The 112384-nt window shown below is 61.5% G+C and carries 102 protein-coding genes, 1 other RNA gene, 2 pseudogenes and 1 riboswitch (2 of these 106 only partly in view); of the genes and pseudogenes, 54 read left to right on the top strand and 51 right to left on the bottom strand.

Annotated elements, in window-relative coordinates; translation table 11 throughout:
* The 9 genes from C2846_RS04570 to C2846_RS04530 form a co-directional block, all read right to left on the bottom strand.
* Nucleotides 1-595, bottom strand: the 5' end (the start) of a protein-coding gene (locus C2846_RS04570; RefSeq protein ID WP_119700794.1) for a YeaH/YhbH family protein. 677 nt of this gene lie to the left of the window's left edge; the window shows 595 of its 1272 coding nt (coding positions 1-595); its start codon is at nt 593-595; its stop codon lies beyond the left edge, outside the window.
* Nucleotides 596-695: 100 nt separating this feature from the next.
* A complete protein-coding gene (locus C2846_RS04565; RefSeq protein ID WP_080049347.1) occupies nt 696-2618 on the bottom strand; it encodes a PrkA family serine protein kinase in 1923 nt (640 codons plus the stop codon).
* A gap of 318 nt (nt 2619-2936) precedes the next feature.
* Nucleotides 2937-3257, bottom strand: a complete 321-nt coding sequence (glpE, locus tag C2846_RS04560; RefSeq protein ID WP_119700793.1) for a thiosulfate sulfurtransferase GlpE — start codon at nt 3255-3257, stop codon at nt 2937-2939.
* A 12-nt stretch (nt 3258-3269) separates the two neighbouring features.
* Nucleotides 3270-4082 (bottom strand): symmetrical bis(5'-nucleosyl)-tetraphosphatase, encoded by an 813-nt coding sequence (locus C2846_RS04555; protein ID WP_119700792.1) that lies wholly within the window; start codon nt 4080-4082, stop codon nt 3270-3272.
* A gap of 10 nt (nt 4083-4092) precedes the next feature.
* On the bottom strand, nt 4093-4476 hold the full coding sequence (gene apaG, locus C2846_RS04550; protein ID WP_080049349.1) for a Co2+/Mg2+ efflux protein ApaG: 384 nt from the start codon (nt 4474-4476) through the stop codon (nt 4093-4095).
* Nucleotides 4473-5279: a 16S rRNA (adenine(1518)-N(6)/adenine(1519)-N(6))-dimethyltransferase RsmA gene (gene rsmA, locus C2846_RS04545; protein ID WP_119700791.1), complete on the bottom strand. Its 807-nt coding sequence runs from the start codon at nt 5277-5279 to the stop codon at nt 4473-4475. Before rsmA ends, apaG begins: the two co-directional genes overlap by 4 nt.
* Entirely contained in the window at nt 5272-6267 is a 996-nt protein-coding gene (pdxA, locus tag C2846_RS04540) for a 4-hydroxythreonine-4-phosphate dehydrogenase PdxA (RefSeq protein WP_119700790.1), read from the bottom strand. Before pdxA ends, rsmA begins: the two co-directional genes overlap by 8 nt.
* Nucleotides 6267-7556, bottom strand: coding sequence for a peptidylprolyl isomerase (locus C2846_RS04535; RefSeq protein WP_080049352.1), 1290 nt, complete (start codon nt 7554-7556; stop codon nt 6267-6269). Before C2846_RS04535 ends, pdxA begins: the two co-directional genes overlap by 1 nt.
* Nucleotides 7546-10278, bottom strand: coding sequence for an LPS-assembly protein LptD (locus C2846_RS04530; protein ID WP_119700789.1), 2733 nt, complete (start codon nt 10276-10278; stop codon nt 7546-7548). Before C2846_RS04530 ends, C2846_RS04535 begins: the two co-directional genes overlap by 11 nt.
* Before the next feature lie 154 nt (nt 10279-10432).
* Between C2846_RS04530 and C2846_RS04525 the strand changes: the two genes are divergently transcribed.
* The 3 genes from C2846_RS04525 to C2846_RS04515 are packed head-to-tail and all read left to right on the top strand — an operon-like array spanning nt 10433 to nt 12911.
* The gene (locus C2846_RS04525) at nt 10433-11464 is read left to right on the top strand and encodes an aminoglycoside phosphotransferase family protein (protein ID WP_165443761.1); all 1032 of its coding nucleotides are present in this window, start codon (nt 10433-10435) and stop codon (nt 11462-11464) included.
* Nucleotides 11461-12129 carry an N-acetylmuramate alpha-1-phosphate uridylyltransferase MurU gene (gene murU, locus C2846_RS04520; RefSeq protein WP_080049355.1) on the top strand — a complete coding sequence of 223 codons (669 nt, stop codon included), beginning with the start codon at nt 11461-11463 and terminating at the stop codon, nt 12127-12129. The genes C2846_RS04525 and murU overlap by 4 nt, the downstream gene beginning before the upstream one ends.
* 2 nt (nt 12130-12131) lie before the next feature.
* Nucleotides 12132-12911 carry a DnaJ domain-containing protein gene (locus C2846_RS04515; protein ID WP_131038202.1) on the top strand — a complete coding sequence of 260 codons (780 nt, stop codon included), beginning with the start codon at nt 12132-12134 and terminating at the stop codon, nt 12909-12911.
* A 64-nt stretch (nt 12912-12975) separates the two neighbouring features.
* Here C2846_RS04515 and C2846_RS04510 read toward each other — a convergent pair whose 3' ends face one another.
* Nucleotides 12976-13848 carry a DUF3530 family protein gene (locus C2846_RS04510; RefSeq protein ID WP_119700787.1) on the bottom strand — a complete coding sequence of 291 codons (873 nt, stop codon included), beginning with the start codon at nt 13846-13848 and terminating at the stop codon, nt 12976-12978.
* A gap of 92 nt (nt 13849-13940) precedes the next feature.
* Here C2846_RS04510 and rpe point away from each other — a divergent pair, with 92 nt between their 5' ends.
* From rpe to C2846_RS04450, 12 genes and pseudogenes are all read left to right on the top strand, one after another.
* Nucleotides 13941-14615: a ribulose-phosphate 3-epimerase gene (gene rpe / locus C2846_RS04505; protein ID WP_119700786.1), complete on the top strand. Its 675-nt coding sequence runs from the start codon at nt 13941-13943 to the stop codon at nt 14613-14615.
* A 352-nt stretch (nt 14616-14967) separates the two neighbouring features.
* Nucleotides 14968-15765, top strand: a pseudogene (locus C2846_RS04500) (phosphoglycolate phosphatase).
* Nucleotides 15766-15835: 70 nt separating this feature from the next.
* Nucleotides 15836-17317 (top strand): anthranilate synthase component I, encoded by a 1482-nt coding sequence (gene trpE, locus C2846_RS04495; RefSeq protein ID WP_119700785.1) that lies wholly within the window; start codon nt 15836-15838, stop codon nt 17315-17317.
* A 10-nt stretch (nt 17318-17327) separates the two neighbouring features.
* Nucleotides 17328-17921 carry an aminodeoxychorismate/anthranilate synthase component II gene (locus tag C2846_RS04490; protein WP_080049361.1) on the top strand — a complete coding sequence of 198 codons (594 nt, stop codon included), beginning with the start codon at nt 17328-17330 and terminating at the stop codon, nt 17919-17921.
* Entirely contained in the window at nt 17921-18970 is a 1050-nt protein-coding gene (gene trpD / locus C2846_RS04485) for an anthranilate phosphoribosyltransferase (protein WP_119700784.1), read from the top strand. The genes C2846_RS04490 and trpD overlap by 1 nt, the downstream gene beginning before the upstream one ends.
* Nucleotides 18967-19761, top strand: coding sequence for an indole-3-glycerol phosphate synthase TrpC (gene trpC, locus C2846_RS04480; RefSeq protein WP_080049363.1), 795 nt, complete (start codon nt 18967-18969; stop codon nt 19759-19761). Before trpD ends, trpC begins: the two co-directional genes overlap by 4 nt.
* A 136-nt stretch (nt 19762-19897) precedes the next feature.
* Entirely contained in the window at nt 19898-20482 is a 585-nt protein-coding gene (locus tag C2846_RS04475) for a cytochrome b (RefSeq protein ID WP_119700783.1), read from the top strand.
* Between the two features lies 1 nt (nt 20483).
* The gene (locus tag C2846_RS04470; protein ID WP_095624778.1) at nt 20484-21062 is read left to right on the top strand and encodes a YceI family protein; all 579 of its coding nucleotides are present in this window, start codon (nt 20484-20486) and stop codon (nt 21060-21062) included.
* A gap of 187 nt (nt 21063-21249) precedes the next feature.
* Entirely contained in the window at nt 21250-22185 is a 936-nt protein-coding gene (locus tag C2846_RS04465) for a siderophore ABC transporter substrate-binding protein (RefSeq protein WP_080049366.1), read from the top strand.
* Between the two features lie 12 nt (nt 22186-22197).
* Nucleotides 22198-23208, top strand: a complete 1011-nt coding sequence (locus tag C2846_RS04460; RefSeq protein WP_119700782.1) for an iron chelate uptake ABC transporter family permease subunit — start codon at nt 22198-22200, stop codon at nt 23206-23208.
* Nucleotides 23199-24158: an iron chelate uptake ABC transporter family permease subunit gene (locus C2846_RS04455; protein WP_119700781.1), complete on the top strand. Its 960-nt coding sequence runs from the start codon at nt 23199-23201 to the stop codon at nt 24156-24158. The genes C2846_RS04460 and C2846_RS04455 overlap by 10 nt, the downstream gene beginning before the upstream one ends.
* Nucleotides 24155-24913 carry an iron ABC transporter ATP-binding protein gene (locus C2846_RS04450; protein WP_119700780.1) on the top strand — a complete coding sequence of 253 codons (759 nt, stop codon included), beginning with the start codon at nt 24155-24157 and terminating at the stop codon, nt 24911-24913. Before C2846_RS04455 ends, C2846_RS04450 begins: the two co-directional genes overlap by 4 nt.
* A 64-nt stretch (nt 24914-24977) precedes the next feature.
* Here the strand turns inward: C2846_RS04450 and C2846_RS04445 are convergent, their stop codons facing one another.
* The gene (locus C2846_RS04445; RefSeq protein ID WP_080049370.1) at nt 24978-25883 is read right to left on the bottom strand and encodes a LysR family transcriptional regulator; all 906 of its coding nucleotides are present in this window, start codon (nt 25881-25883) and stop codon (nt 24978-24980) included.
* Between the two features lie 170 nt (nt 25884-26053).
* Here C2846_RS04445 and C2846_RS04440 point away from each other — a divergent pair, with 170 nt between their 5' ends.
* On the top strand, nt 26054-27235 hold the full coding sequence (locus C2846_RS04440) for an acyl-CoA dehydrogenase (RefSeq protein WP_080049371.1): 1182 nt from the start codon (nt 26054-26056) through the stop codon (nt 27233-27235).
* A gap of 232 nt (nt 27236-27467) precedes the next feature.
* A complete protein-coding gene (locus tag C2846_RS04435; RefSeq protein WP_119700779.1) occupies nt 27468-28649 on the top strand; it encodes a CaiB/BaiF CoA transferase family protein in 1182 nt (393 codons plus the stop codon).
* Between the two features lie 99 nt (nt 28650-28748).
* On the opposite strand, the gene C2846_RS04430 is transcribed toward C2846_RS04435, so the two are convergent.
* Entirely contained in the window at nt 28749-29540 is a 792-nt protein-coding gene (locus tag C2846_RS04430; protein WP_080049373.1) for a universal stress protein, read from the bottom strand.
* 132 nt (nt 29541-29672) lie between these two features.
* Nucleotides 29673-30449, bottom strand: coding sequence for an FCD domain-containing protein (locus C2846_RS04425; protein WP_119700778.1), 777 nt, complete (start codon nt 30447-30449; stop codon nt 29673-29675).
* A 211-nt stretch (nt 30450-30660) separates the two neighbouring features.
* Between C2846_RS04425 and C2846_RS04420 the strand changes: the two genes are divergently transcribed.
* The 3 genes from C2846_RS04420 to C2846_RS04410 all read left to right on the top strand — a co-directional run bounded on the left by C2846_RS04420 (nt 30661) and on the right by C2846_RS04410 (nt 36399).
* A complete protein-coding gene (locus tag C2846_RS04420; RefSeq protein ID WP_080049375.1) occupies nt 30661-32355 on the top strand; it encodes an L-lactate permease in 1695 nt (564 codons plus the stop codon).
* A 70-nt stretch (nt 32356-32425) separates the two neighbouring features.
* The gene (gene lldD / locus C2846_RS04415; protein WP_119700777.1) at nt 32426-33571 is read left to right on the top strand and encodes an FMN-dependent L-lactate dehydrogenase LldD; all 1146 of its coding nucleotides are present in this window, start codon (nt 32426-32428) and stop codon (nt 33569-33571) included.
* A 20-nt stretch (nt 33572-33591) separates the two neighbouring features.
* Nucleotides 33592-36399, top strand: a complete 2808-nt coding sequence (locus tag C2846_RS04410) for an FAD-binding and (Fe-S)-binding domain-containing protein (protein ID WP_119700776.1) — start codon at nt 33592-33594, stop codon at nt 36397-36399.
* Between the two features lie 15 nt (nt 36400-36414).
* On the opposite strand, the gene C2846_RS04405 is transcribed toward C2846_RS04410, so the two are convergent.
* Genes C2846_RS04405 through C2846_RS04390 form a run of 4 tightly spaced genes read right to left on the bottom strand, consistent with a single transcriptional unit; the run spans nt 36415 to nt 39113 of the window.
* On the bottom strand, nt 36415-37074 hold the full coding sequence (locus C2846_RS04405; RefSeq protein ID WP_080049378.1) for a lysophospholipid acyltransferase family protein: 660 nt from the start codon (nt 37072-37074) through the stop codon (nt 36415-36417).
* Between the two features lie 10 nt (nt 37075-37084).
* Entirely contained in the window at nt 37085-38041 is a 957-nt protein-coding gene (locus tag C2846_RS04400; RefSeq protein ID WP_205890096.1) for a phosphatidate cytidylyltransferase, read from the bottom strand.
* A 3-nt stretch (nt 38042-38044) separates the two neighbouring features.
* The gene (locus C2846_RS04395) at nt 38045-38701 is read right to left on the bottom strand and encodes a CDP-alcohol phosphatidyltransferase family protein (RefSeq protein ID WP_080049379.1); all 657 of its coding nucleotides are present in this window, start codon (nt 38699-38701) and stop codon (nt 38045-38047) included.
* Nucleotides 38694-39113: a hypothetical protein gene (locus tag C2846_RS04390; RefSeq protein ID WP_119700775.1), complete on the bottom strand. Its 420-nt coding sequence runs from the start codon at nt 39111-39113 to the stop codon at nt 38694-38696. Before C2846_RS04390 ends, C2846_RS04395 begins: the two co-directional genes overlap by 8 nt.
* Nucleotides 39114-39351: 238 nt before the next feature.
* Here C2846_RS04390 and C2846_RS04385 point away from each other — a divergent pair, with 238 nt between their 5' ends.
* Nucleotides 39352-39960 (top strand): DUF3617 family protein, encoded by a 609-nt coding sequence (locus tag C2846_RS04385; RefSeq protein WP_080049381.1) that lies wholly within the window; start codon nt 39352-39354, stop codon nt 39958-39960.
* A gap of 96 nt (nt 39961-40056) precedes the next feature.
* Complete coding sequence (locus tag C2846_RS04380; protein ID WP_080049382.1) at nt 40057-40299, top strand: TMF family protein; 243 nt, start codon at nt 40057-40059, stop codon at nt 40297-40299.
* Nucleotides 40300-40325: 26 nt separating this feature from the next.
* On the opposite strand, the pseudogene C2846_RS04375 reads toward C2846_RS04380, so the two are convergent.
* The 3 genes and pseudogenes from C2846_RS04375 to ahcY form a co-directional block, all read right to left on the bottom strand.
* Nucleotides 40326-41741: pseudogene (locus C2846_RS04375) on the bottom strand (DEAD/DEAH box helicase); the annotation flags it as partial.
* A gap of 170 nt (nt 41742-41911) precedes the next feature.
* Nucleotides 41912-42757: a methylenetetrahydrofolate reductase [NAD(P)H] gene (metF, locus tag C2846_RS04370; protein WP_080049383.1), complete on the bottom strand. Its 846-nt coding sequence runs from the start codon at nt 42755-42757 to the stop codon at nt 41912-41914.
* A gap of 49 nt (nt 42758-42806) precedes the next feature.
* Nucleotides 42807-44213 carry an adenosylhomocysteinase gene (gene ahcY / locus C2846_RS04365; RefSeq protein WP_080049384.1) on the bottom strand — a complete coding sequence of 469 codons (1407 nt, stop codon included), beginning with the start codon at nt 44211-44213 and terminating at the stop codon, nt 42807-42809.
* Nucleotides 44214-44233: 20 nt separating this feature from the next.
* Nucleotides 44234-44311, bottom strand: a riboswitch (S-adenosyl-L-homocysteine riboswitch).
* A gap of 264 nt (nt 44312-44575) precedes the next feature.
* Between ahcY and C2846_RS04360 the strand changes: the two genes are divergently transcribed.
* The gene (locus tag C2846_RS04360) at nt 44576-45037 is read left to right on the top strand and encodes a c-type cytochrome (protein WP_165443759.1); all 462 of its coding nucleotides are present in this window, start codon (nt 44576-44578) and stop codon (nt 45035-45037) included.
* Between the two features lie 130 nt (nt 45038-45167).
* On the opposite strand, the gene metK is transcribed toward C2846_RS04360, so the two are convergent.
* Both metK and C2846_RS04350 read right to left on the bottom strand, forming a co-directional pair.
* On the bottom strand, nt 45168-46352 hold the full coding sequence (gene metK / locus C2846_RS04355) for a methionine adenosyltransferase (protein ID WP_080049386.1): 1185 nt from the start codon (nt 46350-46352) through the stop codon (nt 45168-45170).
* Nucleotides 46349-47365: an ArsR/SmtB family transcription factor gene (locus C2846_RS04350; RefSeq protein WP_095624799.1), complete on the bottom strand. Its 1017-nt coding sequence runs from the start codon at nt 47363-47365 to the stop codon at nt 46349-46351. The genes metK and C2846_RS04350 overlap by 4 nt, the downstream gene beginning before the upstream one ends.
* Before the next feature lie 220 nt (nt 47366-47585).
* Here C2846_RS04350 and tkt point away from each other — a divergent pair, with 220 nt between their 5' ends.
* From tkt to C2846_RS04315, 7 genes are all read left to right on the top strand, one after another.
* Nucleotides 47586-49586 (top strand): transketolase, encoded by a 2001-nt coding sequence (tkt, locus tag C2846_RS04345; protein WP_119700773.1) that lies wholly within the window; start codon nt 47586-47588, stop codon nt 49584-49586.
* Nucleotides 49587-49667: 81 nt separating this feature from the next.
* Complete coding sequence (gene epd / locus C2846_RS04340) at nt 49668-50708, top strand: erythrose-4-phosphate dehydrogenase (protein WP_119700772.1); 1041 nt, start codon at nt 49668-49670, stop codon at nt 50706-50708.
* A gap of 370 nt (nt 50709-51078) precedes the next feature.
* Nucleotides 51079-52239 carry a phosphoglycerate kinase gene (locus C2846_RS04335; protein ID WP_119700771.1) on the top strand — a complete coding sequence of 387 codons (1161 nt, stop codon included), beginning with the start codon at nt 51079-51081 and terminating at the stop codon, nt 52237-52239.
* A 34-nt stretch (nt 52240-52273) separates the two neighbouring features.
* Entirely contained in the window at nt 52274-53338 is a 1065-nt protein-coding gene (fba, locus tag C2846_RS04330; protein ID WP_080049391.1) for a class II fructose-bisphosphate aldolase, read from the top strand.
* A 59-nt stretch (nt 53339-53397) separates the two neighbouring features.
* On the top strand, nt 53398-53676 hold the full coding sequence (locus tag C2846_RS04325) for a hypothetical protein (RefSeq protein ID WP_119700770.1): 279 nt from the start codon (nt 53398-53400) through the stop codon (nt 53674-53676).
* Nucleotides 53677-53755: 79 nt separating this feature from the next.
* On the top strand, nt 53756-54229 hold the full coding sequence (locus C2846_RS04320) for a hypothetical protein (RefSeq protein ID WP_080049393.1): 474 nt from the start codon (nt 53756-53758) through the stop codon (nt 54227-54229).
* 54 nt (nt 54230-54283) lie between these two features.
* The gene (locus C2846_RS04315) at nt 54284-55384 is read left to right on the top strand and encodes a PQQ-dependent sugar dehydrogenase (protein ID WP_080049394.1); all 1101 of its coding nucleotides are present in this window, start codon (nt 54284-54286) and stop codon (nt 55382-55384) included.
* Here the strand turns inward: C2846_RS04315 and C2846_RS04310 are convergent.
* From C2846_RS04310 to C2846_RS04290, 5 genes are all read right to left on the bottom strand, one after another.
* Nucleotides 55371-57176: a diguanylate cyclase gene (locus C2846_RS04310; RefSeq protein ID WP_165443758.1), complete on the bottom strand. Its 1806-nt coding sequence runs from the start codon at nt 57174-57176 to the stop codon at nt 55371-55373. The two genes, C2846_RS04315 and C2846_RS04310, sit on opposite strands and share 14 nt — an antisense overlap.
* A gap of 333 nt (nt 57177-57509) precedes the next feature.
* Nucleotides 57510-59363, bottom strand: a complete 1854-nt coding sequence (locus tag C2846_RS04305; RefSeq protein WP_080049396.1) for an SLC13 family permease — start codon at nt 59361-59363, stop codon at nt 57510-57512.
* A 44-nt stretch (nt 59364-59407) separates the two neighbouring features.
* On the bottom strand, nt 59408-60787 hold the full coding sequence (gene dbpA, locus C2846_RS04300; RefSeq protein ID WP_119700768.1) for an ATP-dependent RNA helicase DbpA: 1380 nt from the start codon (nt 60785-60787) through the stop codon (nt 59408-59410).
* A 59-nt stretch (nt 60788-60846) separates the two neighbouring features.
* Complete coding sequence (locus tag C2846_RS04295) at nt 60847-61812, bottom strand: sensor domain-containing diguanylate cyclase (protein WP_119700767.1); 966 nt, start codon at nt 61810-61812, stop codon at nt 60847-60849.
* Between the two features lie 19 nt (nt 61813-61831).
* Nucleotides 61832-62836 (bottom strand): response regulator, encoded by a 1005-nt coding sequence (locus tag C2846_RS04290; protein ID WP_080049399.1) that lies wholly within the window; start codon nt 62834-62836, stop codon nt 61832-61834.
* 238 nt (nt 62837-63074) lie between these two features.
* Here C2846_RS04290 and C2846_RS04285 point away from each other — a divergent pair, with 238 nt between their 5' ends.
* From C2846_RS04285 to C2846_RS04275, 3 genes are all read left to right on the top strand, one after another.
* On the top strand, nt 63075-64124 hold the full coding sequence (locus C2846_RS04285) for a GGDEF domain-containing protein (RefSeq protein ID WP_119700766.1): 1050 nt from the start codon (nt 63075-63077) through the stop codon (nt 64122-64124).
* Nucleotides 64125-64231: 107 nt separating this feature from the next.
* Nucleotides 64232-65350: an alanine dehydrogenase gene (gene ald / locus C2846_RS04280; RefSeq protein WP_080049401.1), complete on the top strand. Its 1119-nt coding sequence runs from the start codon at nt 64232-64234 to the stop codon at nt 65348-65350.
* Between the two features lie 77 nt (nt 65351-65427).
* Nucleotides 65428-65754, top strand: coding sequence for a TraR/DksA family transcriptional regulator (locus C2846_RS04275; protein WP_080049402.1), 327 nt, complete (start codon nt 65428-65430; stop codon nt 65752-65754).
* Here C2846_RS04275 and C2846_RS04270 read toward each other — a convergent pair.
* Nucleotides 65748-66638, bottom strand: a complete 891-nt coding sequence (locus C2846_RS04270; RefSeq protein WP_119700765.1) for an acyltransferase — start codon at nt 66636-66638, stop codon at nt 65748-65750. The two genes, C2846_RS04275 and C2846_RS04270, sit on opposite strands and share 7 nt — an antisense overlap.
* A 150-nt stretch (nt 66639-66788) precedes the next feature.
* On the opposite strand from C2846_RS04270, the gene lnt reads away from it, so the two are divergent.
* Nucleotides 66789-68426, top strand: coding sequence for an apolipoprotein N-acyltransferase (gene lnt / locus C2846_RS04265; RefSeq protein ID WP_119700764.1), 1638 nt, complete (start codon nt 66789-66791; stop codon nt 68424-68426).
* Here lnt and C2846_RS04260 read toward each other — a convergent pair.
* A complete protein-coding gene (locus C2846_RS04260) occupies nt 68393-68953 on the bottom strand; it encodes a tetratricopeptide repeat protein (protein ID WP_080049405.1) in 561 nt (186 codons plus the stop codon). The two genes, lnt and C2846_RS04260, sit on opposite strands and share 34 nt — an antisense overlap.
* 183 nt (nt 68954-69136) lie before the next feature.
* Here C2846_RS04260 and C2846_RS04255 point away from each other — a divergent pair, with 183 nt between their 5' ends.
* Complete coding sequence (locus C2846_RS04255; protein WP_119700763.1) at nt 69137-69853, top strand: YebC/PmpR family DNA-binding transcriptional regulator; 717 nt, start codon at nt 69137-69139, stop codon at nt 69851-69853.
* Between the two features lie 42 nt (nt 69854-69895).
* On the opposite strand, the gene C2846_RS04250 is transcribed toward C2846_RS04255, so the two are convergent.
* From C2846_RS04250 to C2846_RS04235, 4 genes are all read right to left on the bottom strand, one after another.
* A complete protein-coding gene (locus C2846_RS04250; RefSeq protein ID WP_119700762.1) occupies nt 69896-70267 on the bottom strand; it encodes a thiol-disulfide oxidoreductase DCC family protein in 372 nt (123 codons plus the stop codon).
* A 58-nt stretch (nt 70268-70325) separates the two neighbouring features.
* Nucleotides 70326-72224: an alpha/beta fold hydrolase gene (locus C2846_RS04245; protein WP_165443757.1), complete on the bottom strand. Its 1899-nt coding sequence runs from the start codon at nt 72222-72224 to the stop codon at nt 70326-70328.
* Between the two features lie 173 nt (nt 72225-72397).
* On the bottom strand, nt 72398-73426 hold the full coding sequence (locus C2846_RS04240) for a metal-dependent hydrolase (RefSeq protein WP_165443756.1): 1029 nt from the start codon (nt 73424-73426) through the stop codon (nt 72398-72400).
* A complete protein-coding gene (locus C2846_RS04235) occupies nt 73426-73989 on the bottom strand; it encodes a TetR/AcrR family transcriptional regulator (protein WP_205890094.1) in 564 nt (187 codons plus the stop codon). The genes C2846_RS04240 and C2846_RS04235 overlap by 1 nt, the downstream gene beginning before the upstream one ends.
* Nucleotides 73990-74122: 133 nt before the next feature.
* On the opposite strand from C2846_RS04235, the gene C2846_RS04230 reads away from it, so the two are divergent.
* The gene (locus C2846_RS04230) at nt 74123-74653 is read left to right on the top strand and encodes a DUF3087 domain-containing protein (RefSeq protein ID WP_119700759.1); all 531 of its coding nucleotides are present in this window, start codon (nt 74123-74125) and stop codon (nt 74651-74653) included.
* Here the strand turns inward: C2846_RS04230 and C2846_RS04225 are convergent.
* Both C2846_RS04225 and C2846_RS04220 read right to left on the bottom strand, forming a co-directional pair.
* Nucleotides 74643-75500, bottom strand: coding sequence for a hypothetical protein (locus tag C2846_RS04225; protein WP_119700758.1), 858 nt, complete (start codon nt 75498-75500; stop codon nt 74643-74645). The genes C2846_RS04230 and C2846_RS04225 overlap by 11 nt on opposite strands.
* A gap of 141 nt (nt 75501-75641) precedes the next feature.
* Nucleotides 75642-75959: an antibiotic biosynthesis monooxygenase family protein gene (locus C2846_RS04220; protein ID WP_119700757.1), complete on the bottom strand. Its 318-nt coding sequence runs from the start codon at nt 75957-75959 to the stop codon at nt 75642-75644.
* Between the two features lie 126 nt (nt 75960-76085).
* Here C2846_RS04220 and C2846_RS04215 point away from each other — a divergent pair, with 126 nt between their 5' ends.
* Both C2846_RS04215 and ogt read left to right on the top strand, forming a co-directional pair.
* The gene (locus C2846_RS04215) at nt 76086-77585 is read left to right on the top strand and encodes an AlkA N-terminal domain-containing protein (RefSeq protein WP_080049414.1); all 1500 of its coding nucleotides are present in this window, start codon (nt 76086-76088) and stop codon (nt 77583-77585) included.
* Nucleotides 77569-78087, top strand: a complete 519-nt coding sequence (ogt, locus tag C2846_RS04210) for a methylated-DNA--[protein]-cysteine S-methyltransferase (RefSeq protein WP_080049415.1) — start codon at nt 77569-77571, stop codon at nt 78085-78087. Before C2846_RS04215 ends, ogt begins: the two co-directional genes overlap by 17 nt.
* A 49-nt stretch (nt 78088-78136) precedes the next feature.
* On the opposite strand, the gene C2846_RS04205 is transcribed toward ogt, so the two are convergent.
* Nucleotides 78137-80314, bottom strand: a complete 2178-nt coding sequence (locus C2846_RS04205) for a malate synthase G (protein WP_119700756.1) — start codon at nt 80312-80314, stop codon at nt 78137-78139.
* 181 nt (nt 80315-80495) lie between these two features.
* On the opposite strand from C2846_RS04205, the gene bipL reads away from it, so the two are divergent.
* Nucleotides 80496-81434 carry a phospholipase BipL gene (gene bipL / locus C2846_RS04200; protein WP_119700755.1) on the top strand — a complete coding sequence of 313 codons (939 nt, stop codon included), beginning with the start codon at nt 80496-80498 and terminating at the stop codon, nt 81432-81434.
* 35 nt (nt 81435-81469) lie between these two features.
* Here bipL and C2846_RS04195 read toward each other — a convergent pair whose 3' ends face one another.
* The gene (locus C2846_RS04195; protein WP_080049418.1) at nt 81470-82219 is read right to left on the bottom strand and encodes a DUF2059 domain-containing protein; all 750 of its coding nucleotides are present in this window, start codon (nt 82217-82219) and stop codon (nt 81470-81472) included.
* A 165-nt stretch (nt 82220-82384) separates the two neighbouring features.
* On the opposite strand from C2846_RS04195, the gene C2846_RS04190 reads away from it, so the two are divergent.
* Nucleotides 82385-83020: a 2OG-Fe(II) oxygenase gene (locus C2846_RS04190; protein WP_119700754.1), complete on the top strand. Its 636-nt coding sequence runs from the start codon at nt 82385-82387 to the stop codon at nt 83018-83020.
* A 51-nt stretch (nt 83021-83071) separates the two neighbouring features.
* Nucleotides 83072-83560, top strand: a complete 489-nt coding sequence (locus tag C2846_RS04185) for a 2-thiouracil desulfurase family protein (protein ID WP_080049420.1) — start codon at nt 83072-83074, stop codon at nt 83558-83560.
* Nucleotides 83561-83587: 27 nt separating this feature from the next.
* On the opposite strand, the gene C2846_RS04180 is transcribed toward C2846_RS04185, so the two are convergent.
* The 3 genes from C2846_RS04180 to serA all read right to left on the bottom strand — a co-directional run bounded on the left by C2846_RS04180 (nt 83588) and on the right by serA (nt 87182).
* Nucleotides 83588-84511 (bottom strand): response regulator, encoded by a 924-nt coding sequence (locus C2846_RS04180; RefSeq protein ID WP_080049421.1) that lies wholly within the window; start codon nt 84509-84511, stop codon nt 83588-83590.
* A 1-nt stretch (nt 84512) separates the two neighbouring features.
* The gene (locus C2846_RS04175; protein ID WP_080049422.1) at nt 84513-85817 is read right to left on the bottom strand and encodes an ATP-binding protein; all 1305 of its coding nucleotides are present in this window, start codon (nt 85815-85817) and stop codon (nt 84513-84515) included.
* A 135-nt stretch (nt 85818-85952) separates the two neighbouring features.
* Entirely contained in the window at nt 85953-87182 is a 1230-nt protein-coding gene (gene serA / locus C2846_RS04170) for a phosphoglycerate dehydrogenase (protein ID WP_080049423.1), read from the bottom strand.
* A 174-nt stretch (nt 87183-87356) separates the two neighbouring features.
* Between serA and C2846_RS04165 the strand changes: the two genes are divergently transcribed.
* The 3 genes from C2846_RS04165 (at nt 87357) to C2846_RS04155 (ending at nt 90604) form a co-directional block, all read left to right on the top strand.
* Nucleotides 87357-88748 (top strand): FAD-binding oxidoreductase, encoded by a 1392-nt coding sequence (locus tag C2846_RS04165; protein WP_119700753.1) that lies wholly within the window; start codon nt 87357-87359, stop codon nt 88746-88748.
* A 223-nt stretch (nt 88749-88971) separates the two neighbouring features.
* A complete protein-coding gene (locus C2846_RS04160) occupies nt 88972-89640 on the top strand; it encodes a fumarylacetoacetate hydrolase family protein (RefSeq protein WP_080049425.1) in 669 nt (222 codons plus the stop codon).
* A gap of 73 nt (nt 89641-89713) precedes the next feature.
* Nucleotides 89714-90604: an SdiA-regulated domain-containing protein gene (locus tag C2846_RS04155; protein WP_119700752.1), complete on the top strand. Its 891-nt coding sequence runs from the start codon at nt 89714-89716 to the stop codon at nt 90602-90604.
* Nucleotides 90605-90624: 20 nt separating this feature from the next.
* Here the strand turns inward: C2846_RS04155 and rpiA are convergent, their stop codons facing one another.
* Nucleotides 90625-91302 carry a ribose-5-phosphate isomerase RpiA gene (rpiA, locus tag C2846_RS04150; RefSeq protein ID WP_080049427.1) on the bottom strand — a complete coding sequence of 226 codons (678 nt, stop codon included), beginning with the start codon at nt 91300-91302 and terminating at the stop codon, nt 90625-90627.
* Nucleotides 91303-91360: 58 nt separating this feature from the next.
* Between rpiA and ilvA the strand changes: the two genes are divergently transcribed.
* The gene (ilvA, locus tag C2846_RS04145; RefSeq protein WP_276310920.1) at nt 91361-92935 is read left to right on the top strand and encodes a threonine ammonia-lyase, biosynthetic; all 1575 of its coding nucleotides are present in this window, start codon (nt 91361-91363) and stop codon (nt 92933-92935) included.
* A 5-nt stretch (nt 92936-92940) separates the two neighbouring features.
* Here ilvA and C2846_RS04140 read toward each other — a convergent pair whose 3' ends face one another.
* From C2846_RS04140 to C2846_RS04115, 6 genes are all read right to left on the bottom strand, one after another.
* Nucleotides 92941-94800 (bottom strand): diguanylate cyclase, encoded by a 1860-nt coding sequence (locus tag C2846_RS04140; RefSeq protein WP_165443755.1) that lies wholly within the window; start codon nt 94798-94800, stop codon nt 92941-92943.
* Nucleotides 94801-94857: 57 nt separating this feature from the next.
* On the bottom strand, nt 94858-95316 hold the full coding sequence (locus C2846_RS04135) for an EVE domain-containing protein (protein ID WP_119700750.1): 459 nt from the start codon (nt 95314-95316) through the stop codon (nt 94858-94860).
* Nucleotides 95317-95606: 290 nt separating this feature from the next.
* The gene (locus C2846_RS04130) at nt 95607-96209 is read right to left on the bottom strand and encodes a 5-formyltetrahydrofolate cyclo-ligase (protein WP_080049430.1); all 603 of its coding nucleotides are present in this window, start codon (nt 96207-96209) and stop codon (nt 95607-95609) included.
* 9 nt (nt 96210-96218) lie between these two features.
* Nucleotides 96219-96398, bottom strand: a non-coding RNA gene (ssrS, locus tag C2846_RS04125) — 6S RNA.
* Nucleotides 96399-96428: 30 nt separating this feature from the next.
* Nucleotides 96429-96743 (bottom strand): cell division protein ZapA, encoded by a 315-nt coding sequence (locus tag C2846_RS04120; RefSeq protein WP_080049431.1) that lies wholly within the window; start codon nt 96741-96743, stop codon nt 96429-96431.
* The gene (locus C2846_RS04115; RefSeq protein ID WP_373279483.1) at nt 96740-96958 is read right to left on the bottom strand and encodes a TIGR02449 family protein; all 219 of its coding nucleotides are present in this window, start codon (nt 96956-96958) and stop codon (nt 96740-96742) included. Before C2846_RS04115 ends, C2846_RS04120 begins: the two co-directional genes overlap by 4 nt.
* Nucleotides 96959-97071: 113 nt before the next feature.
* Here C2846_RS04115 and C2846_RS04110 point away from each other — a divergent pair, with 113 nt between their 5' ends.
* From C2846_RS04110 to gcvP, 9 genes are all read left to right on the top strand, one after another.
* On the top strand, nt 97072-97635 hold the full coding sequence (locus C2846_RS04110; RefSeq protein ID WP_080051654.1) for a UPF0149 family protein: 564 nt from the start codon (nt 97072-97074) through the stop codon (nt 97633-97635).
* A gap of 10 nt (nt 97636-97645) precedes the next feature.
* Nucleotides 97646-98986, top strand: coding sequence for a Xaa-Pro aminopeptidase (gene pepP, locus C2846_RS04105; protein WP_080049432.1), 1341 nt, complete (start codon nt 97646-97648; stop codon nt 98984-98986).
* Complete coding sequence (ubiH, locus tag C2846_RS04100) at nt 98983-100170, top strand: 2-octaprenyl-6-methoxyphenyl hydroxylase (protein WP_269434106.1); 1188 nt, start codon at nt 98983-98985, stop codon at nt 100168-100170. Before pepP ends, ubiH begins: the two co-directional genes overlap by 4 nt.
* A 22-nt stretch (nt 100171-100192) precedes the next feature.
* The gene (locus tag C2846_RS04095; protein WP_080049433.1) at nt 100193-101446 is read left to right on the top strand and encodes an FAD-dependent monooxygenase; all 1254 of its coding nucleotides are present in this window, start codon (nt 100193-100195) and stop codon (nt 101444-101446) included.
* Between the two features lie 67 nt (nt 101447-101513).
* Nucleotides 101514-102521, top strand: coding sequence for an extracellular solute-binding protein (locus C2846_RS04090; protein WP_080049434.1), 1008 nt, complete (start codon nt 101514-101516; stop codon nt 102519-102521).
* Between the two features lie 109 nt (nt 102522-102630).
* A complete protein-coding gene (locus tag C2846_RS04085; RefSeq protein ID WP_080051656.1) occupies nt 102631-104241 on the top strand; it encodes an ABC transporter permease in 1611 nt (536 codons plus the stop codon).
* 91 nt (nt 104242-104332) lie between these two features.
* The gene (gcvT, locus tag C2846_RS04080) at nt 104333-105418 is read left to right on the top strand and encodes a glycine cleavage system aminomethyltransferase GcvT (protein WP_080049435.1); all 1086 of its coding nucleotides are present in this window, start codon (nt 104333-104335) and stop codon (nt 105416-105418) included.
* Nucleotides 105419-105453: 35 nt separating this feature from the next.
* Nucleotides 105454-105834 (top strand): glycine cleavage system protein GcvH, encoded by a 381-nt coding sequence (gene gcvH, locus C2846_RS04075; protein ID WP_080049436.1) that lies wholly within the window; start codon nt 105454-105456, stop codon nt 105832-105834.
* A gap of 77 nt (nt 105835-105911) precedes the next feature.
* Nucleotides 105912-108794 carry an aminomethyl-transferring glycine dehydrogenase gene (gcvP, locus tag C2846_RS04070; protein WP_080049437.1) on the top strand — a complete coding sequence of 961 codons (2883 nt, stop codon included), beginning with the start codon at nt 105912-105914 and terminating at the stop codon, nt 108792-108794.
* On the opposite strand, the gene creC is transcribed toward gcvP, so the two are convergent.
* The 4 genes in view from creC to C2846_RS04050 are tightly spaced (at most 59 nt apart) and all read right to left on the bottom strand, a layout consistent with a single transcriptional unit that may run on beyond the window.
* Nucleotides 108791-110251 carry a two-component system sensor histidine kinase CreC gene (gene creC, locus C2846_RS04065; protein WP_119700749.1) on the bottom strand — a complete coding sequence of 487 codons (1461 nt, stop codon included), beginning with the start codon at nt 110249-110251 and terminating at the stop codon, nt 108791-108793. The genes gcvP and creC overlap by 4 nt on opposite strands.
* Complete coding sequence (gene creB, locus C2846_RS04060; RefSeq protein ID WP_119700748.1) at nt 110248-110949, bottom strand: two-component system response regulator CreB; 702 nt, start codon at nt 110947-110949, stop codon at nt 110248-110250. Before creB ends, creC begins: the two co-directional genes overlap by 4 nt.
* A 59-nt stretch (nt 110950-111008) precedes the next feature.
* A complete protein-coding gene (locus C2846_RS04055; protein WP_080049440.1) occupies nt 111009-111569 on the bottom strand; it encodes a class GN sortase in 561 nt (186 codons plus the stop codon).
* On the bottom strand, nt 111562-112384 hold the 3' portion of the coding sequence (locus C2846_RS04050; protein WP_165443754.1) for a marine proteobacterial sortase target protein. It continues 1178 nt past the right edge of the window; the window shows 823 of its 2001 coding nt (coding positions 1179-2001); the start codon falls outside the window, past its right edge; the stop codon is at nt 111562-111564. The genes C2846_RS04055 and C2846_RS04050 overlap by 8 nt, the downstream gene beginning before the upstream one ends.

The following is a 112384-nucleotide window of genomic DNA, read 5'->3' as shown; positions in this document are numbered from 1 at the left end:
TCAGGCGCAGTTGCTCCAGCTCCTTGCGCGCTTCGCGCAGTCGCGCCCGGCTGCCGCCGGACAGGGCGATGCGTCGGGCATGGGCGGCACGCATTGAGCGGACGATATTGATCCGCGACGGGTTGCCCTGTTGGCTGATGCCGGCCCGTACCGGCTTGAAGGTGTCGGTGCCGGCCAGGTGGCGCTTGACCAGATTGGGCAGGGCCAGATCCTCGAACATGAAGTCGAGGAATTCCTCCTGGGTGATCTGGAAGACGAACTCGTCCATGCCTTCGCCGCTGTTGCCGGCTTTGCTGCCACCCTGGCCTCCGCCTCCGCCCTGGGGGCGAGGGAGGCGGTCGCCGGTAGTGAATTCGCGATTGCCTGGGTGGACCCGGGTTTGCCGCCCGCCGGGACCATGGTGAAAGATTGGCTCGTCAATGTCCCGGGCCGGAATACTGATTTGTTCACCATGCTCCATATCGGTAATCGAACGCCGGCCTACCGCCTCTTCCACAGCTTTCTTGATATGCGACTTGTAGCGCCGCAGAAAGCGCTGGCGGTTGACCATGCTTTTGTTCTTGCCGTTCAAGCGTCGGTCAATCACATAACTCATTCGGGCCCCTCCGGGGCCGCTGGCTCAAAGCTTGGAGCGGCCCCTGTGGTAGTGTTGCCTAGGCGTGTACTACGCTCGTATTGCTTTCGCGTTATGCGAGTTACTGAGCTTTTCTTACACGCAGATACCATTCCGACAGCAGCCGCACCTGTTTCTCGGTATAACCGCGCTCGACCATGCGGGTGACGAAGTCGTTGTGTTTCTTCTGGTCCTCTTTCGATGCCTTGGCGTTGAAGCTGATGACCGGCAGCAGGTCTTCGGTGTTGGAGAACATTTTCTTCTCGATCACCACCCGCAGTTTTTCATAGGACAGCCAGGTCGGGTTCTTGCCGTGGTTGTGGGCCCGGGCTCGCAGTACGAAGTTAACGATCTCGTTACGGAAATCCTTCGGGTTACTGATGCCGGCCGGTTTCTCGATCTTCTCCAGTTCCTCGTTGAGCGCCGCGCGGTTGAGAATCTCGCCGGTATCCGGGTCGCGGTATTCCTGATCCTGAATCCAGAAGTCGGCATACATGACATAGCGGTCGAAAATGTTTTGTCCGTATTCGCTGTAGGACTCCAGGTAGGCGGTCTGGATTTCCTTGCCGATGAAGTCGACGTAACGCGGTGCCAGGTACTCCTTGATAAAGCGCAGGTAACGCTCGCTGACATCGTTGGGGAACTGTTCCTGTTCAATCTGCTGCTCCAGCACATAGAGCAGGTGAACCGGGTTGGCGGCAATCTCGCTGTGATCGTAGTTGAACACCTTGGACAGGATCTTGAAGGCGAACCGGGTCGACAGACCGCTCATACCTTCATCGACGCCAGCCGTGTCGCGGTACTCCTGAATCGATTTGGCCTTGGGATCGGTATCCTTGAGGTTTTCGCCGTCATAGATGCGCATCTTCGAGTAGACGTTGGAGTTTTCCGGTTCTTTCAGGCGCGAGAGCACCGAGAACTGGGCCAGCATCTTCAGGGTGTCCGGGGCGCAATGGGCGCTGGCCAGCGAACTGTTGGTCAGCAGCTTTTGGTAGATCTGGATTTCATCGCTGACCCGCAGGCAATAGGGCACCTTGACGATGTAGATGCGGTCGATGAACGCCTCGTTGTTCTTGTTGTTGCGGAAAGTGTGCCATTCCGACTCGTTGGAGTGGGCCAGAATGATGCCACTGAACGGAATCGCGCCCATGCCTTCGGTGCTGTTGTAGTTACCTTCCTGGGTGGCGGTCAGCAGCGGGTGCAGCACCTTGATCGGCGCCTTGAACATCTCGACGAACTCCATCAGCCCCTGGTTGGAGCGGCACAGGCCGCCGGAGTAGCTGTAGGCGTCGGGGTCGTTCTGCGGGAACTCTTCCAGCTTGCGGATATCGACCTTGCCGACCAGCGAGGAGATGTCCTGGTTGTTCTCATCGCCCGGTTCGGTCTTGCTGATGGCGACCTGCTGAAGGATCGAGGGGTAGAGTTTGACCACTCGGAACTGGCCGATGTCGCCATTGAACTCATGCAGGCGTTTGACCGCCCAGGGCGACATGATGCTGGTCAGGTAGCGCCGAGGGATACCGTAGTCTTCCTCGAGAATAGCGCCGTCTTCCTCTGCACTGAACAGCCCCAGCGGCGACTCGAATACCGGTGAATCCTTGATTGCATAGAAGGGCACCTGCTGCATAAGCGCCTTGAGCTTTTCCGCCAGTGAGGACTTGCCGCCGCCGACCGGGCCGAGCAGGTAGAGGATCTGTTTGCGCTCCTCCAGGCCCTGGGCCGCATGCTTGAAGAACGACACGATGTGCTCGATCGCGTCTTCCATGCCGTGGAAGTCGGCGAAGGCCGGATAGCGCTTGATCATCTTGTTGGAAAAGATCCGCGATAGCCTGGGGTCCAGCGAGGTGTCGATCAGCTCCGGTTCGCCAATCGCCTTGAGCAGCCGTTCCGACGCGCTGGCGTAGGCCATTGGGTCGGTTTTGCAGAGCTCAAGGTACTCCTGCAGGGAATAGTCCTCCTGCCGTGTGGCTTCGAAGCGGTTCTGAAAATGGCTGAATATGCTCATGACACGACCTCGCTGTTGCCTGGGATGAGGTCTGTGACTTCCGGGCACCTTCCCGTCTGACGCGCAGTACCGGGCGACGGCAAATCCTGATGCGTGAATCCCCCAATACCACCTGTTGCACGGGCATGCGTGGGGAGTCTGTCGGAGACCCGGCAGCCGGCGTCCCGGCTACCGAAGGGACCGGCAGGCTCCCTTGTTATCGGAAGCCGGCAGACCGGCACTCACTTCTTTGATTGCCTTGTTCTCAGAATAGTTCTTTTGCGCGCGGGGGGAAGGGCGATTATGAAAAAAAGTGCGACGAAGAGTGGGCTGGGCGGTTCAGTTTTGCTCAATGTACTCAGGGTAGTATTGGCGCCACAGTTCGAAGCCGCCGTCCAGACTGTAGACCTCGGCAAAGCCGACATTGGCCAGGTAGGCGGCGGTCGGCTGGCTGGAGTTGCCGTGATAGCAACAGACAATCAGCGGCTGCTGCTGGTCGGTACTGGCGATGAACTGGGCGAGGTTGTCGTTGTCGAGCCGCACCGCGCCACGAATATGCCCCTGGGCATAACTTTGCGGGTCGCGAATGTCGGCGAGATTGGCCCCGTTTTCCAGGATTTTGACCGCCTGCTCGGCACTGATACGTTGAAATTCGCTCATGGGCTTATCCTCTTAGTCGGCACAGTCGCACTGGTGCCGCTCGCCGGTATCCAGGTTCATCAGGGTCATGTTGCCGCCCCAGACACAGCCGCTATCGAGTGCATGTACCCCGGGGGTATCACAGCGCGCCTCAAGAGCAGCCCAGTGGCCAAAGACGATCTGGGTCTCTGGGTCGCGGCGGGGGAAGCTGAACCAAGGGGCAAAGCCCTTGGGGGCATGCCCCAGGCCTTCCTTGGATTTCAGGTCCAGGGTGCCATCGGCCAGACAGAAGCGCATGCGGGTCAGGTAGTTGGTGATCACTCGCAGCCGCTCGGTGCCCTTGAGGCTGGGTTTCCAGCGGTCAGGCTTGTTGCCGTACATCTCGTCCAGATACCAGGGCAGGCGCTCATCGCAGCGCAAGACCTCTTCAACCTCGGCCGCTCGGGCCAGGGTCTCGTTCACTCCCCAGATCGGCGGGATGCCGGCATGGGTCATAATGATGTCATGGGTTGGATCATAATGCGCCAGCGGGCGGCGGCGCAGGCTTTCAAGCAACTGTTCGCGATCCGGGGCCTTGAGAATGGCCAGCAGGGTATCGGATTTGCGCAGTCGGCTGGCATCACGAGCGGCGGCCAGCAGGTGCAGATCATGATTGCCCAGTACCGCCACGCAGGCATCTCCCAGACTGTCGAGAAAGCGCAGGGTTTCCAGCGAGTCGGGACCACGGTTGACCAGATCGCCGACCGACCAGAGGGTGTCGCGCGAGGGATTGAAGTCAACCTCGGCCAGCAGGCACTTGAGGGGCTTAAGGCAACCTTGAATGTCTCCAACCGCGTACGTGGTCATGGCGCTCTTGTCAGTTCAGGGCGTTGGGCTGGGCCAGTCGGAACAGCGGAATGCCGGCGCGAAAGGCGTGGCCGTCCTCAGCTCGCATGCCATAGCTGCCTTCCATGGTGCCCACCGGAGTCTCCAGAACGCAACCACTGGTGTAGGTGTGGCTGGCGCCGGGTGCGATCACGGGCTGTTCGCCGACCACGCCGGGGCCGCGCACTTCCTGCAGCTTGCCATTGCCGTCGGTGATCAGCCAGTGGCGGTCGAGCAGTTGGGTGGCGATGTCACCGGTATTGCTAATGGTTATGGTATAAGCGAAGGCAAAACGGTTGGCCTGGGGCTCCGACTGTTCATCAAGGTAGCGGGTGGCTACCTTGATGCTGATGGCATAATGCGGGTCAGAACTCATTGACCTCGCTCCTGGTCCGCCAGATGGTTGGCCAGGCGGACGAAGCCGGCCAGGTCAATTTGCTCGGGCCGCAGTCCCGGGTCGATCCCGGCGGCTTCGATGGCGCTGCTGTCGAGCAGCGGCTTGAGCGTGTTGCGCAGGGTCTTGCGGCGATGGTTGAAGGCTTCACGCACGATCCGCTCCAGGCAGCTCAGATCCTTGGCAGGATGAGGCAGACTGGCGTGGGGGGTGAGCCGGACAATCGCTGAATCGACCTTGGGCGGCGGGTTGAACGCGCCGGGGCCAACATCGAACAGGTGTTCGACCTGGCAACGGTACTGGACCATGATGCCGAGCCGTCCGTAGTGATTTTCACCGACCTGGGCGGCCAGGCGCTGGACCACTTCCTTTTGCAGCATGAAGTGCATGTCGGCGACATGTTCGGCCTGATCCAGCAGGTGGAACATCAGCGGGGTCGAGATGTTGTACGGCAGGTTGCCGACGATGCGCAGTTTCTCGCCAGCCTCGACCAGGCTGCTGAAATCGAACTTCAGGGCGTCGCCCTTGTGCAGTCGGAACAGCGGGTTATGGCCGAACCGGGCCAGCAGGATCGGGTGCAGGTCGTGATCGAGTTCGACTACGTCCAGCCGAGCGTTGCCGGCCAGCAGGCCGCTGGTGATCGCGCCCTGGCCGGGGCCGATTTCGACCAGATGCTGGCCTTCACGCGGATGGATGGCGCGCAGGATGCGGTTGATTACGCCGTGGTCATGGAGAAAATTCTGGCCGAAGCGCTTGCGCGCCCGGTGTGGGGCAAACTCAGTCATGGTGTGTTCCGGCTTCGATCATCTCGATGGCGGTAGTGAGGGCTACGTACAGGCTACCGGCATCGGCGCGGCCGGTGCCGGCCAGATCCAGCGCGGTGCCGTGATCGACCGAGGTGCGGATGATCGGCAACCCCAGGGTGATATTTACGGCCTGACCGAAACCCTTGTGTTTGAGCACCGGCAGGCCTTGGTCATGATACATGGCCAATACCGCATCAGCCTGATCCAGGTGCTTGGGGGTGAACAGGGTGTCGGCTGGCAGGGGACCGTGCAGATCCAGGCCACGCTCGCGCAGGCGTGCCAGCACTGGCTCGATTACTTCGATTTCCTCACGCCCCAGATGCCCGCCTTCGCCGGCATGCGGGTTGAGGCCGCAGACCAGAATGCGCGGGTTACTCAGACCGAATTTGTGGCGCAGGTCGTTATCCAGGATGCCGATGACCCGTTCCAGCAGTGGCTGGTCGATGGTGTCGGCTACCGCTCGCAGTGGCAGATGGGTGGTGGCCAGGGCTACCCGCAGGCCGGGGCAGGCCAGCATCATCACGACCTGTGCAGTGTGGGTCAGTTCGGCAAAGAATTCGGTGTGCCCGGAGAAGGCCACGCCGGCATCGTTGATTACGCCCTTGTGGACCGGGGCGGTGACCACGGCGGCAAACTGTTGGTCCAGACAACCCTGGCCGGCCTGGCGCAGGGTTTCCAGCACGTAGCCGGCATTGGCCGGATCGAGCTGGCCGGGCCGGCAGCGACTGGTTAACGGCACATGCTGCACGCATAGCTGACCGGCTGTTTGCGCTGCGGGCGGCTGGCTGGGGTCGAACGCTGTGAGTTCTACCGTCAGGCCCAGTTGCCGCGCCCGCTCATGCAGCAGGTCGATGTCGGCGATGATCACCCGTTGGTGCCGGCAGGGTTGGGCTGCCAGCATCAGACACAGGTCGGGGCCGATACCCGCCGGCTCGCCGGCGGTCAGGGCAATGGCATGACTGCTCACTAGATGCGGATCTCGACGAAGGCTTCATCGCGGATTTCCAGCAGCCAGCTCTGCAGCTCTTCCTCGTACTTGCGGTTCTGCAGCAGATTGATGGCTTGCTGCTCGCGCATTTCCTCGGTCATGTCGACCCGGCGTGAATCCTGGACTTCGAGAATGTGCCAGCCGAACTGGGTCTGGAACGGCAGCGAGACCCGGTTCTGTGGGGTGTCGAGCATCATGTCGCGGAATTCCGGCACCATCATGTCCGGCGATATCCAGTTGAGCGAGCCGCCGTTGAGCGCCGAACCCGGGTCTTCGGAGAAGGCGCGGGCCAGAGTGGCGAAGTCTTCGCCGTTCTGGATGCGCTCATACAGCCGGCGCACCAGTTGCTCGGCTTCCTGTTCGGAGCGGATTTCGCTGGGTTTGATCAGGATATGGCGGACCTGAAACTCCTCGACCAACTGGCTGTCGCCACCGCGCTTTTCCAGCAGTTTGAGGATGTGGAAACCGGCCGGGGAACGGATCGGCTGGGTGATTTCACCCACTTCCAGGCGGCCCACGGCGGTGGCAAATGGTCCGGGCAACTGAGCAGCCTTGCGCCAGCCCAGCTCGCCGCCTTCCAGCGCGGTATCGCCGCCCGAGCGGCTGACTGCCAGAGTGGTGAAGTCGGCGCCAGCACTCAGTTCCTGATGGATCTCGGCGGCGGCCTGGGCGACACGTTCAACATCGGCCTGGCTGGCGCTGTCGGAGATCGGCAGAACGATCATTGCCAGGCGGTAGTCGGCCGACATCTGGAACCGGCCTACCTCGGAGTTGAGGAAGTTGCGCACTTCCTGGTCGGAGACCTGGATACGCTCGGCCACCCGGCGCTGACGCACCCGGTTGATGATCATCTCGCGGCGGATCTGGTCGCGGGCTTCCGCGTAGCTGATGCCGTCACGCTCCAGAGCGGCGCGGAACTGGTCAAGGGTCAGGCCGTTGCGCTCAGCTACCTGCTGCATGGTCTGGTTGAGGCTGGCGTCGTCGATCCGAATGCCGGCGCGCTCGGCCATCTGCAACTGGATGCTTTCCAGTACCAGGCGCTCGATGACCTGCTCGCGCAATACGCTGTCCGGGGGGGCACTGGTGCCACGCTCCTGGAGCTGCAGGCGCACGCTGTGCATGCGCTGTTCGACTTGACTGGCCATCACCACGTCGTTGTCGACGATGGCGGCGACCCGGTCCAGCGGAACTACCTGGGCCTGGAGCTGGCTGCTGAGAAAAAGGCCAGCACACAGGCTGATCAACGCTGGGTATAACTTAGAAGGCATTGTCTTCACGCTCTCTGTAACCAGGGATACCTTCGTTCAGAAGGTTTTCAACACGACTACCGGTTAGGTTGCCTAATCCTTTGAACACGATCTGCAGGAAAATTCCCCGATCCGGTTCGTCATTGCGGTTGGGGTTGAGACTGGTCTCGTCATAGTCGATCCAGTACCGGTTGATGACCCGCAGCTTCCAGCAGCAACTGTCGTACTCGAAGCCGCCGTAGCTTTCCAGAGTACGATTGCGGCCGTAGTCATACTGCCAGCGGCCAATCAGGCTCCACTGCGGGCTGACCGGCCAGATGAACGAGAAGTCATGCTGGTCGATCTTGTAGTAGTTCTTGATGTAGTTGGGGCTGCCCGGCAGACCGTAATCGGGATTGAAGGTCCATTGCCCGGTTTCGCGGTCGAAGCGCAGGGTGTCGTTGCGATAGCGATAGCCAACGTTGACCACCTTGCGCGGGTTGTCGGCCGGCTGGTAGTGCCACATGGCGCTGCCGGAACGGGTGGTGCGCTGATCCGGATCCCAGTTGAAGGTCGAGTTGAAGCGCCAGTCGCGGTTGTAGCGGTACTGGTACTCCAGCGCGTAGGGCGATACCGATGCCTGAGCAGTGTCGCGAGTACGATAATCGATCCCGCGCAACTGTACCTTGCGGTCCTGGAAGTAGTAGGCCTGGCCAATACTCAGGCGTTGGCGCTCGAAGCCGTTGGCCTCGATCCAACGGTTGGTCAGGCCGAGTGACAGCTGGTTGGCATCGCCAATGCGGTCCTTGCCGGAGAAACGGTTTTCCCGCCACAGCGCGCCATAACTGAAGCTGGGCTCGCCGGAGTCGAAGATCGGGATATCGGTCTGGTCTTTCTCCGGTACATATAGATAGAACAGCCGCGGCTCCAGGGTCTGGGTGTAGCTATTGCCGAACAGCTCGGTGGGTCGGTCGAAGTACAGGCCGCTGTCGACGCTGAAGATCGGCAGACCACGGTCCTGGCTGCTTCTGAACCGTTCGTCGGCATTCAGGCTGGTCTTGCCCTGGTTGTCGAGCGACAGGTCGTAGTGGGTATAGGCATATTTGACCGAGGGGCGCAGGAAGCCCCAGGTCCAGTTCAGTGGCAGGCTGACGCCCGGCTCCAGGTGCAGACGCTCGCCCTCGGCGCGGGTCAGGCCCTGCAGCCGGTCGTCGTACCAGCGATGTTCGGGGCCGCCGGTGTTGCCATCCTGATCGGTAAAGAACCCGCTCATCAGGTCACGCTGGAAGCTGACGTACTCGGTCCGGTAATCCAGGCGCACGCCGCCGGGCTGCATCGGCACCACGCCGTTGACGGTCAGCTGTGGCAGCCGCTCGTACGGGGTGATGTCGGTGATAGTGGCCCGCTCGTAGGCGTGCAGGTTGAGCCGGGCAGTGTAGCTGTCGCCACGCCAGCTCAGGCTGCCACGCTGGTCGAGGAAGTTGTCGGTCTTGATCCCCAGGTAGGTGTCCAGATCCTGGAAGTAATAGGGGTCGCTGATGTCGGTGTAGTCGACCTCGGCTCGCAGCCGGGAGCCGAACTGCGATTCGTTCTGCCAGCTATACATCCAGCGCTGGTCTTTGTATTTGGACTGCAGCTTGCGCTCGTCTTCGCGGTCGTCGAGGAACGCCGCGCCGACCTGGCCGCGGCTGCTGGGGGTCAGATAGCGGAACTCTCCCTCCATCAGCAGACCGCGGTCGGTCATGATGGTCGGGTACAGGGTGGCGTCGTAGTTGGGCGCCAGGTTCAGGTAATAGGGCAGTGTCAGCTCGCTGCCCGAGTTTTGGCTGTAGGACATGCTCGGAACCAGCAGGCCGCTCTGGCGCCGGTCGTCGATCGGGAAGTAGATGTAGGGGGTGTATAGCACCGGTACATTCTTGACCCGCAGAGTCACATTCCTGGCTTCACCCCAGCCTTTCTCCCGGTCCAGTTCGATATCGCGGCCGGTCAGGGTCCAGGTGTTATGGCCTGGTTCGCAGGTGGTGTAGGTGCCATTGGCAACCACGATGATCGCATCTTCGCGGCGTTTGAGGCTGTCGGCGGTGCCGCGGGCGTGCGCCTCGTGCATCACGTAGCGGACATCCTCGACCTGGGTGGCGCCGGTGCCGATATCCATCCGGGCCCGATCGCCCAGAACCAGAACGCCGTCGTCACGCAGGCGGACGTTGCCCTGCAGCTCGACCTCGTTGGTGTTGCGGTTATAGCGAGCCTGGCTGGATTGAGCCTGCAGGCGACCCTGGCGCAACAGCACGTCACCTTCGAGGGTGCCGACCTGACTGTCCTGCTCGAAGCGGCTGGCATCGGCAGTGGCATAGACCGGCAACTGATCGAATGGGGTGCCGTCATCGCGGCCCTCACGCTCCGGTTCGACATAGGTGCCGCCGCAATAAGGTGCGATGGCGGCCTGTTGCTCGGCGCTGAGCTGGCTGCGCGGAACCCAGTCCAGCTCGGTGTAAGCCGTTTGCTGAGGCTGGGCCGACGGCGCGGCACTGCGCGTCGGGCCGGGTTGCTCGGTGCTCACAGTGCGCTCGACCGGTTCTGCTCGGGTCGGGCGCGGAGGCATCGGCGAGGTTGTTTCCAACGGACTGCAGACCCAGCCTCCATCACTGCCGGCACGACATTGGACCTGGCTGTTGGCCAGGCTGGTCATGGGTTGGGCCAGCAGCAGGCCGCTGACCAGCAGTAGGGGGAAGGTGGGATGAAACGGAGGTATACGCTCAGCCATTGTTGTGGTATCCGGGCTTCCTGTTCGGTGCGGGACTCGCGGTGCTTGTGCGAGCTCGGCGCAACATGCATGCTGCGTCAAATCGTCGGGATCATGGATAATAAAGCATTGTGCGGCGCCAGAGCCAGCGTCGCTCCGGATTGGGATGGACAAGATGGATGCAAGACTAGAATTGATGAAAGCCTGGTTGCCCAAGGCGCTGGCCAGCGCCGGGACTCAGGTGAGCTGGACAGAGCCGCCGCAAGGGACTCTGGCACCCGCCAGCACTGACGCCAGTTTTCGCCGCTATTTTCGTTTGCAGAGCGATGATCGCTGCCTGATCATCATGGATGCACCACCGCCGCAGGAGGATGTGCGCCCCTTCATGCGCATTGCCTCGCTGCTGGCTGACGCGGGTGTGCGGGTGCCGAGAATTCTGGCAGCCGATCCCGAGCGTGGTTTTTTGCTGCTCGAAGATATGGGCCGCGACACCTATCTGCAAAGCATCCAGGCCGGCCTGCCCGCCGTCGAGATTGAGCGCCTGTTCGGTGCTGCGATCGAAGCGCTGCTGGCCTGGCAGCAGGCCAGCCGGCCCGGCGTGCTGCCGGACTACGCCGATGAACTGCTGCTGAGTGAGCTCAATCTGTTCCCGGACTGGTTCGTCGAGCGGTATCTGGATCGGGTCCTGAGTCCGGAACAAATTGCCGACTGGGAGCAACTATGCCAATTGTTGCTCGGTAGCATTGGCGCTGAGGCCCGGGTATTCGTACACCGTGACTTTATGCCGCGCAATCTGATGACCAGTGCAGGCCAGCCCGGTGTGCTGGATTTTCAGGATGCGCTGTACGGGCCGGTCAGTTATGACGCCACCTCGCTGTTCGCTGATGCCTTCTTCAGCTTTTCACCCGCCGAGCGCCAGCAATGGTTGCACCGCTACTGGCAGCGCGCGCGTGAGGTCGGTGTGCCGGTTCCCGAGCGGGTTGAAACCTTCCTTGATCAATCACGGCTGATGGGGGTCCAGCGCCACCTCAAGGTGCTGGGGATCTTCGCGCGCATTCGCTATCGCGATGGCAAGCCGCACTACCTGGAAGATGCGCCGCGCTTCATTCGCTATCTGCGTGAAGCCTGCGCCCAGGATCAACGGCTGGCCCCCTTGCAGCGTCTGCTCGATAGTCTGGGCCTGCCCGGTCTGGAGGCGCTGGGGTGAAAGCCATGATCCTCGCCGCCGGCAAGGGCGAGCGGATGCGGCCGCTGACCCTGCATACGCCCAAGCCTCTGCTGGAGGTTGGCGGCAAACCCTTGATCCAGTGGCATATTGAAGCGCTGGCCCAGGCCGGTATCCGTGATTTGGTGATCAACCATGCCTGGCTGGGCGAGCAACTGGAAACCTATTTCGGCAATGGCGCTGCCTGGGGCGTACGCATCCAGTGGTCGGCCGAGGGCGAGCCGCTGGAAACCGGTGGCGGTATTCACCGGGCTCTGCCGCTACTCGGGGCCGAGCCCTTCCTGCTGGTCAATGGTGACATCTGGACTGGTATCGACTTTGCCCGGCTGCAACTGGCCGAGGGCTGTCTAGCGCATCTGGTACTGGTCGATAATCCCGAACACAAGGCGCAGGGCGACTTTGTCCTGCATGAGGGGCGGGTACTCAATCCGCAGGCAGGCGATACTGGCCTGACCTACAGCGGCGTTGCGCTGCTGGCTCCTGAGCTGCTGGTGTCTGAACCGGGCGACTCGTTCCCGTTGGCACCACTGCTGCGCCGGGCCGCTGCAGCCGGGCAGGTCAGTGGCGAGCATTATCCGGGGCTGTGGATTGATGTCGGTACCCCGGAGCGGCTGGCGCTTGCCGACCGTCTCGCCTGGGAGGGTTGAACGTGCTGTGGCCGGTGACCGTGCTTGGCGGTGTGCTCGGTGGTCTGGCTGGCGGCTTGCCGGGCGGCATCTTTGGGGCCGTGCTGGGGCATGCGCTGGATCGTTACTGGGGCCTGAAGCGCTGGGCCGATGTACCAGCCCGGCTGCGTCGGCTGGTGACCTTCGAGCAGGTGCTGTTTCTGTGCCTGGGGCGTTTGGCCAAGGCCAGTGGACGGGTGCGTCAGGAGCATTTGCAACTGGCCCGGGATCTGATGCAGCAATACCGGTTGGACGAGAGCCAGCGGCTGCAGGCCATGCAGTGGTTCAATCAGGGCAAGGCGCCGGATGTGCGGATCAGGCCGCTGGTCAAACTGCTCGGGCGTGATGACCCCGCGCGAGCGGTGGAGCTGATCGACAGTTGCTGGCGCATGGCGCTGGCAACCGGGGCGCTAAGCAGTGAGCAACAGCAACACCTCAACGACTGGGCAGCACTGGCCGGACTAGGCAAGGGTGAGCAGCAGCGCATGCATCAGCGTCATCAGCGTCGCAGTAGCGGGTCGGGGCAGCAGGCACCGATGGCCAACCGCGACCGGCTGAGCGAGGCGGCCGAGTTGCTGGGCGTGGCGCTGGATGCCGAGGTGGCGCAGATCAAGCAGGCTTATCGCCGCCAGCTCAGCCTTCATCATCCGGACAAACTGATGGCGCGCGGTGCCTCAACCCAAGAGCAGGCCGGTGCTGGCGAGCGCATCCGGGCCATTCAGGAGGCCTATGAGCGGATCAAGCGTTATCGCGGTTTTCGCTAGGGGAACACTGATTAAATCAGTTTCGGTGCTGGCCCAATTGTCGCTGACCTGTGCTTGCGTGTAATTAATCAGTGTTTCCCTCGGGCAGGCTGCGCTGCAACCATCCATCAATCCGTTTGATCAGCATGGTCTGGCCTTGGGGCATGCTTGCCGGGTCGGCCGGGCGTAATTGCTGGTAGTGCTCATATCCCAGGCGTTGGGCAGTCAGGCGGCGTTCGCGAGCGGAGCGGTCATCGCCAGCCCGACTGCTGGGCACGATATCCAGTAGCGGTTTGTCCCAGCCTTCTATTAAGGTGCTTGCTGTGGGGCCGGTTTCCGGGCTGCGCAGGCGGTACAACACCAGGGCATCGAATGTGTCCGCTTGCTCGGTGCCGACTTGTAAGGCCAGCCAGGCCGCTTCGCCGCGACCCAGCAGGATCACCTGCTCTGCACCCTGTTCACGCAGGTGGCTGGCGCTGTGCTGCAACCGTTCACGGGCCAGCAGCCGCCAGGCTTGCTGGCGTTCAAGCCGCTGCTCCTGGGGCAGGCCGAAGTCTTCGGCTGGTTGATCAGGCAGGGCGATGGCCAGCGTCTGCCAGCCGGCTTCACTCAATTGACGCCGGGCCGGGCCGATCAGTTGCGGCCAATCGGCATGCTCGGCACGGTCGGCCACCAGGACGATCGCACCATGCGCCTCGGGCCGGGCGGCAGGCAGCCAGAGGCCCAGCCAGTGCTGTTCGGTAGTGTTCAGGTTGAGCTGCTGCTCGCCGGGCAACTGACGCATCAGGTCCTGCTCGTGTTGCAGGCCGCGTGTGGTTGATGGCAGTTGCTGAATGGCCGGTGGGGCTGCGTCCGGATGCAGCTCGTCGGCGTCCAGCTCCTCGTCGGGAATGCCAGCCTGCGCCATATTGCCCAGCGCCAGCAGAATCAGCAGTGACCAGCGATACAAAGGTGCCATGAATCAGGGTTCCGTTGCGTGTACAATCGGCACATTACTGCATGGGGTCACTGAAACTCCACTGTCCTGTCCGCCTGATGCCGAGAAAACCGATGCTCGATTACGCGATTGCCCCGTCCATTCTGTCTGCCGACTTCGCCCGCCTGGGTGAGGATGTCGACAAGGTACTGGCCGCTGGTGCCGATATCGTCCACTTCGATGTAATGGACAACCACTATGTGCCCAACCTGACCATTGGCCCGATGGTTTGCAGTGCGCTGCGCAAGTACGGCATTACGGCGCCGATCGATGTGCATCTGATGGTCAAGCCGGTGGATCGGATCATCGGCGACTTCCTTGAGGCCGGTGCCAGCTACATTACCTTTCATCCCGAGGCCAGCGAGCACATCGACCGTTCGCTGCAACTGATCAAGGATGGCGGTGCCAAAGCCGGTCTGGTATTCAACCCTGCGACCCCGCTGGACAGCCTCAAGTACGTGATGGACAAGATCGACATGATTCTGTTGATGAGCGTTAACCCGGGCTTTGGTGGCCAGAAGTTCATTCCCGGTACACTCGACAAACTGCGTGAGGCGCGGGCGCTGATCGACGCCAGCGGTCGTGAGATTCGCCTGGAAATCGACGGTGGAGTCAACGAACAGAACATCCGCGCCATCGCCGAAGCCGGCGCAGACACCTTCGTGGCCGGCTCGGCAATCTTCAACAAGCCGGACTACAAGGCCGTGATCGACAGCATGCGGGCGGAACTGGCACTGGCCCGGGGCTGATCCCTAGTGGATTGCCGCGCTGCGCTCGCAATGACGGCTGGGGTTAGGTCTCGGGTTGCCGCGGCCAAGACGTCGGCGGGTGCAGTTGGGCCACGGGTTGCCGCGGCCAAGACGTCGGCGGGTGCAGTTGGGCCACGGGTTGCCGCCGCCAAAACGTCGGCGGGGGGAGTTAGGTCCCGAGCTGCCGCTCTTGAAACGTTAGCGGGTGAGGTTGGTCCCCGGGTTGCCCGCCCTTAAAGGTCGACGGGTGGTGGCGCCTGCGTCGTCCGCGCTTAACCGTCATCGCGAAGGCCGCAGGCCTGTGGCGATCCACAGGCTGAGCACGGCACACCGTTCATCGATAGGAACAGGCATGAGTTTCTGGCAGCAACGCTTCAATGGCCAACTCCCCGAGCTGGTAATGTTCGACCTGGACGGCACTCTGATCGATTCGGTGCCTGATCTGGCCGCCGCAGTTGATGTCATGCTGACCGGGCTTGGCCGGGCTCCGGCCGGAATCGACAAGGTCCGGCACTGGGTAGGTAATGGCGCCCGGGTGCTGGTACGCCGGGCTCTTGCCGATGCCATCGAGCATGACGCGGTCGACGAGGCGCAGGCGCAAGCGGCGCTGGCGCTGTTCCTGACGGCTTATGCTGGCGATCATTCGCGCAGCCAGCTCTACCCCGGGGTACGTCGCTTCCTCGACCACCTGGCCGCTGCCGGTGTGCCGCTGGCGCTGATCACCAACAAACCGAGCCGCTTCCTGCCTGAGTTGCTGGCTGATAAAGGCCTTGGTGGCTATTTCCGTTGGCAGATTGGCGGTGACAGCCTGCCGGTCCAGAAGCCTGATCCGGCCGCCTTGCAGAAGGTCATGGCCGAGGCCGGGGTTGAGCCCGGGCGGGCCTTGTTCGTCGGTGATTCGCGCAGTGACATTCTGGCCGCCCGTGCGGCTGGGGTAGCGGTGGTGGCGGTCAGTTATGGCTACAATCACGGTCGCCCGGTGGCCGAGGAAAACCCTGATCTGCTGGTTGATTCACTCGACACCCTCATATAGTCTTGCCTGGTATCTGAAATATTGCCCGCAGAGATTGATGGATCAGCCGTGTTTGTCAGCAACCGCAAACTGATGAGAGTAATCAAGGCGCTCGCCCGTTGGCGCTGGCGTATCTGATTGTTTTGCCCGCGTAGAGCGCGGGCCCCGTGTTTGCGTGTGACAAAAAACTTGCCCCATGAGGCTGATCATGACCCTAGACGAATTCCTACGCCTGGCCGCCCAGGACTACAATCGCATCCCGCTGGTGCGTGAAGTTCTCGCCGACCTCGATACCCCGCTGTCCACCTACCTGAAACTGGCTGACGCCCCCAACTCCTACCTGCTCGAATCGGTGCAGGGCGGTGAGAAATGGGGGCGCTACTCGATCATCGGCCTGCCGGCCCGTACTGTGTTGCGTGTCCATGGCCACACCGCCTGCGTGCTGGTCGACGGTGTCGAGACCGAGCGCCATGACTGTGCCGACCCGCTGGCCTTTGTCGAGACCTTCAAGGCCCGTTACCGGGTTTCCGACATCCCCGGGCTGCCGCGCTTTAATGGCGGTCTGGTCGGCTACTTCGGTTACGACAGCGTGCGCTATGTCGAGCAGCGCCTGGCTCATTGTCCGCATCCGGACCCACTGGGCACCCCGGACATTCTGCTGATGGTTTCCGATGAGGTTGTGGTGTTCGACAACCTGGCCGGCAAGCTGCACGCCATCGTGCTGGCCGATCCGGCCCAGGCCGACGCCTTCGCCGTGGCCAACGCCCGGCTGGATGAACTGCTGGCCCAGCTGCGGCAACCGCTGGCCCAGCGTCAGGCTCTGCGCCTGGACAACCCCCCAGACCGGGATGATCTGGACTATCGCGCCAGCTTCACCCGTGAAGATTTCGAGCGCGCGGTCGACAGCGTCAAGGAGTACATCCTCGCCGGCGACTGCATGCAGGTGGTGCTGTCGCAGCGCATGAGCATCGACTTCAAGGCCGCGCCGATCGATCTGTACCGCGCCCTGCGCAGCCAGAATCCGACCCCTTACATGTACTTCTTCAACTTTGGTGACTTCCACGTGGTTGGCAGCTCGCCGGAAGTGCTGGTGCGGGTCGAGGACGGCGAAGTGACCGTGCGCCCGATTGCCGGCACCCGCCCGCGCGGCGCCACACCCGAGGCCGACCTGGCGCTGGAGCAGGATCTGCTGGCCGATGCCAAGGAAATTGCCGAACACCTGATGCTGATCGACCTGGGCCGCAATGACGTGGGCCGGGTAGCCAAGGTCGGCCAGGTGCGGGTCACCGAACAGATGGTGATCGAGCGCTATTCCAACGTCATGCACATCGTTTCCAACGTCAAGGGCCAGTTGCTTGACGAGCTCAACGCCATGGATGCGCTGCGTGCCATTCTGCCAGCCGGCACTCTGTCCGGCGCGCCGAAGATCCGCGCGATGGAAATCATCGACGAGCTGGAGCCGGTCAAGCGTGGTGTCTACGGCGGCGCGGTGGGCTACTGGGCCTGGAACGGCAATATGGACACCGCCATTGCCATCCGCACCGCGGTGATCAAGGACGCAGAGCTTCACGTTCAGGCCGGGGCCGGCATCGTTGCCGACTCGGTGCCCGAGCGCGAGTGGGAGGAAACCATAAACAAGCGCCGGGCCATGTTCCGCGCCGTGGCGCTGGCCGAACAGTCGGCCGAGTGAGGGAATAACCATGCTACTGATGATCGATAACTACGATTCCTTCACCTACAACGTGGTGCAGTATCTCGGCGAGCTGGGTGCCGAGGTCAAGGTGGTGCGTAATGACGAACTCACGGTCGAGCAGATCGAGGCCCTGCAGCCCGAGCGTATTGTGATTTCCCCCGGCCCCTGTACGCCGACTGAGGCCGGCGTATCGGTGCCGGTGTTGCAGCATTTCGCCGGCCAGTTGCCGATTCTCGGCATCTGTCTGGGCCACCAGAGTATCGGCCAGGCCTTCGGTGGTGAAGTGGTACGTGCCCGCGAGGTTATGCACGGCAAGACCAGTCCGGTCTATCATGAACATCTCGGGGTGTTCGAGGGCTTGGCCAATCCGCTCACTGTGACCCGCTACCACTCGCTGGTAGTGCGCCGCGAGAGCTTGCCGGCGTGCCTGGAAGTCACCGCCTGGACCCAGCATGCCGACGGTTCGGTGGATGAAATCATGGGCCTGCGCCATCGTCAGTACATGATCGAGGGCGTGCAGTTTCACCCCGAATCGATTCTGACCGAACAGGGCCACGAACTGCTGGCCAACTTCCTCAAGCAACAGGGTGGAGTACGCTGATGGATATCAAGGAGGCGCTCAACCGGGTCGTCAGCAATCTGGATCTGACAACCGAAGAGATGCAGGCGGTGATGCGTGAGATCATGACCGGCCAGTGCACGGATGCGCAGATCGGCGCATTCCTGATGGGCATGCGGATGAAGAGCGAGACCATCGACGAGATCGTCGGTGCGGTGTCGGTGATGCGTGAACTGGCGCGCCGGGTCGAGTTGTCGAGCCTGGACCATGTGGTCGATGTGGTCGGCACCGGTGGCGATGGCGCCAACATTTTCAACGTGTCTTCGGCATCGGTGTTCGTGGTGGCCGCAGCCGGTGGCAAGGTCGCCAAGCACGGCAATCGCGCGGTGTCCGGCAAGAGCGGCAGTGCTGATTTGCTGGAGGCGGCTGGCATCTATCTGGAGCTGAGCCCCGAACAGGTCGCCCGCTGCATTGAAAGTGTCGGCGTCGGTTTCATGTTCGCCCAGGTTCACCACAGCGCCATGCGCCATGCCGCCGGCCCGCGCCGTGAGTTGGGCCTGCGGACCCTGTTCAACATGCTCGGGCCGCTGACCAATCCAGCCGGTGTCCGGCATCAGGTGGTCGGGGTGTTCAGCCATGCGCTGTGCCGGCCGCTGGCCGAAGTGCTCAAGCGCCTGGGCAGCGAGCATGTTCTGGTGGTGCATTCCAAGGATGGGCTCGATGAGTTCAGCCTGGCGGCCCCCAGCTATGTCGCCGAGCTGAAAAATGGCGAGATCAGCGAATACTGGGTGCAGCCAGAGGATGTCGGCCTGCGTAGCCAGAGCCTGATCGGCTTGACCGTCGATTCACCGCAGGCTTCGCTGGCGCTGGTGCGCGATGCGCTGGGCAAACGCGCGACCGAAGCTGGCGAAAAAGCTGCCGATATGATCATTCTCAATGCCGGTGCAGCGCTGTACGCCGCCGACCTGGCCGGCACCCTGAGCGACGGCGTGAAGCTGGCCTCGGATGCATTGTACTCGGGCCTGGCCCGTGAGAAGCTCAATGAGCTGGTGGCCTTTACCGAGGTATTCCGCGAGGAGTCTGAACAATGAGCGTGCCGACCATCCTGCAGAAAATTGTCGAGCGCAAGTACGAGGAAGTGGCCGAGCGGCGAGCTCAGACTTCGCTGGCTGAACTGGAAAAGCTGGCCGCCAGTGCCGATGCCCCGCGCGGATTTGCCAAGGCCCTGATGCGCAAGGCTGAAGCGCGTGAGCCGGCAGTGATCGCCGAGGTCAAGAAGGCTTCGCCGAGCAAGGGAGTGCTGCGTGAAAACTTCAATCCGGCCGAAATTGCCGTGAGTTACGAGAAGGGCGGGGCGACCTGCCTGTCGGTGCTCACCGATATCGACTTTTTCCAGGGCCACGATGACTATCTGCGTCAGGCCCGGGCGGCCTGCAGCCTGCCGGTGATCCGCAAGGACTTTCTGGTCGATCCCTATCAGGTGGTCGAGGCGCGCGCCATGGGGGCTGACTGCGTCCTGCTGATTGCCGCCGTGCTGGAAGATGCGCAGATGGCCGAGCTGGCCCATGTGGCCCATACCCACGGCCTGGATGTGCTGGTTGAGGTGCATGACGGCATTGAGCTGGACCGGGCGTTGCACCTGGATACTCCGCTGATCGGCATCAACAACCGCAATCTGCACACCTTCGAAGTCAGCCTCGATACCACTCTGGAACTGTTGCCGAAGATCCCACCCGAGCGCCTGCTGGTGACCGAAAGCGGTATTCTCAACCGTGCCGATGTCGAGCTGATGCTGGCCCATGACATCTATAGCTTCCTGGTTGGCGAAGCCTTTATGCGTGCCGAGGATCCGGGGGCGGAGCTGAAGCGGCTGTTTTTCTGATTCCTACCGATGTGCGCACGCCCCAGCGGCGGGCGCGCAACCTATCTAGAAAATAGATAGCAGTCAGCAAATTTTTCTGCTTTTTACCCGCTACTCTCGATGTGAGAATGCTTTGCATCACATTGGAGTGGCAGTCATGGCTTTCAGGAATACTCATACCCGTTACGGGCTGGTCACCGTGCTGTTGCACTGGGGCGTGGCCGTAACCGTCATCGGTCTGGCCATCCTCGGCCTGTGGATGACCGACCTCAGCTACTACAGCCCCTACTATCGCAGCGCCCCATTCTGGCACAAGAGCACCGGGATCGCCCTGGCTGCGGTGCTGGTGTTGCGTCTGCTGTGGCGCTGGATCAACCCCAAACCGGCCCATCTGCCCAACCATGCGCGCTGGGAAGTGCGTCTGGCGTCGGCGGTGCATGGTCTGCTGTATATGCTGCTGTTCTTGATCGTCATCAGCGGCTATCTGATTTCCACCGCGCGTGGGCAGGGCATCAGTGTGTTCGGCTGGTTCGAGTTGCCGGCGCTGGTCAGCGGTCTGCCGCGCCAGGAGGATCGGGCCGGTGATCTACACTTCTGGTCTGCCATGCTGTTGCTGGGGCTGGTGGCGCTGCATGCCGTAGGTGCCCTGAAACATCATTTTATCGACCGTGACGATACCTTGCGACGCATGCTTGGCCTGCGCCCTCGGGCTTCACTTGAAAATTCAACCAAGGAGAACTGATATGAAAAAGACCTTCGCTGCCCTGATGCTGGGTTCTGTCATGGGCCTGGCCGGCATGAGCGCCCTGGCTGCTGATTACGTGATCGACAAGGAAGGCCAGCACGCCTTCATCAACTTCAAGATCAGTCATTTGGGTATGAGCTGGCTGTATGGCCGGTTCAACGACTTCGAAGGGACATTCAGTTGGGATGCCGAGCAGCCGGCTGAAAGCCAGGTGCAGGTCACCATCAATACCGCCAGCGTCGATTCCAACCATGCCGAGCGTGACCGCCATCTGCGCAGTGCCGACTTCCTCAACGTCAGCCGGCATCCGCAGGCGACCTTCAAGTCTACGGGCGTGGAAATGACTGGCGACGACAGCGCCAAGGTCAATGGTGAGCTGACCCTCAACGGGGTGACCCGACCGGTTGTACTGGACGCCCGTTTCATGGGCGAGGGTGAAGATCCGTGGGGTGGTTACCGGGCCGGCTTTGAGGCTTACACCACGCTGAAGCTGAAGGACTTTGATATCGCCATGGACCTGGGGCCGACCTCGCAGGAAGTTGAGCTGCTGCTGACTATCGAGGGGATTCGTCAGTAACTGCTAAGCGGCGCAGGCAGTATGCCCGAAAGGCGTGCTGCCTGCGTCGTTGAGTTTTTCGCAACGGTTTGTCCCGAGCGCTCTCGCTGCTTGGGCAAAGCTGTTTCTGATAGCATTGCAAACAATAATTATTCGCAAGAATGTTGTCGTATGCGAATCGTCTGCAATACGCTGCCAAGGAACTCCGATGCTCCCCCATGCTCTTCGTCGTGGCCTGTCTGTGACTGGCCTGTTGCTGGCCACCAGCTTTTCAGCCGCCGCTCTGGCCAATGAAACCGTCACCATCCAGCACAGCAGTGGCGAGACTGAAGTCCCGGTCAACCCGCAAAAAGCCGTGGTCATCGACTGGTCGACCCTGGATACCCTGCAGCAACTGGGCGTAACCGTGCAGGGCACGCCAAGCAACACTGCCCCCGAACTGCTTAAGCAATACCGTGACGGTGATTTCATCCGTGCCGGCAGTCTGTTCGAGCCGGATCTGGAAGTGCTGCAGAGCACTCAGCCGGATCTGATTATTACCGGACGTCGGGCACAGGGGCAGTATGCCGAAGTGGCCAAGTTCGGTCCGACCATCGATGTGACTCCCGATCCCAAGGACCTGCTTGGCAGCCTGGAGCGCAACACCCGACTGCTGGGCCAGATCTATGCCAGGGAAGCTGAAGCCGAGGCGCTGATTTCCAAGCTTGAGGCGTCGGTCCAGGAACTGCGCAAACTGACCGCTGAGCAGGGTAATGGCCTGCTGGTACTGACCACCGGCGGGCGCATGGCAGCCTTCGGCAGTGGCACCCGCTTCGGCATGATCCACGATGTGTTCGGTTTGCCGCAGGCGGTCGATAATCTGCAGGTTGGTCGTCATGGGCACTCGGTATCGTTTGAGTTTCTGCTCGAAGCCAATCCGGACTGGTTGTTCGTCATGGACCGTGATGCTGCCATCGGTCGTGAGGGCGTCGCCGCGGCCCAGTTGATGGACAACGAGTTGGTCAAGGCCACCACTGCCGGGCAGAAAGGCCAGATCGTCTATCTGGATCCGGTTAGCTGGTACCTGCTCGACAACAGTGGTATCGGAGTCATGCAGACCAGTGTCGAAACCCTGATCGAAGCCTTTTCAGCCGCCAACCGTTAAGACCCTGCCTTGATGTCCGGTTCAGAACTAACCCCGCGCGGAGCCTCGGCTCCGCGCGTTACTGTGTGGCTGATCATCCTGCTGGCGCTGGTGGTTGGGCTGGCGCTATGGAGCCTGAACGTCGGTGCCAGTCGGATGAGCCTGCTCAATGTGCTGACCGGCGATCCGGATGACCGGCTGTCGAAAATCCTCTTCGCCAGCCGCCTGCCACGTACCCTGGCCTTGCTGCTGGCCGGTTCGGCGCTGGCGGTAGCCGGGCTGATTCTACAGATGATGGCCCGCAACCGCCTGGTTGAGCCCTCCACGGTCGGCACCATGGAAGCGGCCGCGCTGGGCATGCTGGTGCTGGCCTGGCTGGCGCCGGGGGCCTCATTGCCGCTGCGCTTTGCGCTGGTCAGTGTGTTTGCGCTGGGCGGCACGCTGATCTTTCTGGCCGTACTGCGGCGCATTGCCCTGCGCTCGGCGCTGATCGTACCGCTGGTGGGGCTGGTACTGGCCGGGGTGATTGCCGCCGCCGGGGCGCTGCTGGCTCAACAACTGGATCTGAGCCAGTCACTCCGGGCCTGGAACAGTGGCGATTTTTCCGCCGTGCTGCGCGGTCGTTATGAGCTGTTGTGGCTGGCTGCCGGTCTGACCGTGGTCGCTATGCTGGCCGCTGATCGCTTTACCGTGATCGGCCTAGGCAAGGACTTTGCCACTAACGTCGGGGTCAACTATGGCCGGCTGATGCTGCTTGGCTTGCTGCTGGTGGCGATGATTTCCGCCAGCGTGGTGGTCGTGGTCGGTGCCATTCCCTTTATCGGTCTGGTGGCCCCCAATCTGGTGCGCTGGCTCTGTGGTGATCAGTTGCGCCGTAGCATCCCGCTGGTGGCTTTGCTCGGCGCGGCCTTGATGCTGGCAGCTGATCTGGCCGGAAGGCTGATCATTCATCCGTTCGAGGTCCCGTCGTCCGGCTTGCTGGCCGTGACCGGCTGCCTGGTGTTCTTGGTGATTCTGATTCGGGGGCGCAAGCAATGGGCCTGACCTTGAATCCCGTCTGGCGGCTGAGTCTGCTGGCACTGCTGGCGGCGTTCTGCGCTGTGGGCTTTATGACCCTGCGGGTGCAGACCGACTGGGGCTTTATCCTCGAATACCGTGGCCCGCGCCTGCTGGCCATGTTGCTGGTGGCCTGGGCCATTGGCCTGTCGACCGTGCTGTTCCAGAGCATTACCCAGAACCGCGTGCTGACCCCGGCATTGCTCGGCTTCGACGTGCTGTTCCTGTTGGTGCAGGTAGTGGTACTGCTGATCTGGGGCGCGGCCCAGTGGCAGGGGCTGGCCTTGCCGCTGCGTTTTGGCCTTGAAGTGCTGGCCGTGGTGCTGCTGGCGCTGTTGATTTTTCGTCTGCTGTTCAGCGGCGCGGTACGCAGCCTGCATCTGCTGATCCTGATCGGCATTCTTGCCGGCATCCTGTTCGGCGAGCTGACCGACCTGCTGCTGCGCATCCTCGACCCCGGTGTGCTGGCGATTGATCGCGGCCGCAGCGCTGCCAGTTTCAACCGCATCAACGTCAGTTTGCTAGGGGTGTCGACCGCCTTCGTCGGCGCGGCCAGCCTCTATGTGCTGTGGATATGGCGCAAGCTCGATGTACTGGCGCTGGGGCGGGATATTGCGGTCAATCTGGGGCTGGATTATCAGCGTCTGGTATTGCGGCTGCTGGTGGTAATTGCCGTGCTGGTGGCTGCTGCCACCGCACTGGTCGGTCCCACCCTGTTCTTCGGTCTGCTGGTCGCCAACCTTGCTTATGTGCTGATGGGCACCCAACAGCACCGCTGGACCCTGCCGGCCAGCGTCTGTGTCGGGGTGATCTGTCTGGTCGGCGGTCAGTTGCTGCTGGAACATGTGCTGGCCTCCAGTGTGCCGCTGTCGCGGGTTATCGAGCTGGTGGGTGGCCTGTTGTTTATCGCCCTGTTACTGCGCGGAGTACGCCAATGATTGAAACCCACGAACTCAGCAAGCGCTATGGCGATCAACTGGTGGTCGACAACGTCAGCCTGCAGATTCCCAAGGGCGGTTTTACCGCCATCATCGGCCCCAACGGTGCCGGCAAGTCGACCCTGCTGTCGATGATCAGCCGATTGTTGCCGATGTCCGCCGGACGGGTACTGATCGACCAGTTGGATGTGGTGCGCACCCCCGGTGCTGAGCTGGCGCGCAAGCTGTCGATCCTGCGCCAGCACAACCAGACCACCATGCGCCTGAGTGTGCGCGACCTGGTCGCCTTCGGCCGCTTCCCGCATTCCGGCGGGCGCTTGACCGTCAGCGACCAGCAGCAGATCGACGAAGCCATCGACTACCTGCGCCTGACCCCGTTGCAGCACCAGGCCATCGACGAGCTGTCCGGCGGCCAGCGTCAGCGCGCCTACGTCGCCATGGTCATGTGTCAGGACACCGACTATGTGTTGCTGGATGAACCCTTGAACAACATCGACATGCGCCACGCTGTGGACATGATGCAACTGCTACGCAGCGCTGCCGATGACAAGGGCAAAACCGTGGTGGTGGTGCTGCACGACATCAACTTCGCCTCCTGCTACGCCGATCACATCATTGCTATGCAAGCCGGCAAACTCGCCTGCCAGGGCCGCCCGGATGAGCTGATTCAGGATGCCGTGCTGCGCGACCTGTACCAGATGGATATTCGGGTGCACGAGATCGAGGGGCGCAGGATTTGTACTTATTATCGGTGACGGGGGATAAGGGGCGCGGTTGAGTGGTCGGCTTATGGCCCGGCGTGACCGGGTGGCTGGGCTGTCAGCCGGTGCTTTCAGTTCGATAGGCCTGCGCCTCCAGCAATAACCAATCCCTGAACGCTTGTAGCGTGGCGGACTCGGCTTTGCGTTCGGGGATAGTCAGGTAATAGGCGTTGTCGCTGTCGAAGCTGTGGGCGCAGGGGTTGATCAGTGTGCCGCTGGCCAGCTCGTCCTGGATCAGGAACGGTGGGATCAGGGCAACGCCCATGCCATGCATGGCGGCCTGGGCCAGCATGGAGAACAGTTCCAGGCGGGTGCCGTTGAGGTCGTGTTCAACACGCATGCCGAGCGAGGCGAACCATTGGCGCCAGGCGTAGGGGCGGGTGGTTTGTTGCAGCAGGGGTAGCTGGGCAATCTGTTCGGGTGTCAATGCGGTTGCAGGTGCGATCAATGCCGGACTGCACACCGGCACCGGCGATTCGTGCATGAGAAAGTGCACCTCGGTACCCGACCAGTCGCCGTCGCCAAAGTAGATGGCGGCGTCGAATTCGGTGTCGGCGAACAGAAAGGGCCGGGTGCGGTTGGTCAGGTTGACCGTGACGTGCGGATGTTGCACAAGAAAACCGTTCAGTCGCGGCAGCAGCCATTGCGTGGCGAAGGTCGGTACTGTGGCCAGTTCCAGGGTCGCGGTGCCCTGGTTGCCCATCACCGACAGGGTGTCGCGCTCGACCGCATCGAGCCGGTTGGCGATGCGCCGACTGTAGGTCTGGCCAGTTTCGGTCAGCTTCACTCCGCGCCGGGTGCGGCGGAACAATTGCACGTCGAGAAACTCTTCCAGATTGGCGATCTGCCGGCATACCGCGCTTTGAGTCAGTGACAGTTCCTCGGCGGCCTTGGTGAAGCTTTCATGGCGGGCGGCGGATTCGAAACAGATCAGGGCCTGGGTCGGGGGGATCTTGCGGCGCATGGGGTATCCTTCAGCTTTCTATCGGCGGCTAACATTTTTCGGAGTTCCAATCTAGCACAGGTGTCTGCAAAAAACGCGTTTGCCTGCCGGTGCGCACGGGTCTAGGCTTAATCCACTTGAACAGCGCTCGTTGTGGGTGCGTGATTGCCTAACCGATTGACGGAGTTCCCATGGCCGCTAAAGCACAATTCAACTGGATCGACCCGCTGCTGCTGGATCAGCAACTGACTGAAGAAGAGCGCATGGTGCGTGATTCCGCTGCGCAGTACTGCCAGGACAAGCTGATGCCGCGGGTGCTCAACTCGTTCCGCAATGAAGAGACCGATGTGGCGATCTTCCGCGAAATGGGTGAGCTGGGCCTGCTGGGTGCGACCATTCCCACCGAGTACGGCGGCAGCGGTCTGAACTATGTGTGCTACGGCCTGATCGCCCGTGAAGTGGAGCGGGTCGATTCCGGTTACCGTTCGATGATGAGCGTGCAGTCGTCACTGGTGATGGTGCCGATCAACGAGTTCGGCAGCGAGGAGCAGAAGCGCAAGTACCTGCCCAAGCTGGCCAGCGGTGAGTGGATCGGCTGCTTCGGCTTGACCGAGCCTAACCATGGTTCCGATCCGGGGTCGATGGTCACCCGGGCGCGCAAGGTCGAGGGTGGCTATCGCCTCAAGGGCGCCAAGATGTGGATCACCAACAGTCCGATTGCTGATGTGTTCGTGGTCTGGGCCAAGACCGAAGACGACGTGATTCGCGGCTTCATTCTGGAAAAGGGCTGGGAAGGTCTGAGTGCGCCGGCGATCAAGGGCAAGGTTGGTCTGCGTACCTCGATCACCGGTGAAATCGTGATGGACGATGTGTTCGTTCCGGAAGAGAACCTGCTGCCGCATGTCACCGGTTTGAAAGGGCCCTTCACCTGCCTGAACTCTGCGCGTTACGGTATTTCCTGGGGCGCGCTGGGCGCGGCTGAATTCTGCTGGCACACCGCCCGTCAGTACACTCTGGACCGCACCCAGTTCGGTCGCCCGCTGGCGCAAACCCAGTTGATCCAGAAGAAACTGGCCGACATGCAGACCGAAATCACTTTGGCACTGCAGGGCTGCCTGCGTCTGGGCCGGATGAAGGACGAAGGCACGGCAGCGGTGGAAATCACCTCGATCATGAAGCGCAACTCCTGCGGCAAGTCGCTGGATATCGCCCGTGTAGCTCGCGATATGCTCGGTGGTAACGGCATTTCCGATGAGTACGGGGTGATCCGCCACGTGGTCAACCTGGAAGTGGTCAACACCTACGAAGGGACTCATGACGTCCATGCGCTGATTCTGGGCCGGGCGCAGACGGGCCTTCAGGCGTTTTTCTGAAGCAACCCAGGCTGGCTGTCATTGCGAGGGCCTTTGGCCCGTGGCAATCCATGGGTTTCGGGCGCGGTGCTTGTGCGATGCCCCGCCGTCATTGCGAAGGCCAAAGGCCTGTGGCAATCCATGGGTTGCTCGATACTGAATGGATTGCCGCGTCGGCGGATGGCCGTCCCCTGCTCCTCGCAATAACGTTTACAGGATACGTCCAGCCGGCTGATCTGCCTTGGAGGCAAATATGCCTGGTGCTCTGTCTGGTTTGAAAGTGCTTGATCTGTCCCGTGTGCTGGCCGGCCCCTGGGCCGGGCAGATGCTGGCGGATCTGGGTGCCGATGTGGTCAAGGTCGAACGTCCTGGTTCGGGTGATGATACCCGTGCCTGGGGGCCACCCTATCTCAAGGATGCCGACGGGCGCGATACCTCTGAAGCGGCCTACTTCCTCTGTGCCAACCGCAACAAACGCTCGATCGCCATCGACTTCACCCAGCCCGAAGGCCAGCAGCAGGTGCGTGAACTGGCGGCCCGGGCCGATGTGCTGATCGAGAACTTCAAGGTCGGGGGGCTGGCGGCTTATGGGCTGGACCATGTCAGTCTGCAGGCGCTCAATCCGCGGCTGATCTATTGCTCGGTGACTGGCTTCGGTCAGGATGGGCCTTACTCAAGGCGTGCCGGCTACGACTTCATGATTCAGGGCCTGGGTGGGCTGATGAGCGTGACCGGGCGGGCTGACGGTGAGCAGGGCGCTGGCCCGGTCAAGGTCGGGGTGGCGCTGACCGATGTGTTGACCGGTCTGTATGCCAGCAATGCGATCCTCGCCGCGTTGGCCGAGCGTGAGCGCAGTGGCCTGGGTCAGCATATCGATCTGGCGCTGCTGGATGTGCAGGTTGCCTGCCTGGCCAATCAGGCGCTGAACTATCTGACCACCGGTCAGCCGCCTAGGCGCCTGGGCAATGCGCATCCCAATATCGTGCCATATCAGGATTTTCCTACCGCCGATGGCGATTTTATTCTCACCGTGGGCAACGACGGTCAGTTCCGCAAGTTCTGCGAAGTGGCCGGGCACCCGGAGTGGGCCGATGATCCGCGGTTCGCCAGCAATGCTGCGCGAGTCGCGCACCGGGCCGAACTGATTCCGTTGATTCGGCAGGTTACCGTGTTCCGTACCACCGCCGAGTGGGTGGCGTTGTTGGAGCAGGCCGGGGTGCCCTGTGGGCCGATCAACGATCTGGCGGCGGTGTTTGCCGATCCGCAGGTGCAGGCCCGGCAGTTGAAGATCACGCTGGAACACCCGTTGGCCGGGCAGGTCGATCTGGTGGCCAATCCGATTCGGCTGTCGCGTACTCCGGCTGAGTACCGGGCCGCTCCGCCGTTGCTGGGGCAGCATACGCGTGAGGTGCTGGCTGACTGGCTGGGAGCGTAGGGTGTCCGGGGCTTGATTGTCTTGCTCAAGGCTTGCAGCGGGAGCAGGTGCTCCCGCTTCCCAGGAGGGGGCTGATCCAGCCTCCTCGTGCAGCCAGCCTTAGGCAGAGGGTACCAGCAGTACCGGTTGGCGGCAGGCGCGGGCGATGTTTTCGGCGGTGCTGCCGAGCATCAGTTCGGCAATTGGCGTACTGCCGCGTTTGCCGACGATCACCAGTGCTGCTCGTTCATCCTGAGACAGGTCTGCAATCTCACGGCTGGCGGTACCTTTCAGGCGCCGCGCGGCAACATGCGGGTAGCGCCCGGTCAGGTCGTTGAGCACATGCTGCGCGGCTTCGGCGTCGTCATGCTCATCCGAGTCAACCCACACCGCCAGGCCGTGCCCGCCTTGTTTCATGAAGGCTTCAAAGCAGTTCTGAGCGTTGTGGTTGGCTGTGGAGCCGTCGGTGGCGAACAGAATGGGAGCGTCGGGTTCGACCACGGCGCCGTCACTCGAGAGCATCAATAGCGGCAGGCGGGTCATGCGTGCCAGGTTCATGGCGATATTGCCGAGAAAGAACTCGCGGCCACTGGAATGGCTCTTGTTCAGGGTGATGATGCCATTGGCCTTGAGCTTGCGCGCAGCTTCCAGTACTTCCGAGGCGGCAAAGCCACGCCGCACTTCATAGTCGACGCCGATGCCCAGATCCTTGCTCAACTGGGCAGACAGGGCCTTGAGTCGCGACTCGGCCGAGGCGCCGCTGTCTTCGATATGCGGGCGCTTGTGAGTTTCGACCACGTAGACCAGGGTCAGTCGTTCCAACCCCAGCAGCGGCTTGATGGCCGGCAGGTGATCTAGCGTTTTGTTCCAGTCTGCGGAGTAATCCACGCTGAGGATGCAGTGTGCAAGCATTGCCGTTCTCCTTGTACTGATTGTATTGGGCCTGCCAGCCAGTGTTGCAGTCTGGCCTGGGGCTGCCCATGACCTGGGTCAAACGTCGGGACGGTTGGTCGTTGTAATCAGTTTAGACAACGCTGTGGGTTGTCAGCCTTTCAATGGCTTTTCCCGGCGCTGGGCTCTGGCCCGGCGCTGCTGCTCTTCGCGGCGCTCAGCCAGTACGGTCTGCACGTAACCGATGTGCCGGCTGGCACAGGCGCGTGCGTCGTCCGCACGCCGTTCGATGATTGCCTCGAACAGTTCCTGATGCTGCTGCATCAGCATTTGCCGGGTTTCCGGGCGCAGTTCGTACATGCCGCCAATATTGGTCACCACATTGCGCTTGAGCAGGTCGAACAGGCCGCGAATGGTGTGCAGCAAGATCATGTTGTGGCTGGCTTCGGCAATTGCCAGATGAAAGCGCGCATCGGCGGCGCCTTCCTCGGCGCGGCTGGCCTTGCTGGCAGGGGCGTAACAGCTTTGCAGAGTTTCATAGGCACTGCGCAAATGCTGCTGGTCTACTTCGGTGGCGCGCAGGGCGGCGTAGTAGGCGCAGTCCGCTTCCAGGGTATGACGAAACTCCAGCAGGTCGCGCTGGGCTTCCGGGCGGCCTTCCAGCAGTGCCAGCAAAGGATCGCTGAAGCTGGAGCCGAGCGAGTCGCTGACATAGTTGCCGCCGCCCTGGCGGCTGATCAGCAGACCCTTGGCAACCAGTTTTTGAATGGCTTCACGCAGCGAAGGGCGTGACACGCCGAACTGCTCGGCCAGTACCCGCTCGGCCGGTAGTCGCTGTCCCGACGTCAGTGCGCCTTCCAGAATCATGGCTTCCAGTTGTTCGACGATGGTGTCTGCCAGACGCCGCTGGCGAATCTGTCCAATTTCCATGTTTTAGCTCGATAATTTATTGGTCATACCAATTTTGGAATTATGCCTTGGCGCGCTTCAAGGATAAAGCTGCTGATTACAATGGTTATACCAAAGTCTAAGAGCCGGTAATTGACTGTGGGCCGGTTGCTGCCATACCCTGAACAGCGTTTATTGTAAATTGGTATTACCAATTGGGCAAATCCATTCACAACAATCACTGGAGCCCCCTATGTCATCTGGATTACTTGCCTTGCTGGCCTTCACCCCAATACTGGTGGCCGGTATTCTGCTGATCGGCCTGCGCTGGCCGGCACGTCGTGCCATGCCACTGGTGTATCTGTTGACTGCTGCCATTGGTCTGTTCGCCTGGGACATGAGTCTCAACCGGATTCTGGCTTCCACCCTGCAAGGACTGATCATTACCCTGGGGCTGCTGTGGATCATCTTCGGCGCCATCTTGCTGCTCAATACGCTCAAGCATTCGGGCGGGATCACGGCGATCCGTGCCGGCTTCACTACTATCAGCCCTGACCGGCGGATTCAGGCGATCATTATCGCCTGGCTGTTCGGCTGTTTCATTGAAGGTGCCTCGGGCTTCGGGACACCAGCCGCCATTGCCGCACCGCTGCTGGTGGCCGTCGGCTTCCCGGCGATGGCGGCGGTGCTGATGGGGATGCTGGTGCAGAGCACGCCGGTGTCCTTTGGCGCGGTCGGTACTCCGATTCTGGTTGGCGTAACCACCGGCCTGGACAGCGCCACCATCGGCGCCGAGCTACTGGCTCAGGGCTCAAGCTGGGACGCCTATCTGATGCTGGTGAGCGCCAAAGTGGCGATCATTCATGCGCTGGTCGGTAGCGTAATGCCGGTGATCATGGCGTTGATGCTGACCCGCTTCTTCGGCAAGGAGAAGAGCTGGCGCGCCGGACTTGAGGTGGTGCCTTTCGCCCTGTTCGCCGGTATAGCCTTCACCATTCCCTACATGCTCACCGGGGTGTTTCTCGGGCCGGAATTCCCCTCGCTGCTGGGTGGTCTGGTTGGTCTGGGTATTGTGACCACGGCGGCCCGTTTCGGCTTTCTGGTGCCGAAAACTGTGTGGGATTTCGCCCCGCGTGAAAGCTGGCCGAGTGAGTGGCTGGGCAGTATTGAGATGAAGCTGGAGGAGCTGACCGCCAAGCCGATGAGCAGCTGGCGCGCCTGGTTGCCGTATCTGCTGGTCGGTCTGATCCTGGTGATCAGCCGAGTGTTCCCTGAGGCGACGGCGCTGTTCCGCTCGGTGTCTTTCAGTGCCAGCAACTTGCTGGGTGAGAGCGGCCTCAACGCAGGCATTGAGCCGTTCTACCTGCCCGGCGGTATTCTGGTGCTGGTGGTGTTGGCGACCTTTTTCATCCACCGCATGCGGGTGCGGGAATTGACCGCCGCAGTCAGGGAGTCCAGCGGGGTGTTGCTCAGTGCCGGTTTCGTGTTGCTGTTCACCGTGCCGATGGTGCGTATCCTGATCAACTCCGGGGTCAACGCCGCCGATCTGCCGAGCATGCCGATTGCCATGGCCCGGTTCATGGCCGACAGCGTAGGCGGCATCTATCCGCTGGTGGCGCCGACCATTGGTGCGCTGGGTGCGTTCCTGGCCGGCTCCAACACGGTCTCGAACATGATGTTCAGCCAGTTCCAGTTTGGAGTGGCCACCAACCTGGGGCTGTCCACGGCCCTGATTGTTGCGGTACAGGCCATTGGCGCCGCCGCCGGCAATATGGTGGCAATCCATAATGTCGTGGCGGCCTCGGCCACGGTCGGGCTGCTTGGGCGCGAAGGCCAGACGCTGCGCAAGACCGTCTGGCCAACCTTGTACTATGTGCTGATGACTGGCCTGATTGCGCTGTTCGCCGCCTATGTACTGGGCGTCAGCGACCCGTTGCTGGGCGGTTGATACCCGGCCTGACGACGCCCCGGGGCTGACCGGGGCGCTGTGCGTTTGAAGACACCATGGGAAACCTTCGATGATCATTTCTGCCTCCACCGATTACCGAGCCGCCGCCCAGCGCCGGCTGCCGCCGTTCCTGTTTCATTACATCGACGGTGGTGCCTATGCCGAACACACGCTGGGACGCAATGTTGCCGATCTGGCCGATATCGCCCTGCGTCAGCGGGTGCTCAAGAACATGTCGCAGCTGAGCCTGGAAACCCGGCTGTTCGATGAAACCCTGGCCATGCCAGTGGCGCTGGCACCGGTCGGGCTGACCGGCATGTATGCCCGCCGGGGCGAGGTGCAGGCGGCGCGGGCGGCAGCGGCCAAGGGCATTCCCTTTACCCTGTCGACGGTGTCGGTGTGCCCGATTGAGGAAGTGGTGCCGGCCATCGATCGGCCGATGTGGTTCCAGCTCTATGTGCTCAAGGATCGCGGGTTCATGGAAAACGCCCTGGAGCGGGCCAAGGCCGCTGGGGTGACGACCCTGGTATTTACCGTCGACATGCCGGTGCCGGGCGCCCGTTACCGCGATGCGCATTCCGGCATGAGCGGCCCTAACGCGCCGCTGCGGCGCATGTTGCAGGCGGTGACCCATCCGCGCTGGGCTTGGGATGTTGGCCTGCTGGGCAGGCCGCACGATCTGGGCAACATTTCCGCCTACCGCGGCAACCCGACCGGGCTGGCCGACTATATCGGCTGGCTGGGGGCCAATTTCGATCCGTCAATCAGTTGGAAGGATCTGGAGTGGATTCGCGAATTCTGGGATGGGCCGATGGTGATCAAGGGCATTCTCGATCCTGAGGATGCCCGTGATGCGGTCAGCTTCGGCGCCGACGGTATCGTCGTGTCCAACCACGGCGGCCGTCAGCTCGACGGTGTCTTGTCCAGCGCCCGGGCGCTGCCGGCGATTGCCGATGCGGTCAAGGGCGAGCTGAAAATCCTGGTCGATTCGGGCATTCGTACTGGCCTGGATGTGGTGCGCATGCTGGCGCTGGGCGCCGACTGCGCGATGCTCGGGCGCGCCTTCATTTATGCGCTGGCCGCCGATGGCGAGGCCGGGGTGGCCAATCTGCTGGATCTGATAGAGAAGGAAATGCGCGTGGCCATGGTGCTGACCGGGGCCAAGTCGGTCAGCGAGATCAATGCTGATCTGCTGGTGCGTGAACTGGCCCAGTAACCTTGTCACCCGGAGAACCCATGAGCCTGCCCGCCGACTTTCTCGCTGCTACCCGGCATCTGATCCCCGCCGAGCGGCTGTTCGACGATCCGCTCTCGACCCTGGCGTTCGGTACCGACGCCAGCTTTTACCGGCTGATTCCTCAACTGGTAGTGCGGGTCGAGTCCGAAACTGAGGTGATCGCGTTACTACGTCTGGCGAACAGTCACCAGGTGCCGGTGACCTTCCGCGCCGCAGGCACCAGCCTGTCCGGGCAGGCGATCAGCGATTCAGTACTGATCGTGCTGGGCGATCACTGGAACGGCCGCGAAATCCGTCATGGCGGTGCGCAGATCCGTCTGCAGCCGGGTGTGATCGGTGCGGCGGCGAACGCCGTGCTGGCGCCGCTGGGACGCAAGATCGGTCCGGACCCAGCCTCGATCAACGCAGCCAAGATTGGCGGTATCGTCGCCAACAATTCCAGCGGCATGTGTTGCGGTACCGCACAGAACAGCTACCACACCCTGGCCGGGCTGCGCCTGGTGCTGGCTGATGGTAGCTTGCTGGACACCGAAGACCCGGCCAGTGTTGCTGCCTTTCGGCGCAGTCATGCGCCGCTGCTGGCGCAACTGGACGAGCTGGCGCGCCAGACCCGGGCCAACAGCGAGTTGGCCAGCCGCATTCGCCACAAGTACCGGCTGAAGAACACCACCGGGCTGTCGCTCAATGCGCTGGTCGATTTCACCGACCCATTGGATATTCTCAGCCACCTGATGGTCGGCTCCGAAGGCACTCTGGGGTTTATCAGTGCAGTGACCTACGACACCGTACCCGAGCACCCGCACAAGGCCAGTGCGCTGCTGGTGTTTCCCGATGTCGAGAGCTGCTGCCGGGCGGTGCCGCTGCTCAAACAGCAGCCGGTATCAGCAGTGGAGTTGCTTGATCGCCGCAGTCTGCGCTCGGTCGAGAGCATGCCGGGCATGCCTGAGTGGGTCGGCACGCTATCCGCCGGCGCCTGCGCGCTGCTGATCGAGACCCGGGCCTCGGGCGCTGAGCTGCTGAGCGAGCAGATCGAGCGGATCATGGCCTCGGTGGCGCAGTTCCCGCGTGAAAAACAGGTGGATTTCAGTACCGACCCCAAGGTCTACAACCAGTTGTGGAAAATCCGCAAGGACACCTTCCCGGCCGTGGGGGCGGTGCGCGCTACCGGCACCACGGTGATCATCGAGGACGTGACCTTTCCGGTCGAGGCTCTGGCTGAGGGCGTCAACCGCCTGCTGGCGCTGTTCGACAAGCATGGTTACGCCGAGGCGATCATCTTCGGCCATGCGCTGGAGGGCAACCTGCACTTTGTCTTCACCCAGGGCTTCGATAGCGAGACGGAAAAAGGCCGCTACGAGGCCTTCATGCAGGATGTGGCGCAACTGGTGGCGGTCGAGTTTGCCGGCGCGCTGAAAGCCGAGCACGGCACGGGGCGCAACATGGCGCCGTTTGTCGAACTGGAGTGGGGCCGCGAGGCCTATCAGCTGATGTGGGCGATCAAGCGTCTGCTCGACCCGCAGGGCATTCTCAATCCTGATGTGGTGCTGTCTGACGATCCGCAGATTCACCTGAAAAACCTCAAGTCTTTGCCGGCGGCCAATGCCATCGTCGACAAGTGTATCGAGTGCGGCTTCTGCGAGCCGGTGTGCCCGAGCAACGGCCTGACTCTGACGCCGCGTCAGCGCATTGTCATCTGGCGTGACATTCAGGCGCGTAAGCGTGCCGGCATCGATACCCGCGAGCTGGAAGCGGCGTTTCAGCATCAGGGCATCGACAGTTGCGCGGCTACCGGTCTGTGCGCCCAGCGCTGCCCGGTGGGGATCAATACCGGTGACCTGGTGCGTGAACTGCGCGCCGGGCAGGCCCGGCATCCGGGCCGCGCCGACTGGTTAGCCGGACATTTCGCTACAACGCTTAAGGGCGCGCGTCTGAGCCTGATGCTGGCTGGTATGGCGCAGCGGTTGTTGGGAGCGCCGCGGTTACTCAAGCTCAGCCGTAGTGCGCGACGCTGGTCTGGGGAGCGACTGCCACAGTGGACCCCGGCCATGCCGCAGGCGCTGCGCTGGGTCGAGCCGCCGCCGGTTCGGGCGACGGACAAACCCAAGGTGGTCTATCTGCCGGCCTGCATCTCGCGGGTCATGGGGCCGGCGGCGGGCAGTGACGAGCCTGTGTCGCTGTTCGACAAGACCTGTGCATTACTGGAGAAGGCGGGCTTTGAGGTGATTTTCCCGGCTGGGCTGGATGAGTTGTGCTGCGGTCAGCCGTTCGCCTCCAAGGGGTATCTCGAGCAGGGCGAGCGCAAGCGCGAAGAATTGCTGGCAGCGTTGCTGGCGGCCAGCGAACAGGGTCGTTATCCGATCTATTGCGATACCAGTCCCTGTACCCTGCGGTTGGTGCAGGGCATGCCGGATGCGCGGCTCAACCTGTACGATCCGGTGCGCTTTATTCGCGAGCACCTGCTTGAGCGGCTGGCGTTTGAGCCAATCGACACCCCGGTGGCGGTGCATGTGACCTGCAGCACCCAACACCTGGGCGAGGCCGAGGCGCTGCTGGCAGTTGCCCGGCGCTGCAGCACCCAGGTAGTAGTGCCGGAAGGGATTCATTGCTGCGGCTTTGCCGGCGATAAAGGCTTCAGCCTGCCGGCACTCAACGACCACGCCCTGCGCAGTCTCAAGTCGGCGGTGCAGCACTGCGAGCTGGGGGTGTCGACCAGCCGTACCTGCGAGATCGGGCTGAGCAGCCACAGCGGTATCGATTATCGCGGGCTGGTATATCTGGTTGACCGGGTGACGCGGCCCATTGCCTGAGCCGCGTTGGCGCCGCTATTCTTCCAGCGCCTCGCGGCGGGTAATGCACTGGGCCAGCAGGGCTTCCAGGGCGGTTTGCAACTCGCCCATGAAGGCTTCGCAATCCTCGCCGGTTTCCAGCGCCTCGCCGACCACGGCATCGCAGTTGAACGGGACGATCATCGACCCGCCCTTGGGCAGGGCCTTGCCCAGTCCGTGCAGGGCAATTGGCGTGACCCGGGTGCCGGGATAGCTGCGTGCCAGGTGGTAGATGCCCTTGCGCAGCGGCTGCAACTGCTCCGGGTCGCCGCGGCTACCCTCGGGGAACAGCAGCAGGATCTGGCCGTCGGCCAAGGCCTGCTGGCACTGTTCGAACACCTTGTCCTTGTCGACCTGACCCTGACGATCCAGCGGGATGATGCCGATCAGGTTGAGTGACAGCCAGGTGGTGAAGCGGTTGCGCAGAAAATAGTCGGCGGCCGCCACCGGGCGCAGGCGTGCCAGGGCTGACAGCGGGTACAGCGACATCAGCACCAGGGTGTCCAGGTGGCTGTTGTGGTTGGCGGCCAGGATCGCCGGCCCCTGGGTAGGCAGTTTCTCGCGCTGCATCACGTTGAGGCCGAGCATCAGGTAGACCACCGGGCGCACGATCAGCAGGAAGAACAGGATCTTCGGCAGACGTTGCAGAAAAGGCATGTCGGACTCCTCAGTACGCCGTGTAACGCAGGAAGTGGAAGAACAGCGGCGCGGTATACATCAGGCTGTCGATACGATCGAGAATACCGCCGTGGCCGGGAATCAGACGGCCGGTGTCCTTGATCCGCAGGTCGCGTTTGACCGCCGAGACGGTCAGGTCACCAACGAAACCGGCGACCCCGATCAGCAAGCCGGCGAACAGGCCTTGCCACCACAGCAGCGGGGTGAGCCACGGGGCCAGTAGAGCGCCGAGCAAAGTGGTGGTGGCGATGCCGCCAAGAAAACCTTCCCAGGTCTTGTTCGGGCTGATGCCAGGGACGATCTTGCGGTTGCCGAAGGTCTTGCCCCAGATGTACTGGGCGACATCATTGAACTGGGTCAGGAACACCAGATACAGCACCAGGCCGACACCGCCGCCAGCCGGGTTGTTCTCCGCCGGCAGCATCAGCAGGTAGGCTACGTGACTGATGGCGAACACTGTGGTCATCACCGCCCACTGATACGAGGCCACCGCGCGGATGAAGCCTTTGGTCTCACCCAGCAGCAGCAAGCCGAAGGGGATCATCAGGAACAGGTAGACCGGAATGAAGATGGTGAACATGCCGTACCAGTCGGTGGCGATCCAGTAGTAGTGCACCGGGATCATCAGGTACAGCGCCAGAATCAGCCGACGATCGGTCAGCCGTACCGGCAGGATCGAGAAGAACTCACGCAGGGCGATGAAGCTGAGGATGGTGAAGAAGATCAGCGAGGCGGTGCGGCCAATCATCAGAGCGGTAAACACCACCAGCACCATGATCCACCAGGAGTTGATACGCTGGCGCAATTCCTGGTGCGCGTCGGCGCTCAGGCGGCTGCTCAGCAGCCACTGGCTGAGTGAGGCGATCACCAGCATGGCCAGCACCAGTAGCATGGCGGTGAGGGTGTTGGGTGTCAGTTCGAGCATGAACGGCAAGCCGATATCCATGGCTCAGGCTCCCTGGTTCAGTTGTTGATAGGCGCTTAGCAGCCGGCGCACACAGGTCAGGGCGCTGCCGGCGACCAGCACGATCAGCGCGACCCAGAGGATCTGGCCATTGCCGTCCCAGAGAAACTCCAGCGCCGAGGCCAGGCAGGCCAGGGTCAGCAGGGCCATGCGCTGTTGCTTGGCCATCGGCCCGCGAAAATCAGCCGGCAGGCCCAGCGATACGCCGAGTACCCGGATGTAGGCTGTCATCACCGCCAGCAGTGCGCCAAGCCAGGCCAGCCACATGGCCGAGGGATATTCCGGCAGGGCGAAGCCGCAGGCGACGATTAGCAGTGGATCGGCGATGCGATCAGGCACGTCGTTGAACAGCTCGCCAGCCGGGGTTTGCTTGCCGCCTTCCATTGCCACCATGCCGTCGAACAGGTTACACAGCAGCCGGCACTGGATCATCAACGCCGCCAGCACCAGCCACAGGGACCACAGGCCGCCGCTGCTGTATCCGGCGGCGATCAGCGCGGCGCCACCAGCAGCGGCGAACAGCACGCTGAGCACGGAAATCTGGTTCGGGGTCACCTGGCGTTGGCTGAGCCAGGCGGCGATACGGTTCATGATCCGCTGGTCGCGAATCTTCAGCGGACGGCGATTGGACGCTTCACTCATGGTTGGGCTCGCTGTGGGCGACAGAGTCGCGGGTTTGTTTGGCCAGACGCAGGGTCAGGTACAGGCAGAAGGCCAGGGCCAGACTGCTGGGTGGAATGATGGTGAGCCATAGGTTGGGCGTTTGCCCCAGGCTGTGAATCAGATACAACAGGCTGCTGGTGACGCTGACAATCAGGCAGGGCGGTGCCAGCACCTTGATCAAGGGATGGTGAAATCGGTGGTAAAGGCGAGTGGCCAGGGCCGCCATGATCAAAGTGATCACCGCGCTGGCAGTGCCCTGCAGGGCGCCGGCCAGAACCGCCTGGGCAATGCCGACGCTCTGGTTGGCTAGCACTGCCCAGCCGCCCCAGAGCACGAACGCCAATGCGGCGGCGGGCAGGCGCTGGTCAGCGCTGGCATCCTTGCTGGGCATAAATCGTCATCCTTTGACTGCGGTGGGTTTTCAGAACTCGGGAGTATATAGCCTGTGCTCTCGGCTGTGCACTGCCTTGATCGGCTCGGGGTGTGATCGACTGCCCGATCCCGTTCATGGCTTTTGCTGGGGCGGTCGCGGAGGGCTATAGTCACAACTCCATAACCTTCTTCTCAAAACGCCGCGGCTCCTGGGCTTGTTGGCTTGAGAGTGCTGACCTGATTACAGGAGGTAATCCGTGCGTGTACTGATCCTTGCAACCTCGCTGCTGACGCTGAGTCTTGTCCAGGCCCATGCCCAGACCTTGTCGCCTTTGCCGGAACCCGGTCTGTGGCGCAGTGAGGCTACTACCCTGGTCAATGGCCAGGATGTTATCGCGGCCATGCGCGAGGCCCAGAAGCAAATGCTTAGCAGCCTGCCGGAAGAGTATCGGCTGGCGATGGAAGAAATGATGGGCGGTACCGACGATCTGGCGGTGGAGATGCAATGCATCACCGCTGAGGATGCCTCCAGCCTGATCGATCCGGCCTCGCTGATGGCGGAGATGCGCGAGGAAATGCCCAACTGCAATATGCAGATCAGTCAGGATGGGGCTTCCCGGTTGCGCTTTACCGGGCACTGCGAGCCGGGTGCCGATGATGGTTTTGTGGGCGACGTCCAAGGTGAACTGTTGATGGTCAGCAACCGGGAGATGCGTTCCAGTTTCACCGGCAAGGGGCGGCTCAATATCGACACTGATGATATTCCGCCAGGCATGGAAGGGCTGGAGAGCGGCCCGCTGGATATCCGTCAGACCGAGGTATCGGTATGGGTTGGCAGTGACTGCGGCGAGTTGGCGGAGATGTGAGTGCCAGCGATGGACGGTCCTGACCTTGGCGGGGGCGCAACTATACTGATCAAGAACCGGCACCCATAGCTCGTTAGGCCGGTAGGAGGTGAGTCAATGCGTTCTTTGCTTGTGGTAATGGCGCTGCTGTTCAGTGGCGCTGTGCTGGCCATGCATTGTCCGGCAGACATGGCCAGAATCGATAGCATTTTGCAGAGCAGCCCGCCCAGCGATCCGGTGGTGCTGGAGCAGGTCAAGGCGTTGCGCGAAGAGGGTGAAGCCTTGCACAACGCCGGCCGTCATAGCGAGTCGGTCAAGGTGCTGGGCAAGGCTTTGCAGATGCTGGAAGCCAGTCAGTAGCGGCTTTAGCCGCCAAACAGTGCCGGCTTCTCCCGCTCGCGGCGAGGGCCGCCAGCCGGCCGTGGCGCGCCGTCCTGGCGCTGCGGCTTGGCTGCCCGATTGCCGTTGACCTCGGTTCTGCGCGGTTTGTCCTGTGCCTGCTCATCGCGGCGGGCCGGACGCTGACCGTTGCTTTGCCCTTGGCGCTTTTCATGCCGCGGCTTGTCATTGCGACCCTGACCGCGGGCCTGACCCTGTGGGCGCTGCCCACGTGGCTGACGCTCGGGGCGGTCGCTGTTGAGTTCGGCCTGGGCCGGCGGCTGGAAGTTCTGGTCGTCACCCTCTTCGATACGCTGACGGGTCATGCGCTCAATGGCCTTGAGCAGCTTTTCCTCATCCGGGCTGACCAGGGAAATCGCTTCACCGCTGCGCCCGGCCCGGCCGGTACGGCCGATGCGGTGCACATAGTCTTCAGCCACGTTGGGCAGTTCGAAATTGACCACATGCGGCAACTGGTCGATGTCCAGACCGCGGGCGGCGATGTCGGTGGCGACCAGCAGACGAATTTTGTTGGCCTTGAAGTCGGCCAGGGCTTTGGTACGGGCGTTCTGGCTCTTGTTGCCATGGATCGCGGCGGCCGGCAGGCCGTTCTTTTCCAGGTACTCGGCCAGGCGGTTGGCGCCGTGCTTGGTGCGAGTGAACACCAGTACCTGCTCCCAGGCGCCCAAGGTTACCAGGTGCGCCAGCAGCGCACGCTTGTGACCGGAGGCGATGCGGAACACTTTCTGCTCGATGCGCTCGACCGTGGTATTCGGCGGGGTGACTTCGATGCGCGCCGGGTTGTGCAGCAGGCGGTTGGCTAGTTCGGTGATTTCCTTCGAAAAGGTCGCCGAGAACAGCAGGTTCTGGCGTTTGGCCGGCAGCTTGGCAATCACCTTTTTCACGTCGTGGATGAAACCCATGTCGAGCATACGGTCGGCTTCGTCGAGTACCAGAATTTCCACCTTGGACAGGTCGACCATTTTCTGGTTGGTCAAATCCAGCAGGCGGCCGGGGCAGGCGACCAGTACGTCGAGGCCGGGGGCGATGGCCTTGACCTGGGGGCTGGCGCCGACGCCGCCGAAAATGCAGGCGCTTTTCAGTGGCAGATCACGGGCATAGGTGAGGATGCTGTCATGCACCTGGGCTGCCAGTTCGCGGGTCGGAGTCAGAACCAGAGCGCGAACCTGACGCGGCGCGCGTTTGTGGTTGGCGTCCGGGTGGCCGCCAGGGAACAGCAGCTCCAGCAGCGGCAAGGAGAAACCGGCGGTCTTGCCGGTGCCAGTCTGGGCGGCAACCATCAGGTCGCGGCCTTCCAGTACGGCAGGGATCGCCTGCGCCTGGACGGGGGTCGGAGTGGAATAGCCGGTGGCGGCGACAGCGCTAACCAGCGCGTCGGACAGACCGAGAGAAGCAAAGGACATTCAGATAACCCTGTGATGGCCGATGCGAACGGGTTGTTCGTGCGGCCGGTGATGAAGGTCGCGGAGTTTAACAGATAACATGGACAAAGTGGCTGTCCGGTGATCGGTGGCCAGGGAGTCGCTGATTCAATCGAGCCTGGGCAGAGCTCGATTGAATCAGAGGTTCTGGCTTACTTGTTCAGGTTGCGCCACACCGCCAGACTCGGTTCGGCCTGATTGAGGGTGTAAAAGTGCAGGCCCGGTGCGCCGCCGTCGAGCAGGCGTTGGCACATGTCGCTGATTACGTCGGTGCCGAAGGCGACGATGCTGTCGCTGTCATCGCCGTAGGCTTCCAGTTGCTTGCGGATCCAGCGCGGAATCTCGGCGCCGCAGGCATCGGAGAAGCGCGCCAGCTTGCTGTAGTTGGTAATCGGCATGATGCCGGGCACGATCGGGATATCCACGCCGGCCTGGCGGACCCGGTCGACGAAGTGGAAGTAGCAGTCGGCGTTGAAGAAGTACTGGGTGATCGCGCTGTCGGCGCCGGCCTTGGCCTTGCGCACGAAGTTGGCCAGGTCATCCTCGAAGTTGCGGGCCTGGGGATGGGCTTCCGGGTAGGCGGCGACTTCAATAGTGAAGTGATCACCGGTCTCGGTGCGGATGAATTCGACCAGTTCGTTGGCGTAGCGCAGCTCGCCGGAGGCCTGACCCATGCCTGAGGGCAGGTCGCCACGCAGGGCGACAATACGCTTGATGCCGGCATCGCGGTACTGGTTGAGCAGGCTGCGCAGGTCGTCCTTGCTGTCGCCGACGCAGGACAGGTGCGGTGCGGTCGGCACTTTTACGTCGCCGTCCAGTTGCAGCACGGTGTTCAGCGTGCGGTCGCGGGTTGAGCCGCCGGCACCGTAGGTTACCGAGAAGAACTCGGGGTTGTGTGCCGCCAGCACATGGGCGGTGGCAATCAGTTTTTCATGTCCGGCGTCAGTCTTGGTCGGGAAAAACTCGAAGCTGACGGGCGCTTTGTTATGTGTGCTCATGCTCTGTCTCTATCGGGGCAGGGGCCTGGCGCACCAGGCCCGCTGCGGGTCAGTAGCGGTAATCGTCGGCCTTGAACGGCCCTTCGACGGTTACGCCGATGTAGTCGGCCTGGGTCTGGGTCAGGCGGGTGACGACGCCACCAAAGCCTTTGACCATTTCCAGCGCGACTTCTTCGTCGAGTTTCTTCGGCAACACTTCAACCCGCAGCTTGCTGGCCTTATCGGCAGCCGGCAGGTCGGCGAACTTCTCGCCATACAAATGGATCTGGGCCAGTACCTGGTTGGCGAACGAGCCATCCATGATCCGGCTTGGGTGGCCGGTGGCGTTGCCGAGGTTCACCAGGCGGCCTTCGGCGAGCAGGATCAGATAGTCGTCGTTGCTCGGGTCGAAGTTGTCCTTGCCGGTGCGGTGCAGCTTGTGTACCTGCGGCTTGACCTCTTCCCAGTGCCAGTTGGCGCGGGTGTAGGCAGTGTCGATTTCGTTGTCGAAGTGGCCGATGTTGCACACCACGGCGCGCTTTTTCAGCGCCTTGAGCATGTTGGCGTCACAGACGTTGACGTTGCCGGTGGTGGTGACGATCAGGTCGATCTTGCCCAGCAGTTCCTTGTTGATGCTGGCTTCGGTGCCGTCGTTGAGGCCGTTGTTGTAGGGCGAGACGACTTCATAGCCGTCCATGCAGGCTTGCATGGCGCAGATCGGGTCGACTTCGCTGACCTTGACGATCATGCCTTCCTGGCGCAGCGAGGCGGCCGAGCCCTTGCCCACGTCGCCATAGCCGATGACCAGGGCCTGCTTGCCGGACAGCAGGTGGTCGGTGGCGCGCTTGATGGCGTCGTTGAGGCTGTGGCGGCAGCCGTACTTGTTGTCGTTCTTGCTCTTGGTCACCGAGTCGTTGACGTTGATCGCCGGGACTTTGAGGGTGCCTTTTTTCAGCATGTCGAGCAGGCGGTGGACACCGGTGGTGGTTTCTTCGGTGATGCCGTGAATGCGCTCGAGCATTTGCGGGTATTTGTTGTGGAGGATTTCGGTCAGGTCGCCGCCATCATCCAGAACCATGTTGGCGTCCCAGGGCTGGCCGTCCTTGAGGATGGTCTGCTCGATACACCATTCGTACTCTTCTTCGGTTTCACCTTTCCAGGCGAATACCGGGATGCCGGCAGCAGCGATGGCGGCGGCGGCCTGGTCCTGGGTGGAGAAGATGTTGCATGATGACCAGCGCACTTCGGCACCCAGGGCGGTGAGGGTTTCGATCAGTACCGCAGTCTGGATGGTCATGTGGATACAGCCAAGGATTTTGGCGCCCTTGAGCGGCTGTTCGCCGGCGTATTTGCGGCGCAGGCCCATCAGTGCCGGCATTTCCGATTCGGCGATGATGATTTCCCGGCGACCCCAGGCGGCCAGGCTGATGTCGGCGACTTTGTAGTCGGTAAAGTTTTCGTTCATAACTGCACTCATGCGGTTTCTCCATTCGTTTGTGCGAATGGGCGCGGTTGTTTCTCATCTGCCCCGGACCGAGCCTGACGACCAATGTCGCTGCAGCGCCCCTCGGTTGGGGTGTGTTGCAAACTGTGTGCGGTGGCTGTTGTACGGATTGCTTGTCGTTACAATTCCACCGTTTGCGTAGCACTGATTGAATCAATAAGCGTGCCTGCGGCATTGCCAGTCACCTGTTCCGGACACGCTACAAGCACATCCCTGTGCGCTCGGCGATGCCCATCCCTGGGCATCGACGGTCCAGAACAGGTGACTGGCAACACCGCCTGCAGTCCTGTGCAGTCAATCAGTGCTCCACCTTCTTCTTTGTGTCGGATGAAACCATGCTCCCAGCTTCACCCTTCAAACTTCTGTCTCTCTGCATTCTGGGTCTGACCCTGAGTGCCTGTAGCAATCAGGTCGACCCCAACTCGCCGGAAGGCCAGCGTCAGGCGGCCTTCAAGCAGATTCTCGGTCACAGCGAGCCGCTGGGCGGCATGCTGCTGGGGCGCGTTGCCTTCGACGGCGAGGCCTTTGCCGCGCATACCGAAGGGCTGGTCGAGTTGATCGACGCGCCCTGGGCGCATTTCCCCGAACCGGGCGAGTCAAACCAGCGCAACGCCTCGCGTCCAGAGATCTGGTCTGACCCCGAAGGCTTTGCCGCTGCCATCGACGCCTACAAGTCAGCGGTCAATGAGCTGGCTGCTGTTACCCGTGAGGGTGTCGACAGCCTTGACCAGGTGCGCCAGCCGCTGACCGCCGTACAGCAGGCCTGCAAGGCCTGTCACGACGACTACCGCCGTTAAGCCATGCGTGGAAGTGCCTACCCGGCCTCGTTGCTTCAGCAGCCCGTCATTGCGAAGGCCGCAGGCCTGTGGCAATCCAGGCCAGGGTGCGGTTTACGCTGTGGTCTGGATTGCCAATGACGAGGGCTGGTTACAGTTCGGCGCGTAGCGCTTCGGCCTTGTCGGTCTTTTCCCACGGGAAGGCGGTGAAGGTGTCGCCGTTCACGCTCATCTCGTAGGGGTTGCGGCCGAAGTGGCCGTAGGCGGCGGTGGCCTTGTACATCGGGTGCAGCAGGTCGAGCATGCGGGTAATTGCGTAGGGCCGCAGGTCGAAGTGCTGGCGTACCAGTTGGATGATCTTGTCGTCGCTGATCTTGCCGGTGCCGAAGGTGTTGATCGATACCGAGGTCGGCTGGGCGACGCCGATGGCGTAGGACACCTGGATTTCGCACTTGTCGGCCAGACCGGCGGCGACGATGTTCTTGGCTACGTAGCGGCCGGCATAGGCGGCGCTGCGGTCAACCTTGGACGGGTCCTTGCCGGAGAAGGCGCCGCCACCGTGGCGGGCCATGCCGCCGTAGGTGTCGACGATGATCTTGCGTCCGGTCAGGCCACAGTCGCCGACCGGTCCGCCGATCACGAACTTGCCGGTCGGGTTGATGTGGAACTGGGTGTCGGCGTGCAGCAGTTCAGCTGGGATCACGTGCTTGACGATCAGCTCCATTACCGCTTCGCGCAAGTCGCTCTGGCTGACGTCCGGGTTGTGCTGGGTCGACAGGACGATGGCGTCGATGCCAACCACCTTGCCGGCGTCGTAGCGGCAGGTGACCTGTGATTTGGCGTCTGGGCGCAGCCACGGCAGCAGGCCGCTCTTGCGGGCTTCGGCCTGGCGCTCGACCAGGCGGTGGGCGAAGGTAATCGGAGCTGGCATCAGCACGTCGGTTTCGTTGCTGGCATAGCCGAACATCAGGCCCTGATCGCCCGCGCCCTGGTCTTCGGGCTTCTGCCGGTCGACGCCCTGGGCGATGTCCGGTGACTGTTTGCCGATGATGTTGATCACGCCGCAGGTGGCGCCGTCATAGCCGACATCGGAGGAGGTGTAGCCGATATCCATGATGACGTTGCGCACCAGGTCTTCCAGATCGATCCAGGCGCTGGTGGTGATTTCACCGCCGACGATGGCTACGCCGGTTTTGACCATGGTTTCGCAGGCTACCCGGGCGAATTTGTCTTCGGCCAGGATGGCATCGAGCACCGCGTCGGAAATCTGGTCAGCGAGCTTGTCCGGATGTCCTTCGGAAACGGATTCGGAAGTGAAAATCGAGTAATCGCTCATAGCAATATCCTTTCCTCTGCGGGCGGATGGTTGGCAAATTGTTGAATCTGGATCTGGAAACCGTTGCGCAGTCCCAGGTACAGGCTGGCCCCGGCGCTGAGTCCGGCGTCTTGGGCCCAATGGCTGAGGTCGTCCTGGTCGAAGCCCAGCCACAGGTCGCCGCAACTGTCGCGTACCCAGCTCTGGTCGTGGCTGCACAGTTCGGTCAGGATCAGGCTGCCACCGGGTTTGATCAGGCTGGCAAAGCGTTTGAGCGCTTCGGCCGGGGCCGGCATGTGGTGCAGCACCATGTTGCAGACCAGGCAGTCGGCCAGGGGTAGGTTTTGGGGCGTCAGAGCGTCGGCGAGCAGGCAGTCGACGTTGGCAAGCCCGGCTTCGCGGCAGTGCTGGCTGGCCCGTTCAAGCATTGACGGGGCGTTGTCCAGGGCGATCACCCGTTCGAAACGGGCGGCCAGGTCGGGCAGAAAGCCGCCCTCGCCGGGGCCGACTTCAATCGCCAGGGTGCGGGCGTCGGCCGCGAGGCTGTCGAGCAGGCCCAGCAGCGGCTCACGGTAGAGGCCGAAATGGGCAATCAGGTCCTGTTGGGCTGGGGTGCCATCGTTGAAGCGGCTGAAGAACTGGCGTGACAGTTCGGCGCGTTGGGCGTGCACGGTGTCGATGGCGGCTTGCAGTTCCGGGTCCAGCGTCACAGCGTCGAGCCCGGCTAGCAGTTGTTCGTGCAGAGCGCGCCAGTGGTTGTCACCCTGCGGCAGGCTGCGACGATAAAAGATCGAGTTGCCTTCCCGGCGGGTGCTGACCAGTCCGGCGTTGGCCAGAATCTTGAGGTGGTGACTCATGCCGGACTGGCGCACGGCGAAGATCTGCGCCAGTTCCAGTACCCCGAAAGAGTCGTTGCGCAGGGCGCGCAGGATGTCCAGGCGCAGGCTGTCGCTGGCTGCTTTGCAGAAGTTGGCCAGGTGGTCGACGGGCGAGGTGTGGCCCGGGTGGGCGACAAGTTGCGCATGTTGAGTCATGGCGGGCAGTGTAGAGGGCTGCGCTGACGCTCGCAAGACCTATATCAAAAAACTTTGATATAGGTCGATAAGTGGTCTCCATTCGTCTGCCGGGTGGTGGCTGGTTGCCGGGTCGGCGGGGTTTTCATTGCCCAGCAACGTCATTTGCGCGAAAATGCTCGGCTTTGCAGGCCGGCTCAGTCGGCCCTTGATCTTGCTCAGTCAACCACAGGAGTTGCCCATGTCCAGCCGTCGTGACCGCGCCAATGCCATTCGTGCCCTCAGCATGGATGCCGTGCAGAAAGCCAAGAGCGGCCACCCGGGAGCGCCCATGGGCATGGCGGATATCGCCGAAGTGCTGTGGCGTGACTATATGAAACACAATCCGGTCAACCCGCAGTGGGCTGACCGTGACCGCTTCGTGCTGTCCAACGGGCATGGCTCGATGCTGATCTATTCGCTGCTGCACCTGACCGGCTATGACCTGTCGGTCGATGATTTGAAAAACTTCCGCCAGTTGCACAGCAAGACCCCGGGTCACCCCGAATACGGTTACACCCCGGGGGTGGAAACCACCACCGGCCCGCTGGGCCAGGGCGTTGCCAATGCCGTGGGTTTTGCCATCGCCGAGAAGGTGCTGGCCGCGCAGTTCAACCGGGACGGTCATGACATCGTTGACCACTTCACCTATGTGTTCCTCGGCGATGGCTGCATGATGGAAGGCATTTCCCATGAGGTCTGCTCGCTGGCCGGCACCTTGGGTTTGGGTAAGCTGGTGGCTTTCTATGACGACAACGGCATCTCCATCGATGGGGAGGTCGAGGGCTGGTTCACCGACGATACGCCCAAGCGCTTCGAGGCTTACGGCTGGCAGGTGATTCGCAATGTTGACGGTCATGATGCCGACGAGATCAAGACCGCCATCGAGACCGCGCGCAAGAATACCCAGCAGCCGACGCTGATCTGCTGCAAGACCGTGATCGGCTTCGGTTCGCCGAACAAGCAGGGCAAGGAAGAATGCCACGGTGCGCCGCTGGGCGATGATGAGATCGCCGCGACCCGTGAAGCGCTGAACTGGCCGCATGCGCCGTTCGAGATTCCCGAGAACATTCGGGCTGAGTGGGATGCCCGCGCGGCAGGTGCCGAGCGTGAAGCCGAGTGGAATACCCGGTTTGCTGCCTATCAGCAGGCTTACCCGGAGCTGGCCGCCGAGTTCAAGCGCCGCCTGGCCGGTGAGTTGCCGGCTGATTTTGCCGACAAGGCCGCAGCCTATGTTGCCGAGGTGGCAGCCAAGGGCGAGACCATCGCCAGCCGCAAGGCCAGTCAGAACAGCCTCAATGCCTATGGCCCGCTGCTGCCGGAATTGCTCGGCGGTTCGGCTGATCTGGCCGGTTCCAACCTGACCCTGTGGAAGGACTGCAAGGGTGTCGAGGCCGGTGATGCCGGCGGTAACTACCTGTTCTACGGCGTGCGCGAGTTCGGTATGAGCGCGATCATGAACGGTATCGCCCTGCACGGCGGATTCATCCCCTATGGTGCGACCTTCCTGATCTTCATGGAATACGCGCGCAACGCGGTACGCATGTCGGCACTGATGAAGCAGCGGGTGCTCTATGTGTTCACCCATGACTCCATCGGTCTGGGCGAAGACGGCCCGACCCACCAGCCGATCGAGCAACTGGCCAGCCTGCGCGGCACCCCGAACCTGGATACCTGGCGCCCGGCCGATGCGGTCGAGTCGGCAGTAGCCTGGAAGTACGCGATCGAGCGTGCCGACGGCCCCAGTGCGCTGGTGTTCTCGCGCCAGAACCTGCCGCACCAGAGCCGCAGTGCCCAGCAACTGGCGGATATCGCTCGCGGTGGTTACATCCTCAAGGACTGTGCCGGTGAGCCGGAACTGATCCTGATCGCCACTGGCTCGGAAGTCGGGCTGGCGGTGGACGCGTTCGATAAGCTGAGCGCCGCTGGCCGTCAGGTCCGTGTGGTGTCGATGCCCTCGACCAGCGTGTTCGATCAGCAGGACGCCGCATACAAGCAACAGGTGCTGCCGCTGGAAGTCGGCGCGCGCATCGCTATCGAAGCCGCGCATACCGACTTCTGGTACAAGTACGTCGGCCTCGACGGCCGCATCATCGGCATGCAGAGCTTCGGTGAGTCTGCGCCGGCGCCGGCGCTGTTCGAGGAGTTCGGTTTTACCCTCGACAATGTTCTGGCCGCAGCCGAAGAGCTGCTGGAAGACTGACCAGCCGTTTGCGGCGAAGGCTGGAGGTCCCGTTTGCTGACGGGGCTTTCAGCGTTCAGCCCGCAGCCACGAGTGCAGCGAATGATACCCACTGATCGCCAGCCTTTTCGCATTGCCCTCAACGGCTACGGCCGGATTGGCCGCTGCGTGCTGCGTGCGTTGCATGAGCGCGGCGGTGACGGCCTGCAGATCGTGGCGCTGAATGATCTGGCCGATCAGGCCAGCATCGAATATCTGACCCGTTTCGATTCGACCCATGGGCGCTTTCCCGGTGAGGTAAGCGTGGATGGCGATTGCCTGCATATCAATGGCGATTGCGTGAAGGTGTTGCGCGAGCAGCATCCGGAAGGGGTCGACTGGGCGGCTCTGGGGGTGGATCTGTTGCTGGAGTGTTCGGGCCAGTACACCACTCGCGAGGAGGCGCTGCGTTTTGCCCATGCCGGGGTGCCGCGGGTACTGTTTTCCCAGCCGATGGCCAATGAGCAGGCGGTTGATGCGACGGTGGTCTACGGGGTCAATCATCAGCAATTGGATGCTTCGCAGCGGCTGGTGTCGAATGCTTCATGTACGACCAATTGCGGGGTGCCGCTGCTCAAGCTGCTGAATGAGCGTGTGGGGCTGGAGTATGTGTCGATCACGACCATTCATTCGGCGATGAACGATCAGCCGGTGATTGATGCCTACCATCATGATGATCTGCGTCGTACCCGCTCGGCGTTTCAGTCGGTGATTCCGGTGTCGACCGGTTTGGCGCGGGGGATTGAGCGGTTGTTGCCGGAGCTGGCCGGGCGGATTCAGGCCAAGGCGATCCGGGTGCCGACGGTGAATGTGTCGGCGTTGGACATCACCTTGCAAACTGCTCGTGATACCACCGCTGAGGAGATTAATGAGTTGCTCAGGGCGGCGGCAGGCGCTGAGTTTGTCGGGTTGCTGGACTATACCGAGCTGCCGCATGCCAGTTGCGATTTCAACCATGATCCGCATTCGGCGATTGTCGATGGCAGTCAGACCCGGGTGTCGGGGCCGCGGATGGTGAATCTGCTGGTGTGGTTCGATAACGAGTGGGGTTTTGCCAACCGGATGCTGGATGTGGCGGGGTATTGGTTGCGGCGCTGCGGTTGAGCGCGGTGCTTTGTGCTGAGGGTGCGGTTGCACATGATCCATGCCTGTTTGGCGATGACCCGCTCTGGACCGTCGATAGCCAGGGATGGCTATCGCCGAGCTTACAGGGATGTACTTGCAGCGTGTCCAGAGCGGGTCATCGACAAACAGGCTGGCACGGTGTCGGAGCTGTTTGGCTGGTGCCACGTGCAAGGTGCCATTGCCAATGCCCTGTTGCGGACACGCTGTGAACCCGTCCCTGGGCGCTCGACGATAGCCATCCCTGGCTATCGACGGTCCACAACAGGGCATTGGCAATAGCACCAGCGAGAATTGTGCAGTCTTTGTATCGTTATAGTTTTGACGTTTTGATTTAACCAAGGAGCCAGAAATGAGCGTATTGACCATGCAGGAGCTGGATCTCAAAGGCCAGCGGGTGCTGATTCGTGAAGATCTGAACGTGCCGGTCAAGAACGGCAAGGTGGCCAGTGATGCGCGTATCGTCGCGTCCTTGCCGACCATCAAGCTGGCGCTGGAGAAGGGCGCGGCAGTGATGGTCTGTTCGCACCTGGGGCGGCCGGAAGAAGGCGTGTTCAGTGAGGAGAACAGCCTGGCACCGGTAGCGGCCTACCTGAGCGAGGCGTTGGGTCGTGAGGTGCCGCTGGTTCGCGATTATCTGGATGGCGTTGCAGTGCAGCCCGGTGAGCTGGTGCTGCTGGAGAACGTACGCTTCAACAGCGGTGAGAAGAAGAATACCGATGAGCTGGCGCAGAAATATGCGGCGCTTTGTGATGTGTTTGTGATGGATGCCTTTGGTACTGCGCACCGGGCTCAGGGTTCGACCCATGGGGCGGCGAAGTTTGCCAAAGTGGCCTGTGCCGGCCCGCTGCTGGCGGCTGAGCTGGAGGCGCTGGCCAAGGCACTGGACAAGCCGGCGCGGCCGATGCTGGCGATTGTCGCAGGCTCCAAGGTGTCGACCAAGCTGGATGTGCTCAATGCTCTGGCTGAGAAGTGCGATCAGTTGATTGTTGGCGGTGGTATCGCCAATACCTTCCTTGCGGCTGCCGGCTACAAGGTTGGCAAGTCGCTGTATGAGGCTGAGCTGGTGGATACCGCCAAGGCCATCGCGGCCAAGGTCAGCGTGCCGCTGCCGACTGATGTGGTGGTGGCCAAGGAGTTTGCCGAAAGTGCTGAGGCGTCAGTCAAGGCGATTGCCGATGTTGCCGATGACGACATGATTCTGGATATCGGGCCGCAAACCGCCAAGATCTTTGGCGAGATGCTCAAGGCTTCCGGTACCATTTTGTGGAATGGCCCGGTTGGCGTGTTCGAGTTCGACCAGTTTGGCAACGGTACCAAGGTGCTGGCCGAGGCGATTGCCCAAAGCCCGGCGTTTTCGATTGCCGGTGGTGGCGATACCCTGGCAGCGATTGACAAGTATGGCGTAGCTGAGCGGATTTCCTATATTTCTACTGGTGGCGGTGCGTTCCTCGAGTTTGTCGAGGGCAAGGTGTTGCCGGCGGTCGAGATTCTGCAGCAACGCGCACGATAAACCGAGTTCCGACATTTAAACGGAGAGACAACCCATGGCTCTGATCAGTCTGCGCCAAATGCTGGACCACGCTGCCGAGTTCGGCTACGGCGTTCCGGCGTTCAACGTCAATAACCTGGAGCAGGTCCGCGCCATCATGGAAGCGGCCTCTAATACCGACTCACCAGTTATCCTGCAGGCTTCGGCCGGTGCGCGCAAATATGCCGGTGCGCCGTTCCTGCGCCACATGATTCTCGCGGCGATTGAAGAGTTTCCGCATATTCCGGTGTGTATGCACCAGGATCACGGTACTAGCCCGGCAGTATGCCAGCGTTCGATTCAATTGGGCTTTTCCTCGGTGATGATGGATGGTTCGCTGGGAGAGGACGGCAAGACCCCGACCGATTACGAATACAATGTTCGGGTAACCCGTCAGGCGGTCGAGATGGCTCATGCCTGTGGCGTTTCGGTCGAAGGTGAACTGGGCTGTCTGGGTAGCCTGGAAACCGGCATGGCCGGTGAAGAAGATGGCATCGGTGCTGAAGGCGTGCTGGATCACAGTCAGATGCTGACTGATCCGGAAGAGGCGGCTGATTTCGTCAAGCAGACCCATGTCGATGCGCTGGCGATTGCCATTGGAACCAGCCACGGGGCTTACAAGTTCACCCGGCCACCGACTGGCGACATCCTGGCAATCGACCGGATCAAGGCGATCCATGCGCGGATCCCCAATACTCACCTGGTTATGCACGGCTCCAGCTCGGTACCTCAGGAGTGGCTGGCGGTGATCAACGAGTTCGGTGGCGAGATTCCCGAAACCTATGGGGTACCGGTCGAGGAAATCGTTGAGGGTATCAAGCACGGCGTGCGCAAGGTCAATATCGATACCGACCTGCGCCTGGCGTCTACTGGTGCGGTGCGTCGCTTCCTGGCCGAGAACCCCAGCGAGTTCGACCCGCGCAAGTTCCTGAGCAAGACCGTCGATGCTATGCGCGACATCTGTATGGCGCGTTATGAAGCCTTTGGCTGTGCCGGCCAGGCCTCGAAGATCCGCCCGGTTTCGCTGGAAAAGATGTTCGAGCGTTATGCGGCTGGTGAGTTGGAACCCAAGGTCAACTGAACCCTGGTGGGGCGCCGTTCGGCGCCCCGTTCTTATCTCCTCTATTCAGGTTTTGTCCGATGCATCCCAGCGATGATGACGCCGATGAGGCGTTCACCCACGACAAACTGCTCGAAGCTATCGAAAACCAGTTGACAGCTAATCAGCCCCCGGCTACTCAGGCAACCCTGAACAAGCTGACATTGGTGGGCTACAGTCGCGAAGACGCGCTCGACCTGATGGTCCAGGTACTGGCCCACAGCATCGGGCTAATGCTCGAGACTGACCAGCCATTCGATCTGGCTGCTTACGAGCAGGCGCTGCGCAATCTGCCGGAGCTACCCGAGGCGCAGGACTGAGTCTTACATATCGCGTTACAGCGCATGGCGTGCATAGCATCGCCGAGCTTGGCAGACTGCTTTTTTCGGGAATAACAATATGACCTTGTTATCGATTCTGCGTGTAATTCTGTTTTATTTGCTGGCAGTTGTTGTGGCCAGCGTGCTCGGGACCCTGGTCCAGACGCAATTCAATCTGGCGGCGCTGCGCCTGATCGGGACCGATATCCCGGTGGGGTTATGGTTGTCGACCACGCTGGCTGATTTGCGTGGGTTCACCCCCATTTTTGCCATGATGGTCGCCGTCACCCTGCTGCTGGCCTTGCCGGTGGCGGCCGGGCTGGGGCGGATCTTCAAGCCCTGGCGCGGGGTGTTGTTCTTCCTGGCGGGCGCGGTGGGCATCAAGGTGGCGTTTGATATCGCCGACTACCTGTTGCCGATGCCGACCTTTATCGCCGCGACTCGTGGTTTGGCTGGGTTGCTGGCGATGATGGTGGCAGTCGGAATTGGCAGCGCGTTGTTCGGCCGGCTGACCCGACCCACGAATAAGCGTGGCCTGCGGGTACTAGGTTAATAGCAGGCTCCAGGGGCTACCCAGAATTCCCTGACTACACAATGGAGAGTAGCGATGAAACGCCGTACACAGATGACGTTGATCAGTCTTGGGATGAGCGCTGCATTGGCTGTTCAGGCGGCCGACTACCGAATCGAGACCGTCGCTCAAGGGCTGAACCACCCCTGGTCGCTGGCGTTTCTGCCGGATGGGCGGATGCTGGTGACCGAACGCACCGGGCAACTGCGTCTGATCGATGCCCAGGGCAATCTGCAGGCCGAGCCGCTGAGTGGTGTGCCGGAGGTTTATGTCGAGCGTCAGGCCGGGCTGTTCGAGGTGGCGCTTGACCCCGAGTTCGCCGAAAACCAGCGGCTGTTTCTCAGCTATGCCTGCGGCACTGAAAGCGCCAACAATACCTGTTTGGCCAGTGCGCGGCTGACCGACACCGGATTGGAGCAGGTCAATGAGCTCTTTCGTGCCGAATTCGCCAAGCGCGGTGGTGCCCATTATGGTGGGCGGATCGCTTTTCTGCCTGACCACACCCTGATCCTGACCTTGGGTGATGCCTTTATCCACCGCGAAGAAGCGCAGAATCCGGCCAATCATCTGGGAGCCATTGTGCGTCTGCACCGCGACGGCTCAGTGCCTGAGGATAACCCCTTCGTTGGCCAGGAGGGTGCCCGCCCGGAGCTTTACAGCATTGGCCATCGCAACGTTCAGGGGCTGGTCTGGGATGCAGAGCAGCAGCGCTTGCTGGCCCATGAGCATGGTCCGCGCGGTGGTGATGAGCTGAACCTGATTGAGCCGGGGCTCAACTATGGCTGGCCAAAGATCACCTATGGTGTGGATTACAGTGGTGCGGTAATCAGCCCCTATACCGAGATGGATGGCATGCAGCAGCCACTGGTGCAGTGGACGCCATCAATCGCCCCCTCCGGGATGACACTGTATCGCGGCGAGCAATTTCCTGCCTGGGAGGGAAATCTGCTGATTGGCGCCCTGGCCGGGCAGCATGTGCGTCGGGTGGTACTGGAAGGTAATCAGGTGACTGAGCAGGAGTCGCTGTTCGGTGAGCTGGGTGTGCGTATTCGTGATGTACGTACCGCTGCTGATGGTTCGCTGTATCTGCTGACCGACAGCCCGCAAGGGCAGGTGCTGCGGGTCAGCGCGCCTTAACGTCGGCTTTTTCAGCGGCGCTCTGGTTGCTCAATGTGGCATCGGCGTAGAGCTGGATGCCGCTGCGGCCACTGCGCTTGCGTTGGTACATGGCCTGATCGGCATAGCGCATCAGTGTTTCGGCGTCTGGCCAGTGGCCGTCGCTGAGGCTGATGCCTATGCTGGCCCCAACATTGATCTGGCCATGCTCGATATCGATCGGCAGGCTCAATGCTTCCTCCAGGCGCTCTCCCAGTCTCAGGGCGTCTTCCTGATCCTGAATACCTTCACTGACCAGAATGAATTCGTCGCCACCGAGCCGGGCGATCAGGTCAGCTTCACGCGCGCAATCCTTGAGCCGTTGGGCCACCTGGCACAAGACCTGATCACCACTTTCGTGTCCGAGCTGATCGTTGATGGCTTTGAAGTCATTCAAATCGATCAGCACCAGCGCCAGTAGTTCCTTGTGGCGCTGGGTTCGCTGCAGCGCCTGGTGCAGATGATTTGCCAGGGCCGAGCGGTTGGCCAGCCTGGTCAGGGGATCTTGCATGGCCAGTTCGGCCAGACGAGCGTTGGCTGCCTCCAGCGCCTGGGTGCGCTCGGCAACGCGCTGCTCCAGTACCCGCTCCTGTTGTTGCAGGGCCTTGACTACCTGCTTCTGGGCGGCCAGCGCCGAGCTTTGGGCCAGTTCCTTCTGCCGCTTGAGCTCATTGAAGCGTGCTGCCAGTCCCAGTGACAACAACAGCATTTCCAGCGCCGAGCCGACCTGCATGGCATAGACGGTGACGAAGTTGGAGGGGATCAGGCCGAAATTGCGCAGGGCCAACATGCTGGCGCCGATCAACAGCATCAGCCAGGCCAGGACGAAGATGCCGGCACCGGGAACCCTTTGCAGCATGCAACTCAGGCCGCAGGCGAACAACAGGGCGGAAACTAACAGGCCTGCCATCGACATCAGTTGCAGCGCGGTCTGGACCGGAACTACCAGATTGAGCAGGGTGATACTGGCGGCCAGAGTGGCGGCAATGGTTAGTACCTGGTGCCAACGCGGTGCCCACTGCGCGGTATTGAGAAAGGCCTGGGCGAACAGGAGGGCGATAGTGGCCGCCAGGATTATGCTGACCGGCAATATTCGATTCCCCAGCTCGCCGCTGTTGGGCCACAAATAATGCGGGCCGAGACCGTTGATGGCCATGGCGCCAGCGGCAAAGCTGAAAACAAACAGCACGTAGAGCAGGAAAGAGCGCTCGCGCAAAACCAGGAACAGCAGCAGGTTGTAACCGCCCAGAGCCAGCAGCATGCCAAAGTAGATGGCCAGAATCACATAGTTGGTGTTGCTTTGAAGGCGGAAGGCTTCGGCCTGCCACAGCGAGCCATCCAGGGTCATGCTGCCTTCGGAGCGGACCTGCAACAGCACCAGGCGCTGCTCGCCGGGTTCCAGGCGCAGCTTGAAGATCGGAGTGCGGTGCGGAAAGTCGCGTTCGGCGTATCGCGGCACATCGCCGGCGAGTTGGGTTTCCAGGCCGTCTGGGCCATAGCTGTAGAAGTGGATCTGGTCGAGTGACGGATAGCTTAGTTCCAGTACCCAGTCGGTGCTGTGCTGCGCTTGGGAGCTTAGGCTCAGGGCCAGCCACACAGTGTCGCGGGTATAGCCGAAATTAATGTCGCGCCGTTCGGTGATGCTGCGGAAGTGTTCGAGCTGGGTCAGCGCCTGGCTATGGTCCAGGTTTTCGCTGTCGCGCAGGTAGCGGATATGCGCCTTGAGGTCGATGCGGCTTTCGCTGCCATCGACCACCAGTGGTGCTGGCTCCATGGCTTGGGCTTGCAGGTTCAGGACGGGCAATGCAAATAGCACAAACAGCCATAACAGGCTTGTGGCTAAGCGCCAGGCTTCCTGCGGCGCTTGCAAAACACGGGGCCACTCAGCGTGGCTGTCGATTGAACTCATATGGCCTGTGCAGCGTGCATCCCTGGAAACGGCTGCCACTACCCGCCAAGCGCGAGCTCAACCGAGCTCCCGGCTATGCGAGTGTTGGGTGATTGGCAGAATGATGGCTTGACTATAGGTGGCACAATGGCTGCTCGTCAAACCGGGTGGCGGGCATCCGCTACGGAACTGACCAAAGGCAGGTACCGCCCTCAGGGCTTACAATGGCCAGATCCACAGCAGCATGGGGATGCTTACCAGTACCACGATGATCTCCATTGGCAGCCCCAGGCGCCAGTAGTCGCTAAAGCGAAATCCCCCCGGCCCGAGGATCAGGGTGTTGTTCTGATGGCCGATAGGGGTCAGAAATGCGCAGGAGGCACCGATGGCCACTGCCATCAGGAAGCTGTCCGGGTTGACCCCCAGTTGGCTGGCTACGCTCAAGGCGATCGGGCACATGACGGCCGCCGTGGCGGCGTTGTTCATGAAGTCGGACAGGGTCATGGTGACTATCAGTACCAGGGCCAGGGCGATGACCGGGCTACCCTGAGCCAGGTGTTCGAGCAGGGTCTTGGCCAGCAGGTCGGCGGCGCCGGTGTGGGCCATGGCAGCGGCCAGCGGTAGTAGGGCGCCGAGCAGCACGATGATTGGCCAGTCGATGGCGTCATACACACGGCGCAGCGGCAGCACGCCGGTGAGCATGTAGCCGAGCACTCCGGCGGTGAAGGCCAAGGCAGCCGGGAGCAGGCCGAAGGCGGCCAGGGCAATGGCGCCGAGCATGATGCCAATCGCGGTCAGGGCTTTGCGCCGGTTGGGAATCAGGATGCTGCGTTGGGCCAGCGGAATGCAGCCATATTCACTGGCGAAGCCGCTGATGGCGTCGGTTGGGCCCTGCATCAACAGCACGTCGCCGGCGGCCAGTTCGGTCCAGCGCAGCCGCCGAATCGAGCGATGACCTTGGCGCGAGATGGCCAGCAGGTTGATGCCGAAGCGGGTGCGGATCTGTACGTCGCTGGCGCTGCGCCCGAGCAACAGCGAACTGGGCTGGACCACCAGTTCCTGCAAGGCGATTTCTTCATGGCGTTTGGGCTTGCCCGATTCGGGCGCCGAGTCGTCGGCGGACTCGGGTTCAGGGTTGGGGCGGGCTTGAGCATCGTTGTTGTCCGGGTCTTCGGCCTCCGGCGGTACAGCTTCTTCGAGCTTGAGGCCGAGCCGGGTCAGAACCGTGCCGAGCCCTTCGGGGTCGGCCTCGATAACCAGAATGTCATCGACCCGCAGAGTCCGGCTGGAGTAGGGCGCGGTGACCCGGAAGTCGTTGCGTACCATGCCGACGATCTGGGCGTCGACTTCGTCCAGCCATTGCTCGACTTCACCGAGGGTCTTGCCGACCGCCTTGCTGTCGGCGCTGATGTGCACTTCAGTCAGGTAGGTGCCGGTGTCAAAGCTGGCTGCATCGCTTTGCGGGCGGTGGGGGACCAGCCAGCGGGCACCAATCACCGCGAACAGGACGCCGACCAAGGCTACCGCCACCCCGACCGGGGAAAAGTCGAACATGGCGAAGCCGGTGCCGGTCTGTTCAGCCCTGAACCCGGCGACAATCAGGTTGGGCGGGGTGCCGATCAGAGTGGTCATGCCGCCGAGGATGGTGCCGAAGGCCAAGGGCATCAGCACCTTGCCAGGCGGGATGCCCTGACGCTGGGCCAGTTGCATGGCGATCGGCATCAGCAAGGCCATGGCGCCGACATTGTTCATAAAGGCCGAGAGCAGCGCGCCGAGCAGGGTCAGGGCAGCGCAGCCGAGCAGCACGCCGCCATTCTTGGGCAATACCCGCTGGGCCATGGCCTCGACGGCGCCGGTGGTCTGCAGGCCCTGACTGAGGATCAGGACTGCCGCGACCGTGATCACTGCCGGGTGAGCAAAGCCGTTGAATGCCTGTTCGCTGGGAGTCAGGCCGCTCAGTACACAGGCCAGCAACGCCGCCAGCGCCACTACATCATGTCGCAACCGGCCTGAGAGAAACAGGGCAACAGTGATGCCGAGAATGGCAAATACCAATAGCTGATCCAGGTTCATCCTTGCTCCTTGTCTGGCCTTGGCAGGCTATCGCTGATAGGGCCTCAGAGCAGTCTTACCTTGAAGCGACGGCCTTTGATCTTGCCGGCTTCCAGGCTTTGTAACGCAGTTTTGGCCAAATCCCAGCGGATTGCCACCAGAGCCTGGAAGTCGCTGATGCTGATCTTGCCGATGGCGTCGGCCGGCAGGCCGGCCTCGCCGGTCAGCGCACCCAGCAGGTCACCGGGGCGGACCTTGTCCTTGCGTCCGCCGGCAATCGCCAGGGTCCGCATGGGCGCGAGCAGGGGGCTATCGAGGTAATCCGGCAGGCGTTCCAGTGGTTGCCAGTCCAGCGGTGCGCCAAGCTGTTCTTCTATCGCCCGGGCCCGGCCGAGTTCGCGCGCGGCCACCAGGCTCAGGGCCAGCCCCGGTTGGCCAGCCCGGCCGCTACGACCAATACGGTGGGTATGCACGGCCGGGTCGGGTGACAGCTCGACATTGATCACTGCCGCTACGCCTTCGACGTCGATCCCTCGGGCGGCCACATCGGTGGCTACCAGTACGCTGCAGCTTTGATTGGCGAACAGAGCCAAAACCTGATCGCGTTCGCGTTGTTCGAGATCGCCATGCAGTGCCAGGGCGCTGACCCGGTTGGCGTTCAGCAGACTTTCCAGTTCCTGGCACTGCTGGCGGGTTTGGCAAAAGGCGATACAGGGTTGCGGGCGCTCGGCGGCCAGCAGCCGCAGTACCGCCGGCAAACGCTGCTCGGCTGTCACTTCATAGAACCGCTGGGTGATGGAAGGAGAGCTGGTTTCGGAGGCGACTTCCACCCGCTTGGGGGCGCGTAGAAAACGGGCGGCCAGGCTATCGATTCCGGCTGGGTAGGTGGCCGAGAACAGCAGGGTCTGACGTCTGGGCGAGGCATAGCCGATGATGCTGGCGATGCTGTCGTAAAAGCCCATGTCGAGCATCCGGTCGGCCTCGTCCAGCACCAGGCAGTTCAGACCGGACAGTGAGAGCGTTCCACGTTGCAAGTGGTCGAGTACCCGGCCAGGCGTGCCTACAACAATGTGAGCGCCCTGCTCCAGTGAGGCGACTTGCGGGCCGAACGGGGTACCGCCGCAGAGGCTGATGATCTTGATGTTGGGCAGCCCACGGGCCAGGGTCCGCAGACTGCTGGCGACCTGACCGGCGAGCTCACGGGTGGGGGCCAGTACCAGTGCCTGACAGCCGAAAAACGCCGGATTGATTGGGGCCAGTAAACCAATGCCGAATGCGGCGGTCTTGCCGCTGCCGGTGCGCGACTGTGCGATCAGATCGTGACCGGCGAGAATCTCCGGCAGTGCTGCCGCCTGAATCGGCGTCATGCTCTGATAACCCAGTTGTTCCAGAGTCTCGAGCAGGGCGGCTGGGAGGTTTAGGCTGGCAAAAGTGGTGGCGGTCACGGCAGTGCTCGGTCTGGATGCGGGCGTCCAGTGTAGCAGATGCCGTGCGCTGGGACGGCTCAGGTGTCGTCGGAGGTGTGCAGGGTGGTCCGATTGCGGCCTGCTTGCTTGGATTGGTAGAGGGCGCTATCGGCGGCCGCCACCAGGTCGAAGGCTGAGCTCATCTCTTCACTGAACTGGGCTACACCCAGGCTTATTGTGAAGCTCACGCGTTGCTCGAGGTACTCCACGATCAAGCGCTCCATGGCCTGGCGCAGGCGCTCGGCGAGTTGGGCGGCGCCTTGCAGCGAAGTGTCTGGCAGTAGCAGCACGAACTCCTCGCCACCGTAGCGTCCGGCATAATCGGTTTCACGGGCATGCTCGCGGATCACCCGCGCGGCTTCACGGATGACCTCGTCACCAGTCTGGTGGCCGTGGTTATCGTTGATTGGCTTGAAGTTGTCGATATCGAACATCACCAGGCTGGCGGGTGTCTCGTAACGCTGATAGCGGGCGAATTCACGCTCCAGACTCTGCTCCCAGTAGCGTCGGTTGAGCAGGCCAGTCATGCCGTCACGGTGGGCTTGCTCACGCAACTGCAGGTTGGCTGCTTCGAGCTGGCGTTTGTTGAGGGCGATGCCGGTGACATCGTAGATGATCAGGCAGACATGGTCGGCTTCGCCGCGCGGGTTGCGCAGCGGCATGATGGTGACATTCTGGTACATCGCATCGGCCAGCCCGGTGATGGGTTGATAGCTGTTGAAACGTATCAGATACGGTCGTTGCTCCCAGATGGTGAAAGCGCGGGTGCCAAGCAAAACAGCTGTTTCCAGCTTGCGAGAGAACCAGTCTTGATCTATCTCGGGGAACAGCTCGAATAGCGAGCGCTGTGCGGCCTCGGCAGAGCTCAGTCCAGAGTGATTTTCCATGAAACTGTTCCAGACCTCGATCCGGTAATCCCGGTCGAGCACGACAACACCTACATCGATGCTCTGGACGATATCCAGCAGCCAGTGGAGTTCGTTGATGTCAAACTGCGCGGCCATGGCAGGGGTCCCGTTGAGCTCAGTTGATCATGAAGTCGAGCTGTTCGCGCAGACGCGGTACCGAATCTTCGGTGAACAGCAGCAGCAGGTCGAAGTGGATATCGAGATCTTCCAGTCCATAGCTGATTTCCACTGCCAGGGTGCGCTTCCAGCGGCGCTGGTTGATACGGATCAGTTCTTCAACTGGGCAATGCTGGCCTAACACCATCGGATGTCCCTGGGACAGGCTGATGTTGAGCTGCTCGGACAGTCCGTTGAGGCAGGCGCCAACAATGATAGTGGCAAGATCCAGTAGCATTTCCAGGTGAGCGGTCTCGTCATTGGCAGTATTGAGCAGGCGGGCGACATCCTCGATTTGCGCATCGTGAAAGATCAGCAGGGCCTCGCCTGCTACGCCGCCGCCAATATAGCCCTGGCAGATGGCCGATAACTGCTCTCCACGCTGGGCGTCAGCCAGAGCCATATGCAGTTCACCAACTTCGAGGATGTTGACGTTGGGAATCGGCAGTTTGATGAAAACACCGAGTACCCGGCCCAGCAGTTCGGCGGCACGACCCATGGCGATGTTGGCGATTTCCCGGAAGGCATCACGGAACGACACGCTGGGCAGCTCAGGCAGCGGCTCGTTGCTGGCCGCGGGCACTTCGGCCAACGCGACATTGACCCCAAGGTTGTTCAGCGCATCGGCCAGGTGCTGGGGGTCGGCCGGTTTCTTGATAAAGGCCCGGGCGCCTAGGGCCTTGGCCCGGCGTATCGCCTCCTCCTGAATGTCACCGGATACGACAATGACTTCGGCATGCAGGCCTTCCTGGCGCAGCTGGCTGAGTACTCCGAAGCCGTCGAGTTCGGGCATGGTCAGGTCGAGCAGGACGATCTGGCCTGAACCTTCGCGGATGGCCTTGAGTCCTTCGAGGCCGTTGGCCGCCTGGGTGATCCGGAACGGCCAGTTGGCCGGCAGAGCACGAATGAGCTGCTTACGAGCCATATTTGAGTCATCACATACCAGCAGAGGAATGGCGCTCACTTCAGGTGTCCTTGTTCCCGGGCCTAAGGGTGGCAAAAAAATGGCGGCAGAATTACGGCAAATGGCCATTAGTCCTGGCGGCTGCAAGCATGACAATATATTGACCTGTTGAGAAGGGATTCGCGCGTATTGCCGGACACTTTTCGACTGATGGCAGGACATTCCGGTTTTTGCTGATACGCTTGAGGTCAGGGACTCATTCAGTGCCAGCCAGACTGGTTACAAGGAGTGCTTGACGATGGAACACACTGAGACCGGTCAGCAGCACTTTCGATCTGTCCGCAGAGCGTTGCTGGTATTGATTTTTTTCTGCGGTTTGTATTTCGGGCTGTCCAATACCGCGCATGGCGCACGCTTGCTGGGCGCACTGGAGCTGTTCTACGCTGGCTTCGCTTTGTTAATGCTCTGGATTGCTGAACGTACCCGTTACTTGAGGGCCTGGTTGCTGGCCTTCCTGATTCCTTTTTTCATGATCATGATCCTGGCCATGACGCTACCCAGCTCGTCGCGGACGATCTTTGCCTGGATTCAGGCTGTGCCGATCATTAGCTACATGTTGCTCGGGCTCAAGGCTGGTTTTTGGATGACGCTGGGTTTTGTGCCGCTGGGTGTGCTGGCGTTCAAGTACCGACTGCTGATGGAGGGCGAGCCGAGGGTGTTCATTGCACTGACCAATCTGGCCGTGAGCAGTCTGGCGATTGCAATACTGGCACATGTCTACGAACGCAGCCGAACCGAAAATGAAAAGCGCCTTTCAGAGCAGGCCAGGACGGATCCGCTGACCGGCTTGGCCAATCGGTTCAAATTGCGCGAGGTGTTCGAGCGTGAGACTGCCCATGCCATGCGCAACGGTAGCCCCTTGTCACTGATCATGCTGGATATCGACCACTTCAAGCGTATCAACGATACCTTTGGTCACGATATCGGTGATCAGGCCTTGTGCCATTTGGCGGGATTGCTGGCTGAACCCCGTCGCGAGGTCGATCTGCCTTGCCGACTTGGCGGTGAAGAGTTCGCCATTTTGCTGCCGGGGGCTAGTCTGGTAGCGGCGACTGAGCTGGCCGACAAGTTGCGCGAGCAATTGCAGGATCGGCCTCTGCCACTGGCTGACCAGGATCTGGGATTTAGTTTCAGTGCCGGGGTCGCGACTCTGGGGGATGACGGCGACGATCTGGATGCGCTGTTGCAAAGTGCCGATTGGCGGATGTACCAGGCCAAGCACCAAGGCCGCAATCAGGTGGTTGCCTCTGGCCGGCAGGCGCCGGAGATGGAGTCCATGGATGGCTGATACTGAATGTTCTGAATATAAAACATTGTGTAAATTTAATTGAATCCTTGGGGCCGGCTTCTACACTGGTGAGTAAGAATGTGTGGCGCTGTTGAGGAGTGAACATCATGCATGTTGGTGTGCCCAAGGAAATCAAGAACCATGAGTACCGGGTCGGCCTGACGCCCCAGGCAGTAATGGAGCTGGTACGCCATGGTCATCAGGTCAGTGTCGAGCGTGATGCCGGCCAGGCCATCGGTTTTGACAATGCGGCCTATCAGGCCGCGGGGGCGAAGCTGGTGAGTGCTGAACAGGTCTTTGCCGAAGCCGATCTGATCGTCAAGGTCAAGGAGCCTCAGGCCGAAGAGCGGGCCCGGTTGCGCCCTGGCCAGGTATTATTCACTTACCTGCATCTGGCGCCAGACCGGGCCCAGACCGAAGATCTGCTGGCCAGCGGGGCAACCTGCATCGCCTATGAAACCGTGACCGATGCTCAGGGGCGTCTGCCATTGCTGGCACCAATGTCTGAGGTAGCAGGGCGCATGGCGATTCAGGCCGGGGCCAGTTGCCTGGAAAAGGCCCGAGGTGGACGGGGCGTCTTACTGGGTGGAGTGCCCGGGGTGCCGCGTGGCAAGGTCGTAATTTTGGGCGGTGGTGTGGTGGGCGCCAATGCCCTGGCCATGGCGGTCGGTATTGGAGCCGATGTCAGCGTGCTGGACAAGAACCCCGATGTGCTGCGGCGGCTTGATGCTCAGTATGGCAACCGCATTACCACCTTGTATTCCACCGCATCAGTCGTTGAAGAACAGCTGTGCGGCGCTGACCTGGTGGTGGGGGCGGTGCTGATCCCGGGGGCAGCGGCGCCCAAGCTGATCAGTGCTGAACTGGTGCGGCGAATGCAGCCGGGTGCGGTGCTGGTGGATGTTGCCATTGACCAGGGTGGCTGCGCCGAAACTTCACGTCCGACCACGCATGCCGATCCGACTTATGTGGTTGATGAAGTGGTGCACTACTGTGTGGCCAATATGCCTGGGGCTGTGGCACGGACCTCGACCCAAGCACTCAACAATGCCACCTTGCCGTTTGTTCTCGCCTTGGCCAATAAGGGGGCCAGGCAGGCCCTTGGCGATGATCCGCACCTGCTCAACGGTCTCAATGTCTGCGCCGGGCAGCTGACCAACGCCAGCGTGGCTGAGGCGCTGGGGTTGCCGGTGCAAGCCCTTGAGCAGGCCCTGGCCGGGCTTTGATCTGCATCAGTATGGTGCGGTTGACCGTTGGCTAAACTGAGTCCGGTTAGCCGCATCATCAGGTTGGGAGTCATGCCATGTCCGATACCACCTTGAGCCGTTTGCAACGGCTGCACGATGACTATGCCGCGCGTAGCAGTGCGCTGCGCAGGGACTTGGCTGCGCGCTACTCCAGCGATACGGCCGAACAGGCTCAGGAGCGTGAGAATGACGAGGTCATGGAAGCCTTGCTGGCCGAGTCCAGTGAACTTCAGCGCCGAGTGGCGCTAGCGATCGAGCGCTATAAGCAGGGCGAATATGGTATCTGCCAGCGTTGCGGTGAAGCCATAGCTCCGGCCCGGTTGGAAGCCTTGCCTGCGGCCGAATACTGCATCGGCTGTGCCGATCTGGCCGAGCGTCAGTGACGCTCGGCACGTAATTGTTCAAGGCGCCGATCCTTGTCCTGCCATAGTTGGTTGACCCAGTCCTGGAACTGCTGGCGAAACTGCGGATCGTTTGCATAGTCGCCCTTGAACAGCTCTGTGGGTACATCCAGGCCGCGAATATCCACCACCACCCGTTCAACCCGGCCGCTAACCAAAGCCCAGAAGCCCGGCGGCTTGCCTTCGGGATAGAGGATGGTGACATCCAGCAGTGACTTCATCTGTTCGCCCAGTGCGGCCATGACGAAGGCAATTCCACCAGACTTGGGTTTGAGCAGGTGCTGGTAGGGCGATTGCTGGGCAGCATGTTTGGCTGGAGTAAAACGGGTCCCTTCCAAGTAGTTGACCACGGTCACCGGGATCGAATGAAACTTTTCGCAGGCGCGCTTGGTGATTTCCAGATCCTTGCCGGCATCTTCCGGGTGTTTGGCCAGATGCGCCTTGCTGTAACGCTTCATGAACGGGTAATCAAGCGCCCAGAAAGCCAGTCCCAGAAAGGGCACCCAGATCAGTTCTTTTTTGAGGAAGAACTTGAAGTACGGCGTCTTGCGATTGAAAGCTTGAACCAGAGCCGGGATGTCGACCCAGGACTGGTGGTTGCTGATCACCAGATAGGAGTGGTTGCTTTCCAGCGGCGTGTCACAGCGGATATCCCAGTGGGTTGGGGTCATGAGGGCAAAGATCTGTTTGTTGAGTTCGGCCCAGGTTTCGGCGATCCACATGATCCAGCGCGAGCAGAAGCGGCGGCTGGCAGGGTGAGGCACGAGAGCCTTGATGATTCCAAGTATCAGCATTGGGCCAATGCCGATCAGGGTATTGAGCAGGATCAGCAGGCAGGTGAGTACGCCGGTCAACCAATGGGGCATGTAAAACAGTTCCTTTCTTGCGGCCGAGCTTGCAAGCATAATGATTTTTCGCCTGGGTGACAGTTGAAATGCAAGTGCATTCACCCGAACAGGGGATTGCGGCAGGTGGCGGTCACTTCTAGCCTGACATGCCGCCAACAGGAGCTGTACATGTCTTCTCTTGAGCCGACACCTGGCCCCGTGCTCGAGCTTTCCAGGCCCGTCCTGAGGCGGCGGGGCGTTGTTTGGCGCTTTCTGCTGTCCGGGCTGAGTGCCGTACTGCTGTTTCTTCCCTGGTTGTATCCGCAACTGTTCTGGTTGGCCTGGCTGGGCTGGATCCCGCTGCTGTGGGCGCTGGACGACAGCCGACCGGGGCTGGCGCTGTTGCTGGGCTGGTTCGCTGGCACGCTGTATTTCGCCGGGACCTGCTACTGGATGATCGATTTCGCCATCAATCTCAAGGGCTTGAGCTGGTTGTCCAGCATGGGGCTGGCGATGTTGTTCTGGCTGTATTCCGGGCTGCTGCTGGGGTTGGCCGGCCTCTTGTATCGCTACCTGTCGCAGCAACTGCCAGCCTGGGATGTGTTGAGCTTTCCGTTGGCTTTCGTGAGCCTTACGGTACTTTACCCAGCCCTGTTCGAAACCAACTTCGCGGAAACCCAGACCGAGTTTTTGCTGGGCCTGCAAGGTGTTGCAGTGTTCGGGGCCAAGGGCATGGATCTGGCCATGCTGTTGTTTGCCGTGCTGGTTTATCGATTGTGGCGGCCGCTACCACAGTATGCCCGCCTGGCAACCCGGCTGCAGATCGGTGGCTGGAGTTTGCTGGCGGCCTGGATGCTGTACGGCGTACTGAGCCTCGACCTTTGGGATCAGCGGGTGGAAGGGTGGGAGACTCGGCGCATTGGCCTGGTGCAACCCAATGACCCGCCCAGCATCGAGATTCCACCGCCGGCACCAGGCTTTAGCCGCGAATTTCCTGAAGAAATGGCCGCCACGGCGCGCTTGCAGCAGGCTGGTGCCGAGTGGGTGGTGTGGCCGGAGGCGCGCTACAAGGGTTGGTTCGAACTGTACAGCGTCAGAGAGGCCTGGGCCCGGCAGTTGTCCGAGTGGCAGTTGCCGCTGATTTTTCATGATGTGGAACGGCGTTGGGTCAACAGTCGGCAGGTCAGTTTCAACAGCATGGTGCTGCTGGGGGCGGACGGTGAGCAGCAGGGCTTTTACCGCAAGATGCTGCGTATGCCCTTTGGCGAGTATCTGCCGGAGTTTTTTCAGTTGCCTGGCCTGCGCCATCTTTCCGAGTTTTTTCTGGGTGAGTTTCTGCGGCCGTTGCGAGCCGGGCAGAGTCACTCGGTGTTTGAGCTGGACGGCATGCGCATAGTGCCGAAGATTTGCTATGAGGCGGCCTTCCCGCGTTTTAATGCCCAGGCGGTGGGGGCCGATAGCGCCGGCAAACTACTGTTGTTCGTCTCACAGGACAACTGGTTTGGCGAAACTAATCAACCTTTCCAGCACCGCGCCATGTCGATTGTGCGGGCGGTGGAAAACCGTGTGCCTATGGTGCACCTGATCAATAACGGCCCTTCGGTCGCGGCATCGCCACAGGGGCGGGTAGTGGCCGGCACCGAAGCATTCACCCGGGCGGAGTTGTTGGTCGATCTGCCGTTTTCACCCGTCAGTGGTGGGAGCCTGTTCAGCCGTTATCCTTGGCTGACGGAGAGTTTTTTGCTGGCGGGGCTTGCCTTGTTGCTGCTGGCTGCCGGCCTACGCCGCTATCGTTACGGTCCGTGTGAGGCCTCTGCTTCCAACTGATGCAGAAACAACCGGGCGGTCGGCTGGCCAGCCTCGGCGGCCCGGCGAATCAGCGCCAGCCCGGTTTCCAGTCGCTCGTGGTCATAGTCACGCTTGCCCAGCTCCCACAAGGCATCTGGGTTGTTGCCTTCGGCGGCCCGTTCATACCAGTGTTGAGCCAAGCTCAGGTCTTCTTCGACACCCTGACCCAGGTCATAGGCTTTACCCACCTCATACTGAGCGATTGGGTCACCAGCTTCGGCAGCGCGCAGATACCACTGGAAGGCCAGAGCATGATCCATGGGCACGCCCTGGCCCAGCGCGTGCATGTTGGCGACATTGAGCATGCCCTGCCGGTTGCCGGCTTCGGCCAGCGCCAGGTAGCGGCTGTAGGCCAGTTCGTAGTCGCCCATTTTATAGACGGCGTAGGCTTCGAGCGCCTGAATCATTTCACGCCCAACCCGCGCCTGATCATCTTCGGCGATTACGGGTGACGGGCCCATAAGGGCACCGCAGAGAACCAGCAGTAAATACAGGCGACGCGACATAGTGGGCTCCCGCGAGCAAGGGCAGAGTGGAATCAGCCTAGCAGGGGCAGGCAGGTGGGTCGCTAGCACCAAGGTGGGGATCGTTCGGCACTTTGGTCCTGTCAGGTTGATAAAAACATCAACATTTTCTGACTCAGGGCGTAAAATCGACGCTTTGCCGAACGACCATACGGAAGAGCACCCATGGGCCGCGCCTATCAGAACCGCAAAGAATCCATGGCCAAAACGGCCGACATGAAAACCAAGCTTTACAGCAAATACGCTCGCGAGATCTATGTCAGCGCCAAGTCCGGCGGCATCGACCCGGCTGGCAACCTGACCCTGCGAGGCCTGATCGAGCGGGCCAAGAAGGATCAGGTGCCAGCGCATGTGATCGACAAGGCCATCGACAAGGCCAAGGGCGCCGGCGGCGAGGACTTCGCACTGGCTCGTTATGAAGGGTTTGGACCGGGCAACTGCATGGTCATCGTCGACTGCCTGACCGACAACCCCAACCGAACCATTGCCGATGTACGTCACTGCTTTACCAAGACCAAGTGCAAACTGGGTACTTCGGGCAGTGTCAGCCACATGTTCGATCATTGCGCGATTTTCGCCTTCAAGGCCGATGACGAAGAGGCGGTACTGGAAGCGCTGATGATGGCGGATGTCGATGTGACCGACATCGAGAATGAAGGCGGGCAGATTACCGTCTTTACTCCCAATACCGAGTACGCCAAGGCCAAGCAGGCATTGACCGAGGCCTTGGGCGATATCGATTTCATTGTTGATGAAATTCAGTTCCTGCCGCAGACCAGCACCAAAATTGAAGGTGATGATCTGGCAATGTTCGACAAGTTCCTCGATATGCTCAACGACCTGGACGACGTGCAGAACGTTTACCACAACGCTGAGTTTTGAGGTCGGTAGCGGCCGGCCCATGAGCCTTGGGTAAAAGGTTTCTCAGAGCCGGCCGCTCCGCTCCAACCGCCGCGCTACCCAGCGCCGATAGGCCCATGACAGCAGTGGCCGCAGTCCCGGCAGCGCGATCAGCCAGGCCAGTGGTCGCAGCGTGCGTACTCGTGACATCAGCACGATATAGGCATCCAGTTCCCGGTGTATGTGGCCACAGCCATCGCGCACATGCAGCTCCAACAAGGCCTGGCGTGGGTTGATGCCGAGGCTGCGCAACTCTTCATCCCGGCCAGTGATATCCAGCCAGAGCACGTCCTTGCCGGTTTTGCCGGCCAGCCATTCATAGCGTCGGCGGTCGCCCACGCAGCGCGGGCAGGCACCGTCGTAGAACACGGTCAAGGGGCCTGGGGTGGATAGCATGTGGTACCTCCCGACTCCGGCCATGTCTGAAGTATAGGCCGGGTCGGGAGGGAGTAGCTCAGTCGTGGTAGTCGCGGAAGTGCACCGACACCGAGCGCACCTGGCTGGAAGGCCAGTTAGGTACGTTGATCTGCTGTTGACTGCCGGTACCCCGGCGTGAGATCAACTCAATGGCGATTACATCATCCGGCTCGGCCGCCGCCGGCAGGAACAGGTCCAGACCAGACATGAACGGAATGGCGTGGAAGACCGGGTCGGCAAAGCCCAGGTTGCTTACGCCATCGCTGTTGCGGTCATGCAGGAAGATGTTACTCAGGCGCTGGAGCAGCGGTCCGGTCTGGGCAGTGATCACGTTGGTGCCATTGACTCGCAGCACATCGTTGCGCTCACCCTGATCCCCCCAGAGTTCCATGTCACGACTGATGCTCAGGTTGGTGTGGTTCGGGCTGCGGTGCAGCAGAGCGCCGACTCCGGTTCCTGGCGCTGAGGTGTTCAGCCGAATCTGGTGGTTATCCTGCAGGTAAGGCTCGCGGTAGAAGTAGTGGTCAGCATTGGCGACTCCGGGGCGACGCAGTACGAATTCATAGCTGCCACCCTTGTTGATCCGCATAGGGCCCCAGTGACCATCCTCGCTGATCGGCTGGCTGTGATCAGGCTGACTGCCCAGGGGGCGTCCGGTGGCGGGGTCGACCTCGCTGATTTCCAGCACGGTACCTACTGCTCCGACATTGGCCGGGAAGATGTTGGCCCGTCCGGAAATCCATACATGATCACCGTCAGCTTCGGGAATCCGTGTTGTCGCTGGGGCGTTGTCAGCATTGAAGAACCGATACATCCGGGCGAAGGAGTCGGCTGCTGTGGCCACCTCGATATGACCGACCGGGTCCTCCACACTGGGGTAGACGTTTTCGGCACCGACCACTTCACGATCGACATACTGTCCCCAGAGTACCAGGGTCGGAACACCTCCGGGCGGGCTGTCGCCTTCACGACCATCCAGGTTGACATAGCGGTGCACCTTGGCGGCGCGCTCCGGATCGCTGAGGTAGATACGGCTGACTTCGGTACCCATTGAATGGCCCATCAGGTTGACCTGATCGGCACCGGTGCTGAGCAGCAGGGCATCAATGGCGGCGTCGAGCTGAACCGTGGTCTGGACGAAGTCCGGCGGGCTGGTGTTGTACTCGTAGGTTGCCAGATAGCTGCGTGGATAGCCGTTGGCGATGAAGCGTTGTGCCTGTGATTCGAACTGCGAGGCAGAGCCAGCACCACCATGGACGAACAGGATCGGGCGTTTGTCCAGAGTCAGATCACCGTTCTGCACAGCCAGCGAGTCCTGGAGGTGTTGCCAGGCCTGATTTGCCGAGCGCAGTCCCCGGTTTTTACCTTGTGCGTTCTCGGCGAAAACGGCGGCATCGTTGAGTTGGGCCAGCAGCCCGTCGTTGGCGCTCATCAGCGTTTCGAAGGCGGCGGTGTCGGCGAAGTCCAGGTGAAAGCCGGGAGTGCTTTCTGCGTAAGCCTCGATGACCTCAATCAGTGCTGTACTGAGCTGGATACCGTTGCTGAGGTTGCCATCGGCATCCAGGCTCTGCAGGAATCGGGACAGGTTGAGTACCGCAGGATCAGAGCTGTCCGCAGCATCTTCGACCAGCTCCAGTGGTGTCAGAACCGCCTGACCCGGAGCGGTGCCCAGGTCGATTCCGCCAATGCTGAAACGAACGGTTTCCCCGCTCTGATAGCGGAAGTTGCCCTGCTCGTCGGTTGTTCCGTTCTGAGTAGCGGTTTCATAGCTCAGACCGGTTACCGGACTGTCGATGAATACGCCCTGATGGACGGTGGCGCTGCGGTTGCTGGAACCCGAGCTGGAAAGGCAGCCGCTACCGATGACGGCCGTCAGACCCAGCAGGGGGAAAGCCCAGTAACGTCGAATGACGGCGGGCTGGGGGAACGTTTTCATGCATGACCTCATTGTTTTTAGAGTTTGTGCTGATCGAACGGCCATGAGCCGCCTGAATCATATGGCATGAGTGTATTGCTGTGAGGCAATTTTTCTATATAGCCCAAATAGGTTATCCGCGGCGGGGTTTTCACGTCAATAAAAAACGAATGTTCATTCAATATTAAGGCGGGCTATTCTGCGCTGGTGGCAGTAACTGGTTGGCGGGACAACTGCCAGACGCTTGATGGGGAGCGGCAGGCGCCATAGATGAACGGCGGACGCTGGGTGGGTAGGCTATAGATCAGGTCGGTGAACCACAGGCAATGGTTTGCACTGCTGTCGGGCTGGTGGTAGCGAGCTGGCGCGCTGAAGAACTGCCGAACATCCTGCAGCATCTCGCTGTGCCAGAGCTGAAGGGCAGTTTCGCCATCCCCTTGCGGGCTGTCAAAGCGCGGGTGGAATTGCCAGATCAGGGCAGAGTGAGGCTGGTAGGCCTGGGCTGTGGAGCGCAGCCAGGGGTGGGGCCAGTAGTCGGCCAGGCGCGACCTGCTGTCACCGAGTCTGAGATGCGCCTGCCAGTGGCCGTGTGTACCGCTGACCAGCAGTTTCCAGTTGCGTGGCGAGAATGGCTGAGGCCAGACGCTGACTTGAGCGGCCTCTGCCTGCTGCTGAGCGAATGCCTGGGCCAGCTCCAGCGCCTGCTGCTTGTACTGTATGCTCCAGATAAGCCACAGCACCAACGGGGCGGCGCCCAGCCAGCCGGCATGTGGCCAGCGCCAGCACAGTAGCAGTGCGGTCAGGGCCAGGGCGGAAAACCAGGGATCGATAACAAAGATCCAGGCCAGCGAGGTGCGCCAATCGCTCAATGGCCAGAAGAGTTGCAGATCCCAGGCGGTGATCAGGTCGGCAGCGATATGCAGCCCCAGTCCCAGAGCGCAACCCAGATACAGCAGCCATCCGTTCTGCTTGCGGCCTCCCAACAGATACAGTGTCACGCTGAGCAGCAAGGCCCAGAGCGGCAGCATGAGTAGCGAGTGGGTAAAGCTGCGGTGCCAGTAGGCGTGAAACTGTAGCGGATCAAGCAAAAACCATAAGTAATCGATGTCTGGGAAAAAACCACCCAGGGCGCCTGCGGCCAGGCTCCAGCGTCGTGGCAGGCGCTGTGCGATGAGCGTGCGTGCGCCCAGTGCTCCGATCACCGCATGGGTCAGGGTATCCACTACAGCCAGAGCCCAAAGCCGCTCCCGGCGAGCAGTTTGCGATGCAGAAAATCGCGGGTGTCCTGCTGATCGCAGGAGTCGTCGCGTAGCCAGTGAATGAAAGTAGCAATGAACAGCGTACTCAAGGCAATTTCCTGGCCAATGCGGTGGGCATGACTGGCCTCCAGCGCCGCCGCTTCACGGAACCATTGCACAGTCCGGCTGATTCTCAGCACGCCCGCTGCCTGCAAATGAATGTGCCCGGGCTCCAGCTTGTACAGCAGCATCTGACCAGTCAGTTCCCGGTAGCCTGCCATCGCATCCAGCCAACAGAGTATTACCTGCTCGATCCGCTCCATGGCCGGCAGTGCCGCCCATTCCGGGTTGGGCACCTTGGCCAGCAGCGTCTGGTCGGCACGGTCGAACCAGGCTTCGACCAGATCGTCCTTTTGCGGGAAGTGCTGATAGATCTCGGCCAGGGGAATGGCCAGAGCCTGGGCGATGTCGTTGAGCGTCAGCTTTTCCCAGCCGCACTGGTTGGCCTGCGTCAGCGCCTGGTCGAGAATCTGCTGCTTGGAAACCATGGCGAGCACCTCGGGACGGTCTATCCCAACAGTATAGGCGGCTGGTCGTGGGCCGCTGATGAGGAAGGCGCCGGGGTGCATGTCGTAGGGTGTCGGGCCATAATGGCCGCCGAGCTTTTGGGGAGTTGTCAGTATGTTTGAGATTCAGCGGTTAGATCCGGAAAACTACCGTCAGCAGACGCGGCGCAGCAGCCTGATTCTGATTGTGATATTCGCCACGCTGGCGATGCTGCTGGCCAGCCTGTCGGTTCAGTTGTTCGGCGAGCCGGGTGGTAACAATTTTCGCTGGAACCTGGCCGGCATCCTGGCCGGGCTGGCACTGACGGTCATACTGGTGCGTGGCTACCTATGCCGGCAACCCTGGATGGCGGCCGCTGTATATGGCTGGCGCCTCAAGCGCAACCTGATGCGTATTACCAACGCTATGCATCTGCTCAAGGCTGGGGTGGAACGGGACAATCCGCAGGCTATGAAGCTGTTGCGTTTCTACCATCTGGGGTTGGAGGAGATGCACCGCCTGGAAGGTAATACTGAAGGTCTGAGCCAGATGGTGCGGGAAATGGATCAGCACCGGGAACGGATGGAAACGCAGGGGCTGGAGGTTGATTTGTGTCGGCTGGACGAGGCTTGGTTGGATGCGGTGAAAAACGATGTCAGGGAATGACAGGATGCTCCCGTTCGGGCGCTATCAGCACAATGGCGCGACGCTCGCCTAGGTTGACCGGCGGCTCGAAGACTTCGGCGTAGTGCTCGCGGGCCAGGCGTCGGATGAGTCCGCTCCGGGCAGCTTCGTTCAAGGCTTTAAGTAGTAGTTGGTGCAGCTCAGGCTCTGCTGGCGAGACGTAGAGAATATGATCCTGTTCATACACCAGGACCAGATGCTGTTCAACGGCCAGGTCCGGGTGGCTTGGCCATTCGGCGGCGATTTCGTAGGCGGCACGGGGAAGATAGTCGATGCCCCGCGCCTGCGAAGCCACCATGCGGTACAGGCGGCGCCAGTCGCCGTCCAAGGGCTGCACGGCCAGGCCGTTGGCTTCCCAGATCAGACGATCAGCCCAGGCTTGGCCCATCCCGGCTACCTTGTTCAGCCGAACGAAGTCTTCCAGGCTGTGAACGTTATCGTAAGTAGCCTGGGTGCCCTGCGGGATAAACAGGATGCGCTGATTGACCAGGTTGTCGGTCATGCCTATGGCGATGGGCAGCAAGCGCCGATCACGTTCTTCAGTACGACCCAGAATGGCGGCGCTCAAGGTGCCGTTTTCCAGCATGTACTCCAGGCGGGTCATCGGCAGATTGCCGGCTGCTCTGTGGATGTCAGTAACAACCCCTTGGGCCCGCAGTGCGTGGGAAAGTATGGCCGCGGTGTAGCCGAACGACTCTGGTGTGCCGGCCAGGCGCAGGGTGAGAGACTGCTCGTGGTCTGAAAAAACCGGTCCGGAGAAACTCAGGAGCGCCGTCAGGCAGCAGAAGTACAGCCACCGGTATAGCGGTGATGCATGACAACTGGTCATGGTGTTAACCAGTTTTGATGCTGGGTTGCTGTTCGGGTGGGCTGAACATTTCCCAGCGATACAAGCATTCGACGGCGGTCTGAATGTTCGTCATTGCGTCCTTTCGATCCCTGAACTTTGGTTTGCGAGCAAGAGTATCAGTTATGTCGGTGGTTGGGGATGGACCACCCACTCAGGCTCCTCGAACTCGCCAATCAGGCGAATTTCACAGAACCTGGCCGCTTCACGAATGATCGCTGCGACCTGAGGATTGTGCTGCGACTCCATGGCATCGCGGCTGGCTTTGCTGTCCCAGTGGGCGATGGCGATCAGTGTGCCGGGGTCGCCTAGCTTGCGGTGCAATTCTGTCCCCAGGGCGCCGGGTGCCTGCTGAATCAATTCGCTGGCGCGCACCCAGGCCTGGGCGTAGTCCTCGGCGCGACAGCCTGGTTTGATGTGTACTTCGAAGATGTATTTCATCGCAGGCTCCTGACACGGCTTTTGGCGTTAGCCTAGACCAAAGGCCGCAGGTTCGACTGATCCGGATTCCAAGCTGCAGGTCCGAAAACCGCTAGCAGGGGGCGTTGGGCTGGCTAGAATGAGGGCATGAAACTCTCTCCAGCAACCTGTTATCAGGCGGTCCAGGCCCGGGATGTCCGTTATGACGGACGCTTCTTCACCTGTGTGAAAAGTACCGGGGTGTACTGCCGACCGATTTGCCCGGCCCGCACGCCGCGGCTGGAAAATTGCCTGTTCGTCACCAGTGCGGCGGCGGCGCAGGAGGCGGGGTTTCGCCCCTGTCTGCGTTGCCGCCCGGAAAGCTCGCCGTCATCGGCGGCCTGGGCCGGTACCTCGGCGGTAGTATCCCGAGCGCTTGCCCTGATCGAAGCAGGAGCCTTGGATGAAGCCAGCGTTGAGGCATTGGCTGAGCGGCTGGGGTTGGGCAGTCGACATCTGCGCCGGCTGTTCATGCGTCATCTGGGCGCATCTCCGGTCGCCGTGGCACAGACCCGGCGGGTGTTGCTGGCCAAGCAACTGATCCACCAAACCCGTCTGCCGATGACATCGGTGGCCATGGCCAGTGGTTTTGGCAGCGTGCGGCGTTTCAATGAGACCTTCCAGCGCTTGTATATGCGCCCACCCGGGAGCTTGCGGCAACAGGTCGAGGAGTTCGGGCAGTGGTCCGAGTTGTCGCTGTTGCTGGCTTACCGTCCCCCCTATGATTGGGAGGCCATGCTGGCTTTTTTGCGTCAGCGGGCGTTGCTAGGGGTTGAGCTGGTGGATGCGGACAGCTATCAGCGCAGCATCAGGGTTGGCCGCGAATATGGCTGGGTCCGGGTCAGGCAGGAGCCTGGGGCTCACGCCTTGCGGGCACATATCTGTGTGTCTGGGCTGCAGGTGCTGCCGCAGGTGATTGACCGTCTGCGCTGTTTGTTTGACCTCAAGGCCGATCCGCAGGTGATTCGTCAGACCCTGGCGGCTGATCCGGGCTTGGCAGGGCTGCTCGACAAGCGTCCGGGATTGCGTTTGCCTGGCGGTTGGGAGCCTTTCGAGGTCGCGGTGCGTGCAGTGCTGGGCCAACAGGTTACGGTTGGGGCTGGCGTCAGGCTCGCCCAGAATCTGGTCGAAAGGTTGGCCGAGCCGGTGCCGGAGGCTTTGCGTCGGCCCGGGATAACGCGGTTTTTTCCTGAGCCGGCGGCTTTCGTAGCGCCGGCACTGAACGGCTTGGGCATGCCCGGCGCACGACTGGCGACATTGCTGCATTTGGCTGAGGCTTTTGTCCGCGAGCCCGAATGGTTTGCCCGTCAGGCGGATTTGGAGAGCACCCTTGAGCGCTGGAGGGCGATACCGGGAATTGGCGACTGGACTGCCCAGTATATTGCTATACGGGCCCTGCAGGAGACCGATGCCATTCCGGCCTCTGATGTCGCTTTGCAGCGGGCGCTTGGTCAGTCCGGGAAACGTCCCGGGGTGCGTCAGGTGTTGGCCCGGGCTGAGGCCTGGCGCCCGTGGCGGGCCTACGCATTGATGCATTTGTGGCAGGCTGACGCCGAAGGCAACGCACTGCCCCTAACCGAGGATGATCGACATGCAACTGTGGCTTGAGCGTTTTGACTCCGCGCTGGGTGAGCTGCAACTGGTCTGCGATGACCAGGGACAACTGCGGGCGCTGGATTTTGAAGACTACCGTGAGCGGATGGAGCGTCTGTTGCGTCTGCACTACCGGGTTTACCGGCTTGACCCGGGACCTGCGCCAGACCACGTGAAGCAGGCCTTGCGCGCCTATTTTGCCGGCGAGTTGGAGGCGCTCGATGACATTGTGGTGGCCACCGGCGGCACGCCTTTTCAGCAACGGGTGTGGCAGGCGCTGCGTACCATTGCGCCTGGGCGTACGTGTAGCTACGCCGATTTGGCGCGGCTGATTGGCCAGCCTGGCGCCAGCCGGGCGGTCGGCATGGCCAATGGCGCCAATCCGGTTGCACTGGTTGTGCCCTGTCATCGTGTCATCGGGGCCAACGGGGCGTTGACCGGATACGGTGGTGGGTTGTGGCGCAAGCACTGGCTGCTTGAGCATGAGAGTGAGCAGCAGCGGCTGATGGGAAGTTAGCGGGCAAAAAGAACCCCCGCCAGGGCGGGGGTTCGGGGTCACTCAGCGGTTACAGACCGAACTTGGCCTTGAACTCACGGCGACGGCGATGCAGGACCGGCTCGGTGTAGCCGTTGGGCTGCTTGCAGCCCTCGAGGCACAGCTCGATGGCTGCCTGGAAGGCGACGCTGTCGTCGAAGTTCGGCGCCATTGGCTTGTAGGCCGGATCGCTGGCATTCTGGCGGTCCACCACCGAGGCCATGCGCTTCATGGTTTCCATCACCTGTTCTTCGCTGCAAATACCGTGACGCAGCCAGTTGGCGATGTGCTGGCTGGAGATGCGCAGGGTGGCGCGGTCTTCCATCAGGCCCACATCGTTGATGTCCGGCACTTTGGAGCAGCCAACGCCCTGATCGATCCAGCGCACCACGTAGCCGAGGATGCCCTGGGCGTTGTTGTCCAGCTCCTGCTGGATTTCCTCAGCTGACCAGTTGGTGTTCTCGGCCAGCGGGATGCTCAGGATATCGTCAACCGAGGCCGGGGCGCGCTTGGCCAGCTCGGCCTGGCGCTCGGCGACATTGACCTTGTGGTAGTGCAGGGCGTGCAGGGTGGCGGCAGTCGGGGACGGAACCCAGGCAGTGTTGGCGCCAGCCAGCGGGTGACCGATCTTCTGCTCAAGCATGGCGGCCATCAGATCCGGCATGGCCCACATGCCCTTGCCGATCTGGGCGCGGCCCTTGAGTCCGGTGGCCAGACCGATGTCGACGTTGTTGTTCTCGTAGGCACCGATCCACTTGGCGCCCTTGATATCGCCCTTGCGAATGAAGGCGCCGGCTTCCATCGAGGTGTGGATTTCGTCACCGGTACGGTCAAGGAAACCGGTGTTGATGAACACTACGCGCTCGCTGGCGGCCTTGATACAGGCCTTCAGGTTGACGGTAGTGCGACGCTCCTCATCCATGATGCCGACCTTGAGGGTGTTGCGGGCCATGCCCAGCATGTCCTCGACGCGGCCGAACAGTTCGTTGGTGAAGGCGACTTCTTCCGGACCGTGCATCTTCGGCTTGACGATGTACACCGAGCCGCAGCGGGTGTTGCGGCGGCTGGTGTTGCCATTGAGGTTGTGCAGGGCGATCAGGCTGGTCACCGCGCCGTCCATGATGCCTTCGGGCACTTCGTTGCCGTCCTTATCGAGGATCGCTTCGTTGGTCATCAGATGGCCGACGTTACGTACAAACAGCATGGAGCGACCGTGCAGGGTCAGGGTCGAACCGTCGATCGCGGTGTATTCGCGATCCGGGTTCATGGTCCGGGTAAAGGTGCTGCCACCCTTGCTGACGCTTTCCGCCAGATCACCCTTCATCAGGCCCAGCCAGTTGCTGTAGACCACGGTCTTGTCGTCGGCATCGACCGCGGCAACTGAATCTTCACAGTCCATGATGGTGGTCAGCGCCGATTCCATCAGGACGTCTTTGACACCGGCAGCATCGGTCTGGCCGATCGGGCTGCTCGGGTCGATCTGGATTTCGAAGTGCAGGCCGTTGTTCTTCAGCAGCACGCCCTGCGGCTCGGCCGGGTTGCCGACGTAGCCGACCAGCTTGCCGGGTTCCTGCAGGCCGGTCTGGCTGCCATCCTTGAGGCTGATCAGCAGTTTGGCATCCTGAATCACGTAGGCAGTAGCATCAACATGGGAACCTTTTGCCAGCGGCGCTGCCTCATCGAGGAAGGCGCGGGCGAAGGCAATGACTTTGGCGCCGCGAATTTCGTTGTAACCCGGACCTTTGGTGGCGCCGCCGTCTTCGGAAATGGCGTCGGTACCGTACAGTGCATCGTACAGCGAGCCCCAGCGGGCATTGGCAGCGTTCAGGGCGAAGCGCGCGTTCATAACCGGTACTACTAACTGCGGGCCGGCCAGAGTGGCGATTTCTTCGTCGACATTCTGGGTAGTGGCCTGGAAGTCGGCCGGTTCCGGCAGCAGGTAACCGATTTCCTGCAGGAATGCCTTGTATTCGGCGTGGTTGTGCGCCTGACCGGCGCGGGCCTGATGCCAGGCGTCGATCTGGGCTTGCAGTTCGTCACGCTTGGCCAGCAGGGCCTTGTTCTTCGGTGCCAGGTCGTTGATCAGCGCTTCGAAACCAGTCCAGAAGGTCTGAGCGTCTACACCGCTGCCAGGAATGGCTCGCTCGTTGATGAAGTCGTGAAGCACCTTGGCAACCTGCAAGCTGCCGACTTGGACGCGTTGAGTCATGGAAAACCCTCACTGTGAAGACAAGTCCCGGAGGCTACTGCAACCGGACGTAGTTTTTAGAGACGCAGCATGTTACACGATGATTGGTTGCAAATCATGCGTGAAGCGTGGAATTCTGTGCCTGCATGGCTCAATCCTGCGGTTTTCGCGGTGACAGCCAAGGCGCCCAGTTTGGAGATGCATGAATAACGAATTCATTGACCGCCTGGTCACCCAGTTACCGGACTTCGAACCGGCCCGTCCGCTTGACGAGACGGCGCTGCGCTATGCCGGTTACTACGGCATTGATTTCACTCCGGTGGCCAGTCAGCACCTGGGGCTGGTACGGATCGATGGCTTCGATCTGGCCATGCAGGTCTGGAAGCCGAGCAAGCCACGCGGCAGCCTGTTGATCCTGCATGGTTATTATGACCACATGGGGTTGTACAAGCACCTGATCCGTTGGGCCCTGCGACATGACCTGGCGGTGCTGGCGCTGGATCTGCCCGGCCACGGGCTGTCCAGTGGCGAGCGGGCCAGTATCGACTGCTTCCTAAGCTACCAGCGGGCCCTGGATGCTCTGCTGGAACAGGCGGCGCTGTGGCAGTTGCCGGCGCCCTGGCACTTGCTTGGGCAGAGTACCGGTGGGGCGATCCTGATTGATCGGTTGTTGCATGGCCCTTTACCGGAACAATTGGGGCAGTCGGTGCTTATGGCGCCGCTAGTACGCCCGCGTCAGTGGGTGGTGTCGCAGATGGGGTTGCGGCTGTTTGGCGGCTTTGTGCAGCGTCTTGGGCGCAAATTCACCGAAAACTCCAACGATCAGGACTTTCTTACCTTCATTCGCGAGAACGATCCGCTGCAGCCGCTGGTGCTGCCGGTGGCCTGGGTGCAGGCGCTGGAGAAGTGGATCCCGCGTATCGAGACTGCGCTGCCGACCGAGCATTCGCCGTTGATCGTTCAGGGTCAGGCTGATGGCACGGTCGACTGGCAACACAATATTCGGGTCCTGGAGAGCAAGTTCCGTACCCCGGAGCTGTTCTATCTGCCCAAGGCGCGCCACCATCTTGCCAATGAGCGTGAATCCTATCGCAAGCAGTACCTGGGCTGGCTGGAACAGAAGCTAGGGCTGACGCCCTGACAAGTTGCCCAGTCAGCCGGGCTGGCCAGGGTTGCTCAGGGGTTCAGTGCATCACGTACAGCCGCTTCTACGGCCCGATAGAACTGACGGCCGGCATTTGATTCGCTCCAACTGGCGTATTGCCCCAGTTCGGCATCACTCAGATCACGGTAGACGTAGGCCAGAGTTTCGCCGAGATTGGGTTGCATCTGGCTGCGCAGATTCTCGCGGCGACTGTTGACCAGCCCGTCGGGGATCTGCATCAGGCCGCCGAGAAAGTCATTGGCGCTCTGGGTCGCCAGGTTTGCCAGTGCCATTGATACTTCCACTCCCAGGTCCAGTGCTGGCAGGCTGTTACCCAGCCGGCCAAGCAGCGCCTGGCGCTCGGGGCTCAGAGTTTGCGGTGGCAGGCCGGCTTGCATCGCTGCGACATTGGTTGGTGCTGTAGCGCTGGTTTCCAGTTGTACAACCTTGCGTCCCAGGGTGCTCTGGTAGAAGCCCAGGGCCTGCTGGTGGGTATTGGGGTCCAGGCTGACCGCTAGGCGACCTTGGGCGCGATCATGCATGGCGTTCGGTTCGAAACGCTGATTGCTTTGCCGGACCAGGGTCTGGTAGACGTTGGCAGGCAACTGGTTGGCATAGCGCTGCTGAGCCTTTTGCAGGGCCTGTTGAAAGTGCTCCTGATGCTGGTGCATGCCGGAGACCTGATACAGTTCGGCAGTGTTGGCCTGCAGGTTCAGGCTGACCAGCAGCAGGGCGCTGCTCAGGAGTGGGGCGCAAAAACGGTGGAACAGGCGCGAGTGCATGATAATGGGTAGTCTCCGGTCGTTGGTCGGGCGGCGAGTGTCAGGGGTGACGGGCCTTTTGTCGAGTGTGGGCAAGCGAGTACAATGCTTTCGGCCCGTTCTGGGTCGTACCGCAGACCTGCCCCCCTGGTCTGTACCGCAGGTTCCTGTTTGAGTGTATGGATCATGTCCGAGTTCCCCGCCGTTCTGACTGACGGTTTTACTGCTGTGGCTGAAGACCTGGCCGTGCGCGGCTGGTCGGTGCAGGAGCAACTGTTGCCGGTGGAACTGACCGCCAGCCTGGAGCAATTGTGCCGCCAGCTATGGCGCAGCGATGATCTCAGTCCCGCCGCCATCGGGCGTGGTGCCGAGGGGCAGGTGGTGCCGGAAATTCGTGGCGACTACACGCGCTGGCTTGACGATTGTCCGCCGCATCCGGCCAGTGAGGACTTTCTCGGGTTGATGGGCAGCCTGCGTGCAGTACTCAACCGCAGTCTGTTTCTTGGTCTGGATACCTTCGAAACCCACTTCGCGCTATACCCGCCGGGCGCCGGCTACCGCAAGCATCTGGACCGGTTTCAGGACAGTCCGCTGCGCAGTGTCTCGGTAGTGACCTACCTGAATCGTAACTGGCAGCCGGGCGACGGCGGCGAGCTGCGCCTGCATCTGGATGAAGGTGCGCGGGACGTGGCGCCGCGTGCCGGCACTGTCGTGGTGTTTCTCAGTGATCGTATTCTGCACGAGGTCTTGCCGGCCAAGCGTGAGCGGGCCAGCCTGACCGGCTGGTTCCGCCGCCGGCCGGATAATCCGCTGTTACGCTAGAAAGCTGTTTGGCATAGGCTGTCAGGCAGGGAGTATTGCACTGGGGTAAGCATGGAAAAGATTCTGGTCAGTCGTTGCCTGCTGGGTCATCCAGTGCGCTATGACGGTGGGGCCCATGGCCCATTTGGCTGGTTGCAGCGCTGGCAGGCCGAAGGGCGGGTAGTGGCCTTGTGTCCGGAAGTGGCAGGCGGTTTGCCGACGCCGCGGCCAGCGGCGGAGATTCCCGGCGGCCAGGGCGCTGAGGTTCTGGCCGGAAGGGTCCCGGTGCGCACCATCGATGGCAGCGATGTTACCGCGGCATTCGTGCGCGGTGCCGGGCTTGCGCTGCAACTGGTCGCGGCCGAGGGTATCCGCTATGCGGTGCTCAAGGCCCGCAGCCCATCCTGCGGCAATCATGAAAACTATGACGGCAGCTTTTCCGGACGCAAGGTCAAGGGCGAAGGGGTAACCGCCGCAGCTCTGCGCCAGGCCGGGGTTCGGGTATTCAACGAAGATCAGCTCGAGGCTCTGGCGGCGCTGCTGCAGCAAGCCGACGATTGAGGTGCAGGCGCTCAGGCGCTCAGGCGCTCAGGCGCTCAGGCGCTGGCGCAGTTTGCTCAGACGGCTCAGCAGGCTGCCTACTCGACTTTGTTCCTCAGCCAGCTTGGGCGTTTCCGCAGCCCGGTCCAGCGCCCGTAGCGGCTGTCGTTGCCAGCTTCTGGCCTGATCCGCTGCCGTGCGGATGGCGCGCTCGAACATCCCGCGCCGCAGTGGCTTGGGCAGATAACGGAAGATCTGCGCCTGATTTATCAGCTTGAGCAGTACCTGGGTGTCCTGGAATGGCGTGACGATGATGCTCAATAGCCGGGGATGAGCCTGGGCCAGACTCATCAGCAGCGGCCGCAGGTCTTCGCCGTCAAGCTGAATGTCACTGACCAGAATGTCCAGCGGCTGGTCATTGAGTGTTTGCAGTGCCTCGCTCAGGCTGTGGGCCTGATGCAACTGGATACCACAGGCCTGGCACAGTTCGACGGTCTGGCTCTGAGTCTGGGGGTCGGTATCAAGCAGCAACAGGGCTGGTTGGCGAGTGTTCGGCACATTGCTGCGTTGTTCATCCAGAAAGGCGCTGGCGCGGCGTTCATGGATCAGTTGTGCGGCTTGTTGCAGGGTTTCAGCCATACCCTGTGGATCCCAGGGTTTGGTCAGGTAGCGAAAGATGCCGCCGCTGTTGAGCGCTTCGACTGCCGCTTGCAGATCCGAATAGCCGGTCAGCAGGATGCGCAGGGTCTGGGGATGGCGTTCCTGCACTTGAGCCAGCAGTTGGCTGCCGCTCATTTGCGGCATGCGCTGGTCGCTGACGATGATGTCCACCGGCTCATGCTGCAGTCGTTGCAGGACCCGCACCGGGTTGGATTCGGTGATCACCTCGAACTGGCGGCGAAATTGCAGGGCCAGGCTGCGCAGGATGCGTTCCTCATCGTCGACGAACAGGATCCGGATCGGTTCGGTCATCTCAGGCACTCCGTTGCAGGACCTGTGGCTGGGTCAGGGGTAGGCTGATGACGAACCGGGTGCCACGCCCCGGCTCGGACACAAAGCGGATCTGGCCGGCATGGTCACGAATGATCTGATAGCTGATCGACAGCCCCAGACCGGTACCTTGGCCAACACTCTTGGTGGTGAAGAATGGGTCGAAAATGCGGTTTTGCAGCTCTTTGGGGATGCCCTTGCCGTTGTCCTGAATTGACAGGTAGACCCGGTCGTGTTCGGTCCAGCTGCGAATCAGGATCTGTCCAGGGTGGTCCATGGCCTGTGCTGCATTGGTGAGCAGGTTTAGCAAGACCTGGTTGATCTGCGAGGGAGTGCAGGTGATCGGGGGCAGTTCGCCGAGCCGGGTGATGACCTCAGCCTTGTCCTTGATTGCATTGCGAGCAATCAGCAGGGCGCTGCGTACGCAGTCGTTGATATCGACGGCTTCACTCATGGCCCGGTCCAGGCGAGCGAAGTCCTTGAGGCTGACCGCCAGCTCGGCGATCTGAGCAAGTCCGAAAAGGGTGTCTTCCAACAGAGGGTTCAGATCGTCGGCCAATTGTTCGGGGGCGGCCAGTTCGGCGGCCTGGCGGGTCTGCTCGAACAGTTGCGCCAGTTCCGCCTCGTTACGCTGAGGGGCATCCAGAGCCTGCATCAGTTGGGCCTGGGCCTGGGCCAGCTCCAGAACCGGCTGTACCAGGCTGGCGAGCAGCTGCACATTGTTTTTGACGTAGCCTAGCGGGGTGTTCAGTTCGTGGGCGACCCCGGCGACCATCTGCCCCAGCGAAGCCATCTTTTCTGACTGCACCAGATGACTTTGGGACTCCTTGAGCTGCTTCAGTGCCCGGCGCAGTGCCTGGTTGCGCTGGCCGATACGGACCTCCATGGCGCGTAGCAGGTCCATTACCGTGCCAAGGCCGGCATAGCGCCCGTGCGCGTCGGTCAGGATGAAGTCTTCCGTGATCGGATATTGCAATTGGCCGGTAATAATCCGTGCCGCCTGGTCCAGCGGCGTATCCAGGTCCACGATCAGTGACTGCCGATTGGTCGCCTCAAGGATTGAATGCCGGCCCCAAAGGTCACGGCCAAAGCGTTGCATGAAAATGTCCTGCAGCCGGTAGCGACTGACAAGGCCCAGCGGTCGATTGCGCTCATCGACCACCGGTAGCGATAGAAAGCCCTTGTAGCCGGATTCGAGCAGGCGATCGGCGACATCATTGATAGTCAGGCTGGCGCTGAGCGGTTCGACCGCCTTGCGCAGGCCGGCAAGGGTGGTTTGGCTGGGCATGGTTGACGCTTGGCAATGATCAGTGCAGTCATTTAATCAGCGCCAGGTTTCCAATAGATGACAGCAAAACGCCGCCAGACCCCCGAAGGTGTGGCGGCGTTGCTCAAGGCCGGTGCGCGCTGGCGCGCGGCGGGATCAGAACAGGACGCGGCAGCGGATGGTGCCTTTGACGTGCTGCAGCTTCTCCTGGGCCAGATCGGAGTATTCGGCGTCGACGTCGATCACAACGTAGCCGACCTTCTCGTTGGTCTGCAGGAACTGACCACAGATGTTGATGCCGTTTTCGGCGAACACCTGGTTGATCTCGCTCATCACGCCCGGCACGTTCTGGTGAATGTGCAGCAGGCGGTGTTTGCCCGGGTGCGACGGCAGCGCGACTTCAGGGAAGTTGACCGAAGTGATCGAGGTGCCGTTGTCGCTATAGCGCACCAGCTTTTCCGCCACTTCCAGGCCGATGTTGGCCTGGGCCTCCATGGTCGAGCCACCAATGTGCGGGGTCAGAATGCAGTTGTCGAACTCACGCAGCGGGCTGATGAACTCGTCATCGTTGGAGCGCGGCTCGACTGGGAATACATCGATCGCCGCGCCAGCCAGGTGCTTGTCCTTCAGGGCGCCAGCCAGAGCGTCGATATCGACCACGGTGCCGCGGGCAGCGTTGATCAGAATGCCGCCCTTTTTCATAGCGCGGATTTCCTTTTCGCCGATCATCCACTTGGTGGCGGCGGTTTCCGGCACGTGCAGCGAGACGATGTCGGCCTGGTTCAGCAGCTCAGTCAGCGAGCCAACCTGACTGGCGTTACCCAGCGGCAGCTTGGTTACAACGTCATAGAACAGCACCTGCATGCCCAGGCCTTCGGCCAGTACTGACAGCTGGGTGCCGATCGAGCCGTAACCGATAATGCCAAGCTTCTTGCCACGGATTTCGAACGAGCCATTGGCGCTCTTGATCCAGCCGCCACGGTGGCAGGAGGCGTTTTTCTCGGGAATGCCGCGCAGCAGCAGAATGGCTTCGGCCAGCACCAGTTCTGCCACCGAGCGGGTGTTGGAGTAGGGCGCATTGAACACTGCAATACCGCGTACCATGGCTGCAGTCAGGTCAACCTGGTTGGTACCGATGCAGAAGCAGCCAACGGCCACCAGCTTGTGGGCGTGGGCGAAGATATCTTCAGTCAGTTGGGTGCGCGAACGGATGCCGATGAAATGGGCGTCGGCAATGGCTTCCTTGAGTTGCTCGTCCGGCAGCGAACTGGTGTGGTACTCGATATTGGTGTAACCGGCTGCCTTCAGAGTATCGACGGCAGTCTGGTGTACGCCCTCGAGGAGCAGAAACTTGATTTTGCTTTTGTCCAGCGAGGTTTTAGCCATGGTCTCAGTTACCCGCGATGCTGATTAGTGAAGCCGAGAGAACAAACGCGGCATTTCGCCGACAGAAGTGTCCTGTTTCGGAAGCCGCGTATGCTAGCATAATCTCCCTTTTTTGATGCCTGTCTGCACATGAATTGTGTTCAGACGCTGCATGAATTCCGTTTGAGGCCGCTGATGACCCCGCAAGCCATTATCGACACCCTGAAGACCCTGGTGGAACCGGACAAGGTACGTACCGACGCCGAGTCGCTTGACGCCTGGGGCAAGGACTGGACCAAACACTTCGAGCCAGCGCCGCTGGCCATCGTGTTCCCCAAGACCATCGAGCAGGTTCAGGCCGTTGTGCGTTTTGCCAATGAGCACAAGCTGGCGCTGGTCCCTTCAGGCGGTCGGACCGGGCTGTCGGCGGCGGCGGTGGCGGCCAATGGCGAGATCGTGGTGTCGTTCGATTACATGAACAAGATCATTGGGTTCAACGAGTTCGACCGTACCGTGGTCTGTCAGCCAGGCGTGGTCACTGCCCAGTTGCAGCAGTTCGCCGAGGATCAGGGGTTGTACTATCCGGTCGATTTCGCCTCGGCCGGCTCCAGTAATATTGGTGGCAACATCGGCACCAATGCTGGCGGGATCAAGGTCATTCGCTATGGCATGACCCGCAACTGGGTAGCCGGGCTGAAAGTGGTGACCGGTACCGGCGAGTTGCTAGAGCTGAACAAGGATCTGATCAAGAACGCCACCGGCTATGACCTGCGCCAGTTGTTCATCGGCGCTGAAGGCACGCTGGGGTTTGTGGTCGAGGCGACCATGCGTCTGGAGCGGGCGCCGAAGAACCTTACCGCGATGGTGCTGGGTACCCCGGATTTCGATTCGATCATGCCGGTGTTGCATGCCTTCCAGGGCAAGCTGGATCTGACCGCCTTCGAGTTTTTCTCCGACAAGGCGATGGCCAAGATCATGGGCCGTGGTGATGTGCCGGCGCCGTTCGAGACCGACTGCCCGTTCTATGCGCTGCTGGAGTTCGAGGCGCTGAACGAGGATATCGCCAATCAGGCGCTGGAGATCTTCGAGCATTGTGTCGAGCAGGGCTGGGTGCTGGACGGGGTCATGAGCCAGAGCGAGCAACAGTTGCAGAACCTGTGGAAACTGCGTGAGTTCATCTCCGAGACGATCTCGCACTGGACTCCGTACAAGAACGATATTTCGGTCACCATCGGCAAAGTGCCTGCGTTCCTGCACGATATCGACGCCATCGTCGGCGAGCATTACCCGGACTTCGAGATTGTCTGGTTCGGCCATATCGGTGATGGCAACCTGCACCTGAACATTCTCAAGCCGGAGTCAATGAGCAAGGATGAGTTCTTCGCCAAGTGCGCGACGGTGAACAAGTGGGTGTTCGAGATCGTGCAGAAGTACAACGGCTCAATTTCCGCCGAGCACGGCGTCGGCATGACCAAGCGCGACTACCTGCACTATAGTCGCAGCCCGGCCGAGATCGCGCTGATGAAGTCGATCAAGGCAGTATTCGACCCCAACGGTATTATGAATCCGGGCAAGATTTTTGCCTGATTGGTGAACTTCCTCGGCATGTCCGAGGCTGTCATGCCGATGGCTGTACGAAGCTAGCAGCGGTGTTGCCAGTCACCGGTTCCGGACCGTCGATACCCAGGGATGGGTATCGCCGAGCGTACAGGGACGTATTCACAGCGTGTCCGGAACCGGTGGCTGGTAATGCCGCCTACTCGGACATTGGGCAATCAGTGTTTCCACGAACCTCTGCTGTGGAGTCTTCATGTCTTACCAACACAGTTTTTCCGACGCCAGTCTCGCCAACCTGCCTATGGGCAAGGTGGTCTGTGTCGGGCGCAACTACGCCGAACATGCCCGCGAGCTGAACAACCCGGTGCCGAGCGAGCCGCTGCTGTTTCTCAAGCCGGCGACTGCGGTGGTCGGCCTGGATCAGCCATTGCGCTTGCCGCAGGGCCTTGGTGCGGTGCACTACGAAACCGAAATCGCCTTGCTGATCGGCCAGACCCTGAGTGGCGAGGTCAGCGAGCAGCAGGCGCTTGCGGCGATTGCCGGCATCGGACTGGCACTGGATCTGACCCTGCGTGAGCTGCAGGACCAGCTCAAGGCCAAGGCTCACCCCTGGGAGCGGGCCAAGGCTTTCGACGGCGCCTGCCCGCTATCGCCATTCGTGCGCCCCGAACAGGTACCGGACCTCGGCAATATTGCCCTGCAGCTGCAGATCAACGGCCAGTTGCGCCAGCAGGGCAGCAGTGCCGAGATGATCACTCCGATCGTGGCCTTGCTTCGGCATATCGCTACAGTGTTCACCCTGCAGCCAGGCGATGTGGTGATCACCGGTACGCCAGCAGGGGTCGGCGTACTCAACCCCGGCGACCAGTTGCTACTGAGCATCCCCGGTGTGCTTGAGCAGCGCGCTGTCGTGGCAGTCTGAACCTGCAGCTGAACTTTTCCAGGGGGCTGCCATCCAACGGCCATCATTTATTGGCCTGTTATGGAGTCGAGCCATGAAACCCTTTGCCATTATCCTTGCCCTGGTGCTGCTGATCGGCGGCATCAGTCTGCACGTCAGCGGACTGGGCGCCCTGCTGTGGTACTCGTGGAGTCTGAGTGGCAAGGCGTTGCCCGAGCAGGCGCTGAATCTGGCGCGTTATCAGGTCGATATCGAGGCGCTGGAGGTGGCTGGTATCGACGATGATCTGTCGGCGCTGACCTACAACGCCGAGCGCAACACGCTATGGTCGGTGCTGAACGGCGAGCCGCTGATTGTCGAGTTGAGCCTGGAGGGTCAGCTGCTGCGCCAGGTTCGGGTCGAGGGTGTGAGCGATATGGAAGGTTTGACCCATGTCGGGGGCAACCGCTATGTGCTGGCCGAGGAGCGCTCCCAGCGGCTGCTGATCGTCGAGATTCCCGACGATGCCGAGCAGATCAGCGTTGAGCATGCCGGCAGCCTGTCCATCGGTCTGGATGGTGACGGCAACAAGGGCTTTGAAGGCTTGTCCTGGGATCATGTTGGACAGCGCTTGCTGGTAGTCAAGGAGCGCGATCCGTTGCGGGTACTGGCGGTGACCGGCTTTGTCGATTCGCCGCAAGGGGGCTCGATGGAGGTGCAGATCTCCGAGCTCAAGGCACCCAATTCGCCACGTTTGTTCATGAGTGATCTGTCTTCGGTGAGTCTGCACGAGCCCAGTGGTCACCTGCTGCTGCTCAGTGATGAGTCGCGGGTGCTGGTTGAATACGATGTGGAGGGTGAGCCGCTGAGCCTGTTGCTGCTGCGCCGCGGTCGCCACGGGCTATCCTCGACCGTACCGCAGGCCGAAGGCGTGGCGATTGATACCGAGCGGCGCATCTATCTGGTCAGTGAGCCGAATCTGTTTTACCGCTTCGTGCCGCGCTAGGCGGCAACCCGAACCCCAGCTCAGGCCGGGGCTTTGAGGGTCTGTACGCCGTCTGCGGTGCCCAGCAGCAGGATGTCGGCCGGGCGGGCGGCGAACAGGCCATTGCAGACCACCCCGACAATCGCGTTGAGCTGCTCTTCCAGGCCGCGCGGATCGGTGATCAGCAGATTGTGAACGTCAAGAATCACGTTGCCGTTGTCGGTCACGCAGCCTTCACGGTAGACCGGATCGCCGCCGAGTTTGACGATCTGGCGGGCAACGTGGCTGCGAGCCATTGGGATGACCTCGACCGGAAGCGGGAAGGCGCCCAGGGTGTCGACCAGTTTGCTCTGGTCGGCGATGCAAATGAAGGTCTTGGCCACTGCCGCGACGATTTTCTCGCGGGTCAGTGCAGCGCCGCCGCCCTTGATCAGTTCCAAGTGGCGGTTGGCTTCATCGGCACCATCGACGTAGTAGTCCAGGCTATCAACGCTGTTCAGGTCATAGACGGGGATACCGTGAGCCTTGAGGCGCTGGGCGGTGGCCTCGGAGCTGGCGACGGCGCCGTCAAAGAAGCCCTTGTGCCTGGCTAGGGCGTCAATGAAGCAGTTGGCGGTGGAGCCGGTGCCGACGCCGATAACGCTCTTGTCCTGCAGGTTGGGGAGCAGAATATCCACGGCCGCCTGGCCTACCGCCTGCTTGAGTTCGTCCTGGGTCATCTCGGTTCACCTGTGCAAAGTCTTACGAGTTGCGGATTATAAGGCCGGCGCGGTTGCGATGAAACGGCAACAGACCCTAGACTGGGCGTTTTTGAACCCGGATCAAGCCGAACACGCCATGCTGGAAACCTACGTCAAGAAGATCCTCTGCTCCCGCGTCTATGATGTGGCGGTGGAAACGCCCATCCATCCCGCACCTTTTCTGTCTGAGCGGCTTGGCAATACGGTATTGCTTAAGCGTGAAGACTTGCAGCCGGTGTTTTCCTTCAAGATTCGCGGCGCCTACAACAAGCTGGCGCAACTGACCGATGAGCAGCGGGCCAAGGGTGTGGTCGCGGCATCGGCCGGTAACCATGCCCAGGGGCTGGCCTACGCCGCCCGGCACATGGGGGTGAAGGCGACCATCGTGATGCCGCGCACTACCCCGGAGATCAAGGTCAAGGCGGTGCGTGCCCGGGGTGCCAAGGTGGTACTGCATGGCGACGCCTTCGATGAGGCGCTGGCGCACTCGCAGAAGCTGGTCAAGGACAAGGGCTTTACCTATATCCATCCCTACGACGATCCGGACACCATTGCTGGCCAGGGCACCGTGGCCATGGAGATCCTGCGCCAGCATCAGGGGCGGCTGGATGCGATTTTCGTTCCGGTCGGCGGGGGCGGCCTGGTGGCCGGGATCGCCGCCTATGTCAAATACCTGCGCCCGGAGATCAAGGTGATTGGCGTCGAGCCGACCGAGGCGGCCTGTCTCAAGGCGGCGATGGATGCCGGCGAGCGGGTGGTGCTGAGCCAGGTTGGGCTGTTTGCTGACGGGGTGGCGGTGGCGCAGATTGGCGAGCACACCTTCGAGGTTTGCCGCCACTATGTCGATGAGGTGATCACCGTTTCTACTGACGAGATGTGTGCGGCAATCAAGGACATCTACGACGATACCCGCTCGATCTGCGAGCCAGCCGGTTGTCTGGGCGTGGCCGGAATCAAGAAGTATGTCGAGCGTGAGGGCTGCGAAGGTCAGGTCTTTATTGCTATCGATTCTGGAGCCAATGTCAACTTCGACCGCCTGCGGCATGTCGCCGAGCGCGCCGAAATTGGTGAGAAGCGCGAGGCGCTGCTGGCGGTGACCATTCCCGAGCGGCCTGGCAGTTTCAAGGCATTTTGCCAAGCCATTGGCAAGCGCTCAATCACCGAGTTTAACTACCGTTACCACGACAACAGCGAGGCACATATCTTCGTTGGGGTGCAGACCCATCCGGAGTCAGACCCGCGCGATGCGCTGGTGGCTATGTTGTGTGAGCAGGGCTTCCCGGTCATGGATCTGACCGACAACGAATTGGCCAAACTGCATATTCGCCATATGGTCGGCGGCCATTCCGCCCATGTCACCGATGAGGTGGTGTTCCGTTTCGAGTTCCCGGAGCGTCCTGGTGCGCTGTTCAACTTCCTCAGCAAGCTGGGCGGGCGCTGGAATATTTCAATGTTCCATTACCGCAACCACGGTGCGGCCTATGGCCGGGTGGTTGCCGGTTTGCAGGTGCCTGAGGCCGAACGCCATCTGGTGCCTGAAGCCTTGCAAAGCATTGGTTATCAGTACTGGGATGAAACCGATAATCCGGCCTATAAGCTCTATCTTGGTTGAGAGGCTCAGGAAATGTCGTGGTCGGCCAGTTGGGCCTGGCAGGTGCGATTACGGCCTTCGGCCTTGGCCTGATACAGCGCCTCGTCAGCCAGACTGATCAGTTCCTTGGGCTCCCAGCCTTCGGCGGGAATCAGGCTGGCGCTGCCGATGCTGATGGTCAGGTGCTGTTCCGGGCTATCCGGATGGGCAATCTCCAGGCGTTTGATCGCCTGATGCAAGTGTTCGGCTACGCGCAGGCACTGAGTCATGTCAGCCCCAGGCAGAATTACCGCGAACTCTTCGCCGCCGTACCGGCAGGCGCTGTCACCCTCGCGCTGGAGACTGTTGCGCAGGGCGTCGGCGACCTGTCGCAGAGCGTCATCGCCGGCCTGATGGCCGAGCTGGTCGTTGAAACGCTTGAAGTAATCGACATCCAGCATCAGTAGCCCCAGAGGCGTGTTCTCGCGCCTCAGGCGGCGCCACTCGCTGGCCAGCGTCTGGTCGAAATAACGCCGATTGTAGAGGCCGGTCAGGCCGTCCAGGTGCGACAGGCGCTTGAGCCGGGCCGCTATCTTCAATTGTTCTGTGTTGTTGCGGCCGACGCAGATCAGGTAGTCGCGGCCGTAGCGCGCCAGATGCCGGACGCTGATTTCCAGCGGCAACACGTGACCTTCGCGATGCCGGACCTGCTGCTGGAAAATGGCGCTGCCGCGGCGGGTGACCAGGCGTTGCAGATCGGTGGCCCACTGCTCGAAGTCAGGCATGATGTCTGCCGGGGCGATGGCCAGTACGGCGCGCAGCTGTTCCTCGGTATAACCCAGCGCATGCCAGCAGGTGCGGTTGAGGTAGACCAGTTCCTGGGGGTTGAGGCCGATGATGAACAGGGCATCATGGCTGTGGTCGGTCATGTCCAGGATCAGCTTGAGGCGGGCCTGATTATGCTGCAGGCTCTCCTCGATACTCTGGCGCCGGACGATTTCGCTCTGCAGGGCCCGGTTGCTGCGGCTAAGCGCATCCCAGCGCTGGGTATTGATCAATGCCAGCCATAACGCATAGCACAGGCTCAGGCTCGCCAGCGTGCCGCTGATCAAGACCAGCAAGGGTAGCGAGGTGCGGGTACTCCGCAGCAATCGCTGTGAGGGGTAGGCGGTCAGACTGAAGCCGGTGTTGTCGCCCAGGCGCACTGAACTGTCGACGCTCCAGTCGGGAATTCGCTGGTCGCTGCCCTGATGGCTGAAAAGAACGCCCGAACCATCCTTGAAATCGACGCTCAGGTGGGTCTGCAGCAGGTCGCTGAGCAGGTCGCTGATCAGTACCTCGACGCGGAAAATACCCAGTAGAAAGCCATCGAAACTATGTGGTTGGCCTGCCTGGCGATACAGCGGAATGTAATAGGCCAGGCCTTTCCCGCCCTGCTGGAGGGTAAAGCTGCTGCTGAGTCGGGGCTGGCCGCTCAGGCGAGAGTCTTCGAGTAGCGGGTAGTTGGGATGTTCCGGGCTGTAGGCGAAGCCTACCACCTGCTCATTGCCGGTCAGCGGTTCGATCCAGCGCATCCGATAGTCGGCGTCCAGCCACTCAATGGCTTGAAAGTTTTCGAAATCACCCAGTAATAGCTCAACATCCTGGCGCCACAGGTCGCCTTGTCTATGATGCAGGGGCCAGCGGCTGGCCAGACGTTGCAGGCTGCTGGTCTGGTGGCTGAAGCGGGCCTCAATCTGACGAGCCAGGGCGTCGGTTTCCAGCTGCAGGCGCGCTACCGCCTGGATCTGTTCGGCGCGTAGTAGTGATACCCAGGCCCAGAGGTTGGCCCCCAGCAACGACAGCAGCAGCGCGGCGATCAGTGCTCGGGCGATAGCTGGATGTTGTGCGGCATGATGGGCAAGCATGGCGGCTCTCATGGTGGCTGCCTAACTGATAGCACATTGCCTTTCGCGACACCAGCGTCAGGCTTGGCGGGCGGCGCTCAGCATGATTTGCCACTGCTGCTCGGTAACCGGCATCACCGATAGGCGGCTGGCGCGTTTGAGCAGCGCCAGCTCTTCCAGGCCGGCCAGTTGGCGTAGTGATTGCATATTTAGCAATGCTGGAAACTTTTCCTGAAATTCTACGTCAATTGCCAGCCAGGGCAGGCGCTCCTTGCTTGCCTTGGGGTCGAAGTAAGGACTTTGCGGGTCAAGCGCGCTGTGGTCGGGGTAGGGCGCGCTGACGATGGCGCCTATGCCGGCCAGTCCGGGGGGCTGGCAACTGGAGTGGTGGAACAGGAACAGGTCGCCGGGGCGCATTTGCTGGATGTAGTTGCGTGCCTGATAGTTGCGCACGCCATCCCAGGTCGCGCACCGCTGAGCTGCAAGGTGGTCGATGGAAAAGGTGTCGGGCTCGGATTTCATCAGCCAGTAAGACATGTTTCACCTTTTTAGGGTTTCTGATTTGACAGTATCGTATTGATGGTCTAAACCGACACACTTGATACGCGGACTGCATTTGTCTCGGTGCGCGACGAGGTCGAGTTGCGATCTGAGTCGCAGTCAGTTCATTAATGAAAACAAGATTGCCCGGCATTACATTAGGAGGCAACCCATGCGTCGCAAGCCGGATCTTATGTGGATCCTCGTTATTGTCTTCACTCTTGGTGTGGTAACCACCGGTTACACGCAGAGTTATTTTGAGCGTTCGACGCAGCTCGAGAGTACGCTCAACCAGCCTTGAACAGCAGGCACTCGGCATCGCTTACAATGCCGTCCAGCGGAATGTCCCAGCTTGCCGCAGGCAGTTGTGCAACTTTCTGGCAGCGATGAGCCAGGCCGAGCAGGCAGGGGCCGGGCCACTGCCGGCGACGCTGGCGGTAGGCTAGTGCACGATCATAGAAACCGCCGCCCATCCCCAGCCGATTGCCGTGCTGATCGAAGCCAACCAAGGGCATCAGTACCAGGTTGAGTCGCCAGACCGGCACCTGGCGGCTGCGCTGGGGGCGCGGCTCGCGGATGCCGAATCGATTGGTTTTCCAGCGCTGATCGGGATACAGGCGCTGGAAGCGCATAAAGCCATGCGGCCAGCCGTTGACCACCGGCAGGTAGCAATGCTTGCCCAGGCGCTGGGCATGGCGCAATAGCGAGGCAGGATCGATTTCGGCGTCGTTGGCCAGGTAGAACGCGATATGTCGGCTACGCCGAAATATGGGCTGCTGGGCGAGTTGGCGAAAAAGTTGCCGGCTGGCCAGTCGTTGCTCGCGTGGGCTCAAGGCTTTGCGCGCCTGGCGGAGCTGCTGGCGTAACTGGCTGCGGGTCGGGCTGATCATGCGGGAAGTGAAGTCCCCGGAGATGCCGCTGTCGGGTTAGCCCTTGAACCCGAAAGTTCAAGGTGGGGGACACGGCATCGCCTCAGGCTTTCCGTCTTGCGGACATGCACACTGGCAACAACGCGTGGCCTCCGTATACAGGAGTATCGGCTCAGGGACGTCTCCGACTGGCCAACATCCCAGGGACAGTTGTCACTATACAGAAGATTCACCGCAAGATCATGCCTGTGACTCGGTTTGTGGCTTGTTCAGCACCTGGTCCAGGCGCTCAACCAGATCGCGGATCTGGCGCTGGTGCTGATCCAGTTGGTCGCCTTGGCGACGATTGCCGGTCAGCATGTCGTGGCTGATATTCAAGGCGGCCATAACGGCAATACGCTCGACGCCGACCACTTTGCCGCTATTGCGGATGTCGCGCATGGTGCTGTCCAGGTGGCGGGCAGCCTGTTCCAGGTTGCTGCGTTCTTCCGGCGGGCAGCTGACCCGGTACTCTTTGTCGAGAATATGCAGGGTGACGGTCAGGGGTTGGCTCATGAGTCGTGCTCCAGGGCTTTGAGTCGCAGAATCATGGCTTCGACCTTCTGACGGGCCAAATCGTTCTTTTCAATTAGCTGCATTCGTTCTTCGCGCCAGGAGCGTTCCTGAGCGAGCAAGTGCTGATTCTGTTGCTGGAGCCGTTCGCACAGGTCGATCAAGCGACTCACTTTCTGTGCAAGCGTGTTGAAATCAGGTTCGTCCATTGGCGCCATTCTGTCATCCCGGTGTTGGCCAACTGTTGAGGCTCCCTTATAGAATACACTAGCTACTCATACAACTATTCATCTGACTCCGGCTTTTGTGAGGCCCCTCCGTTATGGCGATCATGCCAGCAGTATTCGAATTCGACCGCTATGCCCAGCTGTTCAGTGAGCTTGGTGCCAGTGGTCACCCCGCCGAGTTGCACGGCCATCTGGTCGGACGCCTGTCCGCTGGTGCCCGGCTTGACCACGCCACCTGGCTGAGTGTGGCTCAGGAACTGATCGATGGCCGCAATGCCCCGGGCGAGGCTGCCAAGGTCGCGCTGATTCAGCTCTATGATGCGACACTGTCGCAGTTGAGCGGCTCGGGTTTCGATGTCACTCTGTTGCTGCCGGATGACAGTGCCGCCATCGATCACCGGACCCAGACCCTTGGCCAGTGGTGTGAAGGGTTTCTCGGTGGCTTCGGCCTGGTCGAGCGCAAGATGGCCTTGAGCGAAGAGGCCGAAGGCGTGCTGCGTGATTTTGCCGCTATCGGCCAGGTTCAGACCGAGCTGGAGGAGTCCGAGGCCAACGAGGTCGATTACATGGAAATCATGGAGTACGTGCGGATGGCCACCTTGCTGGTGTTCAGCGAGTGCCAGGATAGCGCTACCGGCCAGGACCAGCCCCCCGCATCATTGCATTAACGAGGTCAGCATGCCGATCCCCAAGCAGGAATATGCCCGCCGGCGCAAGTCGCTGATGGCGCAGATGGAGCCCAACAGCATAGCCGTGCTGCCTGCAGCACCGGTGTATATTCGCAACCGCGATGCCGAGTATATCTATCGCCAGGACAGCGACTTCCAGTACCTGACCGGGTTCCCCGAGCCAGAAGCGGTGGCGGTGTTGATGCCGGGCCGTGAGCATGGCGAATATATTCTGTTCTGCCGCGAGAAGGACAAGGAGCGTGAGTTGTGGGATGGCTATCGGGCCGGCCAGGATGGTGCCGTGGTCGAGTATGGGGCTGACGATGCTTTCCCGATCAATGATATCGACGACATCCTGCCGGGGCTGATCGAAGGGCGTGAGCGGGTTTACTACGCCATGGGCGCCAACCAGGATTTTGACCGGCGCCTGACCAACTGGATCAATGTGATTCGCAGCAAGGCGCGTCAGGGAGCCCAACCGCCCAACGAGTTTGTCGCTCTCGATCATCTGCTGCATGACATGCGGTTGTACAAAAGCGCAGCCGAGCTCAAGGTTATGCAGGCGGCGGCGCAAATCTCTGCCCAGGCTCATATCCGGGCCATGCAGATCTGCCGGCCGGGACTCTATGAATACCAGCTTGAGGCAGAGTTACAGCACGAGTTCATGCGTAACGGCAGTCGGGCGCCGGCCTATGCCTCGATCGTCGCGGCCGGGCGCAATGCCTGCATCCTGCATTACACCGAAAACACCAGTCAGATCCGTGACGGCGACCTGATCCTGATCGACGCCGGTTGTGAGCTGGACTGCTATGCCAGCGACATTACCCGGACTTTCCCGGCCAGCGGCCGTTTCAGTCCGGAGCAGCGCGCTATTTATGACATCGTGCTGGAGGCCCAGGAAGCGGCCTTTGCTGCAATCGCTCCGGGACGCCACTGGAATGAAGCGCATGAGGCTACGGTGCAGGTCATTACTGCCGGTCTGGTGCGCCTGGGCCTGCTCAAGGGTGAGGTTGATGAGCTGATCGCCAGTGAGGCCTACCGGGCGTTCTATATGCACCGGGCCGGCCACTGGCTGGGCATGGATGTGCATGATGTCGGCGACTATCGGGTCGGCGGCGAATGGCGGGTGCTGGAGCCAGGCATGGTGATGACCGTCGAGCCGGGTATTTACGTGGCGCCGGACAATGAGGATGTGCCGCGCAAATGGCGCGGGATTGGCGTGCGGATTGAGGACGACGTGGTGGTTACGCGCAGTGGTTGCGAGATTCTGACCGGTGGCGTGCCCAAGCAGGCCGACGAGATCGAGGCGCTGATGGCCGCCGCTCGGTCGCGTGCCGAGGCGTTGGCGTGAGCATCAGCCTGAGTATTGTCGGTGGCGGCATGGTCGGTGCCAGCCTGGCCTTGGCCTTGCAGGAGTGTGCCCGGGCCCGGGGCTGGCGCTTGCGTCTGATCGAAGCCCAGCCGCCCCGCGCAGGAGGCTGGCAACCCAGCTACGATGCCCGTTCCACGGCCTTGTCACAGGGCAGTCGGCAGTTGTTTGAGCGGCTGGGGGTGTGGGCGCGACTGGCTGAGCGGGTCGAACCCATTCGGCAGATTCACGTCTCCGACCGCGGTCATCCTGGTGTGGCCCGGATCGATGCGGCCCGCGAAGGGGTGCCGGCGCTGGGCTATGTGGTCGAAAACGCCTGGCTGGGCGAGGTATTGCTCGGCGCTCTGGATACCGAGGTAGTGGAGTGGCTGGCGCCGGCCAGTGCCACGGCTGCCCGGGCGGTGCCGGGCGGTTACCAACTGGATCTGCAGACCGCCGATGGAGCACAGACCCTGGAGACCGAGTTGCTGGTGGTGGCCGATGGCGGGCGCTCTGGTCTGCTTGAAAGCCTGGGCATTCATCGTCAGGTCAGCGCTTACGGGCAAACCGCGATCATCGCCAATATTTCTACCAGCAAGGCTCACGCCGGGGTGGCCTTCGAGCGCTTTACCGACTCAGGACCGCTGGCCCTGCTGCCGCTCTCGGGGCAGCGCAGTGCCTTGGTCTGGACCCAGCCGAGAGACCAGGCCGATGAGGTCATGGGCTTGGTTGATGAGGACTTCCTGGCGCGGCTGCAAGACGCTTTCGGCTTTCGCCTGGGCGCGCTGACCCGGGTTGGCGAGCGTCATGCCTACCCGCTGAGCCTGAGCGAAGCTCAGGAACAGGTGCGCCCGCATCTGGTGGTGTTGGGCAATGCCGCGCACAGCCTGCACCCGATTGCCGGTCAGGGCTTCAACCTGTCGCTACGCGATACTCTGGCGCTGGCAGACTGCCTGAGCCGCGAGACTGAGCGTCAGCCAGGAGATCTGACGGTATTGCAGGGGTATCTGCAACGCCAGCAGCTTGATCAGCGTCTGACTGTGGCGTTCAGTGATCAACTGACCCGGTTGTTCAGCAATCGACAGCCGCTGTTGACTGCCGGACGCAATCTCGGGTTGCTCGGGCTCGATATCCTGCCTCCTGCCAAGCGTCTGTTAGCCCGCCAGGCGATGGGGTTGCATGGCTGACCTGCACTGTTCTGGAGACCCCATGAATCATTCGTTTGACCTTATCGTGGTCGGTGCCGGGATGGTTGGAGCGGCCGTGGCCCGGGCGCTGGCTGATACACCGCTGCGAATCGCGGTCCTGGATGCGCTACCACGTGAGGCGCTGGGGCGTGGGGGCGAGACCGGCTCGGGCTACGACCCCCGGGTCAGCGCTTTGAGCGCTGCCTCGCAACGGATTCTGAGCGCTTTGGGCGCCTGGCAACGGATCGCGCCGCAGCGACGCTGCGCCTATAGTGCCATGCGTGTGTGGGATGCCGAGGGCACCGGCGAAATCGGCTTTGACGCTGCCGCGCTGCATGAGACGCGACTCGGACACATCGTTGAGAACCATCTGGTGCAGCAGGCCTTGCTCGACAGCCTGGATGAAACCCGGGTAGAGCTGTTTTTCGGCCAGCGAGTGCAAGGGTTGGTCCGCGAAGAGTCCGGTTGGCGGCTGAATCTGGCGGACGGTCTGCGTCTGTCGGCGCCGCTGCTGATCGCTGCTGATGGGGCGCGCTCACAGATTCGCGAGCTGGCCGGGTTCGCCATGCGCGAGTGGGATTATCTGCACCATGCGCTGGTGACCACGGTACAGCTGGAGCAGCCGCATCAGGCGACGGCCTGGCAGCGTTTTCTGCCGACTGGACCGCTGGCGTTTCTGCCGCTGCCGGATGTCGATGGCCGACATTACTGCTCGATCGTCTGGTCGTTGCTGCCAGAGCAGGCCGAGCAGATGATGGCTTTGGATGAGCCGGCGTTTTGTGCGGCCTTGGGCCAGGCCATTGAAGGTCGCCTGGGCCGGGTGCTGAGTGCCGACCGCCGGCACTGTATCCCGCTGCGTCAGCGCCATGCGCGCCAGTATGCGATGCCCGGGCTGGTGCTGGTCGGCGATGCCGCGCACAGTATTCATCCGCTGGCGGGGCAGGGGGTCAATCTCGGGTTTCTCGACGCGGCCGAATTGGCCGAGGTCTTGCTCGCTGCCTTGCGGCGCGGCGAGTCGTTGGCCGGGCTGGCGGTGCTGCAGCGCTACGAGCGCCGTCGGATGGCCGACAACCTGGCGATGATGGCGGCGATGGAGGGCTTTGAACGGTTGTTCCATGCCGATGCGCCAACATTGCGCTGGGTGCGCAATGCCGGCATGCGCTGGCTGGACAATCAGCCGTTGCTCAAGTCAGGCTTGATTCGTCGGGCCATGGGTCTGAGCGGGGATCTTCCGGCCTTGGCCCGGGATCCGGAAATCGTTTCAACACAGGCATGACTCTGGTTGCTGAGCTAAAACTAAATCATTATCATCTGCCTCAAGCTTACCAACCAGAGGTGTTGTCATGTCTGTCACCCGTACCATCGCTGTCGTCAGCCTGGCCCTGACTGCGGTCACTGGCGTTGCCCAAGCGCAGGACAAGGAGCTGGTGGTGTACTCCTCCCGCCAGGAGCACCTGATCAAGCCGGTTTTCGAGTTCTATACCGCCAAGACCGGTACCAAGATCAACTACATCACCGATGGTGAAGCCCCGCTGATGGCAAGACTGCGGGCTGAAGGGGTCAACACCCCGGCCGATCTGTTTATCACCGTGGATGCCGGCAACCTCTGGCAGGCCGAGGAAATGGGCTTGCTGCGCCCGGTCAAGTCCGAGGTGATCAGTGCCAATATCCCCAGCCAGTACCGTTCCAGCAATGACCAGTGGACCGGTCTGTCGCTGCGTGCCCGAACCATCGTTTACTCCACCGAGCGGGTTGATCCGGCCACGCTGAGCACCTACGAAGCGCTGGCCGATGACAGCTGGAAAGGTCGTCTGTGCCTGCGGACTTCGAAGAAGGTCTACAATCAGTCATTGACCGCAACCATGCTCGAGACCTTGGGTCAGGAGCGGACTACCGAGGTCATCAGTGGCTGGGTTGCCAACCTGGAAGTGCCGGTATTTGCCAATGATACTGCCCTGATCGAAGCCATTGATGCCGGTCAATGTGATGTCGGCATCGTCAACACCTATTACTTCGGTCGCCTGGAACAGGACCGCCCGAATCTCAAGGCCAAGCTGTTCTGGCCCAATCAGGAAGATCGTGGCGTGCATGTAAACATTTCCGGTGCCGGGGTGACCAAGCACGCCAAGCATCCGGAAGCGGCGATTGCCTTCCTTGAGTGGCTGACCACTGAAGAAGCCCAGCGTATCTTCGCTGACGTCAACCAGGAGTTCCCGGCCAATGCGTCGCTGGCGCCGTCCGAAGAAGTTGCCGCCTGGGGTGAGTTCAAGGCCGATACCATCAACGTGGAAGTAGCCGGCCGCCGTCAGCCAGAAGCGATCATGCTGATGGATCGCCTGGGCTGGAACTGACTTCGGTCAGCCCAATACGGCTTTTTCCCGATATACTGCACGCCCGGCTCATGCCGGGCGTGTTGTTTTTGTCGCAGGAGTAAGCGTGCCGCAGCGTTCGATCACCCCCATGCCGCGTTGGCGTCTGGTGGCCTATCTGGCCGCGGCGCTGGTGTTGATGCCGTTGCTGGTGCTACTGCTCAGTTGGCAAAGTGTCGATACCATGATCTGGAGCCATCTGCTCCAGACTCAGTTGTTCACCCTGATTGGCAATACCCTAGTGCTGGTTGGTGGGGTAGGGGTTGGAGTGATTCTGCTTGGGGTCAGCCTGGCCTGGTTGACCAGTTTGTGCGAGTTTCCTGGGCGGCGACTGTTCGACTGGGCACTGATGCTGCCGTTTGCCATCCCGGCCTATGTGCTGGCCTTTGTGGTAATCGGCTTGCTGGATTTCGCCGGGCCGGTCCAGACACAACTGCGAGCCTGGCTGGGCAGCGACTTCCGCATGTTTCCGATCCGATCCACCGGCGGCGTGATTGCGGTGTTGATTCTGGTCTTCTACCCCTATGTTTACATGCTGGCCCGTGGCGCCTTCCTGGCCCAGGGGCGTGGGCTGATGGAAGCCTCCCGGATTCTCGGGCATAGCCCCTGGCAGGGATTCTGGCGGGTAGCCTTGCCGATGGCCCGGCCGGCGATCGGGGCTGGGGTGGCGCTGGCGATCATGGAAACCCTGGCCGACTTTGGTGCGGTCTCGGTTTTCAATTACGACACTTTCACGACCGCGATCTACAAGACCTGGCACGGCTTCTACAGTCTGCAAACCGCGACCCAGCTGGCCAGCCTGTTGTTGTTGTTCGTGTTTCTGGCGCTCTATGTCGAACGCAGGGCCCAAGGCAGCAAGCGTTTTCCTGGTAGTGACAAGCCGCGTCAGGGGCCGTTGTACCGGCTGCGTGGTCCGCTGGCCTGGCTGGCCTGTGGTTACTGTGCGCTGGTGTTGGCGGTGGCCTTTGTGATTCCGGTTATTCAACTGGTCTGGTGGGCGTTTGACAGTGGTGTGGCGGATTTCGACAGCCGCTATTGGCGGGTTATCCGCAACACTTTGCTGCTGGGTGGTATGGCGGCACTGATTACCGTTGGGGTGGCAACTCTGCTGGTACTGGCCCGGCGGCTACAGCCGATCCGGCGAGTGCGCAGTGCGGTTGCGGTGGCCAATCTGGGTTATGCCTTGCCGGGTTCGGTACTGGCGGTGGGGATCATGTTTGCCTTCAGCTTTCTCGATAACCAGTTACTGATCCCGCTGCGGCAGTGGCTGGGCAATCCCCAGGCAGGGCAACTCCTGATGGGCAGTCTGTTTGCGCTGTTGCTGGCCTATCTGATTCGCTTCATGGCGGTTGCCTATGGCCCGCTGGATACCTCGCTGGCGCGGATTCGCCCGTCCTTGCCCGAAGCTGCGCACAGTCTGGGGCAGTCGGGCTGGACGGTGTTTTGGCGGGTTTACCTGCCGTTACTGCTGCCCGGGGTGTTGAGCGCTGCACTGCTGGTTTTCGTCGATGTGCTCAAGGAAATGCCGGCCACCCTGCTGATGCGCCCGTTTGGCTGGGACACTCTGGCAGTGCGCATTCACGGCCTGACCGTCGAAGGTGAGTGGCAACGCGCCGCCTTGCCGGCCTTGACCCTGGTGCTGGTCGGGCTGTTGCCAGTGATTGTGCTGATTCGTCGTTCCGGGCGCGGCGTACGACACTGACCGGTCATCCCGAGCCGGTATGGCAGGCTGCACAGTTGGGTCGATTGCGGCTACAATTCACCTTTTATGCACCCGAATGAAGGAAGCCGCAATGGGTTCGCGTACCCCTCTTTATGATTGCCACCTGGCGGCCGGCGCCAAGATGGTCGACTTTGGCGGCTGGGACATGCCCCTGCACTATGGTTCGCAGCTTGAGGAGCATCATCAGGTGCGCCGCGATGTCGGCATGTTCGACGTGTCGCACATGACCGTGGTGGATGTCGAAGGTGCCGAGGCCAAGGCCTACCTGCAGCGCTTGCTGGCCAATGACGTGGCGCGTCTGACCACCATGGGCAAGGCACTGTATTCCGGCATGCTCAACGAGCAGGGCGGGGTGATCGACGATCTGATCGTCTACCTGACCGAGTTTGGTTACCGCGTGGTGGTCAATGCCGCTACCCGGGACAAGGACTTGGCCTGGATGAACCGTCAGGCCGAAGCTTTCGCGGTCACCCTGACCGAGCGTGACGATCTGGCCATGCTGGCGGTTCAGGGCCCGCGCGCGCTGGAAGTCGCCCAGGCAGTGGTCAATGACAGCCGCAAGGCGCTGATCAGTCTGCTGGCGGTGTTTCAGGGCCTGCCGGAAGGCGAGTGGTTCATTGCTCGGACCGGCTACACCGGTGAAGACGGTCTGGAAATCATGCTGCCGGCCGCTGAAGCCCCGGCGCTGTGGGATGCCTTGGTCGCTGCCGGCTGCAAACCCTGCGGACTGGGTGCGCGCGATACTCTGCGTCTGGAAGCTGGCATGAACCTGTATGGCTCCGATATGGATGAAGGCATCTCGCCGCTGGCAGCCAACATGGCCTGGACCATCGCCTGGGAGCCGGCCGAGCGCGATTTTATCGGTCGCCAGGTACTGGAGGCCCAGAAGGCCGCCGGTGACCAGCCGAAGCTGGTCGGCCTGGTGCTCAACGAGCGCGCCGTGCTGCGTGGTCACCAGAAGGTTATCGTCGACGGGTTTGGCGAGGGTGAGATCACCAGCGGCAGTTTCTCCCCGACCCTGGGCTGCTCCATCGCCCTGGCCCGGGTACCGCGCGCCACCGGCGAGCGGGCTCAGGTCGACATCCGTGGCAAGCTGCTTGAAGTGCGGGTGGTCAAACCCGGCTTCGTGCGCCACGGCAAGGCTGTATTCGAATAATTTCCCAACCTTTTCTCCGTACCGAGGATCAGTCCATGAGCAACATCCCCGCCGACCTGCGTTATGCCTCCAGCCACGAGTGGGCTCGTCAGGAAGCCGATGGCACCATCACCGTAGGTATCACCGACCATGCCCAGGATTTGCTGGGTGACGTGGTGTTTGTCGAACTGCCGGAAGTCGGCCGTCAGGTCAACGCCGGTGAAGAGTGCGCGGTGGTCGAGTCGGTCAAGGCCGCCTCTGACATCTACGCGCCGGTCAGCGGTGAAGTGGTCGCCGTCAATGAGGTTCTGGCTGATGCGCCGGAAACCGTCAACAGCGAGCCCTATGCCGGTGCCTGGTTCTTCAAGATCAAGCCCAGCGATGCCGCCGAACTGGACAAGCTGCTGGACGCCGAGGCCTACGGCGCTTCGATCTAAGATCGTCTGAGCAACCCATCTCAAAGCCCTGAGCTGTTTCAGGGCTTTTGCTTTTCTACCCTTCGCAGGTGAACCCCATGAGTCAAACCCGCCTCTCTGCCCTGGAACAGACCGATGCTTTCATCCGTCGCCATATCGGTCCGGATGCCGCCGAGCAGCGCGCCATGCTCGACACCCTGGGTGTCGAATCCCTGGATGCCCTGATCGCCCAGACCGTGCCGCAAAGCATTTTGCGTCAGGACCTGCTGGCGCTGGGCGCGCCGCGCAGTGAGGCCGAGGTATTGAGCTACCTCAAAGAGGTGGCGAGCAAGAACCAGATCTTCACCTCCTGCATCGGCATGGGCTATCACGGTACGCTGACCCCGACCGTGATTCTGCGCAATGTGCTGGAAAATCCGGGCTGGTACACCGCCTATACCCCGTATCAGCCGGAAATCGCCCAGGGTCGCCTGGAGGCGCTGCTTAATTTCCAGCAACTGTCGATCGACCTGACCGGCATGGAGCTGGCCAGCGCCTCGTTGCTGGATGAGGCGACTGCCGCTGCCGAGGCCATGGCCCTGGCCAAACGGGTAGCCAAGAGCAAGAGCAACCTGTTCTTCATCGATCAGGACTGTCACCCGCAGACCATTTCGGTGGTTCGCAACCGGGCCGAAGCCTTCGGTTTCGAGGTAGTGATCGATGTAGTGGGCAATCTCGACCAATACCAGGTTTTTGGCGCCCTGTTCCAGTATCCGACCACCTGGGGCGAGATCCGTGATCTCAAACCGCTGATCGATCAGGTGCATGCGCAGAACGCACTGGCCTGTGTGGCCGCCGATCTGCTCAGCCTGGTGCTGCTGACCCCACCGGGCGAGCTGGGGGCTGACGTGGTATTTGGTTCGGCTCAGCGCTTTGGCGTACCCATGGGCTATGGCGGACCGCACGCGGCCTTCTTCGCCACCCGTGATGCCTATAAGCGAGCCATGCCCGGGCGGATCATCGGGGTGTCGGTCGATACCCGTGGCAACCGTGCCCTGCGCATGGCGTTGCAGACCCGTGAACAGCACATCCGCCGCGAGAAAGCCAACTCCAACATCTGTACCGCCCAGGTGCTGTTGGCCAATATCGCCAGCTTCTATGCCGTCTACCATGGGCCGGAAGGGCTCAAGATCATCGCCCAGCGGGTTCAGCGCCTGACTGCCATCCTGGCCGCCGGGCTGGAAGCCTGTGGCATCCAGCGCAGCAATAGCCATTTCTTCGACACCCTGACGCTCAAGGTGCCCGGCCAGGCGGCGGCGATTGTTGCGCGCGCCCAGGCTGCCCGAGTCAACTTGCGCCTGATCGATGCCGACACCTTGGGTGTCAGCCTGGATGAGACCTCGACCCGGACAACCGTGCAAACTCTGCTGGCCTGCTTCGCTGGTGATCAGCACGGCCAGGATCTGGAGGCGCTGGATGCTCAGGTAGCAGCCGCCGGGCTCGGTATTCCGGCCGACCTGCAACGCCAGTCGGCGTTCCTGACCCACCCGGTGTTCAACAGCTATCACTCGGAAACCGAGATGCTGCGCTACATCAAGTCGCTGGAGAACAAGGACCTGGCGCTCAACCAGGCCATGATTCCGCTCGGCTCCTGCACCATGAAGCTCAACGCCACCACCGAGATGATTCCGATCACCTGGCCGGAGTTCGGTCAGTTGCACCCGTTCGTGCCGCGTGAGCAGGCCGAAGGCTACAAGCAGATGATCGACGAGTTGGAAGCCATGCTGCGTGAGATCACCGGTTTCGATGCCATCTGCATGCAGCCCAACTCCGGTGCCCAGGGTGAGTACGCCGGTCTGCTGGCCATCCGCAAGTACCATGAATCCCGCGATGAAGGCCATCGCAACGTCTGTCTGATTCCGACCTCGGCCCACGGCACCAACCCGGCCTCGGCGATGATGGCCAGCATGCGTGTGGTACTGGTGGCCTGCGATGAGCAGGGTAACGTCGATGTTGAAGATCTGCGCCAGAAGGCTGCTGATAACGCCGAGAATCTGTCCTGCCTGATGATCACCTACCCCTCGACTCACGGGGTATACGAGGAAGGCATTCGCGAAATCTGTGACATCATCCACCAGCATGGCGGCCAGGTGTACATGGACGGGGCCAACCTCAATGCCCAAGTGGCGCTGAGCCGGCCGGCCGATATCGGTGCTGACGTGTCGCACATGAACCTGCACAAGACCTTCTGTATCCCCCACGGTGGTGGTGGCCCGGGCATGGGGCCGATTGGTGTCAAGGCGCATCTGGCGCCGTTCGTTGCCAACCACCCGGTGGTGCCGCTGGAAGGCCCCAATGCCGAGAACGACGCGGTCAGCGCCGCACCCTGGGGCAGCGCCAGCATTCTGCCGATCAGTTGGACCTACATCGCACTGATGGGGGCTCAGGGGCTGCGTCAGGCTACCGAAGTGGCGATCCTCAATGCCAACTACCTGGCCAAGCAATTGGGCGAGGCCTACCCGGTGCTGTACAGCGGGCGCAACGGTCGGGTGGCGCATGAGTGCATCATCGACATCCGTCCGCTCAAGGCTGCATCGGGCATCAGCGAGGAGGATGTCGCCAAGCGACTGATGGACTTCGGCTTCCACGCTCCGACCATGTCATTCCCGGTGGCCGGAACTCTGATGATTGAGCCGACCGAGAGCGAATCCAAGGCCGAGCTGGATCGCTTCATTGATGCCATGCTGACCATTCGCGCCGAGATCAGCCGGGTCGAGAAGGGTGACTGGAGTGCCGAGGACAACCCGCTGCACAACGCCCCGCATACCCTGGCCGATATCACCGGTGACTGGCAGCGCGGTTACTCGCGTCAGGAAGCGGTCTTCCCGCAGCCTTGGGTAGCGGCCAACAAGTTCTGGCCGTCGGTCAACCGGATCGACAACGTCTACGGCGACCGTAACCTGTTCTGTGCCTGTCCGCCGATTGAGGCCTACGAAGGCTAAGCCTGTGCACGCCGCCCGCCGACTGGCGGGTGGCGTGGCAGCTCCAGCTCCACCTCAACCCCGCCTGTTGGCCGGTTGCGCAGGCTGATTTTGCCCTGATGCAGTTGCGCCACTTCCCTGACAAAGCTCAGACCCAGTCCGGTACTCTTGCGCTGCCCGTCCGGACGCGGCAGTGAATAGAAGCGTTCAAAAACCCGCTCCAGGGCATAGTCAGGCACTGGCGGACCGTCGTTGCTTACTGTCAGCCGAACCTGCTGCTCATTCGCGCTCAACTGCAACAGGATCAGACCGCCCGGCAGGCTGAACTCGATGGCATTGTCGAGCAGGTTGCTGATGGTCTGTTCGAGCAGGAAGGCTTCGCCCTCGAGTTGGCAATCCCCGGTTTGCTGCTGGTGCAGGGTGAGCTGCTTGCGTTCGATCTGCGGGCGCTTGGACTCCAGTTCGCGTTCGGCAAGTGCTGCCAGATCCAGGTGTTCAGGGTTTTCCAGGTGCTGGCGCTTCTCCACACTGGCCAGCGACAGCAGCCGGTCCACCAGACGTTGTAGGCGTTGTGATTCGCTGTCGATGTTGCTCAGAAAGCGTTGCCGGGCCTGCTCCGGCACATTGGCTTCCTGCAGCAGTTCGGCTGCTCCGCGGATCGCCGAGAGCGGAGATTTCATCTCGTGGGTCAGGGTATGCACGTACTGCTCGACATAGGCCTTGCCGTCGATTTCCGCGCGCATTGCCTCGGTAGCCCGAGCCAGGCGGTCGAGTTCGCGCTCGCCAAGCCGCGGTGCGCTGATGCGCTCACCGTGGCGCACCCGTTCGACATACTCGACCAGACGGCGGATTGAGCGGGTAATCCAGATCGACAGAGCCGCCCCCAGCAGCAGCGCACCGAGCAGGATCAGACCGCCGCGCTTCCAGAAGTAGCCGTGCGCCAGGGTGATAAAGGGCTGCAGGCTGGCGGTCGGCTGGGCCAGGGTCAGTACCCCGACCAGCTCGCCGGCATTGAAGACCGGGGCTGCGACATGCATGAAGGTGGTTGCTTCGTCCTCGGGATCGGCCCGGCTGGTGCGTGCGCCGTATTCACCGCGCAGGGTCAGGGCGACGTCACGCCAGCTAGAGAAGTCCTCGCCGACCAGAGCCGGGTCGCTGTGCAGCAGTACCCGGCCCTGGCTGTCGGTCAGGTAAACGATCAGTTCGGTGCGGGTCTTTTGCCGCGACCAGATGTGCGCATCCAGCGGGCGCTGCTGGTAGCGCTGCAAGGCCTCGGCGAACGGTGTGCCCTGGGCAAAGCCCTGCTCCCAGTGCAGGCCAGCGGCTTCGGCCAGCAGGTTGGCACTGTCGACCAGGACTTCTTCACTGGCCTGGCGCACCGACGAGGGCAACTGGTTGAGGATGCTGTTGAGAAACAGCAGCGTGGCCAGCCCGGCGAGTACGAACCAGGCGACCAGAATGCGGACACTCAGGCTCATGCGCGGCGCTGCCGGGCCTGCGGATCAAGGCTGTAGCCCAGGCCGCGATGGGTGGTGATCGGGTCGATATCGGGCAGGACCTGTTTCAGTTTGACCCTGATGCCCTTGATGTGAGTGTCGATCACCCGATCGAGGCTGGCGCCGGGGTCATCCCAGGCAGCGTCCATCAACTGCTCGCGACTGAGTACGTGTTCGGGGTGACGCAGCAGGGCGGCGAGAATCAGATATTCGTAACGGGTCAGTTCCAGCCACTGCTGGTGGTAGCGAATACGCCGGCGAGCCGGGTCGTGTTCGAACAGGCTGCTCTCGGTGCTGGGTTCGGGCTCGGGCTGCAACCGGGTGCGGCGCAGGATAGCGCGTACCCGGGCGGAAATCTCGCGCGGGCTGAACGGCTTGACCACGTAATCGTCGGCACCGATTTCCAGTCCAACGATGCGGTCGACTTCCTCCTTGCGAGCAGTCAGGAACATCACCGGTACATTGGAGAAACGCCGAATCCGGCGGCACAACTCGAAACCGCTTTCATCCGGCAGGCCAACATCCAGTACCACCAGGTCCACCGGCTGCTGTTGCAGCCAGGCCATGCCGTCACTGGCCAGCACACACCAGTGCGGCTCGAAACCTTCGGTGCCGAGGGCATAAAGCAGGGCATCGGCAATGGCCGGCTCGTCCTCGATGATCAAAATCCTGTCGCCCATGGGCTGCTCTTCCTGAACTGCGGGCCCTGATTGTGGCGTCAATGCTGGGCTGGACGCAATCATTCGTGCTCCAGCCAGGCACTGACCACATAGCGCAACGGGCCGCCGCTGGTCAGAGCAGAAAATGGGTAACAGGTGACCAGGCGCAGCTCGGCCTGGTCATGTTGTAGCTCAATCTGCTGGTGGCGGCTGTCGACTACGTCGCTTTGGCCGACGCGGTAGCGGTAGCGGCGGCCATCGGTGGCTTCGATCTGCACTATCTCTCCGGGCTTGAGCTGCTGCAAAAAGGCGAAGTGACTATCCTGATGCCCGGCCAGCAGTAGGGTGCCCAGTTGGCCGGGGGTCACGCCGTTGTCGAGTTGGCCGGGGCCGAAGGCCAGGGCCTGGCCGCTGACGCCAGCGAGTACATAGTGATCCTGACCCTGGGGTGTGATCAGCCGTGCAACCGGCCAGGTATCAGCCCAGGACCAGGGTTTGACGGCCACCCCCTCGGCCAGTTGTTGTTGCCAGGCCCGTGCGATCAGCCACTGCGCCAGCTCGGCCTTGGCCTGCAGCCACAGCGCCTGGCCGCTCAGCGCCAGGGCACCGAGCAGCAGGCTGGCGATCAGCAGCTTACGCATGGGCGGGCCTGCGACGGATCAGCAGAGCCAGAGCAGCAGCGAACAGCAGCAGGGCCAGTGACCACAGGCGCAGCAAACCCAGCGAGGTTTGCGGGTACAGGTGATGATCGGCCGGGTTCAGATTGGGGATCTGCTGGCTCAGCAACTCCTCATCAGGGCTGCGCACCGGAGTTTCTTCGATAGCGATGAAGCTTGTGTAACGACTCATCAACTGGTGCTGCAGGGCAACCTCAAGCACCGCTTCACGTACCTCGGCCTCGGCCGCACCCTGAACCAGCCGGTCCATCAGCGATTCGATTTTGCTGCGGGCCCAGAGCTTGGCCGTGCCCGGACTCTGCTGTGCTTCTGGCAGCCACAGTTGTTGCTGCCAGGGTTCTGGCTGGTGACCGTGCAGGGTGATGGACTCGGGCAGACGGTTGAGTTTCAGCGCTACCACCAGCGGTTGGCCGGCGTACAGGTCAGGCAGCCGCTCGGGCCAGATTTGCGCCTGAATGCCGTCTTCCAGTTCGAGGCGCAGATCAGTCAGTACGGGGGATTCGAGTTTTTCGAACAGCCGGTTGATCGAACTGGCCACGCCGTCGCGGTCATTGACCGGAGTGAATTGGCCGCGGCCGATCTCGGCGGCCTTGCGCAGCAGGTAGCTGTTGGGGGCGGCACCAATACCGACGGTGAACAACCGGGCATTGTGCAGTCGCCGCTGGATCATGGTCAGTACTTCCTGTTCATTGCTGACAGAGCCGTCGGTTATGAAGATCAGTTGGCGCAGGTAGCCCGGCTCGCTGGGTTGGCTCAGGGCATCGCGCAGGACCGGCAGC

It is taken from the genome of Pseudomonas jilinensis, assembly GCF_003586265.1.
GTDB classification, from domain to species: domain Bacteria; phylum Pseudomonadota; class Gammaproteobacteria; order Pseudomonadales; family Pseudomonadaceae; genus Halopseudomonas; species Halopseudomonas phragmitis.
Note: the sequence above shows the minus strand (reverse complement) of the source record. Positions and strands in the feature narration are given on the sequence as shown.

What these genes read in the sequence shown, in the direction of transcription:
- trpC (WP_080049363.1), top strand. Translation starts at nt 18,967, where the DNA reads ATGAGCGTGCCGACCATCCTGCAGAAAATTGTCGAGCGCAAGTACGAG.
- C2846_RS04205 (WP_119700756.1), bottom strand. Translation starts at nt 80,314, where the DNA reads ATGACTCAACGCGTCCAAGTCGGCAGCTTGCAGGTTGCCAAGGTGCTT.
- C2846_RS04255 (WP_119700763.1), top strand. Translation starts at nt 69,137, where the DNA reads ATGGGCCGCGCCTATCAGAACCGCAAAGAATCCATGGCCAAAACGGCC.
- C2846_RS04390 (WP_119700775.1), bottom strand. Translation starts at nt 39,113, where the DNA reads ATGCCCAGCAAGGATGCCAGCGCTGACCAGCGCCTGCCCGCCGCCGCA.
- trpD (WP_119700784.1), top strand. Translation starts at nt 17,921, where the DNA reads ATGGATATCAAGGAGGCGCTCAACCGGGTCGTCAGCAATCTGGATCTG.
- C2846_RS04130 (WP_080049430.1), bottom strand. Translation starts at nt 96,209, where the DNA reads ATGATCAGCCCGACCCGCAGCCAGTTACGCCAGCAGCTCCGCCAGGCG.
- C2846_RS04160 (WP_080049425.1), top strand. Translation starts at nt 88,972, where the DNA reads ATGTCTTACCAACACAGTTTTTCCGACGCCAGTCTCGCCAACCTGCCT.
- creC (WP_119700749.1), bottom strand. Translation starts at nt 110,251, where the DNA reads ATGAGCCTGAGTGTCCGCATTCTGGTCGCCTGGTTCGTACTCGCCGGG.
- C2846_RS04510 (WP_119700787.1), bottom strand. Translation starts at nt 13,848, where the DNA reads ATGGCACCTTTGTATCGCTGGTCACTGCTGATTCTGCTGGCGCTGGGC.
- C2846_RS04470 (WP_095624778.1), top strand. Translation starts at nt 20,484, where the DNA reads ATGAAAAAGACCTTCGCTGCCCTGATGCTGGGTTCTGTCATGGGCCTG.
- C2846_RS04555 (WP_119700792.1), bottom strand. Translation starts at nt 4,082, where the DNA reads ATGACCACGTACGCGGTTGGAGACATTCAAGGTTGCCTTAAGCCCCTC.
- apaG (WP_080049349.1), bottom strand. Translation starts at nt 4,476, where the DNA reads ATGAGTTCTGACCCGCATTATGCCATCAGCATCAAGGTAGCCACCCGC.
- C2846_RS04455 (WP_119700781.1), top strand. Translation starts at nt 23,199, where the DNA reads ATGGGCCTGACCTTGAATCCCGTCTGGCGGCTGAGTCTGCTGGCACTG.
- ogt (WP_080049415.1), top strand. Translation starts at nt 77,569, where the DNA reads ATGCAACTGTGGCTTGAGCGTTTTGACTCCGCGCTGGGTGAGCTGCAA.
- C2846_RS04230 (WP_119700759.1), top strand. Translation starts at nt 74,123, where the DNA reads ATGTTTGAGATTCAGCGGTTAGATCCGGAAAACTACCGTCAGCAGACG.
- lnt (WP_119700764.1), top strand. Translation starts at nt 66,789, where the DNA reads ATGTCTTCTCTTGAGCCGACACCTGGCCCCGTGCTCGAGCTTTCCAGG.
- C2846_RS04405 (WP_080049378.1), bottom strand. Translation starts at nt 37,074, where the DNA reads ATGCCTTTTCTGCAACGTCTGCCGAAGATCCTGTTCTTCCTGCTGATC.
- C2846_RS04460 (WP_119700782.1), top strand. Translation starts at nt 22,198, where the DNA reads ATGTCCGGTTCAGAACTAACCCCGCGCGGAGCCTCGGCTCCGCGCGTT.
- C2846_RS04250 (WP_119700762.1), bottom strand. Translation starts at nt 70,267, where the DNA reads ATGCTATCCACCCCAGGCCCCTTGACCGTGTTCTACGACGGTGCCTGC.
- C2846_RS04310 (WP_165443758.1), bottom strand. Translation starts at nt 57,176, where the DNA reads ATGGAGCCAGCACCACTGGTGGTCGATGGCAGCGAAAGCCGCATCGAC.
- C2846_RS04320 (WP_080049393.1), top strand. Translation starts at nt 53,756, where the DNA reads ATGACCTTGTTATCGATTCTGCGTGTAATTCTGTTTTATTTGCTGGCA.
- C2846_RS04305 (WP_080049396.1), bottom strand. Translation starts at nt 59,363, where the DNA reads ATGAACCTGGATCAGCTATTGGTATTTGCCATTCTCGGCATCACTGTT.
- C2846_RS04195 (WP_080049418.1), bottom strand. Translation starts at nt 82,219, where the DNA reads ATGCACTCGCGCCTGTTCCACCGTTTTTGCGCCCCACTCCTGAGCAGC.
- C2846_RS04425 (WP_119700778.1), bottom strand. Translation starts at nt 30,449, where the DNA reads ATGGAAATTGGACAGATTCGCCAGCGGCGTCTGGCAGACACCATCGTC.
- tkt (WP_119700773.1), top strand. Translation starts at nt 47,586, where the DNA reads ATGTCCAGCCGTCGTGACCGCGCCAATGCCATTCGTGCCCTCAGCATG.
- ilvA (WP_276310920.1), top strand. Translation starts at nt 91,361, where the DNA reads ATGAAACGGCAACAGACCCTAGACTGGGCGTTTTTGAACCCGGATCAA.
- C2846_RS04115 (WP_373279483.1), bottom strand. Translation starts at nt 96,958, where the DNA reads ATGGCGCCAATGGACGAACCTGATTTCAACACGCTTGCACAGAAAGTG.
- C2846_RS04155 (WP_119700752.1), top strand. Translation starts at nt 89,714, where the DNA reads ATGAAACCCTTTGCCATTATCCTTGCCCTGGTGCTGCTGATCGGCGGC.
- C2846_RS04475 (WP_119700783.1), top strand. Translation starts at nt 19,898, where the DNA reads ATGGCTTTCAGGAATACTCATACCCGTTACGGGCTGGTCACCGTGCTG.
- C2846_RS04445 (WP_080049370.1), bottom strand. Translation starts at nt 25,883, where the DNA reads ATGCGCCGCAAGATCCCCCCGACCCAGGCCCTGATCTGTTTCGAATCC.
- C2846_RS04525 (WP_165443761.1), top strand. Translation starts at nt 10,433, where the DNA reads ATGGATGCAAGACTAGAATTGATGAAAGCCTGGTTGCCCAAGGCGCTG.
- C2846_RS04440 (WP_080049371.1), top strand. Translation starts at nt 26,054, where the DNA reads ATGGCCGCTAAAGCACAATTCAACTGGATCGACCCGCTGCTGCTGGAT.
- C2846_RS04140 (WP_165443755.1), bottom strand. Translation starts at nt 94,800, where the DNA reads ATGCTTGCCCATCATGCCGCACAACATCCAGCTATCGCCCGAGCACTG.
- C2846_RS04435 (WP_119700779.1), top strand. Translation starts at nt 27,468, where the DNA reads ATGCCTGGTGCTCTGTCTGGTTTGAAAGTGCTTGATCTGTCCCGTGTG.
- C2846_RS04135 (WP_119700750.1), bottom strand. Translation starts at nt 95,316, where the DNA reads ATGTCTTACTGGCTGATGAAATCCGAGCCCGACACCTTTTCCATCGAC.
- C2846_RS04180 (WP_080049421.1), bottom strand. Translation starts at nt 84,511, where the DNA reads ATGACCGAACCGATCCGGATCCTGTTCGTCGACGATGAGGAACGCATC.
- C2846_RS04225 (WP_119700758.1), bottom strand. Translation starts at nt 75,500, where the DNA reads ATGACCAGTTGTCATGCATCACCGCTATACCGGTGGCTGTACTTCTGC.
- C2846_RS04175 (WP_080049422.1), bottom strand. Translation starts at nt 85,817, where the DNA reads ATGCCCAGCCAAACCACCCTTGCCGGCCTGCGCAAGGCGGTCGAACCG.
- C2846_RS04535 (WP_080049352.1), bottom strand. Translation starts at nt 7,556, where the DNA reads ATGCCTTCTAAGTTATACCCAGCGTTGATCAGCCTGTGTGCTGGCCTT.
- C2846_RS04185 (WP_080049420.1), top strand. Translation starts at nt 83,072, where the DNA reads ATGGAAAAGATTCTGGTCAGTCGTTGCCTGCTGGGTCATCCAGTGCGC.
- C2846_RS04190 (WP_119700754.1), top strand. Translation starts at nt 82,385, where the DNA reads ATGTCCGAGTTCCCCGCCGTTCTGACTGACGGTTTTACTGCTGTGGCT.
- pepP (WP_080049432.1), top strand. Translation starts at nt 97,646, where the DNA reads ATGCCGATCCCCAAGCAGGAATATGCCCGCCGGCGCAAGTCGCTGATG.
- C2846_RS04235 (WP_205890094.1), bottom strand. Translation starts at nt 73,989, where the DNA reads ATGGTTTCCAAGCAGCAGATTCTCGACCAGGCGCTGACGCAGGCCAAC.
- C2846_RS04350 (WP_095624799.1), bottom strand. Translation starts at nt 47,365, where the DNA reads ATGACTCAACATGCGCAACTTGTCGCCCACCCGGGCCACACCTCGCCC.
- C2846_RS04295 (WP_119700767.1), bottom strand. Translation starts at nt 61,812, where the DNA reads ATGGCCGCGCAGTTTGACATCAACGAACTCCACTGGCTGCTGGATATC.
- creB (WP_119700748.1), bottom strand. Translation starts at nt 110,949, where the DNA reads ATGGGCGACAGGATTTTGATCATCGAGGACGAGCCGGCCATTGCCGAT.
- C2846_RS04245 (WP_165443757.1), bottom strand. Translation starts at nt 72,224, where the DNA reads ATGAAAACGTTCCCCCAGCCCGCCGTCATTCGACGTTACTGGGCTTTC.
- C2846_RS04360 (WP_165443759.1), top strand. Translation starts at nt 44,576, where the DNA reads ATGCTCCCAGCTTCACCCTTCAAACTTCTGTCTCTCTGCATTCTGGGT.
- rsmA (WP_119700791.1), bottom strand. Translation starts at nt 5,279, where the DNA reads ATGACTGAGTTTGCCCCACACCGGGCGCGCAAGCGCTTCGGCCAGAAT.
- C2846_RS04565 (WP_080049347.1), bottom strand. Translation starts at nt 2,618, where the DNA reads ATGAGCATATTCAGCCATTTTCAGAACCGCTTCGAAGCCACACGGCAG.
- C2846_RS04315 (WP_080049394.1), top strand. Translation starts at nt 54,284, where the DNA reads ATGAAACGCCGTACACAGATGACGTTGATCAGTCTTGGGATGAGCGCT.
- C2846_RS04430 (WP_080049373.1), bottom strand. Translation starts at nt 29,540, where the DNA reads ATGCTTGCACACTGCATCCTCAGCGTGGATTACTCCGCAGACTGGAAC.
- C2846_RS04285 (WP_119700766.1), top strand. Translation starts at nt 63,075, where the DNA reads ATGGAACACACTGAGACCGGTCAGCAGCACTTTCGATCTGTCCGCAGA.
- lldD (WP_119700777.1), top strand. Translation starts at nt 32,426, where the DNA reads ATGATCATTTCTGCCTCCACCGATTACCGAGCCGCCGCCCAGCGCCGG.
- epd (WP_119700772.1), top strand. Translation starts at nt 49,668, where the DNA reads ATGATACCCACTGATCGCCAGCCTTTTCGCATTGCCCTCAACGGCTAC.
- C2846_RS04335 (WP_119700771.1), top strand. Translation starts at nt 51,079, where the DNA reads ATGAGCGTATTGACCATGCAGGAGCTGGATCTCAAAGGCCAGCGGGTG.
- rpe (WP_119700786.1), top strand. Translation starts at nt 13,941, where the DNA reads ATGCTCGATTACGCGATTGCCCCGTCCATTCTGTCTGCCGACTTCGCC.
- gcvP (WP_080049437.1), top strand. Translation starts at nt 105,912, where the DNA reads ATGAGTCAAACCCGCCTCTCTGCCCTGGAACAGACCGATGCTTTCATC.
- fba (WP_080049391.1), top strand. Translation starts at nt 52,274, where the DNA reads ATGGCTCTGATCAGTCTGCGCCAAATGCTGGACCACGCTGCCGAGTTC.
- ahcY (WP_080049384.1), bottom strand. Translation starts at nt 44,213, where the DNA reads ATGAGTGCAGTTATGAACGAAAACTTTACCGACTACAAAGTCGCCGAC.
- trpE (WP_119700785.1), top strand. Translation starts at nt 15,836, where the DNA reads ATGACCCTAGACGAATTCCTACGCCTGGCCGCCCAGGACTACAATCGC.
- serA (WP_080049423.1), bottom strand. Translation starts at nt 87,182, where the DNA reads ATGGCTAAAACCTCGCTGGACAAAAGCAAAATCAAGTTTCTGCTCCTC.
- rpiA (WP_080049427.1), bottom strand. Translation starts at nt 91,302, where the DNA reads ATGACCCAGGACGAACTCAAGCAGGCGGTAGGCCAGGCGGCCGTGGAT.
- C2846_RS04490 (WP_080049361.1), top strand. Translation starts at nt 17,328, where the DNA reads ATGCTACTGATGATCGATAACTACGATTCCTTCACCTACAACGTGGTG.
- C2846_RS04395 (WP_080049379.1), bottom strand. Translation starts at nt 38,701, where the DNA reads ATGAGTGAAGCGTCCAATCGCCGTCCGCTGAAGATTCGCGACCAGCGG.
- gcvT (WP_080049435.1), top strand. Translation starts at nt 104,333, where the DNA reads ATGGGTTCGCGTACCCCTCTTTATGATTGCCACCTGGCGGCCGGCGCC.
- C2846_RS04085 (WP_080051656.1), top strand. Translation starts at nt 102,631, where the DNA reads ATGCCGCGTTGGCGTCTGGTGGCCTATCTGGCCGCGGCGCTGGTGTTG.
- C2846_RS04275 (WP_080049402.1), top strand. Translation starts at nt 65,428, where the DNA reads ATGTCCGATACCACCTTGAGCCGTTTGCAACGGCTGCACGATGACTAT.
- gcvH (WP_080049436.1), top strand. Translation starts at nt 105,454, where the DNA reads ATGAGCAACATCCCCGCCGACCTGCGTTATGCCTCCAGCCACGAGTGG.
- C2846_RS04450 (WP_119700780.1), top strand. Translation starts at nt 24,155, where the DNA reads ATGATTGAAACCCACGAACTCAGCAAGCGCTATGGCGATCAACTGGTG.
- C2846_RS04260 (WP_080049405.1), bottom strand. Translation starts at nt 68,953, where the DNA reads ATGTCGCGTCGCCTGTATTTACTGCTGGTTCTCTGCGGTGCCCTTATG.
- C2846_RS04120 (WP_080049431.1), bottom strand. Translation starts at nt 96,743, where the DNA reads ATGAGCCAACCCCTGACCGTCACCCTGCATATTCTCGACAAAGAGTAC.
- C2846_RS04420 (WP_080049375.1), top strand. Translation starts at nt 30,661, where the DNA reads ATGTCATCTGGATTACTTGCCTTGCTGGCCTTCACCCCAATACTGGTG.
- C2846_RS04410 (WP_119700776.1), top strand. Translation starts at nt 33,592, where the DNA reads ATGAGCCTGCCCGCCGACTTTCTCGCTGCTACCCGGCATCTGATCCCC.
- C2846_RS04090 (WP_080049434.1), top strand. Translation starts at nt 101,514, where the DNA reads ATGTCTGTCACCCGTACCATCGCTGTCGTCAGCCTGGCCCTGACTGCG.
- C2846_RS04095 (WP_080049433.1), top strand. Translation starts at nt 100,193, where the DNA reads ATGAATCATTCGTTTGACCTTATCGTGGTCGGTGCCGGGATGGTTGGA.
- C2846_RS04325 (WP_119700770.1), top strand. Translation starts at nt 53,398, where the DNA reads ATGCATCCCAGCGATGATGACGCCGATGAGGCGTTCACCCACGACAAA.
- C2846_RS04380 (WP_080049382.1), top strand. Translation starts at nt 40,057, where the DNA reads ATGCGTTCTTTGCTTGTGGTAATGGCGCTGCTGTTCAGTGGCGCTGTG.
- ald (WP_080049401.1), top strand. Translation starts at nt 64,232, where the DNA reads ATGCATGTTGGTGTGCCCAAGGAAATCAAGAACCATGAGTACCGGGTC.
- C2846_RS04165 (WP_119700753.1), top strand. Translation starts at nt 87,357, where the DNA reads ATGACCCCGCAAGCCATTATCGACACCCTGAAGACCCTGGTGGAACCG.
- metK (WP_080049386.1), bottom strand. Translation starts at nt 46,352, where the DNA reads ATGAGCGATTACTCGATTTTCACTTCCGAATCCGTTTCCGAAGGACAT.
- C2846_RS04400 (WP_205890096.1), bottom strand. Translation starts at nt 38,041, where the DNA reads ATGGATATCGGCTTGCCGTTCATGCTCGAACTGACACCCAACACCCTC.
- C2846_RS04110 (WP_080051654.1), top strand. Translation starts at nt 97,072, where the DNA reads ATGCCAGCAGTATTCGAATTCGACCGCTATGCCCAGCTGTTCAGTGAG.
- metF (WP_080049383.1), bottom strand. Translation starts at nt 42,757, where the DNA reads ATGAGCACACATAACAAAGCGCCCGTCAGCTTCGAGTTTTTCCCGACC.
- glpE (WP_119700793.1), bottom strand. Translation starts at nt 3,257, where the DNA reads ATGAGCGAATTTCAACGTATCAGTGCCGAGCAGGCGGTCAAAATCCTG.
- bipL (WP_119700755.1), top strand. Translation starts at nt 80,496, where the DNA reads ATGAATAACGAATTCATTGACCGCCTGGTCACCCAGTTACCGGACTTC.
- C2846_RS04530 (WP_119700789.1), bottom strand. Translation starts at nt 10,278, where the DNA reads ATGGCTGAGCGTATACCTCCGTTTCATCCCACCTTCCCCCTACTGCTG.
- C2846_RS04220 (WP_119700757.1), bottom strand. Translation starts at nt 75,959, where the DNA reads ATGAAATACATCTTCGAAGTACACATCAAACCAGGCTGTCGCGCCGAG.
- C2846_RS04270 (WP_119700765.1), bottom strand. Translation starts at nt 66,638, where the DNA reads ATGCCCCATTGGTTGACCGGCGTACTCACCTGCCTGCTGATCCTGCTC.
- C2846_RS04055 (WP_080049440.1), bottom strand. Translation starts at nt 111,569, where the DNA reads ATGCGTAAGCTGCTGATCGCCAGCCTGCTGCTCGGTGCCCTGGCGCTG.
- C2846_RS04465 (WP_080049366.1), top strand. Translation starts at nt 21,250, where the DNA reads ATGCTCCCCCATGCTCTTCGTCGTGGCCTGTCTGTGACTGGCCTGTTG.
- C2846_RS04215 (WP_080049414.1), top strand. Translation starts at nt 76,086, where the DNA reads ATGAAACTCTCTCCAGCAACCTGTTATCAGGCGGTCCAGGCCCGGGAT.